Raw genomic sequence first — 115,343 nt, 5'->3', positions numbered from 1 at the left:
CTACATTACAGTAGATTTTAGTCGCTTTCGACTTTAGCATCAGGAGCAAAACAACTTTGGCAGGAGAACTGAAGTATCTACAATTTTAGGCTGCTAAATACGGATAACAATGATGCTTTTGTGACTGATGGGCGAGAGCCAATGGTCTGTGCGTTGCACTTGAGTTACTCTTAGATTGGCTAGATTAGCGAAAGATACAGAAAACCCATCTAGTTTTTGAAATACTATATCCTGGCAACCAGTCAGGCCATTTTGCTATTGGCAATAACATGGATTGGTTTATTTGTAACTCGTGCTTTATAGCTTAACAGAGATTGGTGAATTAAGAGTTGGGGGGTGTGGAATCTCTGTACTAACTCAAGTGTGACCGCTATATTTATCTGATATTGCTTCCAACAAAGTCGCAGTGAATTCCGAAAAGGTAATTCACTAATTTTACCTGCAAACAAATGTTAATTTTATTCCAAAGCCATCCCAATGAAGACACTTCCGATTAGTAGATACAGATTTTTCCAAAAGCTCCAGCCTTTATCTTTGTTGAAAAAAATCACTGGTAAATCGGTTACTGGTTGTTTGCAGGTATTTAGCACATCAGGCTCTTGGTCAATATATGTAGACGAGGGTAAACTAATTTATGCCTGCTACTCAGAGAAAATGTTTGAGCCGCTTTACAGAAATTTGCAACGCTTGAGTCAGCAAATTTCTACTCTCCCTAGCGAAATTCACGAACAGTTACGGGCGATATTTGAAACTGGTGTTGAAAATCAGGCAATACCGAACCCAGATTATTTAGCTATTTGTTGGTTAGTCAATCAGAAATATATCAGTCCCTCTCAAGCGGCGATACTGATAGAGCAATTGGCGCTAGAAGTTCTAGAGTCATTTCTGAACATAGACGAGGGAAGTTATGAATTTATTCCTGAAAGCTTTCTGGATGACATGCCAAAGTTTTGTCATTTGAATCTCCGCTTACTAGTTGAACGATGTCAAGCACCCCGAAGGGAAGCGGCTTATCGTCAGACATCGCCAACTTCTCAATCAAACCCTTCAGAATTGTTCAAAATAAATGAGCTAAAACCTAAAAGCAAAAGTACACCAAACTCGTCTACAACAAACGGTTATAAGCCACCAGCCTACTCTAGGGGTCAGCAAATCACCCAACCGCCTGCTGACAAAAAAATCTACACAATCTTTTGTATTGATGACAGTCCTACGGTATTGAATACTATTAAAACTTATTTAGATGAGCAAATCTTTTCTGTTGTAGGAGTCACCGATTCTTTAAAAGCTTTAATGCAGATTGTTCACACCAAACCCGACATCATTTTGTTGGATATTTCAATGCCTAATTTGGATGGATATGAACTCTGCTCTTTGCTACGGAAGCACTCAAATTTTAAATATACACCTGTGATTATGGTGTCAGAAAAACTAGGATTTCTAGATAGAGCTAAAGCTAAGATAGTAAGAGCATCAGGTTATTTAACTAAGCCTTTTACACAAGGAGATTTACTAAAAGTCATTTTTAAACACATTGTTTAATTTACTAATATAAATAATAACTCCACCAAATTCAAGATATTTTTTGGAGATTTAAGGTTGAGTATTATCTGCATCGCTACTATTTTAGCTAGAGAATATTGTCTAATACCAATTCTGTAGAAGATACACAGGATATTAAACGAACCGCCAAGTACGCCAAGAGCGCCAAGAATAGAGAGTTACTCATTTAGTGCAGCTTCACATTAAATTGGTATAAGTGAATTGAAATTAGTTGGTCGTTATCTTACAGATAGGGGTTAAAATCTTATTAAGACGACCAGTGGGAAAGAAGCTCTATAAATAATCTTAGAAGAAAAGCTAAATCCGATTGTTACTGATGTAGTAATGCCGGGGATAAGTAGATTTGAATTGTGTCGCTTCATCAAAACAAATCCGATTAACCGATTATGAACACTTGAAATTTAGCGATAAATCGCTCACTACGAACCTTTTTTTGGGTATAATTGACCACTTTAGTAGCTCTGAGGAAGTGGTACCTCTGCCAGTATTTCTAAAAGCGATCGCTCCATAACCTCACTGACAAATTTATTACCTTGTAAGTTGAGGTGAATGTGGTCGTGATATAAACCTTGTGGGTTGGTAGTTGAATTGAATATCGCTAAAAAGTCTATATAGTTAATTTGTTGGGCTTTAGTAAAATCGTTCAAGCGCTGGCGTGCAATAATTTCGTAATCGCGGGGGCCTGGTTCACCAACTTCTCGCAGTAAGGGAGTCATGACTAGGAGAAATTGGCTGTTGCTTTGGCGAGTCAGGGCTTGAATTTTGGCGATCGCCTCCAAATTAATCCCCACGCGATCGCCTGCTTCATTTTGCACTGCTTTTATTTCGGGAATTGGCTGTTGCTTAAGGATATAACGTTGCCACACTTCCACCAATGCTAGGGGAGGCTTACTATCGGGATAGTTGCGATCGCGTCCTATCGGTAAAGAAGTGGGAGCAGTAGCAAACAAATCATCGGTATTAATTAATAACACTACTGCTTGAGCGTTGAAATTGCTAAACTTCTCTAAATAAGCTAACTCGTTCCTTGGCCCCCAAGAGTTAGCTGAAGCATTTAGCACTTCTACTTCCTGATAATTACTAGTGGATGATGCTAGAGAACGCATCATCATCGTGGATATTGTATTAGTCTGATCCGTCCACCAGCCACCATTAGCAATAGAATCCCCTAACAGTAAAACTCGCAGATCAGAAGATGCAGGTGTCTTCTTAAGCGGATTACCTCGCATAGAATACTCATTAATTTCAATGCGATTACCAAAACGACGGGTACGCTGGTTAGGAGCCAATAAATAACCAATCTGCTCATCGCCAATGTAAATCAGGGGATTACCAAAGCCAAAGAGCGATCGCAGTCCGATCTCGACTACCACAAACAATCCCACAACCACCAAAAAAAGTACGATCAACGCCACTTTCACCTACTTACGCTTTCTTATACTAAGGGACTTCCAAGTAAAAAAATATTCCATTGCTATTGTTCACTGTTGACCGTTGACGGTTCACGAGTTTTCTGTCAACAGTCAACAGTCAACAGTCAACGACTTGAATGTGGAATAATTTATTTTTTGGAGTTCCCTAAGTTGCTTTTCAACGATAGTAACTGACGCATTGGGCATTGGATAGAGGCACAGAAGCGGGACAGGGCTATTTCGTTCTAGACATAAACCGCCCAGAACTAAAGTTCCTCTCTTATAGCAAAAGTCGTCTAAAGACGACTAATAAAGGCTTTTAGTCGTCTTTAGACGACTTTTGCTATTAGCCTCAGAATTTATTCTGAGGCGGGCTTGTCGGAGAATGAAATAGCCCTGGAAGCGTGATGTACAAGGTAAAACTTTTCTCAAGAGCTAAGAGATCCCCTGCATCTTTCCCACTCCCCACAAATCTGACTAAGCGGATTAATATGTATTGGAACGTGTTTAATAAGTATTAAAACAGCTATTGTATGGCTGTTAACTGTCTATCTAATGGTTTATCAAAAGTTAGATATATTTTCGCTATTCTTGTGTAAGAGTATAGCCGTGTTTTCTAGTGATATAATTTTTTGTTATAGTATTACAACAATTACAATTGTCATCATTTTATCAATTCGGCAAAAATTTTTTCTGGGGTAAGGTAGGATGATTAAAATAGTCACACGAAAATATTTAGGAAAACTAAGTGTCTATGACATTGGTGTTGAACATGACCATAGTTTTGCGATCAAAAATGGGTTAATCGCTTCCAATTGTTTCAATAAATCCCATTCCACGGCTTATGCTTATGTAACTTATCAAACAGCATATTTAAAAGCTAATTACCCATTAGAATATATGGCGGCACTGTTAACTGCTAACAGTGGCGATACCGATAAGGTACAAAGATATATTACTAACTGTACAAACATGGGTATTACCATAGATCCACCGGATATTAATCGCTCTGGTGTTGATTTTACGCCGACATTGGGAAAGATTCTGTTTGGATTTTCGGCGGTGCGGAACGTGGGACAGAATGCGATCGCTTGTATTTTGGAGGCGAGAAATGAGACAGGATTTAAATCCCTCGCTGATTTTTGCGATCGCGTGGATTTACGTGCTGTTAACCGCCGGACTCTGGAATCGCTGATTTACTGTGGAGCCTTTGACAAAATTGAACCCAACCGTCAACAGTTAATTAACGACTCAGAATTAGTGTATGATTGGGCACAATCTCGCGCTAAAGACAGAGCTAGTGGTCAAGGAAATCTCTTAGATTTATTGGGCGACGGATTTTCTTCTACTCCGAATAAAAGAGCAAATAATGCCTTTGAAACTGCTCCTAAATCTAAACCTGTGATGGATTTACCCCCCCAAAAAAAGTTGCAGATGGAAAAAGAATTATTAGGCTTTTATGTATCAGATCATCCCCTGAAATCCTTACGGCAAATAGCACCACTTTTGACTCCAATTAACCTTTCGCAACTGGGAGAGCAAAGGGAAGAAATAAGGCTTTGTGCAGTTGTCATGTTAAATAACGTCAAAAAAGTGGTTACTAAAAAAGGCGAACAAATGGCAATTTTGCAAATAGAAGACCTCACTACACAATCAGAAGCTGTAGTTTTTCCCAAAACCTATGAACGCATTAGTTCCGTACTCCAAGTTGACACTAGATTCATTATTTGGGGAAAAGTAGATCGACGCGACGAGCAAACTCAATTTATTGTTGAAGATGCAGAGCCAGTGGAAACAGTACAAATGGTAATGGTGGAATTAAATCCCCAGCAAGTAGGTAATATGGATTACCTACATCACTTAAAAACAATTTTGCAAAACCAGGCAGGAGACAAAGAAAAGGCAAAAATGCCGGTGATCGGAATTATACAAACTGAAAATTCTCGGAAACTTGTTCGCTTAGGTTGGCAATATTGCGTACAAGATTCTAGAATAACCGTTCAAGCTTTGCAAAATGCCAGTTTTCCTGCTCATATCAAATCGCTGACTGGTATCTGAAGCCAGAAGTGAAAAGTCCACCAATACTCAAAAGCAGCTTATTAATCAGTTTTACTGAACTGTCAACAGTAAATTGACTTAAGTATTCAGGATTTTAATCGTTTTTTTAGTTACTTATGCTGATGATGATTTCATTGAGGGAGGGGTATATTTTTATGCTAAGACCCTTAAAGCAGCGACCGGGGGAAGGAGTTAGAACTTGATGATCGTGAACGAGCTACATAAATTTGTTTCATACTGTAAAATCATTCAACCCCAAACTCAGGAGGACATTAAAAAATTTTTTGAAGGAGTTATCTTGTTTCCTTATGATAAGGAACTTCTATTGCAAGCTTATTTATTTCTGAATATTAAAGACTTGTTTCCCTCGTGCGCTGAATTACTGTTATTTGAAAAATCTCCAATTTCAGATTATACAGATTTAGGGAAATGTGATTTTGTCTACCAGACCTTTAAAGGGAGCCTGTTTTTAATTGAAACTAAGTTTATTGATACAGAAGCAACAGGAGCTACAGAAAGGAAAAGAAGAAATAAACACAGAAACAAGGTATTTGAGCAAGTTATTACCTTGAAAGGCCGGTTTAGTGAATATTGGAATATGAGGCTAGATCAATTAGAGTGCGGAGTTTTCACAACAGATGCAGAAGTTGCTTGGCGAGGAAATGGCGTGAACGTCATATCTAAATCAATATCTATAGAGCATCTGGAAAAATGGCGAAGAAGCTATCACACTAGTGAAAAATTTTTATCTCATCAAGATGGGTCAAAGCTTGAGGGTAAGGTTAATTTGAAAGGTTGAGCCAAGACCTAATACCAATTGGAAAAAAGAATGCGACAAATAGACCATTTGTAGAGACGCGATTCATCGCGTCTTCACCCAAGGATGTGTTACAATCATTAATTGAATTGGTATAAATATAGTTTTTACGGTGATTTGCCCGCCGTAACCTTGTACAATTTGTGAAGCGATTGCCTGCCGTTTTAGTCCAAAGCCACCTATTTGACGAGATCGAATAGTATCTACACGCCCATCGCCGATGGAGAAACAGCGCAACGGGTTGCCTGACATTGGGTGGGCTATCGATTCCGCTAGATTTACTCTAGTAATTTTTGGTAGATCTATAAATTTCAGAGTAAGGGAAAATCTTTCACGTATAGGACTTACGCACAAGTAACGGAAAATCGAACCTTATTAGACACAGAGAACACGGAGGAATAAGAGTTTGACAGGTATTTTGCGTAAGTCCTGACCTACTCAGGTGGCAAGGCAAAATCACCTATTTTGAATCGGTCGTATTTGCACTTTTGGTTTTGGCACTAGATAAAGCCTTTCTCGAAATCAGTTTGGATCAACTTCCCAAATTAGCGCAAGTTATCCGGTTAATTCTCAGAAAAACTACTTAAATCAGCAATAATACTAATGCTGACCCGATCTGAGTCATTCTTTTTATGAAGTACTCCTGAAATCAGAAAGCTCAGGAATTAGTATTTTCGTCGGGCGCTTCAAACTTGTAACCATAGCCCCGCACAGTTTTAATAAACTCCGGTATGCTGGCATCGACTTCCATCTTCTTGCGAAGCTGACCAATATGCACATCAACTACTCGGCCATCTCCCACGTAGTCGCAACCCCAAATTTTTTGGATTAGCTGTGGGCGACTCCAAGCCTGATTAGGATGACTTGCCAAAAAATGTAAGATATTAAATTCTAGCGCTGTTAAAGCAAGAGGTTTATCGTTAAGTGTTACCTCCCGGCCCTCTGGGTTAATTGCTAGCTGCTTAAAAATGATCCGTTGTGTTGGGGAGGGGTTAATGTAGCGTATCCGTCTCAAAAGAGCTTCTACTCTAACTTCAACTTCTGCAAGACTAAACGGTTTGGTCATGAAATCATCAGCACCTGCGCTTAAGATTTTAATTTTATCAGCCTCGTCAGTCCTACTAGTCAGTATCAGTACTAAAACATTAGTACGGCTCTGCATTTCTTGGCAGAGGCTATAACCATTAAGATCCGGCAAATTCCAATCCAGAATCACTAAAGCTGGGTTGAATTGCTCAAACAACGATAAGGCAGTCTTACCATCTGCTGCGGACTCTATTTGATATTTCCGGCTTAAAAAACGATAGACGAGATTTCTAACGCCGAAGTCGTCATCGACGATCAGAATTTTGGGAGTAGTAGCGGGAACCATAACCATAATGCTGCCTATTGTAGATTGGGCGATTCGTTGCGCCAGTTTGGCAATACGTGTTTCTGTTGATAGTGTATTCACATGCGTCTCTGCTGAGTACGATCGCCACTGTAGTACTTGTTTACAATTAATCTTCCATGAAGTTTATCAAAACTTTAGCCATTGTAATGCTAAGAAATTGTATGAGTATTATAGAAATTTTGTATAATTTTATATTTTTGTGGTATTATGTAGAATTTGATACTTAAATCTAGTATAATTGAAGGCCATTTTTATAAGCACAAATAGTCTAGAAATAGCAAAACTTTCGGCTTGACTCACCCGCCTAGAACTAAAGTTCTCCTTGCGGGACAAAGATTTTACCTGAAGTTGACACCTATGATTCATCAATTGCCCCTACAGCATGTACTTTTGCGTAAGTCCTATTTATAAATAGTCTCTAACAGACAAAGCTTGGAGTCAGCATAAATTAACAACAGCTTTAAGCATTACATATCAGCCAGGTTCCAAATTTTTTGCAAGTGAGTCGGTTTCCCGCTCTTGTTTTGTGCAAATTTGCTAACAGCTAGTACCGCAAGGCGGAAGTCAAAAGTCAAAAGTCAAAAGTCAAAATGAATACAATGTAAGCGTTTCATTGATTTTGAATGGGTCGGTTATTTATGCCGTGCTGTACTAGGGTTATCTTGGCAAAAGGTTGCTGGCTTACCTGAACATGTGGCATTTGAGCTAAGAGGATGTTTGAAAAGTTCCAAGTTGAGTAAAAAAAAGCTCTCAGGGCATAAGCTGTAAATACGTACATACAGCACCATTGAGAGCGATGACTAAAGCATACTCCAGTAACCTGACCCAAGACCAATGGGAATTGCTAGAACCGTTAATTCCAGTAGCGAAAAAAGGTGGTCGTCCAAGGGAAGTGGACGTATGTTCGGTACTCAATGCCATTTTTTATGTATTGACACAAGGGTGTACCTGGCGAAACCTACCGGGAGACTTTCCTAATTGGCAAACGGTGTATACATACTTTCGTAATTGGCGTATTGACGGAACATGGATCAGCATTCATGACCGACTTAGAGGTTGGGCGAGAGTGGAAAACGAGCGTTGTGTTAGCCCATCAGAAGCGATCATCGATAGTCAAAGTGTGAAAAGCGCAGCAATGGTCAGCCAAGATGTTGGGTACGATGCTGGAAAAAAGGTCAAAGGACGCAAGCGGTTTTTGACTGTGGATACGTTAGGTCTAGTGCTGCGAGTGCTGGTGACAGCAGCTAGTGTCGATGAACGCTCAGGAGGTAAACAAGTACTCAAAAAGGTTAAAAAGATGGGAGATACTGTTTCACGCCTTTCTACTATCTGGGTTGATGGTGGTTACGACGGTAATCCCTTTATGCAATGGGTGATGGATTTTTACCGATGGATTGTACAAGTTGTACTGCGACCCCATGAACGCAAGGGTTTTGTTTTGTTACCTAAACGTTGGGTAGTAGAAAGAACCTTGGGTTGGCTGACTGGGTGTCGGCGTTTGAACAAAGATTATGAACTATTACCCCAAACTTCTGAGACTTTTATCTATCTGGCGATGATTCGCATCATGGTAAGGCGTTTGGCATAAATTTTTACCGCTCAAAACTTTTCAAACACCCTCTAACTACTAAGGCGTTATTGTTAGCGATCGCATATATTGAAAAGATACATATTTTCTGTAATAATAGCTGAATATTTTAATTTTATTTACAATCTATAAATGACAAATATAAACTTAAAATATCTTTAATAATAGAATTAATATAAAAACAACTTTTGATAGTCTAATCTGACTGGATTGGCAATGCATTGAATGGTATAAAAAATTTTAATTAGCTATCTATCTCAGGAGAGATTTTAAGTAAATTAAGCCCAAAGAAAGAGTAATTCAATATATTTAGTCCGTTAAATTGCTATTAATATCGTCAAGTCAGGGATATTTATGGTTAACAATTTAGTCGGCGGCATCATTCCCCCACAGCCACCAGTAGAAGCACAATCTGATGTTCATACATTGAAGTCTCGTCTAGAATGGGGCGAACCAGCTTTTACAATCCTGGATGTGCGCGATCGCAACACCTTCAACGAAGGTCACATTATGGGAGCGATGCCAATGCCAGTAGATGAATTGGTACAGCGTGCAGTACCTTCTTTAGATAAAAGCCGTGATATTTACGTTTACGGTGCTAATGAAGAAGAATCTGCCCAAGCCGCGCAACAACTGCGTTCTAATGGATTTCAGCATGTCTCCCAACTCAAAGGTGGTCTTGCTGCATGGAAGGCTATCGGTGGCCCAACAGAAGGCATTGTTGAATCAAAAACTCCCCCTGGTGCAGATGACTACAATGTTGTAGATCGGCTAAAAACTCACCAAGAAAATCTGCCAAAGGGAGGCCCTAGCGCGACGGAAGCCATTAAAAAAGGAGCTAGTAACCTCAAGGAAAGCATTCAAGAGGGAGCCAGTAATGTCAAAGAAGGCATTCAAGCGGGAGTCAGTAATGTCAAAGAAGGCATTAGTGAATCTAATAAAGGCAATGATGATTCCAATATTGGATCTTAGGCAAAAAATAACTTAGAAAATTAGCAATAGACCTCTTGCATAAATCAATAATGAGAACCGCACTCTACCTTTGGCTTATATCAAAGTCTCCCCTCTTTGTTTGCGGGGACAGGTTAGGGCTAAGGTGTTAGTGTAGTGAATTTTCCAAGAGGTCTAATCTTAATTTCTCATGACCAGAGAAGTCACAATTCAGAAATCGAAATAAATATAGAATATTTTCTCTTGCAATGCTTGTACTTACTCCAGAGCAAAACCTTTGCAAGAGGTTTATTCTTGGATTAATGTTCAAACAAATCTTTAAACTGCAACAAATCCAACGAAACTATTGTTGGCAGGAATTCAAAACATTCTTGAGCAATTTTCCAACGTTCTTCTCGTTTGAGCATTTCTGTTAGCTTGTGCTGCACACTAAGTAAATAGCGCACATCATTGGCAGCATAACTCAGTTGAGCTTCAGATAAACTAGCGGCGTTACCCCAATCAGAACTTTGAGAGCTTTTATCCAGTTCTACTTGTTCTAACTCTTGCACCACATCTTTAAGTCCGTGGCGATTTGTGTAAGTACGGGCTAATTTACTAGCAATTTTGGTACAAAAAACAGGTCTAACCTGAATCCCCAGATTAGCTCGCAAAGTCGCAAGGTCAAAGCGAGCAAAGTGAAACACTTTTACGACATTCGCCCCTTCCAAGAGTTTTTTTAAGTTTGGCGCATCAGCTTGTCCTTTGGCGATGCGGATTGCAGTCACTTTCCCGAATTCGTTGCACAATTGGACAAGACACAACCTATCGCGTTGTGGCAATAATCCCATCGTTTCTGTATCAACTGCGATCGCAGTTGATTCTAAATACTCTACTAGGGCTGCATCGCCCAGATCGCGATCGCTCACCTGAAAATCTTGTAATGTCATGAATTGTTCAAAAATAATAGCACTGTCCAGCAAATAAAATTGTTTTTACTTGAGTTTTAAATCAATTCCAGATGCAATCCTCACTTCCTGACGCTGTTCGCGTTCATCAAGAGTTCACAATACCTACCATTAGAGTACATTGAAGGTGGGGACTTTTGCGACACGTTAAATCTACCTAGTGCGAAAGAAAAGCTGTGTAAGGTAGACTTCGCCTTGATTATTAGTAGCAACGCCAATTCCAGTGAGGTTATAATTTCCTTTAAGGTTCTTTAGATGTCCCGGACTCTTAATCCAACCAGTAACAGCTTCATCCACAGGGTTACTATATCCCCGATTGAAAGCTACATTTTCCGCCGCACTGCTGTAGCGAATAGGGATAACATTGACTCGCCGTTCAAATCCCTGATGGCTAAATGGTGTTTTACCTTTAGCCATATTTTGACTATGAATTCTTGCCTGTCGAGTAATATTTGCATTTAGGGTCAACTTTGGCAGCCCTTTAGAAGCCCGATATCGATTAATTTCGTTAAAAACGGATTTTTCTAGCTCCGTAGTCTTAAAAGTAGGAGTCGATATTGCAACCTGACTGGAAAAAAGCGACAACAGCTTATTACGGGTGGATGTATTCGTAGAAGGATTATTTGGTATCGGAACAGTCGTTAACCCACTAGCAAGGACAAGCGCACTTAAAGCGATGCCAAAAGCAGTTTGTCGGAACATGGAGAATTGCGTAATATGTAGAGATATAAGACTTATACTCTACCCTATTGTTCCGACGATATATACCACGATACTATTAAGGATTGATGAATTTTGGCAATCTGGCTACATCCTTGTGTAGGAACTACAAAAAATGATTTGCAATTGTCAATACTTCAATAGGTCAGCATCGTAAAATTACGGTTATTTTTGCTGATAATTTAAGATTTTCATGAATTACTAAAAAAATAATGTAGTATTCAATAGACAAATGTCATTGAAACTACATTATTCAATATCTAGCAAAAGCTTTGCTAGCAGCCTCAAGTCTGGAGAATTTGAGAAAAAACCTAAATTCTACCAAATCTATCAGCGAAAGAAAAGTTGTGTGAAGTGGATTTCGCCTCTACTGTTAGTAGCGACACCAATCCCCGTTTTCTCATAATTACCTTTGATATTGGCTAGATGCCCTGAACTCTTGAGCCAGCCTTGAACAGCTTTCGTCACAGGATCGCTATATCCCAGGTTGTAAGCGACATTTTCACCAGCTGAACTGTAAGGAATATCGACTGCTTTAACACGTTCTGAAAATCCCGTATGCCCAAAGGGAACTTTACGATTAGCCATATCCTGACTGTGAATCCTGGCTTGATTATCGATGGCAGAATTACGAGTCAGCTTTTTTAATCCTTGGGAAACTCTGTAGTCATTAATTTGTTTGAAAACCGCCTTTTCTAAAGCAGCAATGTCAATCTTAGATCCTGAGAGTTTACCAGTATTATTTGAGACGTTAGAGCTTGTCGGTGTAACAGTTGGAGGTGTTACAGGAGTTGTTGCAGGAGGTGTTACAGGAGTTGTTGCAGGAGTTGTTGCAGGAGTTGTTGCAGGAGTAAAGAAAATTTGTGTGAAGAAGATTTCGCCTCTACTGTTGTTGCTAACGACAACACCAATCCCAGTCTTTTCAAAATTACCTCTGATATTAGCAAGATGCCCTGGACTTTTGAGCCAGCCTTGAACAGCTGTCGTCACAGGGTCACTATATCCATAGTTAGTAGCGACATTTTCACCAGCTGAACTGTAGGGAATACCGACTGCTTTAACACGTTGTAAAGCTCCCGTATGTCCAACGGGAACCTTACCTTGAGCCATATTCTGACTGTGAATCCTGGCTTGATTATCAATGGCAGAATTACGAGTCAGCTTTTTTAATCCTTGGGAAACTCTGTAGTCATTAATTTGTTTGAAAACCGCCTCTTCTAAAGCAGCAGCGTTAACATTGGATGCTGCAATTTTCAAAGTGCTATTCGATACACTTGAAGCTGTCGGCGTAAAAGTTGAATTTGTTACAGGAGTAGCGATCGCTCCACTACCGAGAATGATAGTGCCCAAAGCAACACTGTAGATTGTTGTTTTAATCATTTGCTGATAACTTACTGAAACTCTAGCTCCAGAAAGCTTAACCAAGCTAGTATCAATCTGACAACTTGATTGTAGGTCTATATACCTCTGTTTATGGCGTTTTTTGTTCAAAAACTACCACTAAACTTTAAAATGCATAGAATTACGAAAAAATATTACTGTTTATAAAAAAAAATTTCCTCCATCATTAGTATGATTATTTTATCTAACCTACTTTCCAAACTTCATTTTGTAATACACGAAGATTTTTATGCTTAGTCAATATTAGTTACAAAAACTACATTTCGATAATACAAGGCAGTGCTAATACTTAAGTAAATCTCAGTATTATGAATTATGGTTGAATATCAGTATACTACATAATTTAGTATTAATACTGATGGCAGCAAAGAATACGAGTATTAATAAATACGTTTATTTTAAGATAATTGTAGGTTGGGTTATAGCAATATCCTCGTAGGGGTACGAAGTGAAACCCAACAAACCAGCGAAAATGTTGGGTTTCGTTCCTCAACCCAACCTACGCAGTTTATAGGTTTTTGGCGCTAACCCAAGCGTATTGGGAGATATATTCCTAAAAATGTGCATTCTCAAACTTTGCACCAAATTTTGGCCTGCCAACTCGTCGTGAGTTGGTTGCGATAGCATAGGGTGTTGGAATTGTTGATCCTATTTAGGGACTTCCAAGTAAAAAAATATTCCATTGCTATTGTTCAGTGTTGACCGTTGACGGTTCACGAATTTTCAGTCAACAGTCAACGACTTTAATGTGGAATAATTTATTTTTTGGAGTTCCCTTATTGCTTTTTCCCAATGATTTTACGTATACTTACGCATCATTTAAGAACTTGGCTACTGTTTGTACATCCTTATCGCCACGTCCAGAGCAGTTAATTACAATCCGAGGACTGTCGGTTAGTTGAGGACATAGGGTTTCGAGGTAGGCGATCGCATGGGCTGTTTCTAATGCCGGGATAATCCCTTCCAATTTCGATAATCGCTGAAATGCCGCTAAAGCTTCTGCATCCGTCACACTATAGTATTCAGCGCGACCAGTATCTTTCAAATAACTGTGTTCTGGCCCCACACCGGGATAATCTAAACCTGCACTAATTGAGTGCGCCTCAATAATTTGCCCATCCTCATCTTGCAGAAGATAGCTCATTGCTCCGTGTAATACACCAACTCGCCCTTTTGTCAAGGTTGCTGCGTGTTTTTCAGTATTGACACCTTCTCCTGCTGCCTCAACCCCAATGAACCGTATGGAAGGCTCATTCATAAATTCATAAAATAATCCCATAGCATTGGAACCACCACCCACGCAAGCCAAGAGAATATCAGGCAATACACCCCACTTTTGGATTGCTTGGGCGCGAGTTTCTTGCCCGATTACTGCATGGAAATCACGTACCATCATCGGGTAAGGATGGGGGCCTGCTACTGAACCGAGAATGTAGTGAGTTGTTTCTACATTTGTCACCCAATCGCGGATTGCTTCAGAAGTGGCATCCTTGAGGGTTCCAGTTCCCGCTTCCACCGGATGCACTTCTGCCCCCATCAACCGCATTCTGAACACATTTAAAGCTTGGCGTTCCATGTCATGAACGCCCATGTATATTACGCATTCCAGCCCAAAACGAGCGCAAACTGTAGCTGTGGCAACTCCGTGTTGGCCAGCACCCGTTTCGGCAATAATCCGTTGCTTACCCATGCGTTTCGCCAACAATACCTGACCAAGGGCGTTGTTAATTTTATGAGCGCCAGTATGATTTAAATCCTCGCGTTTTAAGTAAATTTGTGGCCCGGTGCGATCGGGTCGGGCATAATGAGCAGTTAGGCGTTCAGCAAAATATAATGGTGTGGCACGTCCTACATAGTCCCGTAACAACTGCTGTAGTTCTGCTTGAAAACCAGGGTCATTGCGGTATTGCTGATAAGCTGTTTCTAGTTCAGTAAGAGCGGGCATCAGCGTTTCAGGTACATACTTACCGCCGAAGCGTCCAAAGCGACCTAGCGTATCTGGAACTTGAGCAGTTGAATTTGGAGATAGGGGAGTGATAGTCACGGGCTGTTTTCAATGAGGGGAATCACTTAATTATTATAGAAAGTTTGGGGCATATCCAGGTTATATCTGGAGGCTGGAAACTAAATTCTTCCTCAATACCCAATGCCCAATGCCCAATCTCCCATGCCCAATTACTTTGAATCCCTCGCAATGGATTTGTGATGTTAGCCTAGAAATTGATATTCCAGCAGAATGGTTGCGTAGAAGTTTCCACTGCCTTTGAAATTTTCTTAAATATTCATTTTATGTCTTCTTCAAATCCCAAATCTTCTGACAAAAGCTTTGTCTACCGCGAATTTGGCAACGACAACTCCGCAGCCACAGAAAGACCAATTCCAGAACTTCCTGCACAACAGCAAAATCTCAAAGTACAAGCTTCCCGCAAAGGACGCAAAGGCAAAACCGTTACAGTGATTAGCGGTTTTCAAGCCAAACCAGAAACCTTGGCTGATTTGGTGAAGCAGTTGAAAACCCAGTGCGGCACAGGTGGGACAGTTAAAGATAACGAAATTGAAATTCAGGGCGAACACAAGCAAAAAATTGTCGAAATTTTGACCAAACTAGGTTACAAAGCTAAAATTAGCGGTGGCTAATATCGAGTGCGGTTTACCGCATCTTAACCGTGAGCTAGATTAAGAGAGGAAATGTTATCTTTGAAAGGTACAAATATGCTTGAGCAGTGGTGAATAACTTTGCCAACAAGCTGTTTCTTGGGAGATGAGTAGGAGGTTTAAATGGATTTAGTTCGGATTTTGTGTGCCATTTTCGTGCCGCCTCTGGGAGTGTTTTTGCAAGTAGGTTTTGGTATAGACTTTTGGATTAATATAGTTTTGACACTTTTTGGTTACATTCCTGGGATTATTCACGCAGTATGGATAATTGCTAAGAAATAATTCTTTGTGGCGGTAGGTTTGAGGCTCTGCATACAGTGATAAATTGAGTCAGAGCCTCAATAAATATTGAATTAGCATTTAACTATTGAAACTTGAGTAATTTTGAGTTGGAATAATTTTAAGCTTCAAAATTTACTTCAACTTCTGAATCTCAAATAAGCTAACGCGCCTACATATTGCACAAACTCCGTGTAGACCGTCATTAGTCATTAGTCATTTGTGTTTACCAATTGGACTTTGGACAAATGATAAAGGACAACCTCACCAGTTGATGTGCAATCTTATTTGCGTAACAGCTTAGTTTCCAATACACCTAACAAAATCTTCAACATCAAATAAGCAGAAGTCCCTCCTGGATCTGGATGTCCGATACTCCGTTCCCCCAGGTAGCTAGCCCGTCCCTTTTTCGCCTGCATCGGTATAGTTTCTTGCAACCCCCTTTGGGCTGCTGCTACAGCCTGTTGCATAGCTTCCAGCGTCCCTTTACTTTCTCCTACAGCTTGCCCAAAAGCGGCTACAGCCGGAGATAGCACATCTACCATTGTTTTGTCTCCTAGTTGCGCTTTGCCACGTTGTAGCACGCCGTCTAAGCCTGCTTGGAGTAGCCCTAACACATCTTGTTCTGTTAATTCTTGTTTATCAACTACTGCTGTACTGGCTCGCAAAAACCAGGTGCCATAAAGAGGGCCACTAGCACCGCCAATGGAAGAAATTAAGGTCATACTCACAGCTTTGAGAATACTGCTGATGTCCTTGTCTGTAAGAGTTGGTAACTGAGCGCTTACCTTTTTAAAACCGCGATCCATATTGATCCCGTGGTCAGCATCTCCGATCGCAGCATCTAATTCTGTCAAATATGCTTTATTCTGCTCTATCTCAGTTGCATAAGCTTGCAACCACTGTAATATCTGCGGCTGACTCACCATAATTCGTAATTCGTAATACCTCGACTTCGCTCGGCACAAGTTCGTAATTCGTAATTATGAAATTTACCAGCGCCAACTTGCTGTTTTTACTGGTGCATCCCATAGCCGGATCATTTCATCATCTAATTTCAGCAGGGTAATGGAGCAACCTTGCATTTCTAGAGATGTGATGTAAGGGCCTATCAAGTTTCGCACAATTTGTAAGCCTTGCTGTTCGCAGATTTGGGCGAGTTTGCGGTAAACAATATACAGTTCAGAAATCGGGGTTCCACCCATACTATTGACGAAAGCTAATAACCGATCGCCTTTGGTAAATGGGAGATTTGTTAGTTCTACATCTACCCATTCTCCTTTGTTTTCATCCCACTCGCGCAGTGTGCGGCTGTATGGTGCATCTTCAAGGAGCGATCGCGTCAATATTTCGGTAATCTCATCTACTGATTTTATAGCTGTACGTTCTGTTCCTGGCTCACCGTGGATACCGATACCTAATTCAATTTCGCGATCGCTCAATTCAAATGTCGGTGTTCCATTAGCTGGGACTGTACAAGATGTTAGAGCAATTCCCATACTCCGCCCATTCAGATTTACTCGGCGACATAAATTTGCTATTTGTGGCAAATCATACCCAGCCTCAGCCGCCGCACCACAAATTTTTTCTGCCAGTATTGTTGTTCCCACACCCCGCCGTCCTTGGGTATAGAGACTATCTTTCACTGCTACATCGTCATCAATCAAAATATTTAGCGATCGAATGCCCTCACTACGAGCTAACTCCGTTGCCATTTCAAAGTTCATCACATCACCACTGTAATTTTTGACGATATAAAGGATACCTGAGCCTCCATCTACTTGCTTTGCTGCTTCTAGCATTTGGTCAGGAGTCGGTGAAGTGAAAACCTCACCAGGACAAGCTGCGTAAAGCATTCCTTTGCCCACGAAGCCAGCGTGCATTGGTTCATGTCCACTGCCACCACCTGAAATAATTGCTACTTTACCCGGAATAGGTGCATCGGCTCGATAGACAAAAGTGGGATCATAGTTCAGTTTAATTAAATCGGAATGAGCCGCCGCCATACCTTCTAGACTTTCTCGTACAAAGTCTTCTGGCTTATTGATCAGCTTTTTCATAATCCGTGTTTGGTTAAAAGGGTACTAAAACCCAGGTTATAGCGATCGCTGGTTTGTATGCAATACAGTTTGACCTGTCTAAATCTCTCTCCTTAAAAGCTACCGTGTACACACAAGTCTTTTAGAGTGGAGGCTGCACAGACTTTTAATCCCCACCACCCCTCTTGAAAAGCAAAGCTGTTTCATTTTCTCAAAAGCTCAAAAAAGACTTGTGTTCTGAACCAAAGCCCTCGTGTTCTGAACCAAAGTCTTCGTGTTCTGAACCAAAGCCCTCGTGTTCTGAACCAAAGCCCTCGTGTTCTGAACCAAAGCCCTCGTGTTCTGAACCAAAGCCTTCGTGTTCTGAACCAAAGCCTTCGTGTTCTGAACCAAAGCCTTCGTGTTCTGAACCAAAGCCTTCGTGTTCTGAACCAAAGCCTTCGTGTTCTGAACCAAAGCCTTCGTGTTCTGAACCAAAGCCTTCGTGTTCTGAACCAAAGCCCTCGTGTTCTGAACCAAAGCACTTGTCTGTACACCGTAGCCTTAAAGGAGAAAGACTTTGAAATTTTCCCCTTCCCGCGACGAGTTGGGGGTTAGGGCAATACTGCTCGGATAAGCAGGGGAGGCAGGGGAAGCAGGGGAGGCAGGGGAGGCAAAAACTCAACGCCAGCCTCCATTTCTCCCCCAGCTATTGAACAGCTTGCCTCAACCAAGAAATTCCTTAACCGAGCAGTATTGGGGGTTAGGGGGTTAAGTTTTTTGTGGATTTTGCCATATAACCGAATAATTATAAATTATTTGATCAATCCAAAGATTCCATTAACTCAATACACTTGTGCATTTGCTGGCGCATGGTTTCTCTATCAGCATGAAACCTTCGCCCATGACCTGGTAGCACCCACTCAAAAGAGTAATTAGCCAAGTTACGCATTGATTTAATCTGTTCTGACCAAGAATACCAGCAGGCATTGTGGAATGCAGTCAGTTGGTGCAATCTTTCTGACCAAGCGAGATGGTCGCCAGTGAAGAGAAACTTATTATTGTAGAGTAAAACAGTTTGTCCTTTGGTGTGGCCGGGAACTGGGATAATTAAGAAATCTGGAGTCAAGGTAAATGGTTCTGAACCAGTTAGCTGTATTTCTACATTGCGAGTATCCGCAGTAATATCATCAGTATGAAGGATGCGATCGCACTGAAAATGCTCGGCAAATTTTTGATGATCTGCTACATCATCTTTATCAAATCGCTGTAATACCCCTGCCTCAACGCTTCGTAGTTCGTGGATGTAAAGCGGTCAAAAACGAAACACCTTCTGACCAAAATTGAGCGTAAGCGAAATTAGGGAAGAAGGTAGTTGAGTTTTTGACAATCATGATCTACTATTTATGTAGCAAGAATAGACATAAATGATCGTATTTGAGGCAAAACTTGAAGGACAAAACGAGCAGTATCGAGCGCTTGATGAAGCGATTCGTACTGCTCGTTTTGTGCGTAATAGCTGCCTGAGATACTGGATGGACAATAAGGGCATTGGACGCTATGACCTAAATAAATTTTGCGCTGTACTTGCAGCCAGTATTGAGTTTCCTTGGGTTGACAAGCTGAACTCAATGGCAAGACAAGCCAGTGCTGAAAGGGCGTGGTCTGCAATCGCTCGGTTCTTTGATAACTGCAAAAAAGGTAAACCAGGGAAAAAGGGATTTCCAAAGTTTAAGAAAGAACAAACGCATGGTTCTGTTGAGTACAAAACCTGTGGATGGAAACTTTCTGATGACCGCAGGTATATCACTTTCTCGGATGGATTTAAGGCAGGAACCTTTAAACTCTGGGGAACTCGTGACCTGCATTTCTACCAGCTTAAACAGTTTAAAAGGGTGCGGGTTGTACGTCGTGCAGATGGCTATTATTGCCAATTTTGCATTGACCAAGAGCGAGTTGAAAGACGAGAACCAACAGGAAAAACTATTGGTATTGATGTTGGACTGAACCATTTCTACACCGATAGTAACGGAGAGACAGTCCCCAATCCTAGACATCTTCGCAAGAGTGAGAAGTCTTTGAGGCGGTTGCAACGCCGGATGTCTAAGACTAAAAAAGGTTCTCAAAACAGAATTAAGTTTAGAAATAAACTTGCACGGAAACACCTCAAAGTAAGTCGCCAGCGTAAAGACTTTGCCGTTAAGACAGCAAGGTGCGTGGTGAGGTCTAACGACCTTGTAGCGTATGAAGATTTGATGGTGCGGAATATGGTGAAAAATCACCCCTTGGCTAAGTCTATTAGTGATGCTTCGTGGTCGTTGTTTCGTGATTGGGTTGAGTATTTCGGTAAGGTGTTTGGTGTGGTCACGGTTGCCGTTCCACCTCACTACACCAGTCAGAATTGCTCTAACTGTGGCGAGGTTGTCAAAAAGACGTTCTTAACCAGAACTCATGTTTGTCCTCATTGTGGGCATACCCAAGACAGGGATTGGAACGCAGCGCGGAACATATTAGAAAAAGGATTGAGTACGGCGGGTCACGTCGGAACTAACGCCTCTGGAGAGACTGACCAATACTTGAGTGAGGAAACTCCTTCAAGCAAGTCAACTCGTGGAAAGAGGAAACCCAGAGAGCGATCTTTGGAATCCCCACCCTCAACGAAGTAGGGTGGGGAGGATGTCAAGAGTTAGGTACATATAACGAATTGGCCCCATTTCTTCTAAACGCTTGACTAAAGGCGGCGTAAACCGGGGAGAATCCACCAAAATGTTACCTTCGGGAAGTTGAATTAAATAGCTAGCAGCACCGTAAGATTTTTCAGAATGATAGCCGCAGTGGTAAACATTTTCTGTTACTAATATTGGAAACTGTTGTTGAGCAACTTTGATATCTTTTGGTTTCTCAATAGTGCCTATAGAACTAGTAGGACAAGCTAAAAGTGCTTGCAGTGCGGCTAATCTTTGGGCTTCATTCGTTGGTTGATGATAAACAGCTGATTGATCATCTACATCATAAAATACTTCAGGAGCCATCCAGCGACAGGTATCACAATCAATACAGGTAGTATCTACATAAAAATCGCCGTTGACATTTTGGGGACGACGCTGATTTAAATGAGCCATATTAATCCTTTTGCTTCCAGGTGCTTACTGGGGAGCGATAAATCCTATATCACTAGGCTAGCAAAAGTGATTTGAGATTGTAGACACCACTAAAAGTAAATCTGTTAACAATAGGACTTACGCAAAAAGTGCTAAAAAGCTTAATTTCTCGAACCGCCATCGCGCTTCGCGTCTCGCAGAGAAGACGCCAAGAACGCCAAGAATCGTAGAGTTTGCGTAAGTCCTAAACAATTCAAAATTCAAAGTTCAAAAATAAAGGTTCAACCCAGAAGGGCTATATTGCCTGATTTTAGAGAATTGGTATAACTTGTCTGTTGCTAATGGGAATAATCAAGATTGACATCCCTTTGCCAATACATCAATGTTTAACCGTCTTACTCCATCAGAACTGAAATCTGCGATCGTTCGTCATCCCCTGATAGTTAAACCGGATACAACGGTGATGGACGCGATCGCTCAAATGAGTGGTGTGCGGACTCTTTGTCAGACAACTAAAACTGTGGATCGGCAACTGGATGAGCTTTATCTGGAAGCACGATCAAGTTGTGTATTGGTAGTGGAAGAAGAGAAATTACTAGGTATCTTCACGGAACGGGATGTGGTGCGCCTGTCTGCCCAGCAGTGTTGTTTCGAGAATTTGGCAATTCGGGAGGTGATGATCCATCCAGTTGTCACCCTGCACGAATCTAATTTTACCGATTTATTTTTTACTGTTAATTTGCTGCAACAGCACCGGATTCGCCACTTACCGATCCTGGATGATCGGGAGCGGGTAGTGGGGCTGGTAACTAATGAAAGTCTGCGGCAGTCTTCTCGCCCTGTGGATCTGTTGCGGTTGCGACTGGTATCTGAGGTGATGACTAGTGAGGTGATTTGTGCTACGCCAAATAGTTCCATGCTGGCGATCGCTCAACTGATGGCAAAACACCGTGTTAGTTCCATCATGATTGTACAACCAAGTGGTAGCCAAACTGAACCTTTGCAAATTCCTGTGGGAATTATCACCGAGCGCGATATTGTGCAATTTCAAGCATTGGGCTTGAACTTAAAAACTTGTCTAGCAGAGGCGGTAATGAGTACGCCGATTTTTGCTGTGAAACCTGAGGATTCGCTGTGGCTGGTGCAGCAGATTATGGAACAACGCTTGATTCGCAGGTTGGCGGTGACGGGAAAACAGGGTGAACTATTGGGAATTGTGACTCAGACTAGTTTGCTACAAGCCCTCAACCCGTTGGAGCTATACAATTTGGCGGAGGTGTTGCAAAAAAAGTCAGTGCGGTTAGAAGCAGAGAAAATCGAAATCTTACAAACCCGCAACGTTGAACTCGAACAACAAGTTGAAGCCCGAATGATGCTTTTAATAGCGAAAGCCGAACGGGAGAGATTGGTGCTAGCGATCGCCTTACAAATCCGCTCATCTTTGAGTCTGCAAACTATTTTGGATAGTACCGTTGCAGAAGTGCGGCAATTGTTGGGCTGCGATCGCGTGAATATTTGGCAGTTTGAACCAGATTGGCAAACCATTGTCGTTGCCGAGTCCACTGATTCTTCACTGTCACTTCTGGGTCGGCGCGTTGGTGACACCTGTCTAAAAGAAAACTACACTGAAATTTACCACCAAGGGCGGATTCGCATCGTGTCGGATATTTATAAAGCCAAAATCTCAGACTGTCACCGAGAGATGCTGATTGGCCTCCACACACGAGCCAAAATTTTAGTGCCGCTCTTTTGTGGCGATCAACTATGGGGTTTGCTCAATGTCGCCGAAAGTCAGCACCCCCGCGATTGGGAACCGGAAGAAGTCGAATTGCTGCAAGTTTTATCAGTGCAATTGGCGATCGCCCTTCAGCAAGCCACCACCCACCAAAAATTGCAAGAGCAACTAATCGAGCGCCAGCAAGCGGAAAATCGACTGCGGGAAAGCGAACAGCGTTATATTATTCTCAATCAACAACTAGAAGCCAAAGTCGCAGAACGCACAACTGAACTTCAAGAACGAGAGGCACAACTCCAAAAAATATCGGAACGCTTGGCGTTATCCCTCAACTCTGGGGCGATCGGCTGTTGGGAGTGGAACATTCAAGAAAACACCATCCTCTGTGATGAGCGGGTGTACGCACTGTATGGTGTCACGAAAACATCTGATTCCTATGTGAACTATGAGATTTGGGCAAACTGGCTACATCCCGATGACCGTAACCCCACCGAAATATTGCTACAGCAAGCCCTTTTAGGAAAGGCAGAATATGATACCGAGTTTCGGGTCGTACATCCCGATGGCAGCATCCACTTCATCAAAGCCTATGGGGTGGTGGTGCGAAATGCCCAGGGTAATGCACAGAAAATGATTGGAGTTAACTTTGATATTAGCGATCGCAAACGAGCAGAACTTGCCCTGCAAAGTAGTGAAATCCGCTTTCGTCGGATGTTTGATTCTAATGTAGTTGGTATGCTTTTTGCCGATTTGCAGGGGAAAATTCTCGATGCCAATGATCGCTTCTTACAAATGGTGGGCTACACCAGGGATGACCTAGATGCTGGGACAATTGATTGGGTGCAAATGACCCCACCCGAACATATCCCCACTGATTTTGCAGTCAGGGAGCATCTGAAGCAACATGGCGAGATCAATCCTTGGGAAAAGGAATATTACCGCAAAGATGGTAGCAGGATTCCTGTGCTGATTGGAGCGGCAATTCTTCCCGGCTCAGACAATCAAAGCATTTGTATAGTAGTGGATATTAGCGAACAGCAAGCTGCACTTCGTGAACGTAAACAAGCCGAGGAAAGCATTCGCCAACAGGTTGAACGAGAACAACTGCTGCGAGAAATCACCCAGCGAATTCGTCAATCCCTAGACCTCCAAACCATTTTTGACACCGCTTGCCAGGAAATCCGCCAAGTAATTCAGGCTGATCGGGTGGGCATTTTCAAGTTCTATCCTGAATCCAACTTTGACGACGGCGAATTTGTGGCTGAATCGGTTGTAGAAGGGTTTCCTTCAGTAATGGCAACTCGGATACATGACCACTGCTTTGGCGAAAATTATTCATCTCTCTATGCTTTGGGCAGATTTCATGTCGTCGATGATATTTATAACGGTGGGATGACTCCCTGCCACACTGATATCCTATCTCAGTTTCAGGTGCGAGCCAATCTGATAATGCCATTGCTTTGTGGCGATAAGTTGTGGGGTTTACTGTGCATTCATCAATGTGCAACAACTCGCCACTGGCGACAGTTTGAGATTGACTTTACCCAACAGCTGTCCAACCAGTTGGCGATCGCTATTCAACAAGCGAATCTCTACGAACAAATCCAGTCTGAACTGTTGGTGCGGCAGCAAAACGAAGCGAGGATTGCCCTGCAACTGCGGAGACAGGAAACTTTAGGGGCGATCGTCCAAAAAATTCGGGAGTCGTTAGATATTAACGAGATTTTAGCAACAGTGACTCGGCAGGTTAAAGATATACTGCATAGCGATCGCGTCATCGTCTTCCGGCTTTTTGCTGACGGTAGAAGTCAAATTGTCCAAGAAGCCGTATCTGGTGAGTTCCCCGCCCTCAAAAACCAGCACTGGGACAATGAAGTGTGGTCTCAAGAAATCCTCGATTGCTACTGGCAGGGTAAACCCCGCATCGTCCCTGATGTAACGAATGATATCTGGGCACAGTGCCTGGTGGAATTCTCCCGCGAAGGTCAAATCAAATCCAAAATTGTCGCACCGATCTTACAAGACCTGCAAGGGGGCGAAAATCATCGCTGGGTTACTCAGGGGGCAACTAACAAACTCTGGGGGGTTTTGGTTGTCCATGCTTGTCAAGAAAAACGAGTCTGGAAAGACTCGGAAGCGCAACTTTTGCAACAAATTGCCAACCAGTTGGCGATCGCTATTCAGCAAGCGAGTCTGTTTGAGCAATTACAACAAGAACTCGCCGAACGACAACAGGCAGAAGCAAAGCTGACGGACAGCAATCAACAACTGGCAATTTCTAACCAAGAACTCGCTCGTGCTACTCGCCTCAAAGACGAATTCCTAGCCAACATGAGTCACGAACTCCGCACCCCCCTTAACGCTATTTTAGGCATGACCGAAGGGCTACAAGAGGAAGTCTTTGGTGTTGTCACCGAGCCACAACTCAAAGCTTTGCGAACCATTGAGCGCAGCGGCTCTCATTTACTAGAGTTGATTACCGACATTCTTGATGTGGCAAAGATTGAAGCCGGACAAATGCAGCTGGACTATGCTTTAACCCCAGTGGCTCATCTGTGCCAATCCAGTTTGGTGTTTATAAAACAGCAGGTATTGCAAAAACGGATTGAGCTTGAAATCAAACTTCAGCCAAATCTACCTGAGCTGCTCGTGGATGAACGCCGCATTCGTCAAGTTTTAATTAACCTGCTCAACAATGCAGTCAAATTCACTCCTGAGAAGGGGCGCATTACCTTAGAAGTTACCCAACTTTTCTCAGACATCTCAACTACCGATTTAACAGAGCAATATTTCTTGCACTTTACTGTCACCGATACAGGCATTGGCATCTCGCCAGAGAATATCAAGAACCTATTTCAGCCCTTTGTGCAAATTGATAGTGCCTTAAATCGTCAATATGCAGGTACAGGCTTGGGACTGGCATTAGTGAAGCGAATTGTCGAACTCCACGGCGGTAGGGTGGGGCTAACTAGTGAACTGGGTGTGGGCAGTTGCTTCACCATCGATCTCCCTTATACTCCCAGTTGTGCCCTTTCACCGAAAATGACAGCAGACGATCAACCAGTCGTTACTCCAGACCGGGACTCTCCAAGCACGGAGGAAGCAGCAAGCCTTACCCCCCTAATCTTGCTAGCAGAAGATAACGAAGCCAATATCAGTACAGTTTCTAGCTACCTCAAAGCCAAGGGCTATCGTATTGTGTTGGCACAGAATGGTCTAGAAGCCATCGACGTTGCTAAAACTCACCACCCTGACTTAATTTTGATGGATATTCAAATGCCGAGAATGGACGGTTTAGAGGCGATGAGACAGATTCGCCTCGATTCTAACTTGGTTGATATTCCGATTGTGGCGCTCACAGCGTTGGCAATGACGGGCGATCGCGATCGCTGTTTAGAAGCAGGAGCTAACGACTATCTGAGTAAACCTATAAAGCTCAAGCAACTGGCCACCACCATTCAAAAACTTTTGATTGCAATCAAGGATCACAAATGAATCAGCCCTCTATTTTAGTAGTTGACGATCAACCCGATAACTTTGATGTCATTGAAGCAATTTTAAGTAATCAAAATTATCTGCTACACTATGCTGCCAGTGGTGAAGAGGCGATCGCATCTCTCAACTTATTTCAGCCAGATGTAATTTTGCTAGATGTAATGATGCCGGGAACCGATGGTATCGAAGTGTGTCAGCAAATTAAAGCCATACCAAAATGGCAGCCAGTTCCGATTATTATGGTGACGGCTCTCACCGCGAAAGAAGACCTCGCTCGTTGCCTAAAATCAGGTGCCGAGGATTTTATTAGTAAACCCGTCAATGCTGTTGAACTTCGGGCACGCATTCATTCAATGCTGAGGATTAAGCAACAGTACGACAAAATCCAAAATTTATCAAATATCCAAGCAAGTAGCATCAAAGTCTTGGAAACCACACTTAATGAACTGCGGGGTAACTTGGCTTCTGCTTTACCCCATGAACTCAATACACCACTAAATGGCATTGTCGGAATTATCAGCCTACTCATGGAAGATATTGACGGCATGAATATTGCCGAAATCCTTGAACTTTTAGAGTTGGCAGATCAATCCGCCCGGAGACTAGAAAAAATAACCAAACAATTATTGATCTATTTAGAAATAGAGCTATCAACACACCAGCAGCAAATCGAACCTCAGTCCACGGATTTTTCTATGGCAGCGATCGCAGCAGCTTTAGAATCTCATGCTCAAAGTGTTAATCGTAGCGATGATCTGATATTTGCAATTGAAGAAGCTAAGGTTTCAATATCAGATCGATATTTAGCAATTATCCTCCATGAATTAGTTGATAATGCGCTCAAATTCTCCCAAACCGGGACAGCGATCAAAATCAGTAGTCAGGTGGTGGCAGGAATGCTAAATGTCTATATTCATGATATGGGACGGGGCATGACAGCAGAACAGATATCTAAAATTGGTGCTTTTATGCAGTTTGAGCGCAAATCCTATGAACAGCAGGGTATAGGTATGGGCTTAAAGCTTGTCAAAAAAATCGCCGAACTTTGTGGTGGGCAGTTCTCAATTTCAAGTATTTATCAACAGGAAACAACGGTACATATTGCCTTACCCATTAAACCTTATATCACTACGCTAGCAAAAGTAATTTGAGACTGTAGCCGCCACTAGAAGTAAATCTGCTCAAAAATATCAAGACTCGTGAAACCCAGTAAGCATAAATTGGGAAAACTGAACATAGACACCATCTCCTTATTCCCAAATATGCTTTACTGTTCTAATTCTAGTTGTGCAAATCCCTTTAACCCTGATGACAATAAGTTTTGCATTAAGTGTGGACAAACACTCACACCATTATTTAGAAACCGTTTCCGAGTAATACGAATTTTGGGTGAGGGTGGATTTAGCAAAACTTATGAAGCTAGGGATGCAGATAAAATAGACGAACCTTGCGTAATTAAGCAATTTGTCCCTCAATTTGAAGGAACGGCTGCACTTGAGAAAGCTACAGAGTTATTTAAGCAAGAGGCGAAGCGTCTGTATGATTTAGGAGAACACTCGCAAATTCCCCGCCTGATTGCTTATTTTGAACAGGATAAGCGGCTTTATTTGGTACAAGAGTTGATTCAGGGGCAGAATTTATTACAAGAATTGCAGCAGCAGGGAGCCTTTAGTGAAGAAAAGATCAAACAGCTTTTAACTGATTTATTGCCTATCCTGAAGTTTATCCATGAACGCGGTGTAATTCATCGAGACATCAAGCCAGAAAATATTATGCGCCGTCTGGATGGCAAGTTAATATTAATTGATTTTGGTGTTTCTAAACAAATTACAAAAACTTTTGTAGGTGTTGGCACAACAGTAGGAACGCCTGGATATACACCATTAGAGCAAATGCGTGGTCAAGTTTTCCCTGCAAGTGACCTTTATAGTTTGGGTGTAACTTGTATTCGGCTATTAACTCAATGTTTACCAAATACAGATGGTTCTGATGAACTTTATGATGCGCTCAGGGGTTGCTGGATTTGGAGAAAATACTTACCACAAAGTAGAAGTATTACTCCTGACTTTGGGAAAGTTTTAGATAAGTTAATTCAGGATTATGTGAAAGAACGCTATCAATTTGCTGATGAGGTTATACAAGCTCTTAATTCTGAAAATCTGAATTCATCAGTAGGGATAGATTATACAATTTTGCAAAAGTTACTAGCATCTGGTAAATGGCGAGAAGCTGATCAAGAAACTTGGAAGCTTATGCTTAAAATATCTTATCGAGAAAAAGAAGGTTATCTCAGAGTAGAAGATATCGAAAAGTTTCCTTGTCAAGACCTCTTAACTATTGATCGCTTGTGGGTAAAATACAGTAATGGGCGCTTTGGTTTTAGTATTCAAAAGCAAATATGGGACAGCGTTGGGGGAAAACCTGATTTAGATTTTAAAACTTGGAAATATTTTGGAGAGTGTCTAGGTTGGCGAATGAAAAATAATTGGAAGCTTTATGATTCTCTATCATTTACATTAACTGCTCCGGCTGGACAACTACCCAGAGCAGTATGGAGTATGAGAATAGTTGGAAGAAGAAAAAGACTATCTGCCCTTACATCAAAGCTTGTTAATTGTAAAATTTAGTGTTTAAGGAAAGATTCGCTATGAGTGAAATTGTATTTCTCGTTGAAGATGATCCAGATGGCGGTTATACAGCAGTAGCTCTAACAGAGTCAATTTTTACTCAGGCTGACGATATAGAAACACTACAGGAAATGGTTCGTGATGCAGTTCACTGCCATTTTCCTAATGAAGAAAATCGTCCGCGAAGAATCTTACTTAAATGATAAGGTATTAAAAATTTTCACTTTTGAATTAGAAGTTTTAGAAATGAGATCGCTTTTGTAAGTTTACAACAGTTATAACGCTTCCCATTCATCTCTGCTTATATTAGCTTGACGTAATATTCTATGTAAGCGTTCAGGGGGTATAAAGAAGACGAAAAACCACCCCCAAAATCAAGGAATAAAATTATGCAGCAGTCAACAAGTCAGAATCATCAGAACAAGTAGTGGCTTCAGGAAGCAGAGAAGGAGTGGCTGTACCACCACGAGTAGCAACAACAGCCTGGGTCATAAACTCCAAAACATTACGTTTTTGAGACTTCAGGGTTGTTACCACAGTCAGCATCCGAGCCACAAAATTACTACCAGTCTGGGTTTGAGAGCCAAAACTAGTCCGTCGCCAGATTACAGCAGGACGGATAGCTCGTTCAGCAGCATTATTAGTGGGTTCAACACCTTGGGTGGTCACAAACAACCACATCGCCGGCTCAACTTTCAGTAGTTGACGACAGGTGCGAACAGTTTTTGCTAGGGGTGTTTTTTCCCGTGTACCAATAGAATAGTTATCAGCTTCAAGTAAAGTTGCTTTGATTGATGAGCGAATCTCTAGAACCAACTCACCAAAATCACAATGAGATAATGTGCCATCTCTAACTCGATGCCATAGTTCAAACAATTTTTCTTGCTGTTTAACCAGTGCAGTTCCTAATTGTGCCGAAACTCCAGGACGCTCGGAAATTTTGATAAATTCACGTCGCAGATGCGCCCAACACAATTGCCGACGTTCTAGTTCTACCCAATTGTAAGCACCATGACGGTCAGAGTTTAAAATTCCTCCAAAGTTATCACCCAATAAGTTCTGAGCTGCTTGGGTACAACGAGTTAGGGCAATTTCAAAAAATGTGACTAGGGGGGTGACAGCAACCCATAACCAAGCCTTTCTTTGTTGAGGATTAAAACCGTCAATATTTCCTTGGTTAAAGCTGGTTTCATCGGCTCCAACGATGTTTGCTTTTTGAATATAAAGTTTGGCTTCATCTACACAGGTCGCCACTGCGTTACTCGCTTCCAGTCGCAGTCTGTTGACTGTTCCCAATGATATTGAGATTCCAAACACCTCTTGCATTGCACTTTGTACCATCCTTTGACTGTTACGGTACACTCCACTCAGCAGTGCCACTAGAGCTACTACTCTGACTCCGTAACCACTTTGGTTCACGTCTTCTGGCAATTTTGCACGAGTACTACTGCCACATCCAGTACAGGTCAATTGATGTAAACGATGCTCGATGACTATGGGACTGATGGGTGGAATTTCTACTATCTGGTGACGATAGGGGTTTGTATCAACTCCACTGAGGGTTGCTCCACAATTCGTACATAATTGCGGATGATGTTCTATTACTGAGCTACATTCTTCTATGGGGTATAAGTCCCGGCTATTTCCTTTATGACCTGGCTGACCCCCTCGTTTTTTGCTGCTTTTCTGTTTGGGTGGCTTTTTGGAGAATCCTGGTGGGTCGCTTGAGGGGGGTGATGATGAGTTCTTTGATGTCTGATTTATTTTTTCTAATAGCTGTTCTTGAACTGTCAGGACTTCTGTTAGTTTCTTTTCCTGTTGTTCTATTTGCTGCGCCATCTCCTCCACCAGTTTTTTGACGCTGGTTGGAGTCTTTCCCCAATCTTCTGGGGGTATCTGTTCTAAATGACTGACGCGCTTGTGTTCCATGTCACTTAATTTATCAGATTTTGGGGGGAATTTTTAGCGATCGCTCTCCTACCCCCCTGAACGCTTACTATTCTATTTAGTAAGCTTGGGCTGATGTCTCCCTGATGCGGATTGGGAATTGTCAGCTTTAATTCACCTTTCACCATGTATTGATGCTTACCACCTGGGTAAGGCCCATCAAAACCTGCATCTTTCAAATAACGAATCAGATCGTGTCGATTAATCGATCCAAAGGGTGGCATTAGGCGACCTTTTTGGTGAAATTCAGGTCAATACTATCAAGTATCGGTAGAGTATGACCTAAACGCAGTCCTAAAATAATCCATCCTTCAAAAGTATCTTGCAAATCCTCCCGACAAGCTTCTAGTGTTGCAGCGTTTGCCCAAACTCCTTGACACTCTGGAATTTCGCCATAGAAAGTCCCATCCTCAAGCAACTCATAAGTTGCTTTGTGCATTGCTGTACGAATGTAATTTGTCAACATTTATATTTTTTACAACTTCATTCAGCTTTTTAATCAATTTGGTTATAACTCAATACGGTTCAGTTAAGCGCTATTTCTACTAAATCGCCGTCTCTATAAGACGCGATAAATCGCCGTCTCTATAAGACGCGATAAATCGCCGTCTCTATAAGACGCGATAAATCGCCGTCTCTATAAGACGCGATAAATCGCCGTCTCTACAAGTGTTTTGGTCTTATCTGAACTGTATTGGGTTATAACTGAAATTTTACTTGCGTAGGCTTAGATATCGCAAATCCGCCAAACTCAAATTATTATGTATATTTTCTAACTTACAAAAATGCGATCGCGCCCCTTTACCAAACGCGATCGCTAAATTTTCCATCCCCTATCCAATAAAATGCAGATGATTACTCACCGCACTAATTAAATTATGGGTAATGGGAAGACTATCAACTACCATCCCCAGACACAACAGCATCATGTAAGAGATGGAAAAGAGAAACAACTCTTTAGCTACAGCACGATCCTCTGGATTTTGCAACAAACGCCAAGATTTGTGGATAAATAATCCTCCCAGAATTAGGGCGATCGCAGCATAAAGAATTCCACTCGCGCCCAAAGGATAAACCAATAAAACAGTTGCAAATACTGTTACCAGCGTATAGTACCAAATCTGCTTTACGGTTGCCGTAGTACCTTCAATCACAGGTAACATTGGTATCCCAACTTTTGCGTAGTCATCTTTAATCATCAGAGCTAGCGCCCAGAAATGGGGTGGTGTCCACAAAAAGACGATGGCAAAAATTAACCATGCTGACCAGCTTAAAGTGCCTGTGACAGCAGCCCAACCTACTAACGCCGGAATTGCCCCAGCCGCTCCACCAACAACGATATTCTGAGGGGTGTGGCGTTTTAGCCAGTGGGTATAGACCAAAATATAAAAGACGATGCCAGAGAAGGCTAGCAGCGCGGCTAACAGGTTGGCAAATACTGCTAGGAGTGTAAAGGAAATCGTCGCCAGTGCGATCGCAAAAATTAGAGCATCACGCGGCTGAACCTTACCGGAAGGCATCGGACGATGGCGCGTCCGCTCCATATCATAATCAATATCGCGATCGTAGATACAGTTGATCGTCTGGGCGCTTGCAGCAGCCATTGTGCCACCAGTGAGAGTTACTAGCAACAGCAATGGATCAACTTCTCCTTTAGCAGCAATCCACATACTCCCAGCCGTGGTAATCAAAAGCAATGGAATAATCCGAGGCTTGGTTAGCTGGTAATAACTTTGAACTACCTGTAAAAATGTTTGGTGGTGGCGAGAGACATTAGTCTCAATCATTTTGGCTCTGGTTCCTTATTTTTCAACAACTTATATGCAGCCCCCGCTCAAGGTGGCTCTTTCAGGCAAATGAAACACAGATTTTCTGCACCTGCGTAGATCGCAATACTCGCCGTTGCGGCCATAATTTAGTAGAGACGCGATTAATCGCGTCTGTACAAGAGAGACGCGATTAATCGCGTCTGTACAGGAGTTAGGAGTTAGAAATTTTTCCTTCCGCTACTCCCCCTGTTCCCTCACTCCATACTCCGCAGTCATTGCTTAACACTGTGATGTTGCGGCTAGTAGCCCAGTCACGCAGTGCGAGAACTGTGAAAGCCACCAAAGTACCCAGCAAAGCAGCTCCTATAGCTTGGTGAGAGACTGTGAGAGGCTCGACTTGGAGGTGTAATTTGAAAGTTGCGAATCCCAACAAGATTTGTAAGGTTAACAACCCACCAGCCATATTTGCCAGTCGCCGTAAGGCTGGATGTAGTGCTGGTGTCCGCCAACAGATAAATACCATTGCCAAGGTTGCTAATGTTGGCGGCACCAAACCAGCAATATGGCTGTACATTACCGTACAAAGTTGAGAACCGCCGAGGCATTGGTGTAGCGCCCAGCGAGAGCCTACTAAAGCACCTAGCAAACTTTGCAAGTAAACCAGAACAGCAGCAGTTAAACCGACCCAAGGCAACTTACCAACGGTTCCATTTCCCTGATAGGGCGTGAGCGCTGTGCCGATAATCAGGAGGGTGCTAAAAAATAACAGCGCCGTTCCTAAATGAGCGGTAACGATATCAAACCGCAACAGTTCGGTGACGGTGAGTCCCCCCAAGATGCCTTGGAAGACAATTAAAAACAGGGCAAATGTTGATGCCCAAGGCAGCCATCTGGGTAAGAAACGACGATGCCACCAGGATAAACCGAAAAGTGCGATCGCGCTTACACCAATTAAAGCTGCATCCAATCTGTGAAACCACTCCAAAAACACTTGGAGATTCATTTGCTTGGCTGGTACCAGTTCGCCATAGCATAAGGGCCAGTCTGGGCAAGCAAGTCCAGCATTCATCACGCGGGTGGCGCTGCCTATTGCCATCAAAATTAAGGTGGCTATGCATATTTTCCACACCAAGCGACGAATCATTTCCTTGGGCTTTTGCTGCTCAACTGCCGCTTCATTTTGTTGTTGTAGGACAAATTCGCTCATGAAGGATACCTTCTGCCCGCTCTTGGTGGATCTGTTAAAATTTTCAGTTTTCTTTTAGCGTCCTATCTTCACCCTAGCGTATAGGCTAAGGGTTTATAGATTAGCACTCACTTATACTTTGAATCACTCTAGAAAGGTTTTGCCTGAAGCTTTAGGTATTTTTCAAGATGTGAAAAATTGATTAATCACAATTAATTTAAACATTCTAAATTTTTCCTTAAGTTTTTCCACTGATTTTAGGAGAAGGCAGGAGGCAGGAGGCAGAGGGCAGGAGGAAATCATTATGAATGAAAACTTTAGTTTTGGGTATAAAACCCAGTGATTAAATCCCATACTTTGAAATACATCTCGGTCACTGCTACCTACCTTCTACCTTCTACCTTCTACCTCCTGTCTTCTGCCCCCTGCTTCCTGCCTCCTGATAGTCACCTTGTACCCAAAATTAGTAAAATAGTTAAAAAAATTAATAAAAATTTCAGACCTTTGTACTCTATGCCTTCTGGCCTAGACTACCTTAGTAAGTGGGCAGCTTTAAGATAACGTAGTAAATTCAATTAAGTAAGCCGTGAAGATTCCAAGTTCAATCTGGACATTACTCATTGGCATCGTGCTAACGCTAGCCAGCCTTTGGTACGGTCAAAATCACGGTCTGTTGCCAGCAGCAGCAACGGATGAAGCCGTATTAGTGGATGGTCTATTCAACGCGATGATGATCATTTCTACAGGTATATTCCTACTCGTAGAAGGTATTTTAATTTACTCTGCATTTAAATACCGTCGGCGTGCAGGTGATAATGAAGACGGCCCACCAGTTGAGGGCAATGTACCTTTAGAAATTCTCTGGACGGCGATCCCAGCAATTATCGTTATCGGTATTTCTGTTTACAGCTTTGATGTCTACAACGAAATCGGCGGCTTTGATCCCCACGCTATCCATCAAGCGCCGATGAATCAGGAGTCAATGGCAATGCCTGGAAGTGCTATGGCGGCAACTTTAAGCGATACTCCTCCTAGCACCGAACCCAACCTCAATCAAGAAAAATCTGATGAGGCAATGCAAGATCCAGCTACCGCAGCAGTCCGCAATGCTGACCAAATTCCCCAACTGCGGAATGCTCCTGGTGTCGGTAGTGTTGCTCCGACAATTGGGGGAACTCCTGATAAAGCAGGCAAACCAGCAGGATTACAAGTCAATGTCACAGGTCTACAATATGCCTGGATTTTCACTTATCCTGAAACTGGTATAACTACAGGTGAAATGCACGTTCCCATCGGGCGAGAAGTGGAAATCAATATGACAGCCAACGATGTCATCCATGCCTTTTGGGTGCCAGAGTTCCGCCTGAAACAAGATGCGATCCCTGGTAGACAAAGCGAGATTCGCTTCACCCCCAAAAAAGCAGGAGATTATGTCCTAATCTGTGCTGAACTTTGTGGCCCCTACCACGGTGCGATGAGAGCAACAGTAGTCGTTGAGCCACAAGAAGCCTTTGACAAATGGATGCAAGAACAGCTAGTTGCTAGCCGTGAAACACTAAATCAAGCCGTTGCTGTTAACCCTGCGAATCTATCCCCAAATGAATTTCTCGCCCCTTACACCAAGGACATGGGAATTAAGCCAGAAATCCTCCATCAAGTTCACCATTAGTCATTGGTCATTGGTCATTAGTCATTGGTCATTGGTCTAAAAAATGACAAATGACAAAGGACAACTGACAAAGGACAAATGACAAAAGATAACTAACGACTATGACACAAGCTCAGTTGCAAGAAACTGCCAATATCCCCGCCCTTAGTGAGGAACCAGGGGACAGAAAATGGCAAGACTTCTTTGGCTTTCAAACCGACCATAAGGTGATTGGGATTCAATACCTAGTCACTTCGTTTATTTTCTACTGCATTGGCGGTGTAATGGCTGACTTGGTTCGTACTGAACTGCGAACTCCAGAGGTAGATTTTGTTACCCCCGAAGTCTACAACAGTCTGTTTACACTGCACGCCACGATCATGATTTTCTTGTGGATCGTGCCAACAGGGGCAGGGTTTGCTAACTATCTAATTCCCCTGATGATTGGGGCAAAAGATATGGCATTTCCTCGGCTGAATGCTGTTGCCTTTTGGATGATCCCCCCTGCGGGTATATTGCTGATTGCCAGTTTAGCGGTAGGCGATGCACCGGATGCAGGTTGGACTTCCTACCCTCCCCTGAGTTTGGTAACAGGACAAGTGGGGCAAGGCATTTGGATTATGAGTGTCTTGCTGCTGGGTACATCGTCTATTTTGGGGGCGATAAATTTCTTAGTAACATTGCTGAAGATGCGTATCCCCGGTATGGGCGTTCATCAAATGCCCTTGTTCTGCTGGGCAATGTTTGCTACTTCGGCGCTAGTTTTGGTATCAACCCCAGTCCTGGCAGCCGGTCTGATTTTGCTTTCCTTTGACTTAATTGCCGGGACAACATTTTTTAACCCAACTGGCGGTGGCGACCCAGTAGTATACCAGCACATGTTCTGGTTTTACTCCCACCCGGCGGTTTACATCATGATTTTGCCCTTCTTTGGCGCAATTTCAGAAATTATCCCCGTGCATTCCCGCAAGCCGATTTTTGGCTATAAAGCGATCGCTTATTCGTCTCTTGCAATCAGCTTTTTGGGGCTAATTGTTTGGGCGCACCACATGTTTACCAGTGGTATCCCCGGTTGGTTGCGGATGTTCTTTATGATCACCACCATGATCATTGCCGTACCCACAGGAATTAAAATTTTCAGCTGGTTAGCCACCATGTGGGGTGGAAAAATCCAGCTTAACAGCGCCATGCTGTTCGCCATCGGCTTTGTTGGCACTTTTGTAATCGGCGGGATCAGTGGCGTGATGTTGGCAGCAGTGCCCTTTGATATTCACGTTCACGATACTTATTTTGTGGTAGCTCACTTGCACTACGTCCTATTTGGCGGTAGCGTACTGGGGATTTTTGCAGGCATTTACCATTGGTTCCCGAAAATTACGGGACGGATGATAAACGAATTTTGGGGTAAGGTTCACTTTGCCTTGACCATTGTGGGTTTAAACATGACCTTCTTACCCATGCACAAACTGGGTTTAATGGGCATGAATCGCCGTATTGCCCAATATGACCCCAAATTCACCACGCTGAACGAAATCTGCACGTATGGTTCTTATATACTGGCAATTTCGACATTCCCCTTCATCATCAATGCCATTTGGAGTTGGTTTTACGGCGAGAAAGCTGGTAATAATCCCTGGAGAGCATTGACCTTAGAGTGGATGACGACATCACCACCTGCGATCGAGAATTTTGATCAAACTCCAGTACTGGCTACAGGCCCCTACGACTACGGTTTGGAAAGAGCTAACGAAGATGTACCTTTGTCTGATCCCAATCCAGTCTTATCTGGCGGGCCAAACTCAGTATTAAGAGCAGAACCCGATCCAGCAGTTGCTGCCAATCCCGAAGACCGGAAATAGAGTTATGAGTTAGGAGTGAAGAGTTATGAGTTATAACAATTCCTAACTCCTAACTCCTAACTCCTAACTCATAACTCCTAACTTTTAACTCCCCATTCCCCACTTATAAAAATTCATGCAAAGTCAAACTATTGACCCAGCTAAAACCGACCTGAATCATCACCACGCGGCGGAAGCGTCTGTCGGCCATCACGAAGAACATCCAGACCATCGCCTGTTTGGGCTAGTTGTCTTCCTGATTGCTGAAGGGATGATTTTTATGGGATTGTTCGGAGCCTATTTGGCTTTCCGTGCTACCTTGCCTGTATGGCCGCCAGCAGGTACTCCAGAATTAGAACTATTGTTACCCGGAGTCAACACCATCAATCTAATTTCTAGTAGTTTTGTCATGCACAATGCCGATACTGCTATTAAAAAGAACGATGCACGGGGTGCGCGAATCTGGTTAGCAATTACTGCTGTGATGGGTGCTATTTTCTTGATAGGTCAAGTATATGAATATACCCATTTAGAATTTGGTTTAACTACCAATTTATTTGCCAGTTCATTTTACGTTTTGACTGGTTTCCACGGATTGCACGTTACCATCGGCGTTTTGGCAATTGTTGCCGTGTTGTGGCGATCGCGCGTTCCGGGTCACTACAGTAACGAAAAGCACTTTGGCATTGAAGCAGCCGAAATTTACTGGCACTTCGTTGACGTAATTTGGATTATTTTGTTCGGATTACTGTATTTACTGTGAGTATTAATTATTAGTTGTTCATTCCACGCGGACAACTTAATAAGCCCCCTAGTGGGGGCTTTTTTCATTAATAGAATGCTACCCTTGCAGCTAACTACCCTAAAATCCAACACAGTTCAGTTAAGCTTTTTTTTCTCTCTGTGTTCTCTGCGCCTCTGTGGTTCGTCGTTAAAAAAAAGCCACTGTTACAGGTTTTGTCAGCAATCAGTCTCAAGATTTCAAATAAATCTCCTGACTCCTGAATGTTGTCGTCTGCCAACAGTTATAACTACTGTGGGCTAGTGTTAAATTTACTTAAGTGATAAAATTATAGTAACTATTACAAAAACAAATTTTTATATTAAGATACCCATAAAGGTATGAAATAAACCAATCAAGCGGCTAATCATAAAATTGCTCAAAAGCATAGGTAGTTTGAGAAGCTGACAGCCCAAAATCTTAACAAATGTAGCGGCAGGTATTCATAACCTCACCCAAGCTCTGAATGGTCAGTAAATTAACGAGTAGTATACGCCACATGAGCCAGAACCCTCTAGTTAGAAAAAAACTCCGAAGTCGCTTTGAAACAGTCAAACTGCTGGAAAGCGGAGGATCTGGTAATACTTACTTGTTATCAGGTGCTAGACGTAAAAGACATGAATACTCTCTGGCTAGAAAAACACTTCGGAATCGCTTTGAGATTGTCAAACACTTAGGAAGCGGGGGTTCTGGTGATACCTACTTAGCCATAGACCTAGATTTACCAGGACGACCCAATTGTGTTGTTAAACATTTCCACCCAAAAGATACCAATCCTGCTGTTCTACCCATCGCTAAAAGCCTATTTGATCGGGAAGCGGAAGTTTTATACCAGCTAGGCAACAACCACGACCAAATTCCTAGACTATTTGCCCATTTTAATGAAGATGGGGATTTCTATTTAGTTCAGGAATTTATTGACGGTCATGCATTGACTCAAGAAATTGTACCAGGTCAGCCTCTTAGCGAAAATACAGTCTTAAATTTATTAAAAGACATCCTGGAAGTTCTGTCCTTCGTCCACCAAAATAACATTATTCATCGGGATATTAAACCCCAAAATTTAATGCGGCGGCACTCCGATCAGAAAATTGTGCTAATTGACTTTGGAAGTATTAAGAAAATTGGTGCTTTAGGAGCAGGCTTAACAATTTCTGTTGGAACTCCTGGCTATATGCCAAGCGAACAGGCTAAAGGAAAGCCAAAACTTTGCAGCGATATCTATGCAGTAGGGATGATTGGCATTCAAGCTTTGACGGGTTTAATGCCTGAACAACTACAAGAAGATCCTAATAGTGGAGCAATTCTCTGGCGCGATAAGGCACAGGTAAGCGATGCTTTGGCAAATATTTTAGATACGATGGTTTGCGATCGCTATAACCAGCGTTATCAATCTGCCGCAGAAGCTTTGCAAGCGCTTAATTCTGATGTGGCGTTGTCAGAGTCCTTACACTCTACTGGCATAAACCAAAACAGTGATGATATCTATTTTCTAAGTTATAAAAATTTTCTTTTGCTTCTAGGAATAGGGCTTGGTGCTATCACTAGTTTAATAGTACTAGTTTTAATCTATACATTTATTAATACAAGTACATCACCTCCAAACCAACCTACTCAATTAAATAATTTTAGAGAAAAATTGCTTGAGCCAGGGTTCACTAATATTAAGGTCAATCGCCAAGTAGCTAAATTAGTAGCTAACAGAGGAGTCTATAAAAGCAATTCCACCATTGCAAAGACTACCAAAGAGGAAATTGAGCCTTAATACATGAGATAGACTTAATCATTTACCAGCAATGATAAAATTCGCTATTTACTGGCTTATTGCAGATTTGTTTTTAACCTAAATATTTATAGATTCCTGTAGGATAAATATAATAAACAACATTTAAAGATATGGACAATACAAATCAAAGAAAATCTTTAATTAACGGTGAAATTGGCCTCTTTCTGAGAGGTTTGATTATTGGGAAAGTGCTGACACTTATGGTTATTGGCGGACTGCTTTGGTGGTTACTGAAGCCGAATTTATTGTCTCGCAACAGCGTTAATTCCTCTAATCAAAATGTAAACAGCCTTTCTAGTAATGCATCAACTTTTCAGACAGTTGCTGATGTCCCCAATGCTTCATTCAACTACGGAGGCAGTACAGCTTGGGCATCTATCCGGCAATTGGTGGATTCTCAGATTCAGAGCGATCGCCCCGAATTACAATTACGCTATGTAAACCCTGTTAGTGGTAGTCCTGGTTCTAGCTCCGGCATTCGGATGTTGCTTGATGGGAAACTCGACTTTGCTCAATCCTCCCGTCCCCTGACAGACGAAGAACAAGCGATCGCAAAAGAGCGAGGCTTTACCCTTGAACAACGTCAGGTGGGTAGGGATGGGATAGCAGTGGTAGTCAACCCATCACTGAATGTGCCTGGTTTAACTGTTGATCAATTACAGCAAATTTATTTAGGGAAAATTACTAACTGGAATCAAGTCGGTGGGCCAAATCTAGCCATTACACCTTTGTCTCAACGACCAGAGGACGCAGATACAGTAATATTCTCTAGTAATAGCAACTTGAAAGGGCAAGCATTTGGCTCTAATGTGCAGTATGTCTACTCTACTACAGAGGCAGTGCGCCAACTCAGTAAAACTCCTGGTAGTGTCTATTACGCTTCTGCCCGTTCAGTATTACCTCAATGTAGTGTGAAAGCTTTGCCATTGGGTAGCACTTCTGGTCAGCTAATTGCCCCCTACCGCGAACCTCTGGTGACACCTGAGCAATGTCTACGTCAGCGCAACCAGCTAAATACTCAGGCTATAAAAGATGGTAGCTATCCCATGCTTGCTAACTTGTTTGTGATTATTAAGCAGAATAAAGATACAGAACAGCAGATTGGAAATGCATACACCAATCTTTTATTAACTGATGAGGGACAAAGGGCAATTGAGCAAGCTGGTTTTGTCGCGGTTCGTTAGTATAGCGATCGCAGATTATTCAGATCCCCGACTTCTTTGAGAAGTCGGGGATCTTTTAGTTAGGCTAATCATCCAGTAGCAGTCTTTTGAAACCAGCGCTATCAGGTAGGTTATGATCCGTTAAAAATTGCTGATAAGCTAATTCTGACTCAATTTGCATCTTGATATACTCTGTTTTGGCTAGCTTATATCTTGCATCTCTCGGGATAAACCACTAATACACAAATAGGAGCGTAAAAAAGTGACTCCAGAAGTGAGAAGGAATTCAAGTATTAAAAAGTAATTTATATAACTATACAAATGCGTGTAATAAGTAAATTACTTAGGAGCAGGCGATCGCTAACTTGAGACAGTAGCTGGATTTGCACAAAAGCGCAGAAATATGAGAAAAAAGGGCGTGAAAAGCATATATCAAAGTAAGAAAAATGATCTCAATTCTTAGGCGCGGGACAAGGGCTAGTTTACACTCTGCTGTCGTTAATGCCCTCTATACATCAGCAACAGAATTTAGAAGCAATGTTAGGATTGTTCTTAGAGGCACAAGGACATCCTTTACCAGAACACTCTAAAACTAAGTCTGCTAGTGCTTTAAGCCGATTTCTCAATATTTATGATTGGTCAACCCGTAGTGTAATTCGCACTACTCGCGCTCGTATCATTCAGGAGATTTTGTCTCACTGCCCAAAAGGACGAAAACCATTTCTGCAAGTCATCATTGACCTGACAACTTTAGAGAAATGTGGAAAATTTCCGCAATTTAAAGATTTAACGAACTTTGGGGGTTTAAGTCCCCAGCAAGACAGGCAGCCTGTTTTGGGTCGGGGTTTAAATCCCCGTCCCAAAACGTAATTGCGAATTGCGAATTGCGAATTGCGAATTGTTTTAATCCGCGTCTACAACGGAAAACGAGGCTTGCATTTGGTTGTGGTGTATTTGGTTGTTGGTCAGTGGAGAGTACCTTGGAGTTTTCGTGTATGGAGAGGAAAAGGTACTTCTTCTCCTGCACAGTTGGGATTAAAGTTAGTCAAATGTTTACCTAAAAAATTAACCAAGCACTTCCAGGTGATGATTCTTGTAGATACAGCTTTTGGCAGTGTGGAATTTCTACATGGTGTGCGAAAGCTGAAATATCACGTAATTGCTGGCATCGCTTGTACCCGAAAATTAACTTCGGGATACAGCGTTTCTCAACTGCATAAGCGCGGACAACAACTGCACCTTCGGGGCTTAAAGTTTCCTGTTTATGTCTCCTGGTACTATTTTAAACGTGATGATGGCAAGTATGAAAAACGATTTGTCCTTTCTACCAAAGCTCTCAAAGCCAGCACTATTTCTTGGTGGGGTAAACGACGATGGCAGATAGAGGGTTGGTTTAAAACTGCAAAACACCGTTTTGGCTTGCACCGTTTTGGACAAGGAACACTTTTAGGTGTTTACCGTTGGTTGATACTGTCCCTCATCTCCTATATCTTGGCGCATTGGGCTTACTTATCTACAACCTTCGCGGATCGTGCCCAAAAGGCATTCGCATCTACAAATTTACCGAATTGGGGACAAGCCGCAGAAATTGCATTCCAAACTATATTTCCAAAATTAGTACTGTTACTTCTTTTACAAGACATTGAACGCCTGAGAGACTTGGCACTTAGTCATGGAATTAACATCCAAGTTTCCAGGTGCAAGATATAAGGTAGCGTTAGCGAGGAACGAGCGTCATTGCGAATTGCGAATTGGTTTAATTCTCCCGCATTGCCACCGCAAGTTTTTCTAAATTCTCCCGAACAGCCACACTACGAATATGCTCAACACCCCAGACTCGCTCACAAATATCTAAAGCTTGCAAATAAAGCGGTTTGGCTTCAGCATAACGTCCAGTTTCACGATAAATTTCTGCCAGATTATTCAGACTTTCAGCAACATTGGGATGATTTTCTCCCAATAGGTGCTTATCAAGTTCTAAGGCTTTGATACATAAAGGTTCCGCTTCATTGTAACGCCCTTGTTCTCTGTACATATAACCAAGAGCATAGATAGTATCTGCTAAAAGCGGATGCGTTTTTTGCAATAAACGTTCCTTGAGTTCCAACGATTCCAAAAACAAAGATTCCGCTTGATCGTAGCGTCCTTGAGCGCGGTATATTAAACCTAAATTGTGCAAATCTGTTGCAACATCGGGATTCTCTTCTCCCAAAAATCGTTTATCTAGTTCTATTGCTTGTAGCGACAACGGTTCAGCTTCAGTGTAACGTCCTTGATGATAATAAAGTAGCGCTAAATTATTCAGTATAAGAGCCAAAGAAAGATCATTTTCGCCAACTAAACGTTTTTCGAGTTCTAATGATTGCAGATACAGAGGTTCTGCTTCTTCATAACGTCCTTCTTCATCATATAGTAATGCCAAATTGTTGAGACTGGCGGCAACATCGGCATGGTTTTCTCCTAACAGGCGTTTCCTCAGTTCCAAAGCTTCTTGATATAAAATTTCCGCTTTAGTATATTGCCCAGTAGATTTGTAGAGTCCTGCCAAATTATTCAGGCTAGTAGCAAAAGAAGGATGATTCTTTCCTAGCAGGCGTCTCCTCAATTCTAAAGCTTGTTGATATAATGGTTCGGCTTCGCTGTAGTTTCCTGTTGCACGATAAATTCCTGCTAAATTGTCGAGGCTAGTAGCTAAATCTATCTGCGAACCTGATTCATTTTGTAACTCAATCGCCTGACGCCAGTACTTTATTGCTAGTTCTTGTTCTTCTTGATAATTCTGAGATTCACCCTTATCTAATCTGCTGCGGTAAATATCACCTAAGCTTGAATATAAGGTAGCCAAGGTAGGATCTTTAGTTCCCCTTTCTTGTTCTACCTTCTCGATTAGCTTTTGTAAATCTTGGATAGGTAAGAAAAAGGGATTATTTTCATTAGTATCTGTGCTAGCTAATTCTGTGTCTCTAAAAACAAAGCGGATATGTTCTAGTTCTTTGCCAGGGATAGTATTCGTTTTTTTGGATTCAAACCGAAATACACCGTTGCGCCAACTCCAAAAATCTGGAGCTTTTTTAATCAGATTGACTAATATTTGATTAGTTACCCAAAGCACGATCGCAAACGGAAACTCGCGCAATCCTTCTCTTGTCCATTGTAAGTAACCAAAAAATTTCTCCTGTTCCGATTGCTCATTTCCTAATCTGAGAAAATAAAGTTGTTCAGCACCCGTCACAGTAATCACCGCCGGGTTTTGCTGACGAAGATATTCTTCTTGTTGTAACAGTTGGTTAAGAGCAGCTTTTAGGCTCGGTTCCTGACGTGCTAAAGTCACTCGATATGCGCGTAAAGTAGGTTGTAGTTCGGCTTCATACTGGGCAATAATCTCATCACGAAAGTTAGCATCATCGCAAACCGCAATTAGTAAATTTAATCCCCGTTTTTGAGCTTCAATAGAAACAATTAAATCATCATAGGCATCTTGATTTTCTCCTTCTTCATCTAAGAATTCTTCATTTAACATTAATCGCTCCCTTTCTTTTCAAGCTTTCGATAATAATTGGATGAACATCGTACCAAGTTTCATCGGTGCGATATTCTAGAACATACAGACCATGTAGTAAATCCAAAAACTCTGCTTGTTTAGGGTCATTGGGCATAAATTGTTCATAAACACTCTGTAAAATATCTATATCAACCTTGCCTAAACGTATAGAAAAATCATTGCGGATTTTATTGATTGCTTGCAGGAGAATTTTATCATCAATGATAACTTCGGCTGAAGGATTCCGCCGGATCATTCGCAAACAAATGCGGCAACATTCCTTAGAAATCCGAATTAACTCTCGCAATACGCCACCACTGTAAATCACGATTTTTTCAGCAGTTTCTGCCGTGATTAAATCACTAGAAATCCGCTTTTGTAAAACTTCACCGAGAATCTTTGTTGCTTCCGGGCGGGGTTGAGCATTGGGGAAGCGATTTTTACCTTTATCAAAAATTTTTAACACAGGCATTGCCACAACTTGATCGTTGGTTTCAGTGGCAATTATTGTGCTGATAAATGTTTCCCGAAGCACTGCGATTGGGATAGTGTAAATAATTTGAAAGTTAGGTTGACAAAGAGCTTTAATGTTATCTCGGTAAATTTCATTAACTCTGCCTAAATCAAGTTTATCTAAATCATCAATAATTACTAAAACGTTTTGTTTAGTTGCAGCTTGAATTAAAGCAGCTATTTCGTTAATTCTGGCAACTAAATCTGATAACTTGCGTTCAAACTCTTGCTTAATTTCGTCCCGAACGCTAGCATCAGCTTTTAATTTAGAACTAATTAACTTTAAGAGGTCAAAACCTATACTAGCTTCTGCTTGCAAATTTGATTCTTCAGTGCGAGTGCGGGTAGCAAACCACCTATAAAGTGCTTCTTTAGTAGATTGCGGAATATCAACTCGGCGGGCTTCTGCCTCAGTCATTAAATTAACTGCGATCGCAAACAGTATATTAATATGATTAACAGCCGACATTTCAATTTTATCGGCAATAGAAAACAGAACTACAAAATATTTATCTTGAATTTGTCGGCTAAATTCAGCTAACAAAGTAGACTTACCACATCCTCGATGTCCTGTAAAGACAATTTTGCCATCTCCATTAGGACTATCTTCGACTAATTGGTTTAGGTCTGCAATCAAATCATCACCATATTCGACTCGAAATCTTTCCATTTCGTTCCGTTCCATCAACGGAAACAGTTCGAGATTGCTGTATGCTTCTTGAAAGGAGTTTAATAAGTCTTCAGACATAGAGAGTGCCATCAATGTGCTAACTATTCATATAATGGCTCATGATTTTTGAAGCACAAGTTCAGGCAATGTCTAGGATAGAGTATGCCTACATAAATTATCCAATTTTGTTAATAAAAAACTACTAAGTGAGTGATATGTTATGTCTTAAAAATAGATGCCCTAATCCCAAAATTTCAACCAATCAATAAGTAACAGAGGTCAATAATCAATTAGACTGAATGATAAATTATACATTCGATAATTTAGACTGAATGATAGATTATACAGATAACATCCTGAAAGCTACTTAACACATAAATAAAATAAAATTTTCAGTTATAAAAATAAATTTTTATTGTGCTTCGTCTCATCTCCCTCTAGCCTATGCGATGGTAGCTGTTGTTACTATTAGTTAGTAGTCTGTCAAGGAATAATTGACGAGTACATTCTTTGTCTTGACGGCGATTTATCGCATCTCTCTAAGAGGATGTTTGAAAAGTCGTCGGTATCAAAAGTTTTAGATCCCCCTAAATCCACGCCAGTTGCTCATGGGGGAAACCCCCAAGACCGCACTGGCTCTCCGATGAATTGGGGGACTTTGATTCCCCCAATTTATCAGGGGTTAGGGGGGATCAAAAGTGCCTAAAGTTACAGAGAAATACTTTTCAAACATCCTCTAACGTGTGAATTTTTTAGACGCAATTTATCCCGTCTCTACATGAGATAAAGCTTTGCGACTTCAAAACCTGCTTTTGCGACATCAAAACTAGCTTTGAGCAAGGCTATTGTTTAGGGAACTGATTCAAGTCAACGATAAATAGCTAGAGTGAAAGTCAACGTCCAATTCTTTTTATCATTGATTTGAAAGTACAAACCTTGGAGAATCAACCGCAGAGCCGTTCGAGTTCTAATAAAGTTCCTCACCAGATAAGTTCCTGGTTCAGCAAAGATATCATTATAGTTTTTTATCTGACCAAATTGTTTTGAACAGTAACTGCCAGCCCCTTTTACTGTTAATATAAAAAATGGAGCTTTTTTGTATTTATCAGGAATCATAAAAATTCCATATACATGGTGACGACCACGCCACGGCTGAACTATAACCTTAGTAGCATGTACTTGGAACTTTGTAGTTTTTGAAGCAAGAAAAGCCTCGGAATTGCAATCAGAATTATTCACAGGCCACCACAGTATAATAATACTCAGGGAGAGCAGCAAAATCAAAATATAGCGGAGTCTGTGATGCATAAAGCCAAGAGAAATTGTTGATGTGGCTGGTAGAACTTGATGGGTAATGACAGTGTGGCTAAAGCAGTAACACTATCCCCCAGCAACACCTCTGGAACACGTTTTAAAAGGCAAAAACAAAACATTAAGTGGTCGGTTAAACTTTGCTGTCAAAAACATTGCAGTCAAAATATCAGCCCACAAAAAATTCAGATTGTAGATGCGTAGTTTACCGCCGCAGGCATCGCTTCTCCTGTTCTAGTAGCTCCTTTACAGTATTAAACCTAGCTGAGAAGCAATCAGGTTTTTGTGGCTGTGAACACTGATTTATGCTCAATTTTTTTAGCTGTGATCAATTCTACAATTCGTTACTTTTGTGATGTTTTTGATGTAATTCTGTTCGCATCAGTAGATGCTTTGAGGAGATCAGCGCGACGCCGAATAGCGAAGGCGAGTGCGTCTGGTAGAGTTGCGGTAGTGTACGGCAGCGCAAACGAGCGTCATAGCCCGTCGTAGACATCGCTATCAAGTTCAGCCAAAAATCTGGTTTTATTTCTAGGTAATTATTGGGGTAGTCAAAAACACAAATATCCGTTATATTCCCGTAAGTAACATTTGGTATAAATATTTATGAGAAAAAGTTGGGGAAGTCTTAAGATAATTGCGGGTTTCTTTGGCGCGTTGGCAATGCCTGCCGTAGGCATCGCACTTACACAGTTCGGAGCAAATACTCCGGCCATTGCGGCTGATACAGTTGTTGTGCGTTTGGGTTTATTTACAGAAACCATCTCCCTTGCTGAGTTGCAAAAGGCTGCAAAAACTGGGGAATTGCCTGGGAGTTTGCAGCCTTACGCTAAAAGATTATCCAAACAACAACGCCGCTTCTTCTTGGAGGCGCTGGGCATGAATATACCGATGAATGTTGTCACCGTTAATAAGTTAGTTAATACCCAGATTGGTACAACTATTCTCAATGACTTTGCTACAGCCTTAGCCCGAAAGGATAAAGCTGGTGTGCAAGCACTCAGAGCAGGATTGGTATTAGGTTCTACTGCACCGCAAGGTCTTTCTATACTGAGTTTTATCGCGGCTTATCCCAGTCAACGCCTAGAAATTGATTTGCCACAGGCTTTTGTTGTTGCAGGGAATTTGAATACAGCTTTTTGGCGCACCCAGCAATTTATGCTAGCCATTGCTCCCCAACTAGACCCCATAACACCACAGCCGAGAACACCGCAGATTGCTTTCCCTTTTGATCCCAGCAAACGAGGAATAGCTCAAGTAAAAATACTCAACTTAAGCCTGAATGACCAAAAGCGCGACCGGAAAATTCCAGTTGATGTTTATTGGTCAACTGCTGCAACTCTTGACAAACCCGTAATTGTCCTTTCTCACGGCTTCATGTCAGTCCGCACGGACTTGCATTACTTAGCAGAACATTTAGCATCCTACGGTTATGTAGTAGCAGCTTTAGAACATCCCGGTAGTAATGAGACAAATACTAACTTAGCATTCCAAGGCAAAACCAGAGTTATGAAGCCTCAGGAGTTTTTAAATCGCCCTCAAGATATTAGTTTCGTTCTCGACGAATTAGAAAAGCTCAACCAAACGGCTAATCATCCCCTGCAAGGAAAACTTGCAACCAATAAAGCGATGGTTATTGGCTATTCTTTTGGTGGTGGTACAGCTTTAGCACTCGCTGGAGCCGAGTTACAACTCGAAGGTCTTAAACAACGCTGTAAAAAGAATTTGACTATCTTGAGTTTGGGAGAAACTATGCAGTGCATCGCTCAAGAACTGCCAGAAAATACCTATCAACTACGGGATACTAGAATCAAACAGGCGATCGCTCTCAATCCTACAACTTCTCTAATGTTTGGCGAAACTGGGTTAACTAAGGTGCAAGTTCCTACCCTAGTGTTAGCAGGTTCCGCAGATAAAACCACCCCAGCTTTAACTGAACAGATTGTGGGATTTGACAAAATTCCATCCCCAAAATGGCTAGTTGGTATAGTTGGCGGTACTCATCTGAGTGTAAAAGACCCCAGTAAGACTTTGGATCAGATAGGACAACCAAATACACCAATTAGTGGCGGTGAAGTTGTGGGTGAACAAGCAGCAGATGTTCGCAAGTACGTTAAAGCTATAGCTTTGGCGTTTGCTTTCCAAATGACTCCAGAAGCTAAAAACTACGCTATTTTTATGACATCAGATTATGCCCAATTTGCTTCGACTGCGGCATTTCCATTTCGCTTAATGACGCAGATTCCTCCTGATGCTATAGCAGTGGTGAAAGAATTTGTTGAGAAATAAGCGACTTCCAATAGTTACTAAACGTCTTTTACAGAGGTCTAATCAAGTCCTTGTTGGAGTGGTATTAGCTGCTTTTCTAATGCATTCTAATTTAGGAATTAATTTATATATTCAGTAATATACAGCTTATAAAATTTTACTTAGTTTTTGATATTTTACTTTAAAAAAGCGTAATAACTTGATATTAAATGCATAGTTACTGTTAAACCAATATTAAACTTTTACAGTAAAGCTAATTATTTAGACATAAACTTTATATTTTTATTCTTAAAAATAATAGAAACTTGAGAGTGTAAAAAAAGTAGGAGCATCTGCTGGATAATATATGTATATTCTAGGTAAAATACCAAAAGTAAAGGAACACAACTTATTTGGTAAAAAAATATACTTGAATATTTTTTTACTAATTTTTTTTAAATTCACAAAAATACTAGAGCATTTTTATCTACTACAAGCCATATATAGCGATTCTCAGTTGAGTAAGGTGCAAGAACCCCTTCCCCGCGAGCGAGGAGAAGGCTATGATGTACTTCATTTGATTAGGAAAAACTATACCAAAAATATCAAGGCTTGTTTTTTTACGTAGATAATAATTAGTTTCAGACAGAGAAAATAGCCATCTTAAATCATTCCTGAGAAATCAAATCGCTGAAATACCTACAAATACATACTTTCTCTCTACGTATTTTCTCAGGTTTAAATTCGGATTGCTATGTTGTAAAACTGATTTTTGATTCAGAATTAAACAATTATTTTGTTTCACTCAAGCTCATGGAACTTTATACAACTCTTGAAATAGAACAACTCCAGCAAAATGAAGACCTTCCTTACTTGATTGAAATTATGGAGTGGGTGAAAAATTTTTTAGGAAGACTTCATCCTAACTTAGGAAGACCTGGCGCAGTTTGCCCTTTTGTACCTCACTCTCTCAAGTCCAACAGTATTCGTCTGGCAGTTATTCATACAAAAGATTTGTATCCAGAACAATTAGAAGAAATTGTTAGACGCTACCGAGATATCTTTCTTGAGATGGAAGTTAAAGAGCAGGAATTAGCAATAAATAGAGCTTTTTTACTTATCTTTCCTGACATCCATATAGAAGATGCTCCTAAAGTAGTAGATGGTGTCCAACAAAAACTTAAACCTTTGTTTGTTGAGTCAGGACTGATGATAGGAGAATTTCATAAACGTAATGAAAGCCCTGGTCTGCACAACCCAAACTTTCGTCCACTTCGTAGCCCTATCCCCTTATTGGCTATCCGGTTTATGGTTGAAGCTGACCTCCCCTTTCTTGAGAGTCCGGCTGATCCATACTTACGTATTCGATATCTGGAAGCTTATTTAAAGTGTTTTGGTCATAAATTTACAGATGAAACAAAGTTTAGAAATGCTCAACAAGCATTAGCTTTAGCGAAAGAACAAACAGCTATTTTTAAGTAAATATACCACTCTGTAGGGGCACAGCAATGCTCATGCGTGTCAAAGAAAATCGGCGGGATTCCCGTCGATTTTCTTTAAACCTAGCAAAATGAATTTGACGGTTAGGGAGACGCGATAAATCTTAGAGAGACGCGATAAATCTTAGAGAGACGCGATAAATCTTAGAGAGACGCGATAAATCTTAGAGAGACGCGATAAATCTTAGAGAGACGCGATAAATCTTAGAGAGACACGATAAATCTTAGAGAGACACGATAAATCTTAGAGAGACGCGATAAATCTTAGAGAGACACGATAAATCTTAGAGAGACGCGATAAATCTTAGAGAGACGCGATAAATCTTAGAGAGACGCGATAAATCTTAGAGAGACGCGATAAATCGCCGTCTCTACAAGGAATCTATCCGTCAATTATTTCTTGAGAGACTACTAGTAATTGCAACGTCTCTACAAGGGTTTCAGGTAACGCATCACTCACTATACGTCTCGGTTATTCTCTGATTCTGCTTGATTTTTAAAGCCGTCTCTTTACCAGAATACATTGCTTCAAAGTCTTTTATCACAAGCCTTAAATTTTTACCCTCTCAAAGAGTACTGTCTTTTTATAAGAGCCACACCCAAATCTTTTTGGTGTAAGGTTTCTTGCTTAGTTGTGTTGCCTTTTGGTCGGGTGGAAAGCCCCATCTCCTTTAGCAAACGGTTAATGTGACAACTGCTAACCTTAATTCCCAATTCTTTTGTCAAATGCTTACTTAACCATTCTGCTGTCCAGCGTTCAAATGAATAGCCAGCAAGGCGCGGACTATGGCTTACCAATTCTTTCAAGCGAGCGAGGTATTGCTCATTCACAGTTTTAGGGCGTCCCATCAAGCGATCGCTCCATTTTTGAGCTTGTCCTGTTTGTGCGATCGTAATCCAGTAGCGTGCAGTCTCTTGAGAACATCCCAAAGCTTCACAAATTTGAGCCTGAGATTCACCTGCATCGAAAAGTAGCATAATTTCAATGCGACGGCGGTATTCTGCACGTAAGTCGGTTTCTAAGCTTTTCAGTAGGTATCTGCGCTGAAAGGGTGTTAAGCAAAGACCTGGATTTTCCATAACGATTCCCCTTGGTAGAACTTGCACTCTTTGGAAGTTCGTTTAGCTTCTTTGCGAACCTCTGCTTACTTATCGGAATCAAAAGTCTATGAATTCCGCAACTAGTTACAAAAGTTCATACTTATCGGATGAATGGTCAGAAGTTAGGCTTTACAAACTGTTCCTAGTTTTTCGGGGTGAAATATGCCTCGATCTTATACCAAGACTAATCTTAAATTAAGGAAAAGGTTGCTTTAATTTCCTCTTTTTAATGAAGGTTAAGGAGAAGCAAGCTTTAACTCAAGCGTATTATATTTTATTTCAAAAAATTAAAACATAAGTCATTGACTTATGTGAATAAAATCACTTTTTAACCCTTGATTTTATTGATTAAATCTCAGAATATTTAAGTGGAGTTAGACAATTAATTACTAATTCACTATTACCATCAATCGGAAATGAAGGAAAGTAACAATGTTAAACACCCAAGAATACTTCAAACAACTTGATGCAACTCTTACCGTCATGGAACTTGATGATGAGGTTGCTGCTACCTGTAGTGGTGGAGCTCCTAAATTTTATACCACTGGGAGTAACCCAGATGTGTTTTTATATGACGAGAAAAATTTTGGATTAAAAGGAGGAAAATTGGGAATCAATGCAGAACTGTATGGTGGTGATTCTAACCTCGACAACGCCCTCGTTGGTAGCGGTTGGAATAACAGGACTTCGTCCATTATAGTAGTAAGAGGAACATGGAAGATATACCAAGACAGTGGGTATAAGGGTAAGTCCAAGACGCTGAAGCCAGGAAGGTATGCTAATGCCAAAGCATTTGGTCTTGCAGACAACTCATTGACTGGGATTATACGGGTAGGTTAGTTCTAGTTTGACTGTAACTGTTCTAAAGATTGGTTTCTAGACAGTAAAGCTGGTTGGGAGCAGATGCTTTCAAGCATAATAATTTACTACTCCTGACATAGCTTTTTTAGTAAACGCTCAGAGTCCGATCAAACACCCTGAGGGTAATAGGTAAAAGTTCAAAACAAGAAGTTTCGCAACCAATTTTTAAAACTACAGTTCTTCAAGGAACGACACAGAAGAATTAACACTTCAATAGGATAAAAAAGATGAAAGACAATCAGCATGAACAACTATTCACCGAATTAACTCCCGAAGCCGCTGCTGTTGTTGAAGGAGGCGGTAGTTTCAAATCTACTGTTAATTTTGATACGTTCCTAACCTCACGATCGTTCAATGTGCGATCCGGTGGAACAATCAAACTCATTACCGACACCAAGTCGGCACGAAGTAACCAATCCTTCGGTGTAATTATTAGAAATGTAAACACTAATAATTCAAATGGAAAGCTAGCTAGTGTTGGTAAAGATACCACTACATGGACTAACATACGGGGAGGCAAATACGTAATCGACTTTAGAGATGATAAAGACCGTGTATTTGTCACTGGCAATATAAGAGTTGACTACACTTCCTGATGCAGCACATGAAGCTAAACGCTCAGGAGTCTGATTAAACAAGCTGATTAGACCAGTAGAACATTAACGGCGATCAAGACTTTCCCCTTAATCGCCTTCTCTCCAATAAAAGGAGATTTAACATATTTGTTGTTGATTGTTCTGAAAGATGCAAGAAGCGTACCTTTCCAAAAATCAACAACAGATATAGAACCAACAAAGCTAGATGGCTTGAATTTTGACGATGAAATACCAAACTGTACTTCAACACAGCGAAGAAGACTGCGGTGCTGCAAGTCTAGCCACTATTGCCAAACACTACGGACGCACCTTTGCGATTAGTCGAATACGGGAAGTAGTTGGTACGGGATCGCGGGGAACCAGCCTGCTGGGTTTGAGGCGGGGTGCAGAAACTCTAGGATTTAATACGCGTCAAGTTAAAGCCTCGGTGCAACTGCTTGACCAATTGCATAAAGCCCCCCTACCCGCCATCATTCACTGGAAAGGCTATCACTGGGTCGTTTTATACGGGCAAAAGGGGAAAAAATATGTAATTGCTGACCCTGGTGTAGGCATCCGCTATCTCACCCGCGAGGAGTTGCTAGAAGGGTGGGGTAATGGCATCATGCTGCTGCTAACGCCAGACGACAGCCGCTTTTATCAGCAATCAGATGATAAAATTGGCGGCTTTGGGCGTTATCTGATGCGGGTTTTGCCCTATCGCGCTATTCTGATTCAAGCGATCGCAATTAACATCATCATCGGGCTGCTCTCCCTTGTCTCTCCCTTAATGATGCAATTGCTCACTGATGACGTACTTGTGCGGGGAGATACCCAACTGCTAACCGTGGTGGCGATTGGAGCGATCGCTATGAGTCTATTTAGCAGTGCGATCGGTTTGGTACAATCTCACCTAATTGGTCACTTTGGTCAACGACTGCAATTAGGACTGATTCTAGAATACGGACGACAACTGTTGCGTTTGCCCCTCTCGTACTTTGAAGGACGACGCAGTGGGGAAGTAGTCAGCCGGATTGCCGATGTTGATCACATCAATGAGCTAGTTTCTCAAATTGTCCTTGGTTTACCCAGCCAATTTTTTATCGCCTTGGTTTCCTTGGGCTTCATGCTCTTTTACAGTTGGGGACTGACTTTGGCTTCCCTTGCTGCCTTTATAATTGTCACCCTTGTAAACCTGCTTTTTCTTCCTGCTTTGCGTCAAAAAACCCGGAATGCGATCGTGTTGGGTACAGAAAACCAAGGCTTTCTCGTTGAAACTTTTCGCGGTGTCCAGGTGCTAAAAACTACTCAAGCCACTCCCCAAGCTTGGCAAGAGTATCAGGCAAATTATGGTAAGCTTGCTAACTTGGGCTGGAGTATGATGAAGCTGGGGCTTTACAGTGGCACAATTACTAATATTATTTCTACTTTTACTAGTATTGCCTTACTGTGGTTAGGCTCCTACTTGGTGATTAATCGCACTTTGACCATTGGTCAGTTGCTAGCGTTTAGTGGTATGAGTGGCAACTTTCTCGGCTTTTTGGGTTCAGTCATCGGCTTAGTTGATGAGTTTATCACAGCCCAGATTGTCATCCAACGCCTGACGGAGGTGATTGATGCTACCCCAGAAGATGAAAAAGACGAGAAAAAGCCTTGGGCAGAACTTAAGGGCAATGCAGATATTACTTGCACCAACCTTAATTTCCACCATGCAGGTAGAGTTGACTTGCTGGAAGATTTTTCGCTGATTATCCCTGGTGGTCAAGTCGTTGCCCTGATTGGGAAATCTGGGTGTGGTAAAAGCACCCTTGCCAAACTGCTTGCTGGGTTATATTTCCTGCAATCTGGCAATATCCGCTATGGCATCTATAATCAGCAAGACCTCTCGATGGAATGTCTGCGGCAACAGGTGGTGCTAGTACCTCAAGAACCTCACTTCTGGAGTCGCTCAATTCTTGAAAACTTTCGCTTCAGCTATCCTCAAATAGCCTTTGAACAAATTGTGCAAGCTTGCGAGATTGCTGGTGCAGATGAGTTTATTAGTAAACTTCCCGATAAGTATCAAACTGTTTTAGGCGAATTTGGCGCGAATCTTTCTGGTGGACAACGACAGAGATTAGCGATCGCTAGAGCTATAGTTACTGATCCACCCATATTAATTTTAGATGAATCCACTGGCGCTCTCGACCCAGTGAGTGAAGCCCAACTGCTAGATAGACTGCTGTCTCATCGCCTGGGCAAAACCACAATTATGATTAGCCATCGCCCCAAAGTCATTGGACGGGCTGATTGGATTGTACTGCTGGAAGAAGGGCGTTTGAAAATCCAAGGCACTCCAGAGGCTCTCCGCCATCAACCTGGTGAACACTTAGACTTTTTAGAGAGCGTTGATCCATTTACAAATGGTTTAGTGCCTAAATCCTCTAACTCTAACGGTAAATTCAGCACTATCAGTAAATAAAATAGCATGATTAGCCATTCCAACTCAGACTACTTGCCCCCAATTCAAGACAACGAGTTTCTCCCGCCACTTGGCCGTTGGACTACTTGGGGCGGACTAGTTCTTGTCTGTGCTGTGGGGTTAGGCGTTCCCCTCGCCTCTGTTACCAAATATAAAGTGACAGTTAAAGGACAAGCTGTTGTCCGCCCTGCTGGTGAATTGCGGCTGGTGCAAGCTGCTACGGAAGGTCAGGTGACGCGGGTTTTTGTTGCAGAAAATCAAGTTGTCAAAAAAGGGGATGTGATTGCTACTATTGACAACTCGAAGCTACAAACCAAAAAGAGCCAACTGCAAAGTAATATTGGGCAAAGTCGTTTACAACTCTTGCAAATTAATGCCCAAATTAATGCTATTAATAGCCAGGTTTTAGCTGAAACTGAGCGCGTCAACCGGGTTATTGCTGGTGCTGAAGCTGAATTAAGCGATCGCAGCCGCAACTATCAAGATAAACTTATTACTACCGCTACTGATGTCAAAGAAGCGGATGCCAATGTCAAAGCTGCGGATGCTAGTTTGAAAGCAGCCCAATCAAAGCGAAATCGTTATGAGACTGTAGCCAAAGCCGGAGCCTTGTCTCAAGATCAATTTGAGGAAGCACAACTAGCTGTTCGCCAGCAAGAACAAGCACTCTTAGCAGCTAAAGCCAAATTGCAAAATGTCCAAACTGCTCTCAATCCCAGTAATGCACAAATAGCGATCGCTTATAATCGCATTGCCCAAGAAAAAGCTACAGGTCAAGCCAGCATTGCTACTTTAGATAAAGAACGCCAAGCTTTAATTCAGCAACGAATTGAAATCCAAAAACAGCTAGAGCGTGACACCCGCGAACTCCAACAAGTAAATATCGACCTCAGTCAGACTATAATTACTGCCACAGCAGACGGGATTATTTCTAAATTAAACCTGCGAAACTCTGGTCAAACTGTTCCTGCTGGACAGGAAATTGCCCAAATTGTTCCCAGTGATGCTTCCTTGGAGATTAAGGCAGCAGTAGCACTTCAGGATAAAAATAAGTTAAAACAAGGTCAAAAGGTACAAATGCGGGTTTCTGCTTGTCCTTATCCAGATTATGGTACTCTCAAAGGCAAGGTTAAAACAATTTCCCCAGATGCGATCGCACCTCAAGGGAATGCTGCTAATGCCACCGCCACAAAATCTCCTAGTCAAAAGATGACAGATGTTGGTGCGTTCTATGAGGTAACAATTGAGCCAGAAAGCCTTTCTCTAGGTAGGGACAAACACCTATGTGCGTTGCAATTGGGAATGGAGGGAACAGTTGATATTATTTCTAGAGAAGAGACTGTGTTGCAATTCTTTTTGAGGAAGGCGAGGTTGATTGCAGACTTGTAGTGCGTTGGCGTAGCCCGCACTTCTCTACGAGACGCTGCGCGAACGGGTGAGCTTCAGTGACCACCCCAGGCATCGCATTGTAACTATTCGTAATTATTTCTCGTAATCCTGCTGGGGGTTTTCTATCTATCCTTATAAGAGGGTGTAGTTTACTTGCTGGTTATTTAAGGGGTGCAATGTTGAGAATGACGCGATATAGGCAGCATTGGTGCTGGAAATTCGCATTGGGAAGTTGGTTGTTGATGGGTAGTGCGATCGGCGAAGCTGTATTGCAGACATTCGCTTTCTCTGTTAATTCCGCTTTTGCCCAAATTACTCCTGATAGCACTCTACCCAATAATTCTCGTGTCATAACACAAGACAACATCAGTACCATTGAAGGGGGAACCCAAACTGGAAGGAACTTATTCCACAGTTTTGGGCAGTTTTCTGTACCCACTGGCGGCACTGCAATATTTAATAATGCTGCGGATATTCAAAATATTATCAGTCGGGTAACGGGTGGGTCAGCTTCTAATATTGACGGGATAATTCGCGCGTCGGGTACAGCTAACCTGTTTCTAATTAATCCTAATGGGATTATTTTTGGTCAGAATGCTCAATTGAATATTGGCGGTTCGTTTGTAGCGACTACAGCCAATGGGATTGGATTTGGCAATTTAGGCTTTTTCAGTGCTACTAATCCAGAAGCGCCTTCACCGTTGCTAACGGTTAACCCTTCCGCTTTGTTATTTAATCAAATTACAGCAGCGCCGATTCAAAATAACTCACAAGCACAAGGAGCAGAATTAGACCCGTCAAAAAATTTTATTCCTAAAGGTCTACGTGTTCTAGATAGTAAAAGTTTGCTGCTTATAGGCGACAACATTAGCATGAATGGTGGCGGATTGTTTGCTTTTGGTGGTCGAGTTGAGTTGGGAGGATTGGCAGAACCTGGAACTATGGGAATTGATGTCAATGGCAACAATTTGAGTTTGAATTTTCCTGATAGTGTATTACGAGCAAATGTGTCTCTTAATGGTGCTAATATAAATGTACGCGCAGCCAGTGGCGGGAGTATCGCCATCAACGCCAGAAACTTAAAGATTTTGCGAGGAAGTCAACTGCGGGCAGGAATAGCAAGAGGGCTAGGGGGATCTGACGTAAAAGCCGGAGATATTGTAATTAATGCCACAGAGACATTCACCATTGCCAATGCTGACAGTTTTGTTTCTAATGCGGTGCTAGTAGACGCAAAAGGCAAGGGAGGTGATGTTCAAATATCGGCGGGATCACTATCTGTTAGCGGTGGCGCTCAACTGTATGCTGGCACTTACGGACAAGGAAATGCAGGCAGCGTGATTATTAATGTCCGTGATACAGCTTCCTTTGATGGAGAAAGCGAAAAATCTCGTAGCTTGCACAGTGGTGCATTTAGCAAAGTGGAATCGTCTGGCATCGGTCAGGGGGGTAATGTCAATCTCCAAGCAAAGTCACTCAGATTAACCAATGGTGCTGTACTAGAAGCCAGTACTCTAGGAGAGGGAAATGCGGGTGCTGTAAATATTCACGCCCGTGATATTGTCTTTGATGGCCAAAGTACCCAATTAGAAAGTAGTGGTGTATACAGCCGAGTTGAAACAGCATATCAACCTGAGTACCACCAAGGTGTGGGTCAGGGAGGTAATATCAATATCGCAGCCGATTCGCTTTCTGTCACCAATGGTGCTGTTATAACTACCAGTACTCTTGGACGGGGGGATGCAGGTAACGTGTTCATCAACGCCCGCAATATTGTCTTTGACGGAATGGGTAGATTCGATAGAAATAAAAAAATCAGACAATCCAGTGCTGCTACGAGCGCTGTCAGAGATATTGGCGTGGGTCAGGGGGGCAGTGTAAATGTTACAGCAGAGTTGCTAAGAGTAAGCAATGGCGCTTCTGTAAGTACCAGTACCTTGGGGCAGGGAAGTGCGGGAAACGTGTTCATTAACGCCCGCAATATTGTCTTGGATGGAGTAGGCTCATATTTGAATGAAGTGCAACCGTATTTCTTACCTAGTGGTTTATATAGCCAGATGGAAACAGAATATGTGGGTCAGGGTGGCAGTGTAAATATTACAGCTGATTCACTTTCTGCCACTAATGGTGCTGTCATAACTACCAGTACTCTTGGACGGGGGGATGCAGGTAACGTGTTCATCAATGCCCGCGATATCGTCTTTGATGGGGTGGATAGGAACGGATTTTCTAGTGGGGTATTCAGCACAGCAGACAAGAAAGCCATAGGCAATGGTGGTTATATAGACATCTCTACCAGTTCACTTTCTGTCAGTAATGGTGCTAAAGTTGCTACCATTAGTCAAGGGAATAATAACGCGGCAGGCAGTATAAAAGTTGCAGCACACTCTATCCGGTTGGACAACAAAGCTGCGATCGCAGCAGAAACTGCCTCTGGTAAAGGTGGCAATATTACCTTAGAAAATCATCGGGAAAATCTAGATTTATTATTAATTCGTCGTGGCAGTAGAATTTCTACAACCGCAGGCATTGAAAAGCAGGGTGGAGATGGTGGAAACATTACTATCAATGCTCCTCATGGCTTCATCATCGCCGTCCCCAATGAAAATAGTGATATTACTGCTAATGCTTTCACAGGTAGGGGAGGGAACGTTAAAATCAGCGCTTTTGGTGTTTACGGCACTCAATTTAGAGACAAAGAAAACCCACAAACAAGCGACATCACTGCTAGTTCCCAGTTTGGAATTAACGGCACTGTAGAACTCAACACACCCGACATTGACCCCAACAGTGGCTTAGTCAACTTACCCACCGTACCAGTTGATACCCGTGTAGCCCAAGGTTGTACTGCGGGTAGCTCTCAAGCACAAAGCAAATTTATCATCACTGGACGCGGTGGTTTACCACCTAATCCGGGTGAAGCCCTCAGTGCTGACGCAGTGCAGGTAGATTTGGTGACTCTCAACCCAAAAGTAGGTAATTCTCTAACAGTTTCCACAAATCCCATTAACCCAACACCAGATCGCATTGTAGAAGCTACTGGTTGGGTAATTGCTGCTAATGGCGATGTAATTCTCACTCTTGTTGCACCCACCCTTACGCCTCATTCTTCCTGGCAGAGGACAGCCGATTGCCGTGTGGTTAATCAACGCCAGGGAGGTTGAGCAACTTACACTGTCTATTTTTAGTAAAGATGCGGTGCAAGTGAAGGCAAAAACATGACAAGAAAAAAATTTAGATTACGAATAATCAAACGCTTTTTAAGTTTACTGCTGCTTTTGGCTATGTTCTTAGGGGCGGGGTTATTGCCCCCGACTTTCGCACATGTAACTGGGGAGAACTCTAGTCTTCAAAAGTTGTCTTATGCCCAGAGTTTGCTGGAACAGGGTAGTAAATTTTATGAAGCTGAACGGTTTGCTGAAGCTGCTACTTCTTGGCAACAATCTATCTCTGCATTCAAGGCTAATGAAGATGAATTGAGGCAAGCGATCGCACTCGGTAATCTCTCATTAGCTTATCAACAATTGGGACAGTGGTCAGAGGCAGAAGGTGCGATCGCTCAAAGTCTCAACTTATTACAAACTGCTAAAGACACCAAAGACTCCTCGCAAATTCTAGCCCAAGTTCTAGATATCAAAGGTCGCCTGCAATTGGCTCAAAGCAAAGCTGAAGATGCCTTGGATACTTGGCGAGTCTCATCTGATATTTATACCAAAATCGGCGACAAGAGGGCGGTTATTCAAAATCGGATTAACCAAGCGCAAGCTTTGCAAACTTTAGGATTTTATCGGCAAGCCGAGAAGACGTTAAGAGAAAGTACCCGCATTCTCCAAAGTCAACCCAACTCACCTGTTAAAGTCGCAGCTTTGCATAGTCTCGGCAATGTGGTGCAAGTCACAGGTGATTTAGAAACATCTCGGCAGATATTGCAGCAAAGTTTAGAAGTAGCTTCATCGTTACCAGATCAGGAAGCGATCGCTGATATTCTCCTCAGTCTGGGTAATACAGCCCGTGTTCAGCAAGACACGCAAACAGCCATAAAATATTATCAACAAACTATCAAAACTGCAACCTCACCCACTACACGCATCCAAGCTCAAGTCAATCAACTCAGACTACTGCTGAAAACTGAGCAATTGTCAGCTTTCCAAACATTGTCCTCTGAAATTCAAACTCAGCTTAACGACTTACCCGTTAGTCGGACAGCAATTTCTGCCCGCATTAACTTTGCCCAAAGTCTAATGCAATTCCCAAAAAAAACCACCGCAGACACTCCCTCATTGTTGGACATTGCCCAATTACTAGCAACTGCTATTGAGCAAGCAAAAAGTTTGCAAGATAAACGCACAGAATCCTATGCTATTGGTGTTTTAGGGCAAGTGTATGAACAAACTCAACAGTTGTCTGATGCCCAAAACCTCACCCAACAAGCCTTGCTCATCGCTCAAGATATCGATGCTAAAGACATTGGCTATCAATGGCAATGGCAACTGGGACGTTTGCTTAAAACTAAGGGAGATACAAAAGGAGCAGTAGCAGCTTACACAGAAGCAGTTAATAACCTCCAAGCCCTGCGTAGTGATTTAGTTGCTGTCAATTCTGCGGTGAAATTTTCCTTTCGAGAAGAAGTTGAACCAGTTTATCGGGAGTTGGTTGATTTACTTTTGCAATCTCAGGGTAATCAAGTTAGCTCAGAAAATCTCGAAAAAGCCAGCAATACAATCGAATCACTCCAAATAGCAGAGCTAGAAAACTTCTTTCGCAACAACTGTCTGAATGCTCAAATCGTTAATCCAAAAAAAGATCCAAAAGCAGCAATTATTTATCCATTTATTTTGCCAGACCGATTAGAAGTCATCCTCCAGTTGCCTCAACAGCGTTGGTTGCACTACTCTACCCCTGTAGTTGGAGAAGAAGTGGAAACTACTTTAGCGCAACTACAGGAAAATTTACCCAAACCACACACCCTGCAACAGGTTCAATCTTTATCTCAGAAGGTTTACAAATGGCTGATTCAACCTGCTGAAGCTGCCTTAGCTGAAAGTCAGACTCCTACTTTGGTGTTTGTGCTGGATGGTTGGTTGCGAAATATTCCGATGGCAGTTCTCTACGATGGCAAACAATATTTAGTTGAGAAGTATAACATTGCGCTTACCCCCAGTCTGCAACTGATTGAACCCAAAACATCACAGAAGGAATTTAAGGCAATAGCCGCAGGATTGAGTGAAGCAAGTTCGGGATTTTCTGCACTACCCAACGTCAAACTTGAATTAGAACAAATCCGCTCTCAAGTTCCTAGCAGCATCCTGCTGAATCAAGAATTTACCAGCAAAACTTTGCAAAACCGGATTAATTCTTTATCTTTCCCTATCGTTCATCTTGCAACTCATGGTCAGTTTAGCTCGAAGGCTGAGGAGACATTTATTGTCGCTTGGAATGAGCGTATTTATGTCAAAAAGTTAAATGAGTTAGTGCGAACACTAGAGCAAAATAGACCCGAAGCGATTGAATTGCTGATTCTTAGTGCCTGTCAAACAGCAACCGGGGACGAACAAGCTGCACTAGGAATTGCTGGTGTTGCTTTTCAGGCGGGAGCACGCAGTACGATCGCTTCTTTGTGGAACTTGGATGATGAGTCTACTGCTGTGTTGATGAATCAATTTTACCAAGAGTTAGGCAACAAAAACCTGACTAAAGCTGAAGTACTCCGTCACGCCCAGCTAGCTCTTTTGCAAAATCCCAAATACAAACGTCCCAGGTTTTGGGCCCCCTATGTTCTTTTGGGTAATTGGCTTTAAGCCACTCTCACCACTTTAAGAGGTGGGATTCAGCTAGGAGTTGAAGTTAACTTTTTGTCTATTTACTTACGCAAATGCGATCGCATCGACTGAGAATTCGATTGTATCGGCTGACAATTCGATTGTATTAATTTATGTAAATAAATTAGCAAGTTTGGCGTAAAACTAACGCGATCGCAACTGAGAATTATCCACGGGTGACTTCAACCATCGTAAACCCACATTACCCGGATTTCTCACAAAGCTTGAAGAAATAGGGGTCAAAACTGCCAAAATGTATATTGCAAAACAATTCCACCAGTTTTAAGTATATTATTATACTAATTTCAAAAAACAATGCGACAAATAGACCATTTGTAGAGACGCGATTCATCGCGTCTTTACCCAACGATGTGTTGCAATCATCAATTGAAATGGTATTAGTTTAGACCAAAGTGCTGTAGGACAAAGAGCCATCTGCAAAGATAAAATTCTCAAAGCCTGTTGTGGTCAGTGTAATAACATTTCCATTGTTATTGAAGCTGATGTTAACTGGGTTTAGGGCATTGCCTGAAATTACACCAGAAAAAGTGAGTTCAGAGCGATTGAAAGCACTGAAGTCTAAGGTATCAAAACCTTTTCCACCATCCACAGTCCCAGTACCAAACCCTTTGAAGTAGTCATTCCCAGTGCCTAGATCAATATTGATACCGCCACCAATAGTAACTTTTTGTTGAACTTCATTTATGGTACTAGTGGCTGTAATTTTGTCATTGCCATCGCCAGTCTTGATAGTTCCTTCTCCATAAATACCATAGGCAGTACCATCATCAAATTTTGCTGTAGCCTGTCCGGTAAAAATGTCACAACCATTTCCAGTATCAATTACTCCGTCGTTGGAGATGCCTATGACGATGATACTCTGTCCTTCTAAAGCGTTGCCAGAACCAGTAATTGTGTCGTTGCCCAGCCCTGTGGTAATAGTGGCACCTTTGACGTTCTGGATGCCAGATCCATCAACGTTGAAGCCGGCAATAGTGACAGTGCCTATAATCGTGTCTTCTCTATCTCCGGTATCCAATTTCTTACTGTTACTGATGCCAGTTCCATCATCGTATGAGCCGGCAATAGTGCCAGTGCCTTTGATCGTGTCTTTTCCGTCTCCGGTATCCAGTTCTCCAGTGTTGCTGATGCCAGTTCCATTAGCGCCGTAAGAACCGCCGATATAATAGTTACCGCCAGTACCCGTGCCCGTGATAGTGTCATTTCCGTCCCCAGTATTGAGACTGCCATTATTGCTGATGCCAGTCCCTGCACCGTCACCGCCGGATACTATTCCGTCGCCTCCAATGCCGCCGATACCGATGCCCGTGATAGTGTCATTTCCGTCTCCGGTATCCAGTTGCCCAGTGTTGCTGATACCTATCCCAAATTCGCCGTTGCCGCCGACGCGACCGTCGCCGCCAATGCCGCCCTCACCAGTGCCAGCGATCGTGTCATCGCCCAACCCTGCATTCAGTTTGCCACTGTTACTGATGCCTGTTCCAGTACCACCATTACCACCACTGCCTTGACCCTCGCCATCGATATCGCCATTGCCGCCAGTGCCGTTGCCTTTAAAGGTGTCCTTTCCTGAGTCTGTATAAATGAAACCTCCAGTTAAAATATCAATCCCAATTGCTGGAAATTTATTTAAATCTTCCCCTACTATTGTGTCGTCACCAACAGTGCCTGCAAAATTGGGTGGAACCGTAAATCTAGGCATAATCAAAATCCTCTACATTTAGATTAGTACTGAGCTTCTAAGTAGAGCGGCGTGAATAATGAAGAGGTTTGTAGTGTATCCCTGCTCAAAAGCCAGCTACACGCAGCGTCTCGTAGAGAGGACTAAAACTCCTCAAATGATATGGAGTCGCTCACTACAAACTAATCTCAATATTTTTTACATTACTTAATCTAGTTTGATTTATTCTTACCGACTTACTTACACATGTAGATTAAGGGAAAAGACCAGGTAATGCCTCAGTAAACCAAAAAGTTTTTTATAAACTTTAATAACACTAGACATATACGAATCCGGTTTGATTCGGTGAATTTACTTGCGTGGGCAGGGAACAGGGAATAGGGAACAGGAGAGAAGGCATAGATCCCTACTGAGTCTTGGTCAGCACAATTCGCAATTCGCTTTTTCGCCCATTCGCAATTAAAGCCCCAGGATAAATCCGCTTGCTCTGAACCCTGCATTGTTTAAAATTTATCTATCCATAAATAAATTTAGTTGCTCTGTACCATCAAGGAATAATTGGTCAAAAATCAAATAGGAGTCCTATATCTTCTTAGCTACCTACCTGATTGCAATCTGTTTTTTTCATTGATCTGCAATGTGATCGCATCGACTGACAATGCCATTGTATCGACTGACAATGCCATTGTATCGACTAACAATGCGATCGCATCGACCTACAATGCCATTGCATCGGCTGACAATGCGATCGCATCGACCTACAATGCCATTGCATCGACTGACAATGCCATTGTATCGACTAACAATGCGATCGCATCGCTTTACAATGTAATTGCATCAACTAACAATGCTATTGCATCGCCTAACAACGTTATTGCATCGGCTGACATAATTTACCGCAGTTTTTATGTCTTTAGACCACACTGTTGATTCCTCCGTACGTCTGGAGCGGTTTTGCTTGAGATAAAAAAGATGTGGTACATTTACCCAAAAATAGCTGTAAAAGCCTCCTGTTAACTTTCGAGTTGAATAGTGTCCCAAGCAGCCGGGTTTCGACTGCGCTCAACCCTCAGCCGTCGAGAGTTGAGCGCAGTCGAAACTCGGTTTACTGGTACTTTATTTTCACTCTAATGATTTTGGGGAACTGGGCAGTATTGCCGTGCAAATAAAACTCTATAAAATCATCCCACATTTATGCAACGCCCTAATTCTCAAGATTGCAGCACTCTACCTTTGGTTCAGTTGCAAAATCATTCAAACCCACAGCTTTCAACAGCGCCGTCCAAGAAGTATCTTGCGAATTGGTGCGACGCAATTCACTAGCAGCACTCAGCGCTTCATACCAAATACCATTAGCCGCATAAAGATTTACTTGCTGGCTTGGTGAAGATTTTTCCAATTGAGTTTTCAAAGCAGGCTTTAGTTGCTCCCGTTTTACATAGCCTTCAACATTAGCAATAATTTGGTTATCCTTCTGACAGTAGATGTTAAAATACCATCGGTATTGTTTGCCAATCTCTAAAGGTGCTGCAATTGAAGGCAAGCGAAGGTTTACTATTCCTGGTGTCCCCGTTAAAGAAGTTTTATAACTAGTCTGATCTCCTGCTTCATCTTCTAGCACAAACTCTCCAGATGCAAAGTCAGATGGATAAGGAACATAGAATACGAAACTAGGATGCTCTGTGATCGTTGTTCCAAACACCAATTCTGAGTTTGAATAAACAGGTACTAAAGCTGTGAGCCGCTTTTGAGAAGAAGTCAAAGGTTTATTTATATCCTGACCACAGCCACGACTACCTGCTTCTGTTCGCTTACCTGGTTCCCCGATGTCTTTTGGTGGAGGTGGTGCTGCGAAAATCAATGATTGGTTTAATTGTCCATTGGGATTTGCAGACTGTGCTTGCACATCTATAGAGCTAAGAAATGTTAAACTAACGGCGAGGAAAATTTGAATCTTTTGCACAGATAATTTCATTTTTATTTATGCCTCAAGTTCTGCTTTGTTGTAAAAATAGGTAAATTGCCACAGTGCCGCCAGTAGCCACTAAAACCAAAGCTGACGGAACTAGGGGAACCCAAATCCCTTGGTAAAAGAGAATTAAGCAAAAAACGTATAAGACTCCAAGTACACCTCCTCCTGCTAGTACTAAATATAGTCTTGAGCGATCGCTTGGTGCGATCGCCACTGATCCGACTATAGCGATCGCACCTCCAACCACCGACCAACTCCAAACCCACAAAACTTCGCCCCAAACGGGCAAAACTGATATCAAAGGTCGCCCATCCATGACTGCACTCACCAGCTGACTCACCATTTGTGCTTGCAGAATCACCCCTGGTATTTCTTCGGAAAAGGGGGTAGGACTATAATCACGAAAGCTTTGGGCAGTAGTACCAATGAGAACGATTCGGTCTTTGACTTGTTCAGGGTTGACTTTCCCCTTGAGAACATCTGTGAGTGTGACTTTAAGAGCAATTTCTCCAGGAGAACCTTCGACAGACCGATAATTGAGCAATATTTGGTAGCCCCCTGTATCCGCTTGTTGATAGCCACCTATGTGAGGCTGCAACCGCTTAAAAACAACCTTGCCTAACTGCAAATCTCCAGAATCAGTGTATTTGGCAGAGATGCCTTTTGCCTCCAAGTAGTGGAATGCCAATTGAGCATTAAGGGCGTAGCGTGCCGTACAAGGGGAAGTTACATCTGCTGGTTGCATTGCCAATAAATGACGACGCAGAACCTGGTCTGAGTCTGGGATAATATCACTAAATCCTTGGCGTTCTAGCGGAACCCCCAAAGGAGGTGAAATTCCGGGACGTTCTTTTGTGAGTTCTTGAACTTTGCAAATTGCAAAAAGCTTGTCATCTGTTTTCAACCTAGTCGCCAAAGCAGCTTGGTTGCGTTGTGATGACTGATCGTGATAAATATCCAAGCCAATGGCTTTAGGTTGGAACTGTGCAAGTTTTTCTAAAAGTCTTGTTAGTGCTAGATCCGATAGCGAACCTCTTCTTTCCTTTTGTTCTGGTAACTGAAAATCTTCTTCGGTAACAGTGACTATCAACAGGCGCGAATCTTGCTTTTCTTGGGGACGCGATCGCATTAATTGATCGTAAGCTTGTAACTCCCATGTTTGCAATCCTCCCATTTGTCGGACTCCTAGCACGCCGATGGTGAGCATCACACTCACTAGCAATCCCCTGATGAGTAAGCCAATGTTAGATTTAATTCGGGGCTTTGGCCAAGTCATCGATATGGCAGCAGGATTTTCACAAATTATCGGTAACCAAGTTGCCCCAGGAAATTTGTCCTCTAATCCTTGCAGTTTTTCTCTAGCAGTGCGAACTGCAATATATAAAGATGCGCCTGAAGAAAAAGCTGCCAGAAAATGCCTTAAAAATGCTTGTGCCACAAGATCCGGCACAGGTTCCCGCATGACAATAATTTGGGGAATATGTAAATCTTGTAGTTCTCGCGCTAATCCCAATCCATCACAAGAGTTGAAAATCGCTAACTGTAACCCATTGGTGACGGCATTTCTCAGGGCATATTTCAGGTCTGCAATTGTTAAACTATCTTCGTCATTAATATAAATACGACCAGTCTCACCCTCGCTTTTACTATGACCAGCGAAAAATAAAATGTTCCAAGGTTGGTTCCACAGATGATCGTTAATCTGATCGCGTTGGGGCTGTATCAAAAAGGTTGTGACAGCATTGGGCAATTTTTTTAGTAATTCGCAGTCTTCGTCTATATTAATACCAGCTTTATCGCCCAAAATCGCCAATATCTTGATTTTATGTCTGTAGGTGGATGTCTGCAATCGGGTTACTTGTTCTGACTCTGGAACACTCAAAGCTACTTCGGCTTTGGTGTAGTCTTTCTCAACCAAATCCCATAGATGCCAAGGAAGTTTCTCTAGCTGCATAGAGGCAGTGCGAATTAGCACTCGCACTTCCTCATTGGGCATTAAGTGTTTCAGGCATTTTTCTCGAATCCGCCAAAAAGACTCTGATTCTAGCCAGTGATTTAAGTGCGATCGCAACTCACAAGCTTTGTTTTGACACTCATCACGCCGTTGGCTAATAGAACCATCGTAAATAATTTTTTTGGCTTTAATGCGGCCATTTCCGAGATTACAATAAGTTGACCGCCACTCGTCAATTGCTTTAGCTATTTTTAGATTAGGAGGTAAGTGACCAAAAGTTTCTATGCTGGGGCGTTTGCCATCTTCTCCAATCTCCAGCGTTACCCGCACCCCTAACTCCAAATCGCCATCTAGCTTCATAACAACTAACTTTCCCATTTGCAGCACCTTTATTCTTTTTCGCTTCAGATGAGAAAACTTTCGATAACGCTAATATTCCCCAATACCAATTTAATACTAAAACGTTCTCCCACATCGCCACTAAACTGCAATTGAATATTTTTGTTAGTGCTTCTAGTTTGCGCTTTCATAATAGATTCTCCCTCTACTCCTTCAAAGTCAAGCACCATCAGTTGGAGATTTGGTGGCAGATAAATTTCTCCCGATTTAGGATGTACTTCTACGATAATGTCTATTTCCTGCTCTTTCTCTTGAATGAAGCCAACCACTAGAATTACAGATTGAATAGTTCCTGCTTTTCCTAAATCAATCAGCTTACCCCTGCTAACAAAAGAACCATTAGCACTTCTTAGATTCCAATCTGGATTAGTTCTTTGATTATCAAAGAGAGTTTCAATTTCTTGCCAACCAGCCTCAAAAATATTTGACAACCATTGTTTTAATTTAACTAAAGTCTTGTTGTCAGTGATCGATTGAGAAACCAACTCAGCTTGCCTCACTTGAGTAAGTTCTTCTAAATACTCCAGTAGATTGTCCAAAGGTTGCAATTGGTTGATTGCTAACAAATCAGTTTGTACCTGCCTGACAAATCCCAGCAGCGTTGCTTCTCGAAATGATTTCTTGATCTGCACAGCCACATAGCCAATTCGATTTGACTGGACTTCAGGCGGTACGTAAATAAATTGTGCATCTTCAACCACTGGGCGGCATTCTAACGATCCCAAGTTTTTTAGCGACAAATCAGCTACATCCATAAGTGTCTGCTGTACAGGGTTCCAGCTATCGCTCTTGTCTAAGTCTGTCTCAAAACCCATGTATTGTAGATAAGAGTTTACGAAAGACACAGACAAAGTATTGAGATAAACTTGTTCAGCTTTTTTTTGCGTAGCTTGTCGCCTACATAACTCTTCTGCTCGATGTCTGCCATTTGGCGGTATAGGCCCTGTAAATGTTAGAGTTTCTTTGATTTTGTTCATATTTTTTTGACCCGATGATTAAACCAATTCGCAATGACGCTCGTTCCGACGCTGCGCTATCGCTATCGCAATAGGCAACTCTTAGAGACTTCCAAATAAAAAAATGTTCCAAAACTGACGCGAAAACTGTCTCTACTCCTCCTCTCTCTGTGTTCTCTGTGTCTCTGTGGTTCGTTTATTTGAATAATTTATTTCTTGGAAGTCCCTTAGAGACGCGATCGCGATCGCCCCGCAACGCTTTCCCAATTACGTTTTGTAACGGGAATTTAACCCCGACACAAAACGTGCTGCCGTCGTTAGGCAGGGGAATTAAACGCCGAAACTTTGTTAAATATTATTAAATACATATATATTCTTGGAGTTTATCAGTAAACTTTTTCAAACATCGTTGGTAGAAACTATGTAGAGATGTGATTCCAATGCCCCATTCTGCGGAAATATCTTTCCAGGAAATTCCAGAATATCTTCTTTTAGCTATAGCTTGAAAATTTGCCTCTGGATGACCTTTTATGTGTTCTTTGCAAAAAATCAACTCTGGATCAGATTCTATGCATTCGATTATTTTTTCAGATAAAGACATAGGTTGAGATTGAGAGGATGGTAAATTTTCCAGATGAGAGTCTTCGAGATTTATTTCATTTCCTTTGCCGATAACTTTGGGAATAGCTTCTGGAAAAAAGCGTTTACTCAATAGCATATTTACCCAGGTTATAACTTCGCCGCGTTCTGGATCATAGTTATTAATATTGTTATTTTGACAAAGATATAAAAATAAATTTTGCACTGCCTCATCATAAATATCTTCATAAAGTAGTTGAAATTGGCCCTTATAAGGATGAATAAGTCTACCCGACTGCCAAATGACATTCATCAGCCGTGTTAAAGCTATGCGCTGTTCGTTGGTTGCGTGTGGGTGTTGTTGGGCTTTGAGCGCTAATTCTTTAAGTTGTACATCTAGTTGTTTTCTCCAGTCGTTAGTCATAAAAGACCTCGAATTCAAACGCAACAACTTGCGAATCTGTATATATCTCATGTATTGATTGCGATTTTTACACAAACTAGCCACAATCGTTACAAAACTTTTTGCTCAGAGGTTGTTTGAAAAATAGTTTGCTGTATCTTTGCACTTATCGATCCCACCTAACCCCCCTTTTTAAGGCGGGAAGCGGAATTAAAACCCCCCAATTTATCGGGGGGCTGGGGGGATCTAAGACTTTGAAAACACGGGCTAGCCCTCAATCCCCAATTCTTTTTTTTCAATAATTATTCTCTATTTTGTGGCATAAATTTAGTTAATGCGGGTGATATGTATACAGCAGCATTGATCACTAAGAAGTTCCTTATGAATAACTCCCCCTACCAGCTAGACGATTCCGCTTTAACATTACCGATTTCCCAATCAGCTCGCATAACTGCCCAGCAATTTGCTAACCAGCAGCCAAATTCTGAAAAAGCAGAGCAAGTTCGGCTGAATACACTGGCTGTGTGGGTGGTGAATGACTACTTAGAAATGATGGATATTCCAACTGACCTGCAAGCTAGTGACAGCTGGAATCCCATCATGCGTCTCTGTGGGAATGTAGCCGACTTAGAAATGCCCTCAATTGGTCGTCTAGAGTGTCGCCCTGTCCATCTGCATCAGCAGATATGTTCCATTCCTCCAGAAACCTGGGAAGAACGAGTGGGTTATTTAGTAGTTCAATTTGATGAATCGTTCCAAGAAGCTCGGCTGCTTGGTTTTATCCCTAGTGTCGCAACTGAAACGCTGCCTTTAGCGCAACTGCAACCATTGGAAGCATTTATCGACCACTTGGATCAACTAGGCCAATCCCCAGTTAGTCCAATAGTAGATTTGAGTCAGTGGTTTGCTGGTATATTTGAGACAGGTTGGCAGACTATTGAATCTCTGTGGAATGTGCCGGAACTCAGACCAACTTATGCCTTTCGCAGTGCTGATACTGTGGAACTAAATGCCCTTAACCAACCAGAATCAATTACTAAACGTGCAAAACTGATTGATTTGGGTATCCAAATTCTTAACCAACCCGTCATGTTGATTGTGGAAATCAGCCCAGAAAAAGATGAGCAAACCAGTATTCATCTGCAATTGCACGCCACTGGGAATCACATCTACTTGCCACCAGGAGTTCACCTCACCGTTTTAGATAGTTCGGGAACAGTATTTCTAAATGCTCAATCTAGAAGATTAGATAACTACATTCAGTTGCAGTTTCGCGGTGAACCTAGAGAGCAATTTAGCGTAAAGGTGGCTATAAATGATACTAGCATTACAGAACATTTTCGGATTTAAAACATCTAGCTATCTTCCCTCTTTGTCGTAAATTTATTAAGTAGTAATTGGTTAATTAAAAATTAAAAATTCAAGCCGGCTTTTAGGGATTTTAAAAAAGTCTGTAAATGCTTATAGAGCTTGTTATGAGACATTAGAACAGGGCATGGTTTTGCATAGGGAGATAGCGGCTGTCATGGGTAAGTTAGTGGTTCTGAAATTCGGAGAGGGTAGTTTTGAGCAAGGGTTTGCTGTCACCCTCGAAATTGGTGAAGAACGCGAACGTGCTACAACAGAAATTACGGGGAAGCTACCTTCATTTCCCGAAATGCCGCTCTATTACAGTCATTGGCAGTCTAGTTATCGACAGATAGGCAATCGTTATCGTCTCTATGCTGACAAAATGCAGGTGACGAACGTATCGATGATTCAAGACTGCGAAAACGCTTCTCATATTTTGCGGGCACGCTTTAATACGTGGCTGCGGGCAGAGGAGTTTCGCCCTTTGAGGGAAAAATGGTTAGAAAAATTGTCGTCCACCGAAGAAGTGCGGGTGATTTTGCAAACAGAAAATAGCCAATTGCAGCTATTACCCTGGCATTTGTGGGATTTGTTAGAACGCTACCCCAAGGCTGAAATCGCCCTTTCTTCGCCATCCTACGATCGCATTCACAAACCACTCAGAAAAAATCAATTAGTCAACATTTTAGCAATTGTGGGCAATAGTCAGGGAATTGACACCCAGGCCGATCAAGCTTTACTGCAACAGTGTAAAAATGCAGAGGTTAGCTTTCTGGTAGAACCACAACGCAAGGATTTGACTGACCATCTTTGGGGAAAAAACTGGGATATTCTCTTTTTTGCTGGGCACAGTTCCAGTAAGAAAAATGGAGAAAGCGGACGAATTTACCTGAATAAAACTGATAGCCTCAGCATTAACGAGTTAAAGTATGCTCTAAAAAAAGCCATTGAAAACGGCTTGCAACTAGCTATATTCAACTCTTGTGATGGATTGGGATTGGCGCGAGAACTGGCTGATTTGCAAATCCCTCAGATGATCATCATGCGTGAACCTGTCCCAGACCAGGTTGCCAAGGAGTTTTTAAAGTATTTTCTCGAAGGTTTTGCCGGTGGTGAGTCTTTATATCAAGCGGTACGCCAAGCACGGGAACGGTTGCAAGGACTTGAGGATAAATTTCCCTGTGCGACTTGGCTACCAATGATTTGTCAAAATCCCGCGCAGAACTCACCCACTTGGGATGAATTAAGGTCTACAGAAACTAAAGATAAACGAAATTCAGTTTTGTCTCCCAGAGACAGATTTACGACAACTTTGTTATCCAGTTTGGCGATTACAGGCTTCGTTTGTGGGGCGAGATTGCTGGGATTGGTGGAAAATCCAGAGATTGCAGCCTATGACTTGATGATCCGTCAGCGTCCTGCACAGGGAATTGATTCCCGACTGTTGATAATCACAATTGACGATGAGGATCTGGCAATTCAAAGAAAAAATAACGAGGATTTAATTGGAGCTTCCCTTTCGGAAAAATCTCTTAACAAACTCCTGGCAAAACTGAATCAATACCAACCCCGTGCGATCGGCTTGGATATTTACCGTGATTTTAAAGCCAAACAACCAGACTTAATTACTCGCCTTCAAAACACTCAGAATTTGATTGGCGTATGTAAAGGGAGCGATGGCACAGTAAATATCCCAGGTAATCAGCCACCACCAGAAATCCCCACAACAAATCTGGGATTCAGTGACTTTATTCACGATCGTGATGGAGTTATCCGTCGGCATCTCCTGTTCATGAACCAAGAGGTAACATCGTTGTGTCCTGCTCCCTTTGCATTCAGTCTACAACTAGCCTCCCTCTATCTGCGCCCTTCAGGAATTGAACCAAAGTTCACACCTGAAGGGAATTTACAGCTGGGTAAAACTATTTTTGAGAACCTAAAATCTCGTACTGGCGGCTATCAAAATATTGATGCCAATGGCGGTCAAATCTTACTCAATTACCGTTCCTCAAAACAAATAGCCGAACAGGTGAAGCTAACCCAATTTTTATCTAGTCCAATTAACCCCAGTGCGATCAAAGACAAAATTGTTTTGATTGGTGTGGTGGCAAAGGGGGATTCTCCAGACACCTGGCCTACACCTTATGGCGTTCCTTTAGATGAGCAAATGCCAGGAGTGATAGTACAAGCGCAGATGGTCAGCCAAATCCTCAGTGCAGTGCAGGATGGGCGACCCTTGCTGGGGGTTTGGTCACTGTGGGCTGATGTGGCCTGGATTTGGGGCTGGTCTTTGATAGGGGGAATCCTGGCTTGGCGAAAGCTTTCGTTACCTTGGTTGGCATTGGCAGTTATTATTACCTCTAGTGTTCTATATTTAGTTTGCTTTGGTTTGTTAATTTCGGGTGCTTGGGTGCCTTTTGTCCCTTCGGCTTTGTCGTTGGTTGTCACCGTTGGCTTGATGTCAATTTATAATTCAACAACAAAAGTTCGGGTGGCTAGTGGGAAATAGGGCAATGCGCTTAAGTTAAGAAAATCTATCTGTTAAGGCAAGCAGGGCAAAAGAATCTGATAATTGTATTGGACAGAAGAATTTGGTTGAAGAAGAATTCAGCTATTCTGAATTCAGGAGCAGAGCCGGAGACGTTTCCGTTGCTTTGGTGAGCAATCTTGACGCTTGCAGACTCGCTCTTTGTGGCGCTATTAGTCGGGGATTCAAACCCACCACTGAATTGTTGCACCACCAAATCTAAGATTTGTTGGGGGTGCAAAAACGCCGGTTATTCAGAGGCTCTCTAGGAGACGCTAGGCGTAGCTTGTTTCCCTGTAAGGGTACGCGTAGCGTCTCCTAGAGAAGGCTTTACACTACGTTCGCAAAGCGTCTCGCAGAGAAGCACCGCTTTTTCTGTCAGAAGACCTTTCCTGTATTCTGACGACTGATGCTTTTATTCTGTTCGATAATTTCATTTTTGGAGTTTACTAGGGAATGGGGAAAGATTTTTTTATGAAATTTTTGGATAACCAGTAGATAATTTTATAAGGTTTGCATACTTAAGGGAAGGTTTTTATGAAGTCAAATTCACAACAGATAAAACTGTTTTTAGTAGTAGCTTTTAGCTGCACCAGTTTACTAGTTAGCCTGACTCCAGTACTGGCAAAACCAATTGCTTCTTCACCTAGCGATGATCGCCCTAGTGCTAAAACGAATCTTGCTCAAGCCACAGCCTTTAATCAACCCTCACTTCCATCTGGCCCCCCTCCTGGAGGTCGCGTTCGTGGTGGAGCGAAGCGCGACGGCGGGGATGCATGTCCAGTTCCTATTAGTAAAACTGACCTGACTGCTTTAGTGCCCTTTACTGAAGAACCTAACTCAGTGATTAATGTCTGGGGACAGACAACGGTAGAACACCCAAGTTGGTTTTTCTATGTGCCGTATACCAAAGATTTGCCCTATGCAGTTAAATTTGTGCTGCAAGATGAGGGCTTGAACGAGATTTACCAAGAAGCGATCGCTCTACCAGATAAACCAGGAGTCATTCGCGTTTCTCTGCCTACCACTGCTCCTACCTTGGCACTAAACAAACAATATCGCTGGTTTTTAACCGTTAACTGTGAGCAGCGACATAATTCTACCCTGACTTTTGTCGAAGGGGTAATACAACGAATCGAACTCAAACCAGCCGCGATCAAACAGCTAGAAACTACAGAACCTCTAGAGCGCTATGCTATCTATGCCCAAAATGGGATATGGTACGAGGCACTGACGACACTGGCCCAACTGCGCGATCAAAATCCTAAAGATGCAAGACTACAAGCAGAGTGGCGGAATTTGTTAAGCAGCATCCGCTTAGATGATATTGCAGCAGAACCAATTGTTTCGGAAAAACCTTAAACTAATAAACAAATTCCCAGAGCAACTAAGTAGGTAACCATAATTAAACATAAAATTAAATCCTAGTTGGTAGTGGTCGATTTATCGCTCACTACCAACTAGGATTTTCAGAACTAAAATCTAAAATTGACTAACTTAGGTTGACTGTTGACTGTTGACTGTTGACTGTTGACTGTTGACTGTTGACTGTTGACTGTTGACTGTTGACTCGTGAACCGTCAACGGTCAACAGTCAACAATAGCAATGGAATATTTTTTTACTTGGAAGTCCCTTTAATCTTCTTTTTGGAAGATATCATCATCAATGCGTCCCTCCCGATTAATATCGGGATTTTCTGCTGTCCAATTATCATCTGCTCCCAGATCAGGAACCATCACAAGCTCAGTTTCTTTTGTATGGTTATTCCCCCATTCATCCAAAACATCTTTGATCAGTACTTCTTGCAACCAAATCTTAGCGACAACAGTCAGAGGTAGCGCCAGAAATAATCCTAAAAAGCCGAAGAAAGTGACGAAAAATAGTTGGGCAATTAAGGTTATGGCTGGCAGCAACGAAACTTGCTGTGCCATTACAATTGGCGTGATGAAATTACTCTCAACCTGTTGTATAAAAAAGTAGAGAATTAAGACAGCGATCGCTTTCCAAGGTTCATCCAAGAAGGCGATCGCCATTGCTGGTATTACACTCATCGTGGGGCCAAGATTGGGAATTAAGTTAAAAAATCCCGCTAAAACCGCTAAAGCTAGTGCTGCCTTTACATGCAAAATTGATAAGCCAATCAGACTCATCAGCCCTACTACACAAATGGCAATGAAAGCGCCTGTAATCCATCCCTCCAAAGAGACTTCACATTTATCTAAAATCCCATCTACCCGCCGCCGATAAAATGAGGGGAAAAGCCGCACAAATACTTTGCGGTAAGCCACGGGGTCGGCTAAAATCATTCCTGTTAAAACCAACACTAGCAAAATCTTCAGGACAACTTCCAAAGAGCCAGATACAAAGGCGAAGGAGTTTCCGAGTAGCCGATTGACGAAGGGCTGTACTTGTTGGATGAGGCTGTTGATATCTGGGATGTAAGGAACTAACTGGTTAGGAATACGAGTTCTCAGGGCATCAAGCCAACCATTAAAGCGCTCAAACCCTTTAGGAACCTGATTGGTTAGTTCTTGAAACTGCTGGGCAAATGGCGGCACAATTAGCCAGAAAAAGCCCACGACACCTGCAAAAAAGATAGCTACTGCTAGGAGGACGGCGAATCCACGTTTCATCCCAAAGCGTTGGAAGCGTTTCGCTAGCCGATTTAAGGTTGTGGCTAACACAACTGCGGCAAACATGAGCAAAAGCACATCCCGAATTTGCCACAGGATGTATAAAGAAAGAAGTATGGCGATTAAGCCGATCCATTGACCGAGGTTCACAGGCTAACTCCCAACGGTTGGCGAGATGCAATTTTTTGCTAATTCAGCTAGATTAACTGATTTTAGTAACTTGTGCGTCTATGGTTTGAGTGAATTTTGTTTCTGTGCTTGGAATCGCCACAGTAGCGCGATCGCCATAATTGCGATCGGCAACAATACTATAATCAGCGCGTTGGTTGCTGTGGCCGGAATTGATAGGCTTGGCCCTGCATATTTAATTAATACCGATAACAAAGCTGAGAGTAAAAGCAGTTTCAGAACAAATACTAGTTGATTTTGCATAAAAGTACGGCATACAAATTTTTGTGGTACATACGAAGCGCTGTACCGTCCAGTTTCTACAATAAACCTACAGATACAATCCTTTGCAACTTTCTTTGGGAAATGCGATCGCTTTAGGTCAAACTCAACCAGCCAAAAACTTGTTCTACAGTCAGTTTCAATTCGATACCGTCAAGGATGGGTAATTTATCAGCACCTTCGTATAATTCCACTCGCTGTCCAGGAAAAATCCCTAGCACACTTTCGTCTTCAGGGTTGATTAACCAGCCTAATTCAGTACCATTGCGCGAACAATGCAATAATTTACTCAACACTTTTTTTAATCTTTGATCTGGGGAAAGAATCTCAATTACCCAGTCAGGATGAATTTCAAAGCGATTAACAATTCTCCCAGTTGGAGTTTTAGGAATTTTATCCCAGCGAAACACAGAGACATCAGGGACGATAGAAGCACCGCCGAAGGTACAGCGTAGTTCTGGCAAAGCCAAAGCAATTTTTTGACTTCTAGCTATGCTGTTAATTGTTTCGCAAAGAGTAGCTTGGAGCAAGCTATGTTCACCTTGGGGCATTGGTTTTTGAATGATTTCTCCATTGAGAAAATCTGATGCTGGTTCAGTTTCCGGCAGTTTGAGGAAATCGTCTAAAGTTAGTTGGGGTTGAATTGCGATCGCCATAAGTAAATAGCATAAAGGGGATAGTTTTATTATGGGCGTGCGATCGCCTAATAGAGTTCGGTTAAGCCAAGAGACGCGATAAATCGCCGTCTTTACAATAATCAGCCCTTTGTAGAGACGGCGATTTATCGCGTCTTTGTCTAATTACGAATTACGAATTAACCTAAATCCTCAGTTTTCCGCAGCTCCTCCAATTCCTCTGGCGTGAGAGGATTATTGCCTAACTTCAGTGCTTCTATCCAGCGTAGCCGTCGCTGCTCCACAGAGTAATCAAGGGCGCCACTGTCTACAGCAACCTGAAAGTCTTCTAATGCCCCTGCCAAATCGCCAGTCAAAACTCTAGCCAGCCCCCGACTGTCTTGATATCTTTTATTGTCAGGGTCTAAAGTAACAGCTTTTTCACCGAGGGGGAGAAAAGCCTTAGCATAGCCGTGTAAACAGCCAACCCAGCAGAAGCTATTCCAAAATTCAGCAGAGTTTCTCAAACTAGGGTCAAATATTTGGGCTTGCTTGAAAGCTTCATTTGCTTCTTTAATTTTGCCTTCTCTTAGCCAACTGATGCCCTGCCTCCAGGAAACAGCAGCCGCAAAAGCTTTGTCTTGGGCTAACTCTGGAGATACGCCTACTGCTTCATGCAGCCCTTTTGCATTGAGCCATTTTGTGTTGCTATTCCATAGAAGTGCTTCAAGGTCGGCACAGCTGAGGTCGGCACCGCTGAGGTCGGCACCCCTGAGGTCGGCACCCCTGAGGTTGGCACCCCTGAGGTTGGCACGGCTGAGGTTGGCACGGCTGAGGTTGGCACCGCTGAGGTTGGCACCGCTGAGGTTGGCACCGCTGAGGTTGGCACCGCTGAGGTTGGCACCCCTGAGGTTGGCACCGCTGAGGTCGGCACGGCTGAGGTCGGCACCCCTGAGGTTGGCACCCCTGAGGTAGGCACCGCTGAGGTCGGCACCGCTGAGGTTGGCACCCCTGAGGTCGGCACCCCTGAGGTTGGCACCCCTGAGGTTGGCACCCCTGAGGTAGGCACCCCTGAGGTCGGCATAGCTGAGGTAGGCACCCCTGAGGTCGGCAAGGCTGAGGTCGGCACCGCTGAGGTCGGCACCGCTGAGGTCGGCACGGCTGAGGTTGGCACGGCTGAGGTCGGCACCCCTGAGAAATAATCTTAAGTTTTCTATAAAAGCAGAGACACTCAGGCAGTGACTGTAACCGATAATACGCAGCAAGCGTTCTGAGTCAAATTGAGCGGTATTAAGTTTACCGCAGGGGTGAAAGCTGATTTTGTCCTTGAGGTCGTCTTTGATTTGGGCATAGCGATGCAACTCTAACAGCACAATCATCACATTCAACCCTGTATACACATCCACTTGACGCAATCCCAACTGAATTTCTCGCTCTGGCAATTGCTCTTTCAATTGTTTTTTCTTTATCTGAGGCAGGTTTCCATCTTCTGCATCAATAAATTCGCCATCGCACCAACCGAAGTAGAATTCCTCTAATCTTTGGAACAGGCTATACAAGCGTTCCACCTCTTTAAATTTTGAACTCTCAGCCAACAACCCCATCAAATATTCCACAATCTCACGGGTTAAATTACCATACCCCAATAAATCGTAAATCTGTCTATTCATTACCTCCGGTAAAACTGAGTATTCTTCGCGCTGACGCTTGATTTTTTCCTTCCTTGTCCAATTTACAAAGCTTTCTAGTAACCGTTCCGCGAATAAAAACTCGCTAAAACTCTTGTGGATAAACTCAACAGAGCCGCCTTTATCACCTGAAGCTGGTTTAATATAAAATGCCGTCAACAAATTATTGAGTAGCTTATCTGGTTGATTTTTTTGGGAGCTATTCTCCTGTCTGGCATCCTGAATTAACTTTGCTGCTGGGTTGTTGCTGTTTTTGAGCCGTGCTTCTAACATCGTCACTCTCGCAGATTCATTCCCAGACTGCACCACACACAAAGCAGCTTCGGTGAGAAATTGCCGCAAATCTTCGCTCTCCAATTCAGTCAAGCGGGAGTTATGATTCTGATTTTCACTCTTACGCTGTTCTTCTAGTACCCACTTCACCGATTCGTCATAGATGCGGATTTTTGCCTTAATAGCGTCTGCACCTGCAAACATTTCGACGTTGAGATGCTTGTCTCGGTGCATCCGCGCCAGTAAATAGAGCAGTAAAGGTTCTCGTGCTAGTTTATTTTTGACTTCATCAGGGCAAGCCTGCAAAAATTCTTCAAACTCACTCTTGTTAACTTGAGCCGCAACTGACCATTTTTCCAGCCATGTTTGTTGAATTGAGTTATTCATTGGCTGAAGTTCGACGCGCTTCAAGCTTTTGGTTTGTGAAAGCACGCGCTCAATTCCTTGCAGCGCTAGGGGACGACCGGTAACTAAAAACTGATGATGGCAAAAGCGGTCTTTTTGATACTGTTCCACCTGTTCTAAAAATTCCTTTAAGCCGCCAGTTGCTCGTCCTTCCAGCAACAACTCATCAAACCCATCCAGTAAAAATAAAAAGCGAGTATTTTTATCGGTCAGCCAGCCTGAATCACTGGTGACAAAATCAAGGTGTTGTAAATAGTTCTCTAAAGTATCAGTTAAGTTATCTTTTAGTACGCGCAAATCCCGCAACCGAATCAGAATTGGGGTAAAGCTGGGATGCAATTCGCGCTGTACCCAATCGGCAAACATCCGACAAAAGACACTTTTCCCCCGTCCGGCTTCGCCCTGAATAAATAAAACTTGTTTGTGTTTCGGGTCTGGGTCATTCAGTATTGCCTTAACCCACGCTTCCAATTCAACATTTGCATCGTCCTTGGCATCCAGTTCTTTGACTTGCAAAGGTACATACAAATCCCGAAAGGTAATATGGGTTTCATCAAAAATCTTTTCTTCTGGCTTTGGTTTAATTACCTGTTCTAAATAATCTTCAATATTCATATTTTTCTCTAGCTTTTCTTTGCCTCCGGCGCTATACCATTTCCAAAGTTTGTCCGCTTTCTCTCCGACTTCTACCAATGCGTCTTGCATATTTTCATCGGTGTGACGCGCTACCCGTTCAGTTAAGGTTTTTGCTTCTGTCTCGGATAATCCCGCTTCTTGCAAGCGTTGCTGTAAAATCTGATTAAATGATTCTGCTAGTTGAGATTCGTGAAAATAGAGAATAGCTTTTTTTACTTCCCGCTCATCAAACTCTTGCTCACCTAATTTCTGAATCTGCAAAGCTAAAGTCTTAGAAGCTTCACCGTTTTGATCAATTTTATTAAGTAATTCCGAATCTTGTTTGAGAATATCCTGAAAGCTATCTATGTAAGCAGCCTGACTAACTAGTAGCACACAGTTTTCTAAACTTGGCTCTTTGTTGGTTGCATCAATAATCAACTTTAGTATAGTAATGGCGACGGGTGCAAAGGGAATTATTTCTTTGGTAATTTGACCGAGAGGAGAATTAAATACATCTAATAGTGACGAAATCTGTTCTACATAAGGTTTGAAGTTTTGAACATTGAGTTTTTGCTCTTTAATTGCTTTTGCCAAATCAAGTACGGCTTTAGCAGCTTCGGCTCCAGTCTTTGTTACCTCTACGCCTTGTCCCCAGTTCAAATCCTTAATGTTTTGCCAAAACTTCCAGGGTTTCGTCATCGCCATAGATTATTCTCCAATACCATCAATTTGGTAAAAATGCACCTGTATGGCGCTTATCGTTTGTATACCATAGAATTTGACCTCACTCCAAACCTCTCTCCTTTTAGGAGAGAGGCTTTGAGTCTTACTCCCCAACGCTAGAAGGGAAGGGGTTGGGGGTTAGGTCTTTATTGCACTCAACTGAGAACCGCTATATTACTTAACTCATAGTCAACCAGCTAAAAACTTGTTTAACTGTCAGTTTTAACTCGGTATCTGTGAGTGTAGGCAACTGATAAGCTATTGTATATAATTTCACTCACTACTTGGAAACGCTGTTAGCAGAGTTTTAAGTTTCACGCAGAGGCGCAGAAACGCAGAGAGTTTTTAAATTTTGTTGTTGATGAGTATCAAAGACTCATTAATGGGGTTCAAAGACTCTTTAATGGAGTTCAAAGACTCTTTAATGGGGTTCAAAGACTCTTTAATGGAGTTCAAAGACTCTTTAATGGAGTTCAAAGACTCTTTAATGGAGTTCAAAGACTCTTTAATGGAGTTCAAAGACTCTTTAATGGAGTTCAAAGGCTCATTAATGGAGTTCAGAGACTCATTAATGGAGTTTAGAGGTGGATTCATCCAGTTCAAAGACTCGTTACAATACGGTTTCGGTTAACGTGTTTAGTCCTCGAAGATCCCCCCAACCCCCCTTAAGAAGGGGGGCTTCTGACCCTTTTTTACCCCCTTTTTAAGGGGGTCGCCACAGGCGGGGGGATTCTTATCCGAACCGTATTGAGACTCGTTGACGGAGTTCAAAATGGATGAACAGACGCGATTAATCGCGTCTCTACTAAGGGACTTTCGTGAAAATAAAGTACCAGTAAACCGGGTTTTGACACTATTAACCCGCAGAACCCTAACTTCGTTGCCAAATTTTAATAGTCTTATCTAAACTCCCGCTAACCAACATCTCACCGGAAGCTGTGAAAGCTAATGCTGTGACTATATGAGTATGACCTGTAAATGTACCCAGCAATTCCCCAGTTTGTAAATGCCACAACTTAATGGTTTTATCAGCACTACCGCTAGCAATTATTTGACCATCGGGACTTAATGCGATCGCATATACTCTATCTCTATGTCCTTTGAGAGTATGCAGTAATTCCCCAGTCTCCAATTGCCAAACTTTAATCGTTTGATCCCAGCTACCACTCACCAGCATTTTACCATCTGCACTAATCGCCAAGGAACGCACGATATGAGAATGACCCATGAGGGTATGCAGTGGTTGTGCATCCTTTAAACTTTTTATCCCCGTCTGGGGTAAGGTGCGCCAGACTTTAATTTTGCGATAGCTACCTGTAACTAAAGTTTCCCCGTCTCGACTTAAAACCAGGGAATGAGCAGCTGTATCATCTAAAGAGAGTGCGATCGCAACCTGACGTTGCATCAAATCCCAAAACAGAATTTTTCGATCATCTCCGCCTGTCGCTAACATTCTCCCATCTGGGGTAAAGGCTGCACACCGCACTACCCCATTATGTTTGTGCAAAATATCTATCAAGTCTAAAGCGCCTACATGCCAAAGCTTAATTGTGGAATCTGCACCGCAACTAACTAAAGTCTGTCCATCTGAACTAAAAGCCAGGGAATTCACTTCATCCACCAGCCCAGATATCACCCAAGGATACTCTGATAATGTCTCTATTAATTCACCCTTGCTTAAATCCCAGAGTTTCGTTTCTCCCCGACTACCACTTGCCAATATGGGTAAAGCTTTGCCATTATTACACCCGGAACTGAAAGCTAGGCAATTAATACCTCTGGTGTGTCCTTGCAAAGTTTGCCAGCATTCCCAGTCACCGACTATGCCCTTGAGGCAATGCTCTGATGGTAGAGTTTGTATTGTATGTGCGATCGCTAAATCATGAATTAATGGCAACGTGTCTTTTTTACCAACAAGTGATTCTAAATACCAACTCAACCCCCCCGCATACAACAAGTGACTCGGATTAATGTAGAGTTTTGGTTCAGTAAGTTCAATTTGATTTGCAGGTAAAAAGCCTGTAATTATGCTCTGCTTTTCGTCGTATCCTAGCTTATCTGTGGATGGATAAAACAAACACAGAAAAATTAATACTTGGTGCTTTCTTAAATCTTCTTGAGTAACCGACCACCTAATTTTGTCTTTCTTAATACCATTAAAACTTTCACCATCAGCAACATAAACTTGAACACTTAGCTGAGGATTATCTTTTAGTACATAAGAAAATTTGCTTTCGCTACACAAACTTCCCTCATCATCTAAAACCATGTTTTCTACGGCATCTTGTGACACCTTTTTTACCAATTTCCCCAAGCGTTCAGTTATCACCCGGTCAACAATATACTCTCGCAAAAGATAATCTTGGGCTTGTTGTTGGAAGTATTTAGGAAAAGGTATCGTCCAGTCAGGAGGTTCAGGATATTCAGGCGGCGTTGGCGGTGGGTTTTTGGCAAGAACTTCTGCTTGTTGGCGAGAAAGTTCTTGGAGTCTAGCCAATGGCTCACCCCAAAAAGCCATAATTTCCGTGTGACAACCTTTTACTTGACTTTCCAGCAAAGATAAGTCATAAGTTTTAGGTTTTTTCACACGTTGAAGGAAGTCAGCTTGTTGAGATTTGAGTAAGCTAATCCAATCCATCTGCATTCCTGCGGCAAACTATTGCATACCTACGGTAAGCTATACCAATGCAATTACTCAAGTTTATAACCTTAGTTAATTAAAAATACAGTAATTTTTAGTAGTCTAATAAAACACAGCAATTAGCAGATGTTTCCGTGAAAGATAGAGATTATTGCACTTAGACATTTCATAAACTGATGCAGTTGAAGTATATAGAATTAAATGATGTCAGTCAATTCTAACGGAGATGGAGAGCGAGATACTGTTTCTAAGAAAACAGTTATAGCCGCAAAGGAAAGTTTAATGTGAGACGGATTTCAAAGGTTGCGGTAAGTTAAGTCAACAAATCCCTACATAAAAAGAACGTAGTTCTGACTAGCTTTCAATACTAAAGCCAACAACCCAAAAAGAAGGATTGTACCGAGTATATAAAGGGTCTTGGTGGTACGTTGAACCATAACCCAGATTTGCTGGTAGGAAAGTTGATGATTCTGGATGAGAAAGAATGCTGGAGGATTAAATATGAAAGGTAGTAACCGACTAAGTAAAAGTCGCAGAAAAAAGTTGACATACCACACCAACCTGCCAAGCGAGTTTTGGTTATACTGCCAAGGATAAGCAGTTTGGGCAAGGTATACCAAGGCTTTTGTATCAGGTAAGCGCAAAGATTCGTATAAAGGCAAACTACGCGAAAGTTCGTCGTTACTTTGAGAAAGTGCCTCATTCAGAATGTACACATCCTCCAATGCTGAATTTACCCCTTGTCCGATATCTGGAGGAAAGCAGTGAATGGCATCTCCTAAAAGTACAATTCCAGCAGATGAAGACTGGGGTATCTCAAGACATGCTTGTTCGGGGATTAACAAAAAGTGTAATCCAGAACAGTATTGAGGAATGGGGAAGTAACCGCCTTCACTTTTAGCAAATCTCTCAGCTTCTTCGGGTGATACTATTTGACGTATAGGCAATTGTGGGAAAGCGTTTTCCAAAAAATTGTACAGTTCCTCAGAGTTTTTCAATTCCCATATTTGGTGGTCTGGGTATTTAATAATATTTGCAGAACGGGGTTCATCTGGGTTTTTAAGTGGCAATATGCCAAGAGAAACAGAACGCTTGCGACCTCGCAAAGCCCCACGAATTGCGTATGCTACAGTACTCACGGCGTGTTCGTTACCACTACTAACTAGAGGAAAATTTGGCGGCAGGGTTAAAACTTTATATCTCAGACACGAACTGTGCGAGGGAAAAAGCTTCATCTCAAATTTGTCTGATGTAGGTTTATCCCACTCTTTTAAGGTGTTGCGGACGATGGAGTGAAGACCATCACAACCAACCAAAAGATAAGGTTTAAATGTGACAACACTGCCGTTCTCTGTGTGGACGAAAACTTCTAAATTTTCCTGCTTTGAGTTATTTATAACCTTTTTGTTGATTTGCACACATTTTGCATTGAACAAGACAGTGATGCGGTCTTGCCAATTTTGTTCAATTTCCTGATATAACAAAAGGACAAATGCTCTGCGTGGCAGCCAATAGGCAGTTTTTCGGTTTGGATTTACAGTAGGTAATTTAGATGTTTTGCTACTGCCGTCTGGTTTAATCTGCGTTAATAAAAATTCCGTACTTGGAACGCTAATTTCTGATAGCTTATCCGTAAGTCCGAGAAAGTCCGTGAATTTTTGACCTCGACCATCAATTTGATAATTGAATGACTTGTCAGGTTCATAGTAATCAGCAGTGGCACGTTGTTCCAAAACTGTAATATTTATCCAACCACGTTTAGCCAGCATTAATGCAGTGGCAAGTCCAGCAGGCCCCCACCAACAATCAATACATTTTGACGAAAATTATTACTTTCCTTTTGCGTAAACAATTCTTCAGTCACCATAAGCCACAAAAACGGGGTAGTGTATCTTACTAATAAGCTACTTAAAAACCAGGAAATAGCATTACGAATTACGAATTAGGGACTTCCAAGTAAAAAAATATTCCATTGCTATTGTTCACTGTTGACCGTTGACGGTTCACGGGTTTTCAGTCAACAGTCAACGACTTTAATGTGGAATAATTTATTTTTTGGAGTTCAATTATTTTAACCTTTGCGTTTTGGTTGTCTGGGTGTAGTACTTACATCAGAGGAGTCGCCAAAAGTATCTCTAGCCTCAATCTGTTTAATTTTCATTTGCAAATTCAAGTCATCACTGCTAACAATTGTTTCTAAATTTGCTAATCTTTGCTCTAACAGTTCTATTTGCTGCTGTTGCAAATAGTTAGTTTTTGATTTTTGCTCATCAGAACGCCAAACAGCAACCGTACCAACAGCTGCACCACCAATTGCAACTAAAGGAAGAATAGCACCGCTTCTAGTAACGGCTGACAGTGGGACGCAAACTCCGAGAATGGCGACTGTAATTACCCAAATTCTTGTGGTGGCAGATAATCTAACATCCTGGTATTGTTCTAGATTTGTTTGAGATTTTTTAGCCATAAATTTATCCTTGAAGTTTATCCTTGAAAACTTATTTGCTAGATTGGCACAATTGTTTATTACACAATACTTACTGCAATCAGCTGTAAATAGAATTATTGTACTAATATTTTTTATTACCAGTAGGTAAACATAATTCAACGTAAAATACCAATCAGCGAAATAATTTTCCTGACTCCTATACAGACGTGATTAATTGCGTCTCTACTGCTACCTTCTTCCTTCTACTTAGTTACTTCGTTATTTTAGATCATTAGATTTTGCTTGCGAGGAGCAGTTGTACACTGAGAGGAAGATTTTATTGAAGTCATAGCAAGGAAGGTACAGATGACAGTTCGTGCTTTTTTTGAAGCTGCCAAAGTTGAGGGTGTCCAGTCACCTTACGATACCATTCACTTGAAAATTCTCTATCCAGCACAGATACCGGATCAGTTAGAAAAAGGTAGGGTAATTGAGCCAGCTAATCCAGAAAAGGCACCTTTTCCAGTAGTGATTTTCTTCAATGGCTATAACTGTGATGCTCAACAATACCAATGGTTAGCGGTTAAATTGGCTGAACGTGGATTGGTAGTGGTTCTCTTTAATTGGATTACCGAAAATCTACCCGGCGTAATTAGCCTCACACCTGGGGTTGATTTTGAAAAGATGAAACCCACAATTTATCCTACTGCTCCCACAGCTTTGGCTTTGCCAGCACTCCTAACTAAACTCGAACAGTTACAAAATCAAGGAGTTTTAGCAGGAATGTTGGATTTGCAAAGGATCATTCTCGGTGGACACTCTGCGGGTGGTTTAGTATCGCTCACAAATGCTGACCGTCGGTTTTTCCCTGGAGTTGTTGCATCTTTTTCTTATGGCGCAAGTAGCAGAGGACTTTTAATCATAGGGTATGAGCCAGGAACTATCTTGCCTTTACCAGATTCCCTACCACTGCTACTGATGGGAGGAACCCGTGATGGATTCATGCTTACCAGTAGCGAACTCTATGATGTAAGTCCTGGGGATGCTACTATCCCAGTTGCACGTACATTCCAAGAAGCAATTGCTGGGGGACGAAATGATAGCTATCTGGTAATCTTAGAGGGAGCAAATCACTTTTCGATAGTTGATGAGCCAGACTCTACTACAGTTACACCTTCTCTTGACTTAAAAGCTACTCAATCCCAAGAAAACTTACGTTTGCTGATGAGTGAAATTATTGGTCTGTTTATTGACACTTATGTTCGCCACCAGCCAGAAGCATCCCAGGAGCTTGAGCAATTATTGAATAGTGCCAATCCTCTGATAAAATCCTTTGAGCGTAAATAGTTAAATTTATTATGACAAGTGCATCTTATATTTTTCTGGCTGGAGCAAGTCGCGGTGTTGGTCGAGAAATTGCTCAATATCTCACAGCGCAACAGCTAAAGGTAAGAGCTTTCTCGAGAACAGCAGCAGTTGCTAGTGAACTAGAAAAAATCGGTATTGAGGTAGTTCAAGGAGATGCCTTGAATGTTGGCGATGTAGAACGCGCCATGCTTACAGATGAACCTATTCACACTGTTATCAGTACAATTGGCGGTTTACCATCTGATGTAGAAAGACCCGATTACCCTGGTAATAAAAATCTGATTGATGCAGCAGTTAAAGCTGGGGTGCAAAAGTTTATTCTTGTATCTTCCATTGGTGCTGGCAATAGTGTTGTTGCTGCGTCACCCCAAGTTTTAGCGGTACTGGGAAAAGTTTTAGCTGAGAAAGACAAAGCTGAACAACACTTAATTGCCAGTGGACTCACCTATACAATCATCCGTCCTGGTGGACTAAAGTCAGAACCAGCAACGGGTAATGGCGTTTTGACTGAAGATCCGCACATTATTGGTAGCATAAATCGTGCAGATGTCGCCCAGTTAGTTGTTCGCTGTTTAAATAGCGATGCCACCAATAATAAAATCTTGTCAGCAGTAGACCGAAATATGCTGTTTGGACAAAGAGAATTTGCAGAATTTACTTTGCAGTAATTTAAGCACGCCACCGGAGTATTTGACCCTTAACAGGATTTACAAATTCTCGTCCTTCAGCCACAGATTTAGCATACTCTCGCTTCAGCTGGTAATACCACTGCGCCTGCATATCTGAGTCTTTAATCAGCCGTAGCACAGGATTATATTTCAAACCAATCTGCTGCTTTTCTACAACCGTTCGGTCTTGTCCAATGAAAGTCCGCGCCAACACATGTAACAGTGGTTTGAAAAATCCTACCCAAGGAAGTGTCCAGTAAAGAGCAAAAGTTACCTCAGTTTCTATGTCTGAAATCGGTGTAACTGCCGTCAAATTAACGACTCGATGGTTGCCAATTGTGGTTTCTTCGATTCTGACTCCAGGTAAACGAAAAGAAATCTCCGTTTCCGGCACACCACCGCCAATCAGCCAGTATAATCTGCCTCCATTTGCTGGTAATCGGTGTCGTCGCATCGTAAAGCCGTAGGGCGAAGCATCGAATTGCTTCACTTCTTCGTGCAGTTTTTCACTTCGCCACCACCAAGCGCGATGAACATAAGGTGAATGAGCCGGGTCCATCAGACCTACTACTGCATGATCTATAAAACAAGGGAATTTTACCACCTCTACGAATTGATGAGAGCGATCGCCAAACCCTGGAATTACCGGAATCTCTATCTCAGAAGCAGGTTGAGGGTTATCGGGATCGGCTATATATATCCAGATATTCCCTTGGGCTTCCCGGATTGCATAAGACTTTACGTCGAAGCGCCTCAAATCCATCTGCTGTTCCTCTACAAGAGATGGTATTGCAGTGCAGCGTCCACTCGGATCAAAGCGCCAACCGTGGTAACAGCATTCTACTTCTTGTCCATTGAATCTACCACAACTCAAGGGCACACCACGATGGGGACAAATGTCTGTCATCGCCGAGACTTTACCATCCTGGCTGCGAACTAGCAGCACTGGTTCTCCCAAGAAAATGCGGCTGATCATCATACCTGGCTTAATCTGATTACTAGGCAGAGCATAGTACCAAGTATTACGTAATACAAAGTTATCGTTATTTTTCATCACTAATTGCGTCTGCCTTTGTCACAACGAAAGTTCTGGTTTGTGGAAAGGAAGGTTATGCTTAGAAACATTCTTTCAGGTTTTAACTGCTGTAGGTAAATTTAACTAATCTACTTGTTGGTCGCGTTCGTAATTCTCTCAGATTTAGGTTGCTTTGAGAGGATTACAGGTGTGAAGTTGCATTATTCACCAGAAACTTGGAAAAATACCGTTCTTTTGCGCGGCCCATCCAACTCAAAAAACAATACAGATTGCCAGGTTCCCAGAGCTAATTTACCATCCACAATGGGAATTATCTCACTAGTTGTCAGCATCATTGCCATTAAATGAGAGTGAGCATTAATTGGCTCATCTTCCGGGACATCTCTTAAATGCAAGTCATTATGCAAATATCTGTCTGATTCAGGTGCTAATTTTTGCAAGAACACTTTTATATCTTCTAATAATCTAACTTCATCTTCGTTGATAGCTAAAGCTGTGGTTGTGTGTCGAGAAAATACTAAAAGTTGTCCATTTTTAATTGATGTTGAAGTAAGAAAATCTTGGATTTGTGATGTTATATTATGAATATTAATTTTTGGTTCAGTTTCAATTTCAATTAACTTATTAATAATTGGCATCTCTTCAATTTTATATTTGGAATTATCAACGAGGTACGCCAACACAGTTTAACGTTCTCATAAATTAAATATCAACTCTTAACAGACGCGATTAATCGCGTCTCTACAAAACAGACGCGATTAATCGCGTCTCTACAAAACAATAGTTTCCAAACCTTGTACTAATCTTTCTATACCATCTTTTGCTGTATCTTTTTGCAGCGCACCGTAGGCAACGCGGAGATAGCATCCGTCATCCATACCAAAGGTTGTACCTGGAATGACTGCTATTTTATGTTCCTGGATTAGTCTTTTAACTAACTCCAAAGCATCCATCTGAGTATTAACTTTGAGGAAAAAATAGAAAGCGCCATTGGCAGGTGTAATACTACATAAACCTTGTAGGCGGTTAAGGGAGTCGAGTACTAATTGTCGAACTTGAGCGATCGCCTCTATATTACTCTCCAAATACTCCGCTTTTGCTTGCAATGCCCCTAAAGCTGCATATTGGGAAATTACTGGCGGACAAATCAAAATTGTATCCTGGACTTGTTTGACGGAAACAAATAAGTGTTTGGGAATCACCATGTAGCCAATGCGCCAACTGGCAAAACCGTATGCTTTGGAAAGGCTAAAAAGAGAAATGGTGTACTCGCTACTACTCTCAAATGCACCAGGGGAAACATGTTTGACCCCGTTATAGGTAAAGTATTCATAGGCTTCATCGCTGATATGGTAAATGCCGCGAGTGCTACAAATTTGATTTACTTGGTGCAATGCAGCTTCAGAATAGACAACTCCAGTCGGGTTATTTGGTGAAATTGTTACCACAGCCCGCGTTTTGGGGGTAATTGCTTGAGCGATCGCATCTGGGCGCAGTTGGTAATTTTCATCTGTCGCCACTAACACTGCACGACAACCAGCCATTGCGATCGCCATTTCGTGGTTGAAATAGTAGGGCGTATTCAGAATAATTTCATCGCCTGGGTTAGTTATGGCAAGAATGGCATTCATAAATGCCATATTGCTCCCGGCTGTCACCACAATACAATTTTCCCCATTGATTTCAATGCCGTTGAAGGTTTGCAATTTTTCTGCAAGTGCTGTCAGCAACGGGGGAATTCCTTCAACTGATTTGTATAAATTATTAGCGGGTTCGGCTAAAAATTTGGGTAAAAGTTCTATCGCTTCCGGTGGTGGATTGTAAGAAACAACACCCTGTCCTAGAGAGATTGTTCCAGGAGAGTTTTTTATCAGTTCCCCAACCACAGGAATAATTGGCGACTGTACCGCCTGCATACGAGAGGTTAGGGATTCCATATTTCCTTGCCTATCTACTTACCTGGATTTAGTATCCCTTAATAGGGGACACTCGACTAGTACACCTTGGTGGAAATAAACTACTGGTCTGTCTGATTAATTCTGATTGGTTAGTTTGTTACCAAAACCCTGTAGAGACGCGAAATTTCGCGTCTTTACAACCCCGCTAGCTTAGATATTGTAGTAGGAGTATGCTAATCAATCGAAATCTGTTGAGGCCCACTTGTTTTGCCATTATGTGCATCTGTTGTAGTACTGATGTAACTATTGGAGCGGGTCTGTTGATCCAGCCAGCTTTTTACGGGATCTTCTGCAAGATTGAGCCGAAGCACACCAGAGAATAACCCACCGACAAATGAGGCTGGGTGCTGGATAAATTCTTTGAATATAGGTGACAATTCACTAATGAACATTTAGAGACTCCTGGCGGTGCCATAAAAAATTATTACTTCTTAATTGATCGTAACCTGTAGAGCAGTATATGGTTGATGGTAACGAAGTTGCTAATTTTTTGAGCTTCAAGAACAACAAAATTCCCGACTTCTTTAAGGAGAAGTCGGGAATCTGAGTCTGCTGCATCAACCTACAGAGAATCTATAAACTGCTGTACTTTTTCTAGGAGTGGCTGATGTTCGATTTGTTCTGCTAACTCTTGGGCGTTTTGGTAGCACGATCGCGCCATTTTTTTGCGTTTCGTTGTGGCGTAAAGGTTTCCCATATTCAGCAAAGTTGAAATTTCTCCCAGACCATCGCCGAGTTGTTGATAAATTGCAATGCCTTGCTTATAGAACTTCATTGCTTGCCGATGCTCTGACAGAGTGCTATAGGTATAACCAATGTTATGAAGCGTTGTTGCCTCACCAGAGCGATCGCTGATTTCTCGACGTGTCAAAAGAACTTGATAGTAGAGCAATAGCGCTTGTTTCGGTTTTCCTAAATCACTATAGACAGAAGCAATATTATTCAAAGTGGTTGCTTCACCAACCAAATTCTTGACTGCTCGTTGAATTGGAAGCGCTGCTTGAAAAAATTCTAAAGCTTCCTCAAACTTGCCTAAGACATTGTAAGCAAACCCAATACCATTTAGGGTTGTTGCCTCACCAGAAAAGTCACCTAACAATCGCCGCATCCTCAAAATTTGGTGTTGTAGCAACAATGCCCGTTTCGGTTCTCCTAAGCGGGTATAAATTAGTGCTACATCATTAAGAGTAGAAACTTCACTTTGAGTATCTTGCGATCGCCTAAATATTGGTAGTGCTTGGTCAAAATATTCTAACGCTTGCGAAAAACGTCCGAGACGGCTGTAGGTAGAACCTAGATTGCTAAGTGCAGTTGCTTGTGCTGGCGCGTTGCCAATTTCAACAGCAACCGAAAGCGCCTGATTAAAGCGCTCTAATGCTTTTTGAGGTTGCCAGCAACTGAGGTGAGCTAAACCAAGGTCGTTTAATGTATAGCCTTCTCTGGCTCTGTCTGGAATTGATCTAGCCAAGTGTAAATTCTTGGTTGCCAGATCCAGAGACTCTTGGAATCTCCCGCGCTGGTAGTAGCGGCTTGCTTCATCACGACGTTGTTCCCACTCTTTGACTTGATTTAAAGGTTGCGTCATCTGGCCTCAGTTGCATTCTGCGATAAATAGGCAGGACATCTTTTAGGAATGAACCTCTCTTAGGTTTCCCAAATTTTAACCTTAATCATCTATCTTTAGATATAAGACTTAAACATAAAAATATGATACAAATTCATACTTACAGGATATGTATGAAGTAATTAATACAAAGAACCTAGTATAAGGCACAGCTATGCGTCCCTATCAAAGACCTAAAGCATATATTCTCTATAGCTTTATTGAATTTGCAGCAGTGGTTTTTGTATGTAGCAGTTGGTTCGCCCATTACTCTGTATGCTACGGGATCTGATAGTTTTAAGATTGCGAAATGTAAAGGGAATCATCCGCTTGCCATTCTGAGTTTGAGGCAGCATAGTATACTACATCATGACCGTAATAGCTAGCATTCTTTTCATACTTCATCCCTACCTTTTGAATGACTCGCACTGAAGCGATGTTTTCTGGATGAGCGATCGCGACTATCCGATCTAGCTTCACTTCCCAAAATCCAAACTTTAAAGTTGCAAGAGATGCTTCAGTTGCCAGTCCCATGTTCCAGTAGGACTTTTCAAACACGTAGCCAAGCTCAACTTCTGGCGTATTTTCCAGAAACCCAAGTCCACAACGGCCAATCATTGTACCAGTTTCTTTGTATATTACTGCCCACATCCCAAAGTTGTGTTGTTGCCACTGTTGGATATGCTTGCTTAAACTTGCTTGGGTTTGTTCCCTTGTTCTTGGCAACAGATACTTCATGACTTCTGCATCGCTGTAGAGGCGAAATAGGTAATCGAAGTCATTTAGATTGAAATGCCTTAGTTGCAGCCGCGCAGTTTCGATCTCAGGCATAATTACCCCAATTCAAATTTGTAAAATGCTGTTGCCAGTGTTTAATAAAAAATTGTAATATTTCCTGCGTTACTTCTTTTACCTGATCTTTAGGTATAGTCCCTCTGGGTGAATACCTCATAACTGCTGGGTTGCTCAAAATGAAAGCAAGTTCATCCAGGTCTTGAGGAGTATAGGGTCTTAGTAACAGTCTTGCAGTTTCTATCTCAGGCATGGTATCAGAGTAAGAAGACAAACGCTACTTTAAAGATGCGTGTTTTTTTATAAACATTAATATAATGCTCTTACTATGAGCATCTACCAATCTCTCAAAAAATCTTATACGCAAGACCATCGCCGTGAAAATGACTGGCGGTTATTTTTGCGTTTAGTGCCTTATGCCCGTCATAGCGGACGGCTGTTGGCGCTATCAATGGGCTTACTCGTACCGATCGCCCTAGCTAATGCCGTACAACCACTGTTGATTGGCCAAGCTATTTCCCTAATTCGCAATGAACCAAGCACTTACGAATTTCTCAGGAATCGCCCCATGTCCGAAGGGCTAAATATCCTGGAGGGATTATTGTTAGTTGCGATCGCCAGCCGACTGATTTTAACAGGCTATCAAGGTTATTTAGTACAAAAGCTAGGGCAACAAATCACCGCAGCAATTCGCCAAGACTTATTTCAGCATGTGACATCGTTAGCAGTAAGGTTTTTTGACCGTACACCCGTAGGTAAATTAATCACCAGAATCACCAGCGATGTGGAAGTGTTAGGCGATGTCTTTTCTACTGGGGCAATTGGCATTGTGTCCAATTTGTTTTCCATGCTGGTAATTTTGGGTTTAATGTTTTCCATCGAATGGCAACTCACCTGCTTGCTGCTATTGATGTTGTTACCAATTACCTGGTTAATTGTTTACATTCAGCAACAGTACCGCAAAGCCAATTACAAAGGGCGGGAAGAACTTTCTATATTGAACTCACAGTTACAAGAAAATGTGGTTGGCATTAACGTAGTGCAGTTGTTCCGCAGGGAAAAATTTAATGCCGAATTATTTCGCGCCACAAACAGCCGCTACACTCAGCAAATGGATAAAACCATCTTTTATGATTCATTTATTTCAGCCACCTTGGAATGGATTGGTCTGATTGCGATCGCAGCTGTTTTGTGCATGGGTGGTTTGTTACTGTTAGGAAAAAGTTTAGCTTTTGGGACATTATCTGCATTTATTTTGTATGCCCAGCGATTATTTGATCCTTTAAGGGATTTTGCCGAAAAATTTACAGTAATTCAAGCAGGTTTTACTGCAATAGAACGCGTAGGCGATATATTAGATGAACCGATAGAAATCCGCGATCGCGCCAATGTCCGCTTCTCAATATTTGATGCGAAATTTGGCTACATAGACGAGATCGTTGCAAATCTAGAATCTCCAGACGTCACTTCCCCGCCGGAACTGGGAGAAATCCGTTTTGATCACGTCTGGTTTGCTTACAAAAATGATGATTACGTAATTAAAGACTTAGATTTCACCATTCATCCAGGTGAAAAAATTGCACTAGTCGGCCCCACAGGTGCGGGTAAAACTTCGATCATCCGTCTTTTGTGCCGTCTCTACGAACCCACCCAAGGACGCATTCTCATCGATGGCGTAGATATTCGGGAAGTACCACAGGCAGAACTGCGGCGTTACATGGCAGTAATTTTCCAAGAAGGCTTTTTGTTTGCTGGCGATGTTAAAAGCAACATTTCTTTAGGAGATGGCTATACCATTGAACAGATTCAACAAGCAGCAGAGCAAACCAACATTGCCCAATTTATAGAAGAACTACCCCAAGGGTATGATACTCAACTGCGAGAACGGGGCACAAATATTTCTAGTGGTGAAAAGCAACTTTTAGCCTTTGCGCGGGCTGCCATTCGCAGTCCCCAAATTTTGGTATTAGATGAAGCTACCGCTAGTTTAGATGTTGGCACAGAAGCTTTAGTTCAAGAGGCATTAAACCAGCTTTTGCTCAGACGTACCGCGATTATTATCGCTCACCGCCTGTCTACAATTCGCAATGTAGACCGGATTTTTGTTCTGAAGCGTGGCGAATTAATCGAACAGGGAAGCCACGAGCAACTAATACAAGAAGGTGGGCTTTATGCCACTTTGCATAACTTGCAGATGTTGGGAAGTTAAGATATTTCAGAATAATCTGAAGGCTCAACCTGGAAATTGCTTAGTACAACTTGGCGTAAATCCAGCTAACATCTCAATTAACAAGACTTAGAGCCTGCTGAAGGATATGCAAATTAGATCCACTGTGCAAGAGTGAACTTTAGCGATAAGCCTGACGGCATTGCTACGCTTACCGCCAACAGCTTGGTTTGTGATCAAGGGCGGCTTATTATTGTGAGTGCATTGTAAGCTGTAAAATAGATAACAGTTAAATCGGTGATGTCTCATGAACGTTGTCACACCAAAGCGATTTACTATTGACGAATATCATCGGCTGATTGAACTGGAATTTCTTAAGGAGAGCGATCGCATTGAATTGATTCGCGGAGAACTAATTCAGATGGTAGCCAAAGGCACACCTCATACATTTTGCACAACTCGACTTTGTAGACAACTGGATCGATTGCTGGGCGATCGGGCTGTTGTGCGTTGTCAAGAGCCAATCATACTACCATCAGATAGTGAACCTGAACCAGATGTGGCGATCGCACGAGGAAATGAAACTGACTATCTTCCCCATCATCCTTATCCTGAAGATATTTTTTTAGTGATTGAAATTTCAGACTCAACCCTAAATTACGACCAAACAACAAAGTTAGAAATCTATGCAGAAGCCGGAATTTCTGATTATTGGATTGTCAACTTAAATGTTTGCCAACTTGAGCGTTACAGCCAACCTTATCAAAATGCTCAAGGTGAATTCAATTACCTCAGCAAGCAGATATCTTTGCCACATCAGTCAGTGGCGATTCCTGGATTTGAAGATGTTTTATTAGACTTGAGTAGAATTTTTCCCACGGTTGTAGGTGGTTAGTCTCTAACTCCAAACTCCAAACTCCAAACTCCAAACTCCAAACTCCAAACTCCAAACTCTTTAAAAAAAATCCCCACCCAGACAAATGTCTGAGTGGGTGATATGAGGTGGGACTAAATAATCTTCCCAAAAGAAGTAAGGGAATTATTTGCTTTCTGTAAAATCAGCGTCAATCACATCGTCGCCGCTACCACTAGATGTGGAACCACCATCTTGGGGTTCAGCACCTGGTGCAGCACCGCCACCAGCTTGTTGATAAATATTGCTACCAACAGCAAATAGCGCTTGTTGCAATTCTGGGGTGAGCTTTTTGATTTGCTCATCGTCTTCTTTAGCAACTGCTTCCCGCAGTTCTTTCACCAAACCTTCGACTTTGGTCTTGTCAGCATCGGGAACTTTATCGCCCAATTCTTGTAACTGCTTCTCAGCTTGGTATGCCAAAGAGTCAGCTTGGTTCTTGCGTTCAATCTTTTCACGCCGTTCTTTGTCAGATGAAGCGTTTTGTTCAGCTTCTCTCACCATCCGGTCAACATCAGACTTATCCAGAGTGGAAGCGCCGGTTATGCTGATGGACTGTTCTTTACCAGTACCTTTGTCCTTAGCGGTAACGTTAAGGATACCGTTAGCGTCAATGTCGAACACCACTTCAATTTGAGGGACGCCGCGTGGTGCAGCCGGAATACCATCCAGACGGAAGGTTCCCAAGCTCTTGTTATCGTTAGAGAATTCGCGTTCACCTTGGAGGACGTGAATTTCTACGTTGGTTTGTCCATCCACCGCAGTGGAGAAGACTTCCGATTTCTTGGTGGGAATTGTGGTGTTGCGGGGGATAATTTTGGTCATCACGCCGCCCAATGTTTCCACACCCAAAGATAGCGGTGTCACGTCTAACAGCAAGATGCCAGTTACATCACCAGCTAGTACCCCGGCTTGAATAGCTGCACCAACTGCTACGACTTCATCAGGGTTGACGGTTTGGTTGGGGTCTTTACCCAATACCTGCTTCACAATCTGTTGAACTGCGGGAATGCGGGTAGAACCACCAACTAGTACCACTTCATCAATATCGCCTTTGTTTAACTTGGCATCCCGAAGGGCGTTTTCCACAGGAATCCGACAACGGTCGATTAAGTCAGAGCAAAGTTCTTCAAATTGAGCGCGAGTTAGGGTTGTATCTAGGTGCTTGGGCCCATCCTGGGTAGCGGTGATAAATGGTAGGTTGATTTCTGCTTGGCTAACGCTAGAAAGCTCAATTTTCGCTTTTTCTGCGGCTTCAGTCAGACGTTGTAAAGCTTGCTTGTCTTTGCGTAGCTCAATGCCTTCAGCTTTCTTGAACTTCTCTGCTAAGAAGTCAACTATTTTTTTATCGAAGTCGTCACCACCAAGGTGGGTATCACCAGATGTGGCTAGTACTTCAAAAACTCCATCTCCTACTTCCAGCACGGATACGTCGAAGGTACCACCACCAAGGTCAAATACGAGGATGGTTTCGTTACTCTTCTTGTCAAACCCATAAGCCAAAGAAGCGGCTGTAGGCTCGTTGATAATCCGTAGAACTTCAATCCCGGCAATTTTACCAGCGTCTTTTGTCGCTTGGCGTTGCGAGTCGTTGAAGTAGGCGGGAACAGTGATTACAGCTTGGGTTACAGTTTCACCCAGGTATTTGCTGGCGTCTTCAACTAGTTTGCGAAGAACTTTTGCAGAAATTTCTTCAGGAGCAAACGGTTTACCAGCTATAGGACAATCTAATTTGACATTGCCGTTGCTGCTGAGGACTTTGTAAGAAACTTCCGTAGCTTCGTTACTCACTTCCTCGAAGCGGCGTCCGATAAAGCGTTTGACTGAGTAAAACGTATTTTCGGGGTTCATCACCGCTTGGCGCTTGGCAATTTGCCCAACCAAGTTGTCGCCATTTTTCGCAAATGCGACTACTGATGGCGTTGTCCGAAAACCTTCAGCATTAGCAATTACTGTGGGTTTACCACCTTCCATCACTGCTACGCAGGAGTTCGTTGTTCCTAAGTCAATTCCAACTACTTTTGCCATTTTAGGTGCTGGCTCCGTATAACTACAAATGAATGAATGAGAATATAAAGGACTAAATTTTGAACCAATAAGGTCAATAAATCAGCCAGTTCAGCATGAATACCTTTGTTTTGGCTTTTCTGGGGTTAAAAACTCCAGATATGCTGATATATATACTGAAGCTTAGTGTTAGCCAGTCCATGAAGGGTGGTTTCCCGAACCTTGCTTAGGACGGTTAAACTAACTAAATAGTTTTTTTAGTTGTTTCATGGATTTATTGCCTTCACTCTGTCTAATGTATGAGAATTAATACTTTCAGTAATTAGGGTGAACCGTAACGGTAGAGTCGTGTTTGCCGTCTTTAGAGGTAATAAGTTACAAAAGTACTGAAAATAAAACAAAATTAAAGGGCGCGACGCCGAATAGCCCGCCGCAAGCATTGCTTCTGTATTCCGTATAAGGGACTTCCAAAAAATAAATTACTCAAATCAACTAACCACAGAGACGCAGAGAACACAGAGGAATGAGGAGAAGAGAGTTTTTTGAGTATTTTTATTATTTGTCAGTCCCTAATCAGTAATATTTAGGACTTACGCATTGACAGACATAACAAAGTGTGAATCATTTCTCGTTACTGGGCTGCTGCCTTGTAATGCTATTCTGGAGGCTCTGCCTCCTTTGTTTGACAGGAGGCAGAGCCTCCAAGTATCACATTCCCAGGCAGCAGCCCAGGAACGAGGTAGGGCAAGACTTTTATGTTAATAAGCTTGATATTGATAAGATGCTCAGTTTGTAAACTGCGTAAGTCCTAATATTTTGGTATTGGGTATTGGATAAAATATTACTCAGCACTTACTCAGAGCAAAGAGAAAAGAGTTTCCCAGTTAATTGCAGGCGGTCTTTGTCCCTGGTTGACTATTTCAAAAATTTTCCTGGAACTACTTGGGTGTAAAAGGGATTCTACACAAGCGTTTGCTACATCAATCCGGCTGGTATCGCCCGAAAGTGTATCCCCAGTGCCTACTACCACACCGTATTTACCCCCAGTTTTTGCCTTCAGGAGGGTGTTGAGGTCGTATGAGGTATATGGCCCGTCAATGAGGCGTCCTGGACGGATAATGGTGTAGGGTAATCCTGAGTTAATAATGGATTCTTCGCCCTTCTGTTTAGCATCCAACACGCCAAAAGCATTAAGAACACTAAAAGGAAACTGATTTTTACGCTCAATTCCGCAAGAAGAGACGAAAACGAACCGCTTCAAATTGCGGGGTGCTGCTGTCACTAGGTTGCTCACACCTTGGGCATCGACCTTTGCCGGACTATTCTTTGCTTTTGCTTCACTAGATTTAGGGTTAAGGAAAGTGATTCCCCATTCAATCAAGTTTGGAGATTGCTCAAACTCCCATCGCGCAGAGGGAAAGGCAGTAGTTCCGGTACAACTGATGATGTGGGTGACATTTTGTGTTGCGGCTGGTAGTGTAGCTGGCTGGCGGATGTCACCAACGGCAATTTCCACTCTGTGGTTAAACATTTCTTCAGCTTTTGCGGCATTGCGTGTCAGAACGCGAACTTTCAAACCCCTTTCTAGTAACTTGCCTACTACGAGTTGCCCGACTCCACCAGTCGCACCAGCAACTAGTACCAAATCTTCAATTGAATCAAAAGAAGTCATAAAGTGCCTTTGAGATGGTCTATTGTTAATCTACTCAAAAAATGCGATCGCCTACGCGGATAGCTCCAGATTAAAGATTAATACGCTTGGGTTAAGGGCTACTGGCAAAAATTTTGGGTTTTTGAGACGCGATAAATCGCTGTTTCTACATTAAGAGACGCGATAAATCGCTGTTTCTACAAGAGACGCGATAAATCGCCGTTTCTACATTAAGAGACGCGATAAATCGCCGTTTCTACAAGTTTTTTGGTCTTATCTGAACTGTGTTGGATTAAAGATTTGGCTAATGGCTGTTGACTCTGTAGCTTTCAGGCACATATCTGGGAATTTTAAAATCAGGGCAAACTCCCCAAGACTGAATTAGCGCAGTAGCCAGCACTTGAGGTTTCGAGCAAGGAATGAAAATTAGTCAGAAATTAATTTCGGGAATTCTAGGAATAGCTACTCTCGTCGAGTCTGGGTCAACTAGTGGCGGGAGTTGCCCATGAAATCAACAATCCGGTTAATTTTATCTACGGCAACCTCCAGTACACTGATGATTATATAGCAATCCTGTCTGAGTTGTGAAAATTACTTTTTAATCGAACCACGGAGGCGCAGAGAACACAGAGAGAAGAATTAACAGAAATTTTCACAAATGATTTAGGGCTGCTATACTCAACAGTTGCTGTTATTAATTAAGCTTGATCAAAAATAATATCCTAGTTTGTGTAGTAGCGAATTCTATTCACCTAAAACTTTTCAAACAACCTCTAAGTGTATTGATTTAGAATCTGGCGTTTATTAATTCTCGATTCTAAATTCTTAATTCTGACTAGACTATTGGTGCTGAAACTACACCCTTTACCTCTAACGCAGCCGCAATCCGTAAAATTAACACTTCATTATGTGGTGCCGCTATCAATTGCACACCTAAAGGTAAAGCATTTGGGCGCTGAATTGGTACTGATAAAACGGGTAAACCAATAAAAGATAATGGTTGAGTAAATAATCCTAAATGAGGACGCACAAGAATTTCTTCCCCATCCAAAATCATGGTTTGTTGACCAATTAGCGGTGCGGAAATTGGTGTAGTTGGGGCAAGAATTACATCCACATTTTGAAAGACTTCCCGAACGCGATCGCGGTACCATTTTCTAAAGCGTTGTGCTTGCAGATACCAGCTACTAGGAATTAACGCCCCAGCTAAAAAGCGATCGCGTGTTGCTGAATCAAAATCTTGAGGACGACATCGCAATTTATCCAAATGCAGATTTGCGCCCTCGCTAGCTGTAATCACAAACGCCGCAGCACGGGCGCGGTGTGCTTCTGGTATGGTTACGTATTCAGTTACTTCTATTGCATCAGCTATTTTTTGCACTGCTGCTAAAGCTTCCGGTTCTGCGCCTTTGGTGAAATAATCAGCAGCGATCGCAATTCTGATATTAGAAATATCTTGTTCAAGTTGTGATAAAACCAATTCAGGACGACGCTTTGTGCAAATTGGATCGCGATCGTCTTCTCCTTGAAGGACATCAAACACCGTAGCGATATCCTGCACCGAACGCCCAAAAGGGCCAATGTGGTCAAAACTGCTAGAAAATAAAGCTACCCCAGCACGAGATAACCTTCCGTAAGTCGGCTTCAAACCAAAAACGCCACATAACGCCGCCGGAACGCGAATCGAACCATTTGTATCAGAACCCAGCGTCAACGGTACTAACCCAGCAGCAACAGCCGCCGCCGAACCACCCGATGAACCACCAGCAACTCGCTGTAAATCATGGGGGTTGTGAGTAGCACCGTAATGAGAATTTTCCGTTACAAACCCATAAGCGTACTCATCCATATTCAAAGCGCCAACCAGCACAGCACCCGCTTGTTTCAACTTCGCTACTGCGGTTGCATCAAGGCTTGCTGCTGGGTTTTCTGCATTGATTTTCGATCCCGCTAAAGTTGTTAAACCAGCAATATCGAAGAGATTTTTCACCGCAAAAGGCACACCAGCAAGCGTTCCAGGATGATTACCTTGGGCGATTTCCCTGTCAATGCGGGCTGCATCCGTTAAAGCCGTCTCAGCAGTCACAGCCGTAAAACAGTTGAGTTGATGATCCCGCGCTGTTATTCGGGCGATCGCAGCCTTGGTAACTTCCACTGCGCTAACTTTACCTTCACGCACAGCAGCAGCTATTGATACAGCATCATTCATGGTTCAAAAACTGGTGCAACTTCAATATCCTCCGCTAGCGGGAAAGAATTTACAAGATTAGCGATCGCCCTAATTCTCTCAAAATTTGCCACCACACCATCACGATACTCATCTCTTATCTCTAAATCCAACAACAACGCCATTTGATCAACATATTCACCCACATTAAACCCTTCCATCTCTTCCTTTGCGTCCTTGGCGTCTTGGCGGTTCGTTATACCAATTCAATTAATGATTGCAACACATCCTTGGATAAAGACGCGATGAATCGCGTCTCTTGGATAAGACGCGATGAATCGCGTCTCTACAAATGGTCTATTTGTCGCATTCTTTTTTCAAATTGGTATTATTCTAAACTTATAACCTCTTGCGGCAACACAAAAAACCCATCCTCCCCCGCCTCAAAATCAACAACCTGAAACACAGCATCAATATTCAACTCACCATAAATATGGGGAAATAAATTATCTACCTCCGCAGCCTCATAACGAATTTCAGCTTTAACTCGATCCGAATCAATGCAAAGAATTACCAAACCCTTTTGATTGACAAAAAAACGATTTGCAACCCAGATAACTTGCGCTGCTGTCGAACAGTGGATAAATCCTTCCGAGTCTAACGTATCACCCCGATAGGTTCCAAGGATTTTTGCTTGTTCCCATTGTTCGCTTTTAGTGATATGTAAAATAGTGTGCATGGTAATTAATTAACAAATGCGATTAATTTTATACAGTAAACCTGGCTGTCATTTATGTGAAGGCTTGCAAGAAAAGCTAGAACAAATCCAAAATCTTAGTTTCGAGTTGGAAGTTAGGGATATTACAACTCGTGAAGATTGGTTCGGTGCGTATGAGTATGAGGTGCCAGTACTTTATTTATCGAACCACAGAGGCACAGAGGGCACGGAGGGAGAAATTATAGAAGTACCATTGCCGCGTCCTTCTCCTCGTGCTAGTGTGCAGCAGTTAGAGCAAATGTTGCTTAAGTATTTAGCCAATTAGAAAAAAATAATGCAGAATAAGCGCAAGATTAAGAAGGTGACGAGGTTCACAACATGAAATTGCGGGAATTACTAACGGCGGTAGATAGTGTTGAACAATTGCCTAGCTATCCGATGCAGGATGTGGAAGTTAGGGGTTTGAAGACGAATTCCCATGCTTGTCGTGTGGGAGATTTGTTTATTGGGATGCCAGGAACGCGGGTTGATGGTGGGGAATTTTGGCAAAGTGCGATCGCATCGGGGGCTGTAGCTGCGATCGTTTCTCCCGAAGCTGTACAAAAAAATCCTCCCACGAATCAGGCTGTGGTCATCAGTGCAAGTAACATAACTCAAGCTTGTGCCCAGATAGCCAGCGCTTTTTACGGTTATCCGGGGCGAAAACTCAAGCTGGTAGGTGTGACTGGTACAAATGGCAAAACTACAACTACTCATCTGATTGAATTTCTGCTCATCAAAGCTAATCTAGCTACAGCTTTGATGGGAACTCTCTACACTCGTTGGGCAGGTTTTGAGCAAACTGCTGCCCACACTACGCCCTTTGCGGTGGAACTGCAACAGCAGTTAGCAGAGGCTGTAAAGGCTGGTAGTGAGTTCGGGGTGATGGAAGTAAGTTCTCACGCTTTAGCCCAAGGGAGAGTGTTGGGTTGTGAATTTGAGGTAGCGGTGTTCAGTAATCTTACTCAAGACCATCTCGATTATCACACCGATATGGAAGATTACTTTGCCGCCAAAGCGTTGTTATTTAGCCCTGATTATCTCAAGGGACGGGCAATAATTAATGCTGATGATTCTTACGGGAAGCGCTTAATTGCCTCGTTAGATTCTGAACGGGTTTGGAGTTACAGTGTCAACGACAACAGCGCTGATTTCTGGATGAGTGATTTAAATTACCAGCCAAATGGTGTCAGTGGTACATTACATACACCAAAAGGTGATGTAGCTTTTCAATCGCCCCTAGTCGGACAGTATAATTTAGAAAATCTTCTCGCAGCCGTAGGAGCAGTTTTACACTTAGGGCTAGATTTGCAGTTAGTGGCAGCTGTGATCTCTGAGTTCCCCGGAGTTCCCGGACGCATGGAACGGGTACAAATTGATGCTAACCAAGATATTAGCGTGATTGTGGATTATGCTCACACACCCGATAGTTTAGAAAATTTGCTGAAAGCTGCACGTCCGTTTATACCGGGTAAAGTGATTTGCGTATTTGGTTGTGGTGGCGATCGCGATCGCACTAAGCGCCCAAAAATGGGTAAAATTGCGGCTGAGTTAGCTGATGTTGCAGTAGTGACATCAGATAATCCCCGGACTGAAGACCCAGAACGGATTTTGCAAGATATTTTAGCGGGAATTGCTGATACAGTACAACCAACTGTAATTTGCGATCGGGCGATCGCAATTCGTACCGCTATTTTACAAGCACAACCCGGTGATGGAGTGTTACTTGCTGGTAAAGGTCACGAAGACTACCAAATTCTCGGCACCGAAAAAATCCATTTTGACGATCGAGAACACGCACGCGACGCTTTGCACCAAAGACTGAATATACAAGCTTAATTTGGGCATTGGGCATGGGGCTGTTATCAGTTATCAGTTATCAGTTAAAAGTTTTGAAAATCGTCTGTGATAACTGTTCACTGATAACTGTTCACTGATTTGAGTCCCCCTGCTCCCCCCACTCCCCACTCCCCACTCCCCACTCCCCACTCCCCACTCCCTTGTAAGTGTAGTTTTTTATAGTTAATGTTTCTTTCCGTGGGGATTTTGTAAAAAATGCACACATAAAGGTGAAAATCGAAGACAGAGTTATTTCTTGCTTCATTCAAGTTGTGCTTGACTCATGAATGTTTTTCTAGCTAAGGATTTGTCTGTTTATCAAGTAGTTATGGGAGTGCAAGCGCCTCCTAAACCATTGTCCCTCAGTCCTGCTACTCTGCTATCACTGGTGAGAGCGCAAATTGACTTACTAATTGAGCAGCAAATTGCAGCCACTTTATGGGTGAAGCTACCACCAGAAAAAATTTGGCAATCAGAACTAGCGCGTTATCAATCCTCGGTAGGTGCGTCTAGTCTCATTTATACTTGCCAGATTGACGAGAGTCAGAAAGGGGAAGATGAGGGAGCTGGCGTTGCAGGGGAAGAAAATACTCCCTCATCTTCCTCATCCCCTCATCATGTCCCCGTTCACCTATCACCAGATAGCCAAATGCGACGGGAAAACTTTCTGATGGTGTTATCGCCCCAGTTTTGCAGTTTAATTTTGGCTCATCGACCACTTAAAAAACGCAAAAATAAGACATCGGGGAAGGTAAATACTAATAAAAACCAGCCGTTACTGATTATAAATACTCTTGAGGGGAGAGTAATTCAGCAAGTATTAAATGGGATTGAACAAGCGATTACGCCAGAATCATCCCCAATACCTGTTGATTTTATTTGTCCAGCTGCGCCCCAAGGCGCACTGATGAATCAACTGTTTGCAAAACAACTCCTGCGACAAGATGAAATTAATCGTCAAATCATCAGAGTCCGCACTACCAAGTTGCAGCAACAAAATCAAGAACTGAATAACAAAGAGCAACTCAAAGATGAATATCTAAAAAATGTATGTCAGGAATTGCGTACACCCTTGACGCACATGAAGACAGCACTTTCGTTATTGAATTCCCCTAATCTTAAATCCCCCCAGCGACAACGTTATTTACAAATGTTAAATACCCAGTGCGATCAGCAAAATTCTCTGATTAATGGTTTGTTGGAACTGGTGCATCTGGAACGTAATTTAGAGGGAACAGCTTTAGAGTCGGTGCGGCTCTCAGATATTGTACCTGGAGTAGTTAGTACCTACCAACCTCTAGCCCAAGAAAAAGGGATTATGCTAGCCTACACTGTACCCACTGAACTTCCATCTATTTGGTGTGTGAGTGGTGGGCTGAGGCAGATTGTGATTAATCTGCTGCACAACAGCATTAAGTTTACTGCTAATGGGGGTGAAGTATGGGTGCGTGCCCGACTTCAAGGCGATTATGTCCAATTAGAATTCCGCGACACAGGTATCGGTATTGCCGAAAGCGAGATTTCTAAAATCTTTGACCGATTTTATCGGGTGCGTACAGCAGCAAATGAAGATCATGGTGGTGCTGGGTTGGGGTTAACAATTGTACAGCAATTGCTGCTACGCTCTGGCGGTTCTATTTCTGTAAAAAGTAAATTATATGAAGGTTCCACATTTACAGTGCAACTCCCAAGCGTTGGCGATACCCCAAGAGCGATCGCAATAGAAAATGAGTGATGAGTTACAATTATCCCCTGAGTTAACTTTATGCTGCTATAGCAATCCTATTTGTGTTATAAAAATTTTAGTCATTTGTCATTTGTCATTGGTCATTGGGACTAATGATTAATGACAAATGACTAGATTTACCCACAGTAATTCAAAAAAACGAGCGATCGCACAAGCATGTCGGAAAGACTTACAATGATTATTAGCTAGAAGTTTTTGGTAGCGCGGCAGTAATTTGGCGGAGCATCATGACTTGCCAATAAGGTATAGGAGCCAGCAATACAGTACCAGTTCCCTCAAAAGTATTCACGAGGAATTCACCAGAGGACATCGAACCTAAAAGAGATTTAGTAGCTTTTTCAACGCGATAATTTAAGCTACTTGTGCGAGCGATCGCAAAATTTCCATCCACAACTAATCGCTCATTTTGCAAATTTATTATTTCTACAGGGCCTTGTGCTACCATAACGACTCTACCCCTGCCTTTGACTTTTGTTTGAAACAATCCCTCACCACCAATTAAGCCTGATACAAATTTGTTGCGTTCAGCTCCTACTTCTACAGTGCCATCACTAGCCCAATAAGCACCACTATCTAAAATCCATTCACTACCGTCTAATTCTAAAATGTGATATCCCGATAAAGAAGGCTCTAAATATAATTCACCAGTGCCTGTATATGTAGGACGGAAAATGTTTTCTCCCGTGGCTAGGGATTTTAAAAATCCGCCTGCTGAAGGGGCTTTAGATTGCATCTGAATATTGCCACGGATATAGTACATAGCACCAGATTCAGTTCGGACTGTTTCGTTTTGCAAAGTTACCTTGACTAAACGCAAGCTTTCTTTTTCGATTACTTCAAAACTTGCCATAATTTTCCTTTTGATGTTTGCAGAAATGTCTACTTGGCTCTTAAGCAGAATTTATATACATTTTTGGCATCTATTTTTACAGATGGCAAGTCAGAAAAATTTACTGGCATTAAACTATACTAATTCCAGTCAGCACTTAACTTTATTTGCATCTACCTACTTAAGTGATCGCACCCTGAAACCACTTAACAACACCATCTGCCAAGACTCGCGCTAATTTTTTTTGTTCATCGGCGTTGGCTATCCATTCAAATTCTTCGGGGTTGGTCATAAAACCCAGTTCCATTACCACTGATGGTGCTGTAGAGGGACGAGTTAGCGCCAAGTTGTTCCAAAACACCCCTATTGATGAACGCCCTAGCTGGTTAACTAGATAATTGTGGAGAAAAACGGCTAGACTATGGGCTTGGGAATGATACCAAAAAGTTCTAATGCCTTTGGTATTCTCTGCATTTCCGTCGTTAGGTACTGCTGTGTAATGTATAGTTAGAGCGATCGCTGGTTGTTGTTGATCGATCATAGCTTGGCGATCAGACAAAGCTAGTTCTCTGTCATCTTCTCGCGTCATCACTACTACCGCACCTCTTAAGACCAGTTCATCACGCAGCAACTTAGATACTGTCAAGCTGACATCTTTAGCTAAATATCCTGTTGGCCCAGCTGCGCCAGTCTCTTGCCCTCCGTGTCCTGGGTTAACCAAAATCTTAATGCCAGATAATGGTTGTAATTGTACCTGTGCAAAAGCTGGTGAAGAAATGAATATGGAACTGATCGCTAAAGCTAAAATTGGTTTCACTCAATATAGACTCTGACTAGTCAATTATGTATATTGCTAACTTCTAAGGGGAGGAAAATTGTCAAGACTTCCCCATAATGTGGACGCTGACGCACAATCAGTTTGCCACCGATCGCTTGAAACAAATGCTTGGTTGCGGCAATATTCAAGCTAATCGTACCCGTTTCTGGTTGGAACATCAGCAATTGACCTAGAGCTTTGCGAATTGGTGGCGTTGGAGGTATGGCGGCTTTACTTGAATCTTTGCACCCAAATTGGGGCGATAATTGTAACTTAAGTTGATCTCCAGCCGGGATAACTTGTACTTGAATATGGCTACCAGCAGGTAAGCTGCGAGTAAAATTCTCTATCAAACCAGTGAGTACCTGATCCAGCATCATGGGATTACTTACCACAGTTGGTAGTTGCTGGGGTAAAACGACATTTAAAGTTAAGTTCCGCCGATGCGCTGCTTGTTCCCAACGGGGAATACTCTGCTGCAACACTTGATCTAAAGACATCGGCGTGAGTTGAGTTTTTGGCGATTTTGTTGAGGTAGTAGTTTCCAATTCTGCTGCCTTAAACAGCAACTCCATCCGATCAATTTGCTCGGTACACTCATGATCAATAATTTTTAAGCGATTAGTCACGCTGGCATCTAAATCCCGCCGCTTCAGCAGCAGGCGAGTCATGGTGCGAATAGTTGTTAAAGGTGTGCGGACTTCGTGAGCGAAAGCTTGTAGCAATTCTACATCAGGATTTTGGGCATTGGGCATTGGGCATGGTTTATCCTCCTTGTCCCCAGCCTCTTCTGCTTCTGCTAATTCCTGAAGTAACAACTGGCTAAACTGAACCATGATGCGGCAATCTGGCGCTACGGGAGAATACTGTTGTACTAATGTATCTAGGCGGGCAAAAAATTCTGGATTAGCCAGCATGACTCTTGCTCCTAGCGATCGCCAAGCCTGTTGTACTACTTCTGGCTCAAAAGAAAATGAAAAGGTTTTTTTACCGTTTTTGTGAGTTGCTAAAACCAGTACTAAACTAAATTTATCTGTAAAAACCAAGCAAAACTGCTCTGCACCTAGTGGATCGGCAGGTAATAAAGAAAGTACCGATTCATGGGGAGCCATTTCTTCATTTACAGGCGCGATTGCATCTGGCATCTGAAATGGCATCAGTGCCAAGGGATTAAATGGTTTTGCGGTAAAACTTACTGTTTGTAAGCTTTGAGTTAGTTTTGGCTGACTAAATAAGGGTGCTGGTGCAGCTAAAACTAATCCTTGGGTTGCGTCAACTGAATCAGATGCTAAAGTATTTAATAGCAAATGTTCTGTCGCTGCTAGGCTAACACGCCACTGCCGCTCTGCTTTAGCAGGTGAACATTCAGCCAGACTTGATTGATTTTGGGCCAAGATTTCGCTCAGACTTGGCAATATCCATTTGTACACAGGCTTTCACCCCTTAATTCAAGAGCGACTAACAGCGTCTAGGGTAGACATTACACTACTACCTAAGAGGTTATAGCTATTTGTGTACTGATAACAGTGGTAGAACCGAACAATTCGGGCGCAATTTCCCCTCTAAGGGCGATGTCTACGACGGGCTACGCCTACGCACTTTGATAATTGTGCTGATTTCGCTTCTCGAATCGGGATTGCAATGACAAACTCTGTACCTTGCCCCTGGTGGGCGAAAAAATCCTTGTTTCCCAAGGTAGGTAAAAACCCCACCCCTAGTGTCGGGCTGAATTAATTGCGAATTGCTCTCTTCGTAGCGGGGCGTTCGCTTGTAGCGTCTTCAAGAGTTGCCCATTGCGAATTGCGAATTGGTTTTATCTGCCTCATCCCTAAATTTGTGCGCGAGTTACACTCCATCAAAAGTAGATGGATAAAAAACTTTTCCTTTATACCTTTTTTGATAACTTTGCAGTGGTTTAACCATGAAGACATCCTCTGGTACTGGAAAAGGAGACTCAATTTCATAAACAACAGAAGGCTGAAAGCCAAAGCGAGTATAAAATTCGGGATGACCTAGTACAATTACTATGGCTTCTTTCTTTGCTTCTGCTATTTCTAACCCTACTTTTATTAGTGCGCTACCAATACCTTGTCTTTGAAACTGTGGATGAACTGCCAAAGGTGCTAAACCGAGTACCTGTAGCGTTTCTTCACTCACCAGGTCAATGTAGCTGAATAAAATATGACCGACTACAACATTTTCAATCTCTGCAACTAGAGAAAGTTCTGGAACATAGCGGTCAGAACGGCGAATTTTCTCTACAAGTTTAGCCTCATTTTCTTGCCCAAAGGCTAATGTATTCACCTCAGATATTACTGTGTAGTCTGACAGCGCTTCACAACGGATATTGATCATTTTAAAAATACTTATCAAGTATGGGTGCTAATTGAAACTTTATATTAATATCATACTCAAGAGTGAATGATATTATACATTATAAATTTCTGTTGCAAATAGTACGGTCTATAGCTAGCGTAAAGTGGACAATTTGACAATCTTTAATACTCAAACTACTTGGCGTATAGTCATAATCTGTCCGCACGCAACAAGAACGCAAGACACTTAGTATATGGTTCGAGAGCTAGAAAGAAAACGCCAGAGTGCAAAGTTTCCCGAAACTGCACCGGCTGCTAATCCCGTATTTTTTAGAACCTATAGCCGCCGCACAAAGGCGGGACTAAGGGAAACATGGGATGAGGTATGCGATCGCACTCTACTCGGCTTAGTCGAGTTGGGAAAGCTAACTCAAGAAGAAGCTGTCATCCTGGATAGGATGCAGCGCAACTTGAAAGCTATGCCCAGTGGGCGCTGGCTGTGGGTTGGTGGTACAGACTGGATAACCAAGCCAAAGAATTTTTCCGGGGCTTATAATTGCACTTCTACCAATCTTGAAGACTGGAGCGCATTCGGATTAATGATGGATTTGGCAATGATGGGCTGTGGTACTGGAGCCGTCCTAGAACCACGATTTATTAACCAGTTGCCCCCCATCCGTAATCAACTGAATGTGACTGTCCAAGGCGAAATTGGCAGCACTCCTGTGCAACAACGGCGTGAATATACTCAAACTCATATAGAAGGCAATAACGTCACTATTCACGTTGGAGATAGCCGTGAAGGTTGGGTTGAATCATATCAAGCCCTATTAGAACTTTCCACTAATGAACGATTTGGCAAGTTAGAGACGCAAAATTTTGCGTCTGTAGAAGTATTAGTTGATATCAGCGATGTCCGAAAAGCCGGAGAAACTCTCAACGGCTTTGGAGGAGTTGCTAACCCTGTGAAATTGCCCGGACTTTATCAGCGTTGTGCCTCCATCCTGAATAAAGCTAGAGGACGGCAATTAAATTCAGTTGAATGCTGTCTATTAATCGATCAAGCTGCTGTAACAATTGTTGCCGGTAATATTAGGCGATCAGCTGGCATGAGGCAAGGTTCTAGCGAAGATAGTTTGTTTGCCGATGCCAAAGATAATTTATGGCAGCAAGATGAAAGTGGCAACTGGCGAATTGATCCAGAGCGTGATGCACTCAGGATGGCAAATCATAGCAGGGTCTTTCACCACAAACCCTCATTAGAAGAATGTCTTAATGCTGTCCGCAAACAGTACTATAGCGGCGAGGGAGCAATTCAATGGGCTGGTGAAGCCGTGGCGCGATCGAACATTGATTTACTGCCAACACAAGCTCTAAAAGTTAATTTTTTGCAAGCTTATGAACAAGGAGCAGCAAAACAGTGGTTGCAGAATCGCTATCCTCAGCTTAATGCGTTGGAATTGGAACATCGTTTGTCTCGTTACGGGTTAAATCCTTGTCATTCGGGCGATACATTAGTATCAACTGACCAAGGGTTAGTACCAATAAAAGATTTAATTGGTAAGCCATTCAGAACCTTGGTGGATTTGCGCTCAGTAGGATTAGATGGTGTCAAGTTGACTGATGCGATCGCGTTTGCTACTGGTGTACAAACAACTTATACAGTAACCTTAGAAAATGGGTTACAGATGAGATGTACTGCTGACCATAAACACTTTACTAATCACGGATGGGTAGCAACCAAGGACTTAACCTCAGAGCATAGTATCTATATTCAAAAAGGAGAAGGAAGTTTCGGTGAAGGTACAATCACTATTGAACAAGCTCAAATGCTGGGCTGGTTATATGGTGATGGTTCAATCTACAAAGGATATAGAAGTTTAGATGCAGTATTCTATATCAATCAAAAGGAATACCCAACAGTTTTTCCTCTCCTAAGCCAAGCTGTCGAATCTCTAACAGGCTATAACCATAAACCTAGTTTGGTGAAAGGGGTATATACCTTTCATAGTGGTTCATGTTTAATGAATTCATTCTTGGAAAAACTAGGCATTCAGTCAAAAAACTGTTTACCAGATAGCTTTCTAAATCAATCAAAAGAAGTCATCATTGGCTTTCTACAAGGTTTATTTTCTGCTGATGGTTGCGTTAGTCTTAAGGCAAGACATGTAGAACTTCGTAACCTTTCTAAAGATTTCCTCCGACAAGTTCAGTTATTGTTACTAAACCTGGAAATCAAAAGCAGTCTAAAACTTAAACAAAATCCAGGAGAAAAAGGTGTTTCTTACATCTTGAAAGATGGAACGGAAAAGATTAGTCAAAATAGAGGAAGTTGGCGCCTGATAGTTTACTCAGGAGAAGGAGTCAGAAACTTCTATAAATTAGTTGGTTTTCCTCTTGTACCTGAAAAACAGCAACGTCTAGAGCAACTTGCAACAAAGAAACTAGCCAGGAGTTATAGTGAAACTATTATCAACCGATGGTTTACTTCAAAAGTTCGCAGTATTGAAGAGTTTGGTGAAGAATCTGTCTATGATCTTCATGTTCCGCTAACTCACTCATTTATTGCCAACGGTTGTATTACTCACAATTGCGGTGAAATTATCGGCTCTAATTTTCACTGCAATTTGTCAGAGGTTCACCTCAATCAAATCGATCCACATAACTACAAAGAACAAGAGGAGGCTTTCACTGCTGGGGCGCTATCTGTAGCAGCACTTTTAAATCACAAATTCCTGGAACCACGTTATCAATCCAGTCGGGAATTAGACCCGATTGTGGGGGTTTCTTTTACAGGTTTATTTGATTTCTTTGTCCATGCTTTTGGTGTTGATTGGCTGCGCTGGTGGGAACAAGGAAGACCGGCAACTGCACAAGGATTAGCTTTCAAGCGTGAGGAAGAAAAATATCTAATTTCCTGGAAAGATATTGTACATCGGGTAGTTTGGGATTATTGCGATCGCCACAATTTCAAGCGTCCAAATCGTTGCACTACAGTTCAACCCAGTGGCACGAAGGCATTATTAACTAATGCTAGTTCAGGATGGCATCCCCCGAAAGCGCAAAGATTTATTCGCCGTATCACCTTCGGCAAAAATGACCCAGTAGCCTTAGCTTGTATTGACTACGGTTACAACGTCATTCCCTCGCAATCAGACAAAGACGAACAGGGCAATTTGCTCAACGATCCCTTTGATCCACGCGTGAGTGAGTGGTTAGTAGAAATCCCTGTTTCTGTATCTTGGGCTGATTTACCAGGTGCTGATGAAATTGATGTTTCTAAGTTTTCAGTCTTAGCTCAATTTGATTTTGTTCTCCAGGTTCAACGCTGGTATGTGACTCACAACACATCAGCAACTTTAGAACTTCGCTCAGATGAAATCGAACCTTTAGGACAGCGCATCTACGAAACTATCCAAAATGATGAAGGATATATTTCAGCCGCCCTTTTAGCTCGTTTTGACGATTTGCAATCATTCCCACGTTTGCCATTTGAACCGATAGATAAACCAACCTACGATCGCCTAA

The 115,343-nt window shown here is 42.2% G+C and carries 82 protein-coding genes and 8 pseudogenes (1 of these 90 only partly in view); 40 read left to right on the top strand and 50 right to left on the bottom strand.

All coding sequences use genetic code 11. The annotated features are described in order from the left end of the window. Window positions 1–477 precede the first annotated feature (477 nt). A complete protein-coding gene (locus D1367_RS11780; RefSeq protein ID WP_118166624.1) occupies window positions 478–1,542 on the top strand; it encodes a response regulator in 1,065 nt (354 codons plus the stop codon). Window positions 1,543–2,015: 473 nt separating this feature from the next. Here D1367_RS11780 and D1367_RS11775 read toward each other — a convergent pair whose 3' ends face one another. After that, window positions 2,016–2,984, bottom strand: a complete 969-nt coding sequence (locus D1367_RS11775) for an SGNH/GDSL hydrolase family protein (RefSeq protein ID WP_118166623.1) — start codon at window positions 2,982–2,984, stop codon at window positions 2,016–2,018. A gap of 699 nt (window positions 2,985–3,683) precedes the next feature. Here D1367_RS11775 and D1367_RS11770 point away from each other — a divergent pair. Beyond that, window positions 3,684–5,033 (top strand): helix-hairpin-helix domain-containing protein, encoded by a 1,350-nt coding sequence (locus D1367_RS11770; RefSeq protein ID WP_118166622.1) that lies wholly within the window; start codon window positions 3,684–3,686, stop codon window positions 5,031–5,033. A 202-nt stretch (window positions 5,034–5,235) separates the two neighbouring features. Beyond that, a complete protein-coding gene (locus D1367_RS11765; RefSeq protein ID WP_118166621.1) occupies window positions 5,236–5,832 on the top strand; it encodes a hypothetical protein in 597 nt (198 codons plus the stop codon). A gap of 63 nt (window positions 5,833–5,895) precedes the next feature. On the opposite strand, the gene D1367_RS11760 is transcribed toward D1367_RS11765, so the two are convergent. Continuing rightward, on the bottom strand, window positions 5,896–6,102 hold the full coding sequence (locus D1367_RS11760; RefSeq protein ID WP_118166620.1) for a hypothetical protein: 207 nt from the start codon (window positions 6,100–6,102) through the stop codon (window positions 5,896–5,898). 406 nt (window positions 6,103–6,508) lie between these two features. Continuing rightward, complete coding sequence (locus D1367_RS11755; RefSeq protein ID WP_118171348.1) at window positions 6,509–7,228, bottom strand: response regulator transcription factor; 720 nt, start codon at window positions 7,226–7,228, stop codon at window positions 6,509–6,511. 811 nt (window positions 7,229–8,039) lie between these two features. Between D1367_RS11755 and D1367_RS11750 the strand changes: the two genes are divergently transcribed. Both D1367_RS11750 and D1367_RS11745 read left to right on the top strand, forming a co-directional pair. Continuing rightward, window positions 8,040–8,831, top strand: coding sequence for an IS5 family transposase (locus tag D1367_RS11750; RefSeq protein ID WP_118162435.1), 792 nt, complete (start codon window positions 8,040–8,042; stop codon window positions 8,829–8,831). 354 nt (window positions 8,832–9,185) lie between these two features. Further along, window positions 9,186–9,632 (top strand): annotated as a pseudogene (locus tag D1367_RS11745) (rhodanese-like domain-containing protein); the annotation flags it as partial. A gap of 449 nt (window positions 9,633–10,081) precedes the next feature. On the opposite strand, the gene D1367_RS11740 reads toward D1367_RS11745, so the two are convergent. The 4 genes from D1367_RS11740 to trpB all read right to left on the bottom strand — a co-directional run bounded on the left by D1367_RS11740 (window position 10,082) and on the right by trpB (window position 14,894). Beyond that, a complete protein-coding gene (locus tag D1367_RS11740) occupies window positions 10,082–10,711 on the bottom strand; it encodes a ribonuclease D (RefSeq protein ID WP_118166618.1) in 630 nt (209 codons plus the stop codon). Between the two features lie 171 nt (window positions 10,712–10,882). Beyond that, window positions 10,883–11,431 carry a CAP domain-containing protein gene (locus D1367_RS11735; RefSeq protein WP_118166617.1) on the bottom strand — a complete coding sequence of 183 codons (549 nt, stop codon included), beginning with the start codon at window positions 11,429–11,431 and terminating at the stop codon, window positions 10,883–10,885. A 348-nt stretch (window positions 11,432–11,779) separates the two neighbouring features. Further along, entirely contained in the window at window positions 11,780–12,829 is a 1,050-nt protein-coding gene (locus D1367_RS33080; protein WP_338042144.1) for a CAP domain-containing protein, read from the bottom strand. Window positions 12,830–13,658: 829 nt separating this feature from the next. Further along, window positions 13,659–14,894 (bottom strand): tryptophan synthase subunit beta, encoded by a 1,236-nt coding sequence (trpB, locus tag D1367_RS11725; RefSeq protein WP_118166616.1) that lies wholly within the window; start codon window positions 14,892–14,894, stop codon window positions 13,659–13,661. Window positions 14,895–15,139: 245 nt separating this feature from the next. Between trpB and D1367_RS11720 the strand changes: the two genes are divergently transcribed. Both D1367_RS11720 and D1367_RS11715 read left to right on the top strand, forming a co-directional pair. Next, entirely contained in the window at window positions 15,140–15,487 is a 348-nt protein-coding gene (locus tag D1367_RS11720) for a translation initiation factor (protein ID WP_118166615.1), read from the top strand. Between the two features lie 141 nt (window positions 15,488–15,628). Next, entirely contained in the window at window positions 15,629–15,787 is a 159-nt protein-coding gene (locus D1367_RS11715) for a YqaE/Pmp3 family membrane protein (protein ID WP_012410519.1), read from the top strand. Window positions 15,788–16,068: 281 nt separating this feature from the next. On the opposite strand, the gene dhaL is transcribed toward D1367_RS11715, so the two are convergent. The 4 genes and pseudogenes from dhaL to D1367_RS11695 form a co-directional block, all read right to left on the bottom strand. Next, on the bottom strand, window positions 16,069–16,713 hold the full coding sequence (dhaL, locus tag D1367_RS11710) for a dihydroxyacetone kinase subunit DhaL (protein ID WP_118166614.1): 645 nt from the start codon (window positions 16,711–16,713) through the stop codon (window positions 16,069–16,071). Window positions 16,714–16,776: 63 nt separating this feature from the next. Beyond that, window positions 16,777–17,844, bottom strand: a complete 1,068-nt coding sequence (gene dhaK, locus D1367_RS11705) for a dihydroxyacetone kinase subunit DhaK (RefSeq protein WP_118166613.1) — start codon at window positions 17,842–17,844, stop codon at window positions 16,777–16,779. 190 nt (window positions 17,845–18,034) lie between these two features. Continuing rightward, window positions 18,035–18,487, bottom strand: a complete 453-nt coding sequence (locus tag D1367_RS30725; protein ID WP_181985148.1) for a hypothetical protein — start codon at window positions 18,485–18,487, stop codon at window positions 18,035–18,037. A gap of 138 nt (window positions 18,488–18,625) precedes the next feature. Next, window positions 18,626–19,060, bottom strand: a pseudogene (locus D1367_RS11695) (MBL fold metallo-hydrolase); the annotation flags it as partial. A gap of 169 nt (window positions 19,061–19,229) precedes the next feature. On the opposite strand from D1367_RS11695, the gene D1367_RS11690 reads away from it, so the two are divergent. After that, complete coding sequence (locus D1367_RS11690; protein WP_118164787.1) at window positions 19,230–20,468, top strand: RNA-guided endonuclease InsQ/TnpB family protein; 1,239 nt, start codon at window positions 19,230–19,232, stop codon at window positions 20,466–20,468. Between the two features lie 18 nt (window positions 20,469–20,486). Here D1367_RS11690 and D1367_RS11685 read toward each other — a convergent pair. Then, a pseudogene (locus D1367_RS11685) lies at window positions 20,487–20,924 on the bottom strand (ferredoxin); the annotation flags it as partial. Between the two features lie 361 nt (window positions 20,925–21,285). On the opposite strand from D1367_RS11685, the gene D1367_RS11680 reads away from it, so the two are divergent. The 4 genes from D1367_RS11680 (at window position 21,286) to D1367_RS11665 (ending at window position 28,963) form a co-directional block, all read left to right on the top strand. After that, on the top strand, window positions 21,286–26,133 hold the full coding sequence (locus D1367_RS11680; protein WP_118166612.1) for a GAF domain-containing protein: 4,848 nt from the start codon (window positions 21,286–21,288) through the stop codon (window positions 26,131–26,133). Next, a complete protein-coding gene (locus D1367_RS11675; protein WP_118166611.1) occupies window positions 26,130–27,284 on the top strand; it encodes a hybrid sensor histidine kinase/response regulator in 1,155 nt (384 codons plus the stop codon). Before D1367_RS11680 ends, D1367_RS11675 begins: the two co-directional genes overlap by 4 nt. A gap of 111 nt (window positions 27,285–27,395) precedes the next feature. After that, window positions 27,396–28,760, top strand: a complete 1,365-nt coding sequence (locus D1367_RS11670; RefSeq protein WP_118166610.1) for a serine/threonine-protein kinase — start codon at window positions 27,396–27,398, stop codon at window positions 28,758–28,760. A 20-nt stretch (window positions 28,761–28,780) separates the two neighbouring features. Next, on the top strand, window positions 28,781–28,963 hold the full coding sequence (locus D1367_RS11665) for a 2-oxoisovalerate dehydrogenase E1 subunit beta (RefSeq protein ID WP_118166609.1): 183 nt from the start codon (window positions 28,781–28,783) through the stop codon (window positions 28,961–28,963). Window positions 28,964–29,147: 184 nt separating this feature from the next. Here the strand turns inward: D1367_RS11665 and tnpC are convergent, their stop codons facing one another. The 5 genes from tnpC to D1367_RS11640 form a co-directional block, all read right to left on the bottom strand. Further along, window positions 29,148–30,689: an IS66 family transposase gene (gene tnpC / locus D1367_RS11660; RefSeq protein ID WP_118164650.1), complete on the bottom strand. Its 1,542-nt coding sequence runs from the start codon at window positions 30,687–30,689 to the stop codon at window positions 29,148–29,150. 5 nt (window positions 30,690–30,694) lie between these two features. Beyond that, the gene (locus D1367_RS11655) at window positions 30,695–30,931 is read right to left on the bottom strand and encodes a type II toxin-antitoxin system HicA family toxin (RefSeq protein ID WP_118166608.1); all 237 of its coding nucleotides are present in this window, start codon (window positions 30,929–30,931) and stop codon (window positions 30,695–30,697) included. Further along, window positions 30,931–31,173, bottom strand: coding sequence for a type II toxin-antitoxin system HicB family antitoxin (locus tag D1367_RS11650; RefSeq protein ID WP_118166607.1), 243 nt, complete (start codon window positions 31,171–31,173; stop codon window positions 30,931–30,933). Before D1367_RS11650 ends, D1367_RS11655 begins: the two co-directional genes overlap by 1 nt. Window positions 31,174–31,540: 367 nt before the next feature. Next, window positions 31,541–32,494 carry a heme o synthase gene (locus D1367_RS11645; protein ID WP_118166606.1) on the bottom strand — a complete coding sequence of 318 codons (954 nt, stop codon included), beginning with the start codon at window positions 32,492–32,494 and terminating at the stop codon, window positions 31,541–31,543. 193 nt (window positions 32,495–32,687) lie between these two features. Further along, window positions 32,688–33,683 (bottom strand): COX15/CtaA family protein, encoded by a 996-nt coding sequence (locus D1367_RS11640; RefSeq protein ID WP_118166605.1) that lies wholly within the window; start codon window positions 33,681–33,683, stop codon window positions 32,688–32,690. A 565-nt stretch (window positions 33,684–34,248) separates the two neighbouring features. Between D1367_RS11640 and D1367_RS11635 the strand changes: the two genes are divergently transcribed. The 7 genes and pseudogenes from D1367_RS11635 to D1367_RS11600 all read left to right on the top strand — a co-directional run. Further along, window positions 34,249–35,331 carry a cytochrome c oxidase subunit II gene (locus D1367_RS11635; RefSeq protein WP_118166604.1) on the top strand — a complete coding sequence of 361 codons (1,083 nt, stop codon included), beginning with the start codon at window positions 34,249–34,251 and terminating at the stop codon, window positions 35,329–35,331. Window positions 35,332–35,432: 101 nt separating this feature from the next. Beyond that, window positions 35,433–37,169, top strand: coding sequence for a cytochrome c oxidase subunit I (gene ctaD / locus D1367_RS11630; protein WP_118166603.1), 1,737 nt, complete (start codon window positions 35,433–35,435; stop codon window positions 37,167–37,169). A 115-nt stretch (window positions 37,170–37,284) separates the two neighbouring features. Next, entirely contained in the window at window positions 37,285–37,911 is a 627-nt protein-coding gene (locus tag D1367_RS11625; protein WP_118166602.1) for a cytochrome c oxidase subunit 3, read from the top strand. Window positions 37,912–38,428: 517 nt separating this feature from the next. Continuing rightward, a complete protein-coding gene (locus tag D1367_RS11620; RefSeq protein WP_228674546.1) occupies window positions 38,429–39,694 on the top strand; it encodes a serine/threonine-protein kinase in 1,266 nt (421 codons plus the stop codon). Between the two features lie 131 nt (window positions 39,695–39,825). Further along, complete coding sequence (locus tag D1367_RS11615; protein WP_118166600.1) at window positions 39,826–40,899, top strand: PstS family phosphate ABC transporter substrate-binding protein; 1,074 nt, start codon at window positions 39,826–39,828, stop codon at window positions 40,897–40,899. 438 nt (window positions 40,900–41,337) lie between these two features. Next, window positions 41,338–41,664 (top strand): annotated as a pseudogene (locus D1367_RS11605) (IS701 family transposase); the annotation flags it as partial. Between the two features lie 117 nt (window positions 41,665–41,781). Continuing rightward, a pseudogene (locus tag D1367_RS11600) lies at window positions 41,782–42,534 on the top strand (transposase); the annotation flags it as partial. A gap of 100 nt (window positions 42,535–42,634) precedes the next feature. On the opposite strand, the gene D1367_RS11595 reads toward D1367_RS11600, so the two are convergent. The 3 genes from D1367_RS11595 to D1367_RS11585 form a co-directional block, all read right to left on the bottom strand. After that, the gene (locus D1367_RS11595; RefSeq protein ID WP_118166599.1) at window positions 42,635–44,398 is read right to left on the bottom strand and encodes a tetratricopeptide repeat protein; all 1,764 of its coding nucleotides are present in this window, start codon (window positions 44,396–44,398) and stop codon (window positions 42,635–42,637) included. Continuing rightward, the gene (locus D1367_RS11590) at window positions 44,388–45,680 is read right to left on the bottom strand and encodes an ATP-binding protein (protein ID WP_118166598.1); all 1,293 of its coding nucleotides are present in this window, start codon (window positions 45,678–45,680) and stop codon (window positions 44,388–44,390) included. Before D1367_RS11590 ends, D1367_RS11595 begins: the two co-directional genes overlap by 11 nt. A gap of 789 nt (window positions 45,681–46,469) precedes the next feature. Further along, on the bottom strand, window positions 46,470–46,910 hold the full coding sequence (locus tag D1367_RS11585; RefSeq protein ID WP_118166597.1) for a hypothetical protein: 441 nt from the start codon (window positions 46,908–46,910) through the stop codon (window positions 46,470–46,472). A 609-nt stretch (window positions 46,911–47,519) separates the two neighbouring features. Here D1367_RS11585 and D1367_RS11580 point away from each other — a divergent pair. Together D1367_RS11580 and D1367_RS11570 are read left to right on the top strand one after the other, a co-directional pair. Further along, window positions 47,520–49,202, top strand: a complete 1,683-nt coding sequence (locus D1367_RS11580) for an alpha/beta hydrolase (RefSeq protein ID WP_118166596.1) — start codon at window positions 47,520–47,522, stop codon at window positions 49,200–49,202. 771 nt (window positions 49,203–49,973) lie between these two features. Further along, window positions 49,974–50,642, top strand: coding sequence for a DUF6875 domain-containing protein (locus D1367_RS11570; RefSeq protein ID WP_118166594.1), 669 nt, complete (start codon window positions 49,974–49,976; stop codon window positions 50,640–50,642). A 575-nt stretch (window positions 50,643–51,217) separates the two neighbouring features. Here D1367_RS11570 and D1367_RS11565 read toward each other — a convergent pair. Continuing rightward, a complete protein-coding gene (locus D1367_RS11565; protein ID WP_118166593.1) occupies window positions 51,218–51,739 on the bottom strand; it encodes a helix-turn-helix domain-containing protein in 522 nt (173 codons plus the stop codon). Between the two features lie 453 nt (window positions 51,740–52,192). Here D1367_RS11565 and D1367_RS11560 point away from each other — a divergent pair, with 453 nt between their 5' ends. The 6 genes from D1367_RS11560 (at window position 52,193) to D1367_RS11535 (ending at window position 62,844) form a co-directional block, all read left to right on the top strand. Further along, a complete protein-coding gene (locus D1367_RS11560) occupies window positions 52,193–52,600 on the top strand; it encodes a beta/gamma crystallin-related protein (protein ID WP_118166592.1) in 408 nt (135 codons plus the stop codon). Window positions 52,601–52,848: 248 nt separating this feature from the next. Continuing rightward, complete coding sequence (locus tag D1367_RS11555; RefSeq protein ID WP_118166591.1) at window positions 52,849–53,217, top strand: hypothetical protein; 369 nt, start codon at window positions 52,849–52,851, stop codon at window positions 53,215–53,217. A 223-nt stretch (window positions 53,218–53,440) separates the two neighbouring features. Beyond that, window positions 53,441–55,657, top strand: coding sequence for a peptidase domain-containing ABC transporter (locus D1367_RS11550; protein WP_118166590.1), 2,217 nt, complete (start codon window positions 53,441–53,443; stop codon window positions 55,655–55,657). 6 nt (window positions 55,658–55,663) lie between these two features. Further along, on the top strand, window positions 55,664–57,046 hold the full coding sequence (locus D1367_RS11545) for an HlyD family secretion protein (RefSeq protein ID WP_118166589.1): 1,383 nt from the start codon (window positions 55,664–55,666) through the stop codon (window positions 57,044–57,046). Window positions 57,047–57,231: 185 nt separating this feature from the next. After that, window positions 57,232–60,210, top strand: coding sequence for a two-partner secretion domain-containing protein (locus tag D1367_RS11540; protein WP_181985146.1), 2,979 nt, complete (start codon window positions 57,232–57,234; stop codon window positions 60,208–60,210). A gap of 54 nt (window positions 60,211–60,264) precedes the next feature. Continuing rightward, the gene (locus tag D1367_RS11535) at window positions 60,265–62,844 is read left to right on the top strand and encodes a CHAT domain-containing protein (protein ID WP_118166587.1); all 2,580 of its coding nucleotides are present in this window, start codon (window positions 60,265–60,267) and stop codon (window positions 62,842–62,844) included. A gap of 424 nt (window positions 62,845–63,268) precedes the next feature. Here D1367_RS11535 and D1367_RS11530 read toward each other — a convergent pair whose 3' ends face one another. Then, window positions 63,269–64,588 carry a hypothetical protein gene (locus tag D1367_RS11530; RefSeq protein ID WP_118166586.1) on the bottom strand — a complete coding sequence of 440 codons (1,320 nt, stop codon included), beginning with the start codon at window positions 64,586–64,588 and terminating at the stop codon, window positions 63,269–63,271. A 618-nt stretch (window positions 64,589–65,206) separates the two neighbouring features. Here D1367_RS11530 and D1367_RS30105 point away from each other — a divergent pair. Further along, window positions 65,207–65,497 (top strand): hypothetical protein, encoded by a 291-nt coding sequence (locus D1367_RS30105; RefSeq protein WP_147337356.1) that lies wholly within the window; start codon window positions 65,207–65,209, stop codon window positions 65,495–65,497. 274 nt (window positions 65,498–65,771) lie between these two features. On the opposite strand, the gene D1367_RS11525 is transcribed toward D1367_RS30105, so the two are convergent. The 4 genes from D1367_RS11525 to D1367_RS11510 all read right to left on the bottom strand — a co-directional run bounded on the left by D1367_RS11525 (window position 65,772) and on the right by D1367_RS11510 (window position 70,851). Next, window positions 65,772–66,542, bottom strand: a complete 771-nt coding sequence (locus D1367_RS11525) for a DUF928 domain-containing protein (protein ID WP_118166585.1) — start codon at window positions 66,540–66,542, stop codon at window positions 65,772–65,774. Window positions 66,543–66,555: 13 nt separating this feature from the next. Further along, window positions 66,556–68,871, bottom strand: coding sequence for a CHASE2 domain-containing protein (locus tag D1367_RS11520; RefSeq protein WP_118166584.1), 2,316 nt, complete (start codon window positions 68,869–68,871; stop codon window positions 66,556–66,558). Window positions 68,872–68,897: 26 nt separating this feature from the next. After that, complete coding sequence (locus D1367_RS11515) at window positions 68,898–69,869, bottom strand: DUF1822 family protein (RefSeq protein ID WP_118166583.1); 972 nt, start codon at window positions 69,867–69,869, stop codon at window positions 68,898–68,900. Window positions 69,870–70,206: 337 nt separating this feature from the next. Next, window positions 70,207–70,851, bottom strand: a complete 645-nt coding sequence (locus tag D1367_RS11510) for a sigma-70 family RNA polymerase sigma factor (protein ID WP_118166582.1) — start codon at window positions 70,849–70,851, stop codon at window positions 70,207–70,209. 360 nt (window positions 70,852–71,211) lie between these two features. Here D1367_RS11510 and D1367_RS11505 point away from each other — a divergent pair, with 360 nt between their 5' ends. The 3 genes from D1367_RS11505 to D1367_RS11495 all read left to right on the top strand — a co-directional run bounded on the left by D1367_RS11505 (window position 71,212) and on the right by D1367_RS11495 (window position 76,069). Then, window positions 71,212–72,180, top strand: a complete 969-nt coding sequence (locus D1367_RS11505; protein WP_118171343.1) for a DUF1822 family protein — start codon at window positions 71,212–71,214, stop codon at window positions 72,178–72,180. 175 nt (window positions 72,181–72,355) lie between these two features. Then, the gene (locus D1367_RS11500) at window positions 72,356–74,689 is read left to right on the top strand and encodes a CHASE2 domain-containing protein (RefSeq protein WP_118166581.1); all 2,334 of its coding nucleotides are present in this window, start codon (window positions 72,356–72,358) and stop codon (window positions 74,687–74,689) included. A 555-nt stretch (window positions 74,690–75,244) separates the two neighbouring features. Next, complete coding sequence (locus D1367_RS11495) at window positions 75,245–76,069, top strand: DUF928 domain-containing protein (protein WP_118166580.1); 825 nt, start codon at window positions 75,245–75,247, stop codon at window positions 76,067–76,069. Between the two features lie 273 nt (window positions 76,070–76,342). On the opposite strand, the gene D1367_RS11490 is transcribed toward D1367_RS11495, so the two are convergent. The 8 genes and pseudogenes from D1367_RS11490 to D1367_RS11455 form a co-directional block, all read right to left on the bottom strand. After that, window positions 76,343–77,491, bottom strand: coding sequence for an AI-2E family transporter (locus D1367_RS11490; RefSeq protein WP_118166579.1), 1,149 nt, complete (start codon window positions 77,489–77,491; stop codon window positions 76,343–76,345). A gap of 78 nt (window positions 77,492–77,569) precedes the next feature. Then, window positions 77,570–77,773: a hypothetical protein gene (locus tag D1367_RS11485; protein WP_118166578.1), complete on the bottom strand. Its 204-nt coding sequence runs from the start codon at window positions 77,771–77,773 to the stop codon at window positions 77,570–77,572. Between the two features lie 113 nt (window positions 77,774–77,886). Further along, window positions 77,887–78,447, bottom strand: a complete 561-nt coding sequence (locus D1367_RS11480; protein ID WP_118166577.1) for a Uma2 family endonuclease — start codon at window positions 78,445–78,447, stop codon at window positions 77,887–77,889. A gap of 158 nt (window positions 78,448–78,605) precedes the next feature. Beyond that, on the bottom strand, window positions 78,606–82,094 hold the full coding sequence (locus tag D1367_RS11475) for a pentapeptide repeat-containing protein (RefSeq protein WP_118166576.1): 3,489 nt from the start codon (window positions 82,092–82,094) through the stop codon (window positions 78,606–78,608). Between the two features lie 363 nt (window positions 82,095–82,457). Continuing rightward, on the bottom strand, window positions 82,458–82,706 hold the full coding sequence (locus tag D1367_RS30720) for a hypothetical protein (protein ID WP_181985145.1): 249 nt from the start codon (window positions 82,704–82,706) through the stop codon (window positions 82,458–82,460). 277 nt (window positions 82,707–82,983) lie between these two features. Continuing rightward, window positions 82,984–84,750, bottom strand: coding sequence for a WD40 repeat domain-containing protein (locus D1367_RS11465; protein WP_118166574.1), 1,767 nt, complete (start codon window positions 84,748–84,750; stop codon window positions 82,984–82,986). Window positions 84,751–85,082: 332 nt separating this feature from the next. Continuing rightward, window positions 85,083–86,620: pseudogene (locus D1367_RS11460) on the bottom strand (FAD-dependent oxidoreductase). A gap of 204 nt (window positions 86,621–86,824) precedes the next feature. Next, the gene (locus D1367_RS11455; RefSeq protein ID WP_118166573.1) at window positions 86,825–87,220 is read right to left on the bottom strand and encodes a hypothetical protein; all 396 of its coding nucleotides are present in this window, start codon (window positions 87,218–87,220) and stop codon (window positions 86,825–86,827) included. A gap of 327 nt (window positions 87,221–87,547) precedes the next feature. Here D1367_RS11455 and D1367_RS11450 point away from each other — a divergent pair, with 327 nt between their 5' ends. Both D1367_RS11450 and D1367_RS11445 read left to right on the top strand, forming a co-directional pair. Then, on the top strand, window positions 87,548–88,528 hold the full coding sequence (locus tag D1367_RS11450; protein ID WP_118166572.1) for an alpha/beta hydrolase family protein: 981 nt from the start codon (window positions 87,548–87,550) through the stop codon (window positions 88,526–88,528). 11 nt (window positions 88,529–88,539) lie between these two features. After that, window positions 88,540–89,217 carry an SDR family oxidoreductase gene (locus D1367_RS11445; protein ID WP_118166571.1) on the top strand — a complete coding sequence of 226 codons (678 nt, stop codon included), beginning with the start codon at window positions 88,540–88,542 and terminating at the stop codon, window positions 89,215–89,217. Between the two features lies 1 nt (window position 89,218). Here the strand turns inward: D1367_RS11445 and D1367_RS11440 are convergent, their stop codons facing one another. The 7 genes from D1367_RS11440 to D1367_RS11410 all read right to left on the bottom strand — a co-directional run bounded on the left by D1367_RS11440 (window position 89,219) and on the right by D1367_RS11410 (window position 94,859). Continuing rightward, window positions 89,219–90,271: an aromatic ring-hydroxylating oxygenase subunit alpha gene (locus D1367_RS11440; RefSeq protein ID WP_118166570.1), complete on the bottom strand. Its 1,053-nt coding sequence runs from the start codon at window positions 90,269–90,271 to the stop codon at window positions 89,219–89,221. Window positions 90,272–90,453: 182 nt separating this feature from the next. After that, the gene (locus D1367_RS11435; RefSeq protein WP_118171340.1) at window positions 90,454–90,891 is read right to left on the bottom strand and encodes a secondary thiamine-phosphate synthase enzyme YjbQ; all 438 of its coding nucleotides are present in this window, start codon (window positions 90,889–90,891) and stop codon (window positions 90,454–90,456) included. A 132-nt stretch (window positions 90,892–91,023) separates the two neighbouring features. Then, a complete protein-coding gene (locus D1367_RS11430) occupies window positions 91,024–92,190 on the bottom strand; it encodes a pyridoxal phosphate-dependent aminotransferase (RefSeq protein WP_118166569.1) in 1,167 nt (388 codons plus the stop codon). 194 nt (window positions 92,191–92,384) lie between these two features. Next, complete coding sequence (locus D1367_RS11425; RefSeq protein WP_118166568.1) at window positions 92,385–92,603, bottom strand: ssl0294 family protein; 219 nt, start codon at window positions 92,601–92,603, stop codon at window positions 92,385–92,387. 170 nt (window positions 92,604–92,773) lie between these two features. Next, window positions 92,774–93,796, bottom strand: coding sequence for a tetratricopeptide repeat protein (locus D1367_RS11420; RefSeq protein WP_118166567.1), 1,023 nt, complete (start codon window positions 93,794–93,796; stop codon window positions 92,774–92,776). 315 nt (window positions 93,797–94,111) lie between these two features. Further along, the gene (locus tag D1367_RS11415; protein ID WP_118166566.1) at window positions 94,112–94,645 is read right to left on the bottom strand and encodes a GNAT family N-acetyltransferase; all 534 of its coding nucleotides are present in this window, start codon (window positions 94,643–94,645) and stop codon (window positions 94,112–94,114) included. Next, window positions 94,638–94,859 (bottom strand): GNAT family N-acetyltransferase, encoded by a 222-nt coding sequence (locus tag D1367_RS11410; protein WP_118166565.1) that lies wholly within the window; start codon window positions 94,857–94,859, stop codon window positions 94,638–94,640. Before D1367_RS11410 ends, D1367_RS11415 begins: the two co-directional genes overlap by 8 nt. 75 nt (window positions 94,860–94,934) lie before the next feature. On the opposite strand from D1367_RS11410, the gene D1367_RS11405 reads away from it, so the two are divergent. After that, window positions 94,935–96,815 (top strand): ABC transporter ATP-binding protein, encoded by a 1,881-nt coding sequence (locus D1367_RS11405; RefSeq protein WP_118166564.1) that lies wholly within the window; start codon window positions 94,935–94,937, stop codon window positions 96,813–96,815. 265 nt (window positions 96,816–97,080) lie between these two features. Further along, window positions 97,081–97,668: a Uma2 family endonuclease gene (locus D1367_RS11400; protein WP_118166563.1), complete on the top strand. Its 588-nt coding sequence runs from the start codon at window positions 97,081–97,083 to the stop codon at window positions 97,666–97,668. A 144-nt stretch (window positions 97,669–97,812) separates the two neighbouring features. On the opposite strand, the gene dnaK is transcribed toward D1367_RS11400, so the two are convergent. Both dnaK and D1367_RS11390 read right to left on the bottom strand, forming a co-directional pair. After that, the gene (gene dnaK, locus D1367_RS11395; RefSeq protein WP_118166562.1) at window positions 97,813–99,714 is read right to left on the bottom strand and encodes a molecular chaperone DnaK; all 1,902 of its coding nucleotides are present in this window, start codon (window positions 99,712–99,714) and stop codon (window positions 97,813–97,815) included. A gap of 835 nt (window positions 99,715–100,549) precedes the next feature. Beyond that, window positions 100,550–101,365, bottom strand: a complete 816-nt coding sequence (locus tag D1367_RS11390; protein WP_118166561.1) for an SDR family oxidoreductase — start codon at window positions 101,363–101,365, stop codon at window positions 100,550–100,552. A 450-nt stretch (window positions 101,366–101,815) separates the two neighbouring features. Between D1367_RS11390 and D1367_RS11385 the strand changes: the two are divergent. Continuing rightward, window positions 101,816–101,929 (top strand): annotated as a pseudogene (locus D1367_RS11385) (histidine kinase dimerization/phospho-acceptor domain-containing protein); the annotation flags it as partial. Between the two features lie 250 nt (window positions 101,930–102,179). Here D1367_RS11385 and D1367_RS11380 read toward each other — a convergent pair. The 3 genes from D1367_RS11380 to D1367_RS11370 form a co-directional block, all read right to left on the bottom strand. Next, window positions 102,180–103,553, bottom strand: coding sequence for an AtzE family amidohydrolase (locus D1367_RS11380; protein ID WP_118166560.1), 1,374 nt, complete (start codon window positions 103,551–103,553; stop codon window positions 102,180–102,182). Beyond that, on the bottom strand, window positions 103,550–103,732 hold the full coding sequence (locus tag D1367_RS11375; protein WP_118166559.1) for a DUF4089 domain-containing protein: 183 nt from the start codon (window positions 103,730–103,732) through the stop codon (window positions 103,550–103,552). The genes D1367_RS11380 and D1367_RS11375 overlap by 4 nt, the downstream gene beginning before the upstream one ends. A gap of 167 nt (window positions 103,733–103,899) precedes the next feature. Then, on the bottom strand, window positions 103,900–104,250 hold the full coding sequence (locus tag D1367_RS11370) for a DUF952 domain-containing protein (RefSeq protein WP_118166558.1): 351 nt from the start codon (window positions 104,248–104,250) through the stop codon (window positions 103,900–103,902). 16 nt (window positions 104,251–104,266) lie between these two features. On the opposite strand from D1367_RS11370, the gene D1367_RS11365 reads away from it, so the two are divergent. From D1367_RS11365 to D1367_RS11355, 3 genes are all read left to right on the top strand, one after another. Then, complete coding sequence (locus D1367_RS11365) at window positions 104,267–104,554, top strand: glutaredoxin family protein (protein ID WP_118166557.1); 288 nt, start codon at window positions 104,267–104,269, stop codon at window positions 104,552–104,554. Between the two features lie 53 nt (window positions 104,555–104,607). Then, a complete protein-coding gene (locus D1367_RS11360; protein ID WP_118166556.1) occupies window positions 104,608–106,107 on the top strand; it encodes a UDP-N-acetylmuramoyl-L-alanyl-D-glutamate--2,6-diaminopimelate ligase in 1,500 nt (499 codons plus the stop codon). Between the two features lie 283 nt (window positions 106,108–106,390). Then, a complete protein-coding gene (locus tag D1367_RS11355) occupies window positions 106,391–107,842 on the top strand; it encodes a DICT sensory domain-containing protein (RefSeq protein WP_118166555.1) in 1,452 nt (483 codons plus the stop codon). A gap of 193 nt (window positions 107,843–108,035) precedes the next feature. On the opposite strand, the gene D1367_RS11350 is transcribed toward D1367_RS11355, so the two are convergent. The 4 genes and pseudogenes from D1367_RS11350 to D1367_RS11335 form a co-directional block, all read right to left on the bottom strand. After that, window positions 108,036–108,704 (bottom strand): AIM24 family protein, encoded by a 669-nt coding sequence (locus D1367_RS11350; protein ID WP_118166554.1) that lies wholly within the window; start codon window positions 108,702–108,704, stop codon window positions 108,036–108,038. Window positions 108,705–108,864: 160 nt separating this feature from the next. Next, window positions 108,865–109,428: pseudogene (locus tag D1367_RS11345) on the bottom strand (N-acetylmuramoyl-L-alanine amidase family protein); the annotation flags it as partial. Window positions 109,429–109,520: 92 nt separating this feature from the next. After that, window positions 109,521–110,930 carry a sensor histidine kinase gene (locus D1367_RS11340; protein WP_118166552.1) on the bottom strand — a complete coding sequence of 470 codons (1,410 nt, stop codon included), beginning with the start codon at window positions 110,928–110,930 and terminating at the stop codon, window positions 109,521–109,523. A gap of 415 nt (window positions 110,931–111,345) precedes the next feature. Then, complete coding sequence (locus D1367_RS11335) at window positions 111,346–111,855, bottom strand: GNAT family N-acetyltransferase (RefSeq protein ID WP_118166551.1); 510 nt, start codon at window positions 111,853–111,855, stop codon at window positions 111,346–111,348. Between the two features lie 214 nt (window positions 111,856–112,069). Between D1367_RS11335 and nrdJ the strand changes: the two genes are divergently transcribed. After that, a protein-coding gene (nrdJ, locus tag D1367_RS11330) for a ribonucleoside-triphosphate reductase, adenosylcobalamin-dependent (RefSeq protein ID WP_118166550.1) crosses the window boundary here: on the top strand, window positions 112,070–115,343 show its 5' portion. 143 nt of this gene lie beyond the right edge of the window; only the first 3,274 of its 3,417 coding nucleotides appear in the window; its start codon is at window positions 112,070–112,072; the stop codon falls past the right edge of the window.

The sequence above is a fragment of the Nostoc sphaeroides genome, from assembly GCF_003443655.1.
GTDB lineage: Bacteria > Cyanobacteriota > Cyanobacteriia > Cyanobacteriales > Nostocaceae > Nostoc > Nostoc sphaeroides.
Note: the sequence above shows the minus strand (reverse complement) of the source record. Positions and strands in the feature narration are given on the sequence as shown.

Bases quoted from the DNA above. Each gene is read 5' to 3' on its own strand.
- D1367_RS11420 (WP_118166567.1), bottom strand. From the start codon at position 93,796: ATGACGCAACCTTTAAATCAAGTCAAAGAGTGGGAACAACGTCGTGAT.
- D1367_RS11475 (WP_118166576.1), bottom strand. From the start codon at position 82,094: ATGGCGATGACGAAACCCTGGAAGTTTTGGCAAAACATTAAGGATTTG.
- D1367_RS11455 (WP_118166573.1), bottom strand. From the start codon at position 87,220: ATGGCTAAAAAATCTCAAACAAATCTAGAACAATACCAGGATGTTAGA.
- D1367_RS11555 (WP_118166591.1), top strand. From the start codon at position 52,849: ATGAAAGACAATCAGCATGAACAACTATTCACCGAATTAACTCCCGAA.
- D1367_RS11390 (WP_118166561.1), bottom strand. From the start codon at position 101,365: ATGACTTCTTTTGATTCAATTGAAGATTTGGTACTAGTTGCTGGTGCG.
- D1367_RS11500 (WP_118166581.1), top strand. From the start codon at position 72,356: ATGGGTAAGTTAGTGGTTCTGAAATTCGGAGAGGGTAGTTTTGAGCAA.
- tnpC (WP_118164650.1), bottom strand. From the start codon at position 30,689: ATGGAACACAAGCGCGTCAGTCATTTAGAACAGATACCCCCAGAAGAT.
- D1367_RS11540 (WP_181985146.1), top strand. From the start codon at position 57,232: ATGACGCGATATAGGCAGCATTGGTGCTGGAAATTCGCATTGGGAAGT.
- D1367_RS11525 (WP_118166585.1), bottom strand. From the start codon at position 66,542: ATGAAATTATCTGTGCAAAAGATTCAAATTTTCCTCGCCGTTAGTTTA.
- D1367_RS11780 (WP_118166624.1), top strand. From the start codon at position 478: ATGAAGACACTTCCGATTAGTAGATACAGATTTTTCCAAAAGCTCCAG.
- D1367_RS11535 (WP_118166587.1), top strand. From the start codon at position 60,265: ATGACAAGAAAAAAATTTAGATTACGAATAATCAAACGCTTTTTAAGT.
- D1367_RS11440 (WP_118166570.1), bottom strand. From the start codon at position 90,271: ATGAAAAATAACGATAACTTTGTATTACGTAATACTTGGTACTATGCT.
- D1367_RS11640 (WP_118166605.1), bottom strand. From the start codon at position 33,683: ATGAGCGAATTTGTCCTACAACAACAAAATGAAGCGGCAGTTGAGCAG.
- D1367_RS11415 (WP_118166566.1), bottom strand. From the start codon at position 94,645: ATGCCTGAGATCGAAACTGCGCGGCTGCAACTAAGGCATTTCAATCTA.
- D1367_RS11370 (WP_118166558.1), bottom strand. From the start codon at position 104,250: ATGCACACTATTTTACATATCACTAAAAGCGAACAATGGGAACAAGCA.
- D1367_RS11465 (WP_118166574.1), bottom strand. From the start codon at position 84,750: ATGGATTGGATTAGCTTACTCAAATCTCAACAAGCTGACTTCCTTCAA.
- D1367_RS11515 (WP_118166583.1), bottom strand. From the start codon at position 69,869: ATGAACAAAATCAAAGAAACTCTAACATTTACAGGGCCTATACCGCCA.
- D1367_RS11625 (WP_118166602.1), top strand. From the start codon at position 37,285: ATGCAAAGTCAAACTATTGACCCAGCTAAAACCGACCTGAATCATCAC.
- D1367_RS11425 (WP_118166568.1), bottom strand. From the start codon at position 92,603: ATGTTCATTAGTGAATTGTCACCTATATTCAAAGAATTTATCCAGCAC.
- D1367_RS11480 (WP_118166577.1), bottom strand. From the start codon at position 78,447: ATGGCGATCGCAATTCAACCCCAACTAACTTTAGACGATTTCCTCAAA.
- D1367_RS11715 (WP_012410519.1), top strand. From the start codon at position 15,629: ATGGATTTAGTTCGGATTTTGTGTGCCATTTTCGTGCCGCCTCTGGGA.
- D1367_RS11755 (WP_118171348.1), bottom strand. From the start codon at position 7,228: ATGGTTATGGTTCCCGCTACTACTCCCAAAATTCTGATCGTCGATGAC.
- D1367_RS11375 (WP_118166559.1), bottom strand. From the start codon at position 103,732: ATGGAAGGGTTTAATGTGGGTGAATATGTTGATCAAATGGCGTTGTTG.
- D1367_RS11735 (WP_118166617.1), bottom strand. From the start codon at position 11,431: ATGTTCCGACAAACTGCTTTTGGCATCGCTTTAAGTGCGCTTGTCCTT.
- D1367_RS11355 (WP_118166555.1), top strand. From the start codon at position 106,391: ATGAATGTTTTTCTAGCTAAGGATTTGTCTGTTTATCAAGTAGTTATG.
- D1367_RS11620 (WP_228674546.1), top strand. From the start codon at position 38,429: ATGAGCCAGAACCCTCTAGTTAGAAAAAAACTCCGAAGTCGCTTTGAA.
- D1367_RS11400 (WP_118166563.1), top strand. From the start codon at position 97,081: ATGAACGTTGTCACACCAAAGCGATTTACTATTGACGAATATCATCGG.
- D1367_RS30720 (WP_181985145.1), bottom strand. From the start codon at position 82,706: ATGAATCCACCTCTAAACTCCATTAATGAGTCTCTGAACTCCATTAAT.
- D1367_RS11675 (WP_118166611.1), top strand. From the start codon at position 26,130: ATGAATCAGCCCTCTATTTTAGTAGTTGACGATCAACCCGATAACTTT.
- D1367_RS33080 (WP_338042144.1), bottom strand. From the start codon at position 12,829: ATGATTAAAACAACAATCTACAGTGTTGCTTTGGGCACTATCATTCTC.
- D1367_RS11650 (WP_118166607.1), bottom strand. From the start codon at position 31,173: ATGTTGACAAATTACATTCGTACAGCAATGCACAAAGCAACTTATGAG.
- D1367_RS11670 (WP_118166610.1), top strand. From the start codon at position 27,396: ATGCTTTACTGTTCTAATTCTAGTTGTGCAAATCCCTTTAACCCTGAT.
- D1367_RS11510 (WP_118166582.1), bottom strand. From the start codon at position 70,851: ATGACTAACGACTGGAGAAAACAACTAGATGTACAACTTAAAGAATTA.
- D1367_RS11445 (WP_118166571.1), top strand. From the start codon at position 88,540: ATGACAAGTGCATCTTATATTTTTCTGGCTGGAGCAAGTCGCGGTGTT.
- D1367_RS11565 (WP_118166593.1), bottom strand. From the start codon at position 51,739: ATGGAAAATCCAGGTCTTTGCTTAACACCCTTTCAGCGCAGATACCTA.
- D1367_RS11765 (WP_118166621.1), top strand. From the start codon at position 5,236: ATGATCGTGAACGAGCTACATAAATTTGTTTCATACTGTAAAATCATT.
- D1367_RS11485 (WP_118166578.1), bottom strand. From the start codon at position 77,773: ATGCAAAATCAACTAGTATTTGTTCTGAAACTGCTTTTACTCTCAGCT.
- D1367_RS11450 (WP_118166572.1), top strand. From the start codon at position 87,548: ATGACAGTTCGTGCTTTTTTTGAAGCTGCCAAAGTTGAGGGTGTCCAG.
- D1367_RS11335 (WP_118166551.1), bottom strand. From the start codon at position 111,855: ATGATCAATATCCGTTGTGAAGCGCTGTCAGACTACACAGTAATATCT.
- D1367_RS11360 (WP_118166556.1), top strand. From the start codon at position 104,608: ATGAAATTGCGGGAATTACTAACGGCGGTAGATAGTGTTGAACAATTG.
- D1367_RS11430 (WP_118166569.1), bottom strand. From the start codon at position 92,190: ATGGAATCCCTAACCTCTCGTATGCAGGCGGTACAGTCGCCAATTATT.
- D1367_RS11435 (WP_118171340.1), bottom strand. From the start codon at position 90,891: ATGCCAATTATTAATAAGTTAATTGAAATTGAAACTGAACCAAAAATT.
- D1367_RS11720 (WP_118166615.1), top strand. From the start codon at position 15,140: ATGTCTTCTTCAAATCCCAAATCTTCTGACAAAAGCTTTGTCTACCGC.
- D1367_RS11680 (WP_118166612.1), top strand. From the start codon at position 21,286: ATGTTTAACCGTCTTACTCCATCAGAACTGAAATCTGCGATCGTTCGT.
- D1367_RS11380 (WP_118166560.1), bottom strand. From the start codon at position 103,553: ATGAATGATGCTGTATCAATAGCTGCTGCTGTGCGTGAAGGTAAAGTT.
- D1367_RS11505 (WP_118171343.1), top strand. From the start codon at position 71,212: ATGAATAACTCCCCCTACCAGCTAGACGATTCCGCTTTAACATTACCG.
- D1367_RS11545 (WP_118166589.1), top strand. From the start codon at position 55,664: ATGATTAGCCATTCCAACTCAGACTACTTGCCCCCAATTCAAGACAAC.
- D1367_RS11665 (WP_118166609.1), top strand. From the start codon at position 28,781: ATGAGTGAAATTGTATTTCTCGTTGAAGATGATCCAGATGGCGGTTAT.
- dnaK (WP_118166562.1), bottom strand. From the start codon at position 99,714: ATGGCAAAAGTAGTTGGAATTGACTTAGGAACAACGAACTCCTGCGTA.
- D1367_RS11770 (WP_118166622.1), top strand. From the start codon at position 3,684: ATGATTAAAATAGTCACACGAAAATATTTAGGAAAACTAAGTGTCTAT.
- D1367_RS11740 (WP_118166618.1), bottom strand. From the start codon at position 10,711: ATGACATTACAAGATTTTCAGGTGAGCGATCGCGATCTGGGCGATGCA.
- D1367_RS11595 (WP_118166599.1), bottom strand. From the start codon at position 44,398: ATGTTAAATGAAGAATTCTTAGATGAAGAAGGAGAAAATCAAGATGCC.
- D1367_RS11495 (WP_118166580.1), top strand. From the start codon at position 75,245: ATGAAGTCAAATTCACAACAGATAAAACTGTTTTTAGTAGTAGCTTTT.
- D1367_RS11585 (WP_118166597.1), bottom strand. From the start codon at position 46,910: ATGCATCACAGACTCCGCTATATTTTGATTTTGCTGCTCTCCCTGAGT.
- D1367_RS11530 (WP_118166586.1), bottom strand. From the start codon at position 64,588: ATGCCTAGATTTACGGTTCCACCCAATTTTGCAGGCACTGTTGGTGAC.
- D1367_RS11645 (WP_118166606.1), bottom strand. From the start codon at position 32,494: ATGATTGAGACTAATGTCTCTCGCCACCACCAAACATTTTTACAGGTA.
- D1367_RS11750 (WP_118162435.1), top strand. From the start codon at position 8,040: ATGACTAAAGCATACTCCAGTAACCTGACCCAAGACCAATGGGAATTG.
- D1367_RS11520 (WP_118166584.1), bottom strand. From the start codon at position 68,871: ATGGGAAAGTTAGTTGTTATGAAGCTAGATGGCGATTTGGAGTTAGGG.
- D1367_RS11590 (WP_118166598.1), bottom strand. From the start codon at position 45,680: ATGTCTGAAGACTTATTAAACTCCTTTCAAGAAGCATACAGCAATCTC.
- dhaK (WP_118166613.1), bottom strand. From the start codon at position 17,844: ATGAAAAAGCTGATCAATAAGCCAGAAGACTTTGTACGAGAAAGTCTA.
- D1367_RS11615 (WP_118166600.1), top strand. From the start codon at position 39,826: ATGGACAATACAAATCAAAGAAAATCTTTAATTAACGGTGAAATTGGC.
- D1367_RS11760 (WP_118166620.1), bottom strand. From the start codon at position 6,102: ATGTCAGGCAACCCGTTGCGCTGTTTCTCCATCGGCGATGGGCGTGTA.
- D1367_RS11580 (WP_118166596.1), top strand. From the start codon at position 47,520: ATGAGAAAAAGTTGGGGAAGTCTTAAGATAATTGCGGGTTTCTTTGGC.
- D1367_RS11560 (WP_118166592.1), top strand. From the start codon at position 52,193: ATGTTAAACACCCAAGAATACTTCAAACAACTTGATGCAACTCTTACC.
- D1367_RS11570 (WP_118166594.1), top strand. From the start codon at position 49,974: ATGGAACTTTATACAACTCTTGAAATAGAACAACTCCAGCAAAATGAA.
- D1367_RS11350 (WP_118166554.1), bottom strand. From the start codon at position 108,704: ATGGCAAGTTTTGAAGTAATCGAAAAAGAAAGCTTGCGTTTAGTCAAG.
- D1367_RS11365 (WP_118166557.1), top strand. From the start codon at position 104,267: ATGCGATTAATTTTATACAGTAAACCTGGCTGTCATTTATGTGAAGGC.
- ctaD (WP_118166603.1), top strand. From the start codon at position 35,433: ATGACACAAGCTCAGTTGCAAGAAACTGCCAATATCCCCGCCCTTAGT.
- D1367_RS11690 (WP_118164787.1), top strand. From the start codon at position 19,230: ATGATCGTATTTGAGGCAAAACTTGAAGGACAAAACGAGCAGTATCGA.
- dhaL (WP_118166614.1), bottom strand. From the start codon at position 16,713: ATGGTGAGTCAGCCGCAGATATTACAGTGGTTGCAAGCTTATGCAACT.
- D1367_RS11410 (WP_118166565.1), bottom strand. From the start codon at position 94,859: ATGCCTGAGATAGAAACTGCAAGACTGTTACTAAGACCCTATACTCCT.
- D1367_RS11405 (WP_118166564.1), top strand. From the start codon at position 94,935: ATGAGCATCTACCAATCTCTCAAAAAATCTTATACGCAAGACCATCGC.
- D1367_RS11655 (WP_118166608.1), bottom strand. From the start codon at position 30,931: ATGCCACCCTTTGGATCGATTAATCGACACGATCTGATTCGTTATTTG.
- D1367_RS11550 (WP_118166590.1), top strand. From the start codon at position 53,441: ATGAAATACCAAACTGTACTTCAACACAGCGAAGAAGACTGCGGTGCT.